Raw genomic sequence first — 113,541 nt, 5'->3', positions numbered from 1 at the left:
AGTCGCCAGCATGCAGCCGACCTGCGCCGCGCGCTCCAGGGAGACGCCCCAGGCCAGGCCGGAGAGGAAGCCGGCGCGGAAGGCGTCGCCGACACCCGTGGGGTCGGCCTTGCGCTCCTCCTCCGCGCAGCCGACCTCGATCGGGTCCTGGCCGGCCCGCTCGATGCGCACGCCCCGCGAGCCGAGGGTGGTGACGCGGTGGCCGACCTTGGACAGGATCTCGGCGTCGGTCCAGCCGGTCTTGGACTCGATGAGCCCCTTCTCGTACTCGTTGGAGAAGAGGTAGGTCGCCCCGTCCAGCAGTATCCGGATCTCCTCGCCCTCCATACGGGCGATCTGCTGGGAGAAGTCGGCGGCGAAGGGGATGTTCCGGGAGCGGCACTCCTCCGTGTGGCGGAGCATCGCCTCCGGGTCGTCGGCGCCGATCAGGACCAGGTCGAGGCTGCCGACGCGCTCGGCGACCGTCTGCAGCTCGATGAGGCGGGCCTCGCTCATCGCGCCGGTGTAGAAGGAGCCGATCTGGTTGTGGTCGGCGTCGGTGGTGCACACGAAGCGGGCGGTGTGCAGGGTCTCGGAGATACGGACCGAGTCGGTGTCCACACCATGGCGGTCCAGCCAGGCGCGGTACTGGTCGAAGTCGAAGCCGGCGGCTCCGACGAGGATGGGCTTGGTCCCGAGCTGACCCATGCCGAAGGCGATGTTCGCGCCGACGCCGCCCCGGCGGACGTCCAGGTTGTCGACCAGGAAGGAGAGCGAGACCGTGTGCAGCTGGTCCGCGACGAACTGGTCGGCGAAGCGGCCGGGGAAGGTCATGAGGTGGTCGGTGGCGATGGAGCCGGTGACTGCGATGCGCACGACAGGCATTCTCCTGCGGGAGGCTGGATTGACAGTTCACGCTACCCGTTCATGGGCAGCCACTGAAGCTGGCAAAACTACCCGATAGTAGATCTTTCTTCGCGAGGCTCGGCATGCCTACGGTGCCGTCATGACGAACCTCAAGGTCCACTCCTACGCTCCGGCCGATCTCGAGGGCGACCTCGCCTCGCTGCGCGGGGACTGCGCCCGGATGGCCCCGCACTGGACGGTTCCCGAGCACGCCGACTCCCGCCCGGTGCCTCCGTCGCTGATCCACGGGGTGACCGTGCCGAAGAAGTCGGCCCGGCTGCTGGACGCCATGTCGGACTACGGCGACTGACGCCCCGGGCGTACTGCGGGAACCGCACGCTCCCCTCGCTCGTCCCATCGCCGTCCCCCGTGCCGGGGGCGTGGGACACGATCCAGCGAGGAGCGATGCGGTGAACACCGAGCGACCTGAGAATTCCGAGGAGCCCGAGGTCTCCGCGGTCTCCGACGCGGCCGAGAACGCCGAGACTGCCGAGGAGCCCGGGACCTCGGGCGCCTCGAAGGACTCCCAGGTCTCGAAGGAACCCCGGGCCTCGAAGGACCCCCAGGCCTCGGAGACCTCTGACGCCCCTGCGTCTTCCGACGCCTCTGAGGCCTCTGGTGTCTCCGAGGACTCGGGGAGCGGCGAGAGCGCCGGAACCCCGCGCGACGAGGTCGGCGAGATCCGTGAGGTCGGCGAGGTCGGTGACGCCGACACCGGTGAGCGGTCCGGGCGGCGGCGCTCCTCCATGGTCGTCGTCTCGGTCGCCGCGGCCGTCCTGCTGGTCGGGGGCGGGGGCGCGATCCTCGCCGTGAACCACGGTTCGGACGGCCGTACGGGCGTCGGCGGGTCCGGCGGTGGCGGCACTCCCCCGCCCCTCGTCCTGGACGGCTGGGCGCAGGGCGGTACGGGCGACATCGCACCGGGTGAGCCGGATCCGTACGGGGCGACGTACGTGACCGCGGCGAAGCTGGCCGACGGTCCCGGCTCGGCGCCGGTGTACGCGCCGAAGGGCGAGGTCGGCAAGGACGACGTGGCCCGGCTGGCCAAGGCCCTCGGGATCGACGGCACACCGGTGGCCGAGGGGCCGAGCTGGCGGGTCGGCGGCAAGGACGGCTCCGGGCCGACGCTCCAGGTGACCAAGGACGCCCCGGGCAGCTGGACCTTCAGCCGGTACGCGCCCGGCACGGACAACTGCAAGAAGGTCACCGTCTGCGCGCAGGACCCGGGCGCTCCGGCGGGCGAGCCGGTGAGCGTGGCGGTCGCCGAGAAGACGGCGGCGCCGGTACTGAAGGCGCTCGGGCAGGACGACGCGAAGGTCGACGCGAGCCAGATCATGGGCGCCCAGCGGGTGGTCAACGCCGATCCGGTGGTGGGCGGGCTGCCCACGTACGGCTGGACGACCGGTCTGACCGTCGACAAGCAGGGGGACGTCGTCGGCGGCCACGGGCTGCTGGTGGCGCCCGCCAAGGGAGACACGTACCCCGTGCTCGGCGCGGAGAAGACGCTGGCGCTGATGAACTCCGCACAGAAGCACGGGCACCGGATGGGCATCGGCGGCTGCGCGAGTCCCGTCCCGCTGAAGAACCGGCTGGAGCAGCCGTGCGGCACGTCCACGACGGCACCCCGGGCGGCCACGGTCACCGTGGAGAAGGCGGTGTTCGGGCTGGCCGCGCACTCGGTCGCCGGGCGGCAGACGCTGGTGCCGTCCTGGCTGTTCGCGGTCCGGGGTACGGCGGCGCGGGGCGCCTTCACGGTGACGTATCCGGCGGTGGACCCGAAGTACCTGACCTCGCCTTCGGACTCGGCGCCGTCCCCGGAGCCGTCCTCGCCGTCCTCGGCGCCGAAGACGCATGACGTGAAGGTCGACGGCTACACCGCCGACGGCCGCGAGCTGAACGTGAGCTTCTCGGGCGGGGTGTGCGCCGACTACAGGGCGTCGGCGAAGGAGAGCGCGGACCGGGTGACGGTGACGGTGACCGAGAAGGTCTGGCCGGACAAGATCTGTGTCGCCATGGCCAGGTTCTACGTGAAGACCGTACGGCTGGACGCGCCGCTGGACGGCCGGAAGGTGGTCGGCCCGGACGGGGCGCAGATCCCGAAGGCGAAGGCCGGCGCGCTGCGGCCGCAGGCCCGCTGACGCCCCTGGACACACGAAGGCGGCGACCCCCTCGGAGGGGGTCGCCGCCTTCGTCGTCGGGCTGTGACCGGCTCAGCCGTCAGGCTGTGGCCGGCTTAGCTGAAGGAGTCGCCGCAGGCGCAGGAGCCCGTCGCGTTCGGGTTGTCGATCGTGAAGCCCTGCTTCTCGATCGTGTCCACGAAGTCGATGGTGGCGCCGCCCAGGTAGGGAGCGCTCATGCGGTCGGTGACGACCTTGACCCCGCCGAAGTCCTTCTCCACGTCGCCGTCGAGCGAGCGCTCGTCGAAGAAGAGCTGGTAGCGCAGGCCGGAGCAGCCGCCGGGCTGGACGGCGACGCGCAGGGCGAGGTCGTCACGGCCTTCCTGGTCGAGCAGGGCCTTGACCTTGGACGCTGCGGCGTCGGTCAGAACGATGCCGTCGGTGACGGTGGTGGTCTCGTCCGATACGGACATCTACATCTCTCCCGGGTTGTACGGAGACTGCTTGCCGACCAGTGCAACCGGCGTTTCCGCGGATTCATTCCGGGCCGGGCGTTCGCGTGGTCGCGTTTTTCGTTCCGACCTCATGCTCGCACATGCCCGAGAGGGCGGACAGCAGCCCGAAGAGGGAGCCGAGGGACCCGGGCGGGATTCACGTCACATCGACGCTATGGCCGTCGTCAAAGTGACGTGAACCAGTTATGATAGATAGTGTCAGTTGGACGAAAAGTAGAAAGGGTGCGTGACGTGACCACCGCCCAGACCCCGGAGCTCGACGTACAGCCGTCCCCGCTCGCCCTCCTGCTTCTCGGCCGGGAGGCCGACCCGAAGAGCGAGCGGGGCGTCGAGTGTCCCGGCGACCTGCCCTCGCCGTCCGACCCCGACCTGGTCGAGCGCGCCCGCGCGGCCAAGGAGAAGCTCGGCGACAAGGTCTTCGTGCTCGGCCACCACTACCAGCGCGACGAGGTCATCCAGTTCGCCGATGTCACGGGCGACTCCTTCAAGCTGGCCCGGGACGCGGCCGCGCGCCCGGAGGCCGAGTACATCGTCTTCTGCGGTGTGCACTTCATGGCCGAGTCTGCGGACATCCTGACGTCCGACGCCCAGAAGGTCGTCCTGCCGGACCTGGCCGCCGGCTGCTCGATGGCCGACATGGCCACGGCCGAGCAGGTCGCCGAGTGCTGGGACGTGCTGACCGAGGCAGGCATCGCCGAGCAGGTCGTGCCGGTCTCGTACATGAACTCCTCGGCCGACATCAAGGCGTTCACCGGCAAGCACGGCGGCACCATCTGCACCTCGTCGAACGCCAAGCGTGCCCTGGACTGGGCTTTCGAGCAGGGTGAGAAGGTCCTGTTCCTGCCCGACCAGCACCTGGGCCGCAACACCGCGGTGCGGGACATGGGCATGTCCCTGGACGACTGCGTGGTCTACAACCCGCACAAGCCGAACGGCGGTCTGACGGCCGACGAGCTGCGGGCCGCGAAGATGATCCTGTGGCGCGGCCACTGCTCGGTCCACGGCCGCTTCAGCCTGGACTCGGTGAACGACGTGCGCGAGCGCATCCCGGGCGTGAACGTCCTGGTCCACCCCGAGTGCAAGCACGAGGTCGTGGCCGCGGCGGACTACGTCGGCTCGACGGAGTACATCATCAAGGCACTGGAGGCCGCTCCCGCCGGCTCCAAGTGGGCCATCGGCACCGAGCTGAACCTGGTCCGCCGCCTGGCGAACCGTTTCGCTCCCGAGGGCAAGGAGATCGTCTTCCTCGACAAGACGGTCTGCTTCTGCTCGACCATGAACCGCATCGACCTGCCCCACCTTGTCTGGGCCCTGGAGTCCCTGGCCGAGGGCAGCCTGGTCAACCGCATCGAGGTCGACAAGGAGACGGAGGCGTTCGCCAAGCTGGCGCTGGAGCGGATGCTGGCGCTGCCGTAGCCGTCCGACGGAGTCCGGCGTCGGCGTGCGTCCGTCATGTCGACGCCGGTTTCCGTTCGGGGTGGGCCGGATCCACTGTGAAGAGCGTGCCGTCGGGCGTCGTCACCACCAGGGAACCGCCGTTGACGAACAGCTCCGGCGAGCTGTAGTCGCCGCTCAGCACCCTGCCCGCGCGGGGATGGGACTCCCACAGCAGGTGCCCGGTCCGGGCGTCGAGGGCCGCGACCCGGCCGCTCGCGCTGTACATGAACACGCTGCTCCGCTTGTCCGCGACCGGCGCGGCCGGCTGCTCAAGGGTCGTCGCGGTCTGCCACACGCCCTTGCCGGTCACCGGTGAGACGGCGCTCATCCGGCCGTCCGAGGCCGCGAAGCAGAGCACTCCGTGCACCATCGCCGCCCGACCCAGGTGTTCCTCGGACAGGGTGCGGGTCTCGCGGGTGCCGGTGCGCGGGTCGATCACCTCGACGCGGGCGTACGGGTTGTCGCTCGCCGTCGGGTCGTCGATACGCCTGCCCACATAGACCAGCCGTCCGTCCAGGGTTCCGGCGTAGTCCGCGACCACCGAGGGTGCGGTCGCCAGCCGCCGCGTGGAACCGTCCGCCGGATCGACGGCGATCAGCCGGCGCTGGGCGCCGGAGGCGGTGTGGTAGCCGGTGCAGTCCGCATACAGGCCGTCGCCCGCACCGAGGAAGTCGCAGTGGTATCCGCCGGCCGGCAGGGGCATCGTCCAGCGCGCGGCGCCGTCGCGCGGGGAACGGGCGGTCACGGTCAGGCCGTCCGGCGTGAGGACCAGGCCACCCACGAGCGTGGGGGACGCGCTCCCCACCCTTGTCGGGCGGGACCACAACCGCTGTCCGCTGTCGGCGCCGAACGCGACGACGGAGGACGCCGTGAGGTTGGCCGCTGTGTTCAGGACGCTCTGGTGCACGAGCACGACGCCCTCGTGCACCCCGATGATCCTGCTGTCGAAGTTGTCGCGGTCGAGCCCCGGCGGCTGGGTGTCGGCGCGCCAGAGCATGCGGCCGGTGACGGCGTCGACGCGGACCGGCAGGGTCCCGTTGCCCCCGCAGTAGACCGAGCCCCCGTCCAGCATGCAGGACGGCTGCTCGGCGGGGTCGGACCCGTTCGTCGGCGCCGAGGGACGCTTGACGCCGAGGGCGGCGACCGCGTCCAGCGTCGTCTGCCAGGGGCGCCAGCCCGCCGGGAGGGCGCCCCATCGGGTGGTCGCCGGGTTCGGTGTGCGGCTCGCCCCGCTCCCCTCGCCGCCCTTGAGCGGCCCGAGCAGAACGGCCATGACCGCGGCGACCAGCACACCCACCACCCCGGCGGCGTAGGGCAGCCGACGACTGCGTGCCCGGGGCGTGGGGGCCTCGGGTGCGAACGCGGCCTCGGCGGGGACGCGTCGGGCGGCCGACGGAGGGCGGGTCGGTTCCGGGTTCCGAGGACGTTGTGGAACGGTCCGGGACTCGCCGTCGGGCTGCTCGGGCAGGGCAGCCGCGAACTCCGCGGACAGGGTGTCCAGGGCGGGGCGGGCGGTCGGGTCCTTGGACAGGCAGCGGGACAGGATCGTGCGCAGCGGCTCGGTGACGACCGCCAGGTCCGGATCCTCGTTCATCACCCGGTACGCCGTCAGATACGGGTTGTCGGCGTCGAAGGGGCCGCTTCCGGTCGCTGCGAAGACGACCAGCGCGGCGAGCGAGAAGACGTCGGACGCGGGGCCCGCCGACCGGGCATCCGTGAGCTGCTCCGGAGACATGAACGGCGGGGTGCCCATCATGTGCCCGGTCTCGGTCAGCGCCTGGTTCTCCGCCGCGCGCGAGATGCCGAAGTCGATGACCCGAGGGCCGTCGTCGGCCATCAGCACGTTGGCCGGTTTGAGGTCGCGGTGCACGACCCCGGCCCGGTGGATGTCGCGCAGCGCCTCCACCAGGCCGAGGACGAGCCGTCGTAGCTCGGCGCCGCGCAGCGGGCCGTCGGCGCGGATGTCCGCGGAGAGCGAGCGGCCGGGGACGTACTGGGTGGCCATCCAGGGCCGGGGCGCCTCCGGGTCGGCGTCCACGACCGGTGCGGTGAAGGCGCCGCTCACCTTGCGGACGGCGGCGATCTCCTGCCGGAAGCGGGCCCGGAAGACCGGGTCCTCGGCGTACTGGGCGTGGACGACCTTGACGGCCACCTCGCGGCCCGACCGGGCCCTCGCCCGGTAGACCACCCCCATGCCGCCGGCCCCGAGCCGGTCGACGATCCGGTATCCGCCGAGCGACCCGGGGTCACCCTCGTGCAGCGCCACCGCCCCGTTCCCCCTCCCCCGAAGAGCAGTTCCTGATCACAGGATAGGAAAGCCCGGTGAGGGAGGGGACGCCGGTGCCGGGGTTCAGACTCCCGCCGGCTCCGGCTCTTCGGAGGCGGACTCCGTCGGGGAGGAGAGGCCCTTCTTCGCTGCCCGCTTCTTGGCCCGCCGCTCCTTGCGGAGCTCCAGCATCGCGTAGAGCGTCGGGACGAGGAGCAGGGTGAGCAGCGTGGACGAGATCAGGCCGCCGATCACGACCACCGCCAGCGGCTGGGCGATGAAGCCGCCCTCGCCGGTGACTCCCAGGGCCATCGGGAGCAGGGCGAAGATCGTCGCCAGGGCCGTCATGAGGATCGGACGGAGCCGGTGCCGGCCGCCCTCGATCACGGCCTCGACGACGCCGTGGCCCTGCCGGCGGTACTGGTTGATCAGGTCGATCAGCACGATCGCGTTGGTCACCACGATGCCGATCAGCATCAGCATGCCGATCATCGCCGGGACGCCCATCGGGGTGCCGGTGGCCACGAGGAGGCCGATGGCGCCCGTCGCCGCGAACGGGATCGAGACCAGCAGGATCAGCGGCTGGGCCAGCGAGCGGAACGTCGCCACCAGCAGCATGAAGACGATCGCGATGGCTGCCAGCATGGCCAGGCCCAGGTTCTTGAACGCGTCGTCCTGGTCCGAGGACACCCCGCCGATCTCCGCCTCGGCGCCCGCCGGGAGCTTCAGGGCCTTGATCCTCGACTGGAGCTGGGTGCTGACCGCGCCCGTGTTGTCCCCGGTCGGCCGGGCCGTGATGGTGGCGGCACGTTGGCCGTCGATGCGGGTCATGGACACGGGCCCGTCGACCAGCCTGACGGTCGCGATGTCACCGAGCTTCACCGGGCCGAGGCGCAGCGCCTTCAGCTGGGCCAGGGTGGTGGCGGGCTTGGCCGACTTCACGACGACGTCGCGCTCGGTGTCGTCGAGGATCGCCTTCGCCGCCGTCGTACCGCGCACGGCCTGCGCGACCGCGGCACCCAGCTTCTGGTCGTCGAACCCGGCCGCGGCCGCCCTGGAGTTGGCCTTGACCGAGATCCGCGGCACGCTCTGCGAGAGGTCGCTGGTGACGTCGGTGACGTGGTCGAGGCCGGCCACGGTGGAGCGCACCCGGTCGGAGGCCTCGCTGAGCACCTGCGCGTCGGACGCCTTCACGACGACCTTGAGGTCCTGGTTGCCGAAGCCGTCACCGGCGGACACGGTGGTCGTGCCGACGCCGTCGAGCTTCTTCAGCCCGTCCTCGATGCGCTTCTGCACGTCGCCGTGGGACGCCGAGTCCTTCAGCATGACCTGGTACGACGCCTGGTTGGTGTCGGTGCCGCCGCCGAAGGCCGCCATGAAGCCGGAGGAGCCGACGGTGACCTGGTAGTCCTTGACGCCGTCGGTGGAGGCGAGCAGCTTCTCGACCTTCCTGGCCTGCGCGTCCGTGGCCGCGAGGCTGGTGCCGGGCTTCAGCTCCTGCTTGACGGTGAGGACTTCCTGGTCGCCCTGGTCGAAGAAGTTCGTCTTCAGCAGTCCGGACATGCCGAACGTGAGGACCAGGACGACCACCGCGATCAGCACGCTGGAGAGGCGGCGGCGGGTGGCGAAGCGCAGGACGGGGACGTAGAGACGCTGGAGGCGGCTCTTCGCCTCCTTCTCCTCGGCCCGGCGGCGAGCCTCGTCGGCGTCCTCGGGGGTGCCCTTGGGAGCGCGCAGGAACCAGTACGACAGGACGGGTACGACCGTCAGCGAGACGAGGAGGGACGCCAGCAGGGCCGCCGTCACCGTGATGCTGAACGAGCCGAACAGGGCGCCCACCATGCCGCCGACCAGGCCGATCGGCAGGAAGACGGCGACCGTGGTGAGGGTGGAGGAGGTGACCGCACCGGCCACCTCGCGCACCGCGCCCAGGATCGCTTCCTTGCGCTCCTCGCCGTAGCCGAGGTGCCGCTTGATGTTCTCCAGGACCACGATCGAGTCGTCGACGACCCGGCCGATGGCGATGGTGAGCGCGCCCAGGGTGAGCATGTTGAGCGACAGGTCGCGGGTCCACAGCACGATCAGGGCGAGGACGACCGACAGCGGGATGGACACCGCCGTGACCAGCGTGGAGCGGATCGAGGCCAGGAAGACCAGGATGACCAGGACCGCGAAGAGCAGGCCGAGCGCGCCCTCCGTGGTCAGGCCCTTGATGGACTTGGACACGGCCGGACCCTGGTCGCTGACGACCGTGAGCTCGGCACCCGAACCGAGGTCCTTGCGCAGCTCGGGCAGCTTGTCCTCGACCGCGTTCGAGATGGAGACCGCGCTGCCGTCGTGGTCCATGGTCACGTTGACGGCGAGGCTGGGCCGGCCGTCGGTGCGGGTGATGGAGTCGGCCGGGGCCGGCTGCTGCTTCACGGTGGCCACGTCACCGAGGCGTACGGGCTCCCGGACGCCCTCGCCGGTGACCATCAGGTCCTTGATCTGCTGCAGCGAGGTGAAGCCGCCGCCGACCTGGACGGTGCGGTTGGCGCCGCCCTCGTCGAAGGAGCCGGCCGGGACGGTCGCGCCGCCCGCCTGCAGGGCCTGGCCGAGCGCGGCGGAGGTGAGCCCCGCCCGCGCGAGCCGGGCGTTGTTCGGGGTGACGGCGACCTGGAGGTCGCGGACGCCGGTGACCTGGACGCGGCCGACGCCGTCGATGTCCTTCAGGGCCGGTACGACCGTCTTGTCGAGCTGGTCGGCGAGGGCCTGCTGGTCCTTGCCGGAGGTGACGGCGAGCACCACGGTCGGCATGTCGTCCGTGGAGCCGGCGACGACCTGCGGGTCGACGTCGTCCGGCAGCTGGGCGCGGGCCCGGTTGACGGCCTGCTGGACGTCGGAGACGAGCCGCTTGGTGTCGTTGCCGTAGTCGAAGGACGCCATGATCACGGCGTTGCCCTCGCCGGCGGTGGAGGTGACACCGGTGATGCCGTCGACGCCCTGGAGGTTGTCCTCGATGGGCTCGACGACCTGCTTCTCGACGACGTCCGGTGCGGCGCCCTGGTACGGCGCGATGACCGACACCATGGGAAGTTCGATGGTGGGCAGCAGTTGCTGCTTGATCTGGGGTATCGCGATCAGCCCGAAGACGAGCGCGATGAGCGACATCAGGCCGATCAGGGCCCGTTGCGCGAGGCTGAATCTCGACAGCCAGGACATGGGTCAGGGTCTCTCTTCTGTGAGCGGCAGAAGCTGCTGCGGGGCGTACATGTGAGCGCCCACCCCAACACCCTGAGCCATGCCCGAGGGCGAATCCGTAGGCCCCAGGTCCCGTTCCTTATCCGGCCCCTACTCCGCGCGCAGTACGCGTGGGTGGAGATCAGTCCGTCCTCGGACGTACCAGTCCCGACTCGTACGCGATGACGACGAGCTGGGCCCGGTCCCGGGCGCCCAGCTTGGCCATGGCCCGGTTGACGTGCGTTTTCACCGTCAGCGGGCTGACTTCGAGGCGTTCGGCGATCTCGTCGTTGGAGTGGCCGCCGGCGACCTGGACGAGCACCTCCCGCTCCCGGCCGGTGAGCGCGTCGAGGCGGTCCGAGCGGGCGGGGTCGCGGCCCTCGTCGTCGCCCTGGGCGAGGAAGCGGGCGATGAGGCCCTTGGTGGCGGCCGGGGACAGCAGTGCCTCGCCGCCCGCTGCGACCCGGATGGCGTTCAGCAGCTCCTCGGGCTCGCTGCCCTTGCCGAGGAAGCCGGAGGCCCCGGCGCGCAGGGACTGGACCACGTAGTCGTCGACCTCGAAGGTGGTCAGGATGACCACGCGGACGTGGGCGAGGGACGGGTCGGCACTGATCAGGCGGGTGGCGGCGAGTCCGTCGGTGCCGGGCATCCGGATGTCCATGAGGACGACGTCGGCGCCGTGCTCCTTGGCCAGCCGGACCGCCTCGGCGCCGTCGGAGGCCTCCCCGACGACCTCCATGTCGGGCTCGGAGTCGACCAGCACCCGGAACGCGCTGCGCAGCAGTGCCTGGTCGTCGGCGAGCAGGACACGGATCGTCATGCGGGCCCTCCCGGTGCCGTCGTACGGGTCTTGACCGGCAGGATCGCATGGACGCGGAAGCCGCCGCCGTAGCGGGGTCCGGTGGTGAGGGTGCCGCGCAGGGCGGTGACCCGCTCGCGCATGCCGAGCAGCCCGTGCCCGCCGCCGGCCCCGGGCTCGGCGGCCGCGCCCGAGCCGTCGTCCAGGACGGTGACCTCGATGTTCGGTCCGACGCGTACGACGCTGACCTCGGCCTTGGCGTCGGTGCCCGCGTGCTTCTGCACGTTGGTCAGGGCCTCCTGGACGATCCGGTAGGCGGCCAGGTCGACGGCGGCCGGGATCTCGGTGCCGTGGTCGGTACGGGCCACCTCGACGGGGAGTCCGGCGCTGCGGAAGGTGCCGGCGAGGTCCTCGAGGCGGCTGAGGCCGGGGGCGGGCTCGGTGGGGGCCTCGGGGTCGCCGGACTGGCGGAGCAGGCCGACGGTGGCGCGCAGTTCGCCCAGCGCCGAGCGGCTGGCCTCGCGGACGTGGGCGAGAGCCTCCTTGGCCTGGTCGGGCCGTCTGTCCATGACGTGGGCGGCGACTCCGGCCTGCACGTTGACCAGCGCGATGTGGTGGGCGACGACGTCGTGCAGATCACGGGCGATGCGCAGTCGCTCCTCGGCGACCCGGCGGCGGGCCTCCTCCTCGCGGGTGCGCTCGGCCCGCTCGGCGCGCTCCCGCATGGCTTGGACGACCGCACGGCGGCTGCGCACCGCGTCCCCGGCGGTGGCGCCGATGCCGGTCCAGGCGAGCACGCCCAGGTTCTCCTGCGCGTACCAGGGCAGAGGGCCGCCGAGCATGGCGGCGGCGGTCAGCACGGTCATGGTGAGCAGGCCGACGCGCCAGGTGGTGGTGCGGTCGGTGGTCGAGGCGACGGAGTAGAGGGCGACCACGGCGGACATGGCGACCGGGGCGCGGGGGTCGCCGGTGACGCACTCGATCAGGGAGAGGGTGCCGGTGACGGCGAGGACCGTCTTGGGCGCGCGGCGGCGGAAGACGAGTGCGGCGGCGCTGAGGGTCATCAGGAGCAGGCTGAGCGGGTCCGGACTGTGGACGCCCCAGGTGACGCCGTTCTCCCCGCGGGGGTCCACGAAGGAGCCGGCGACCATGCACATCAGCACGCCCGCCGCGATCGCCGCGTCCAGCGCGAGGGGGTGCGCCTTCAGGCTGCACCGGGCGCGTTCCAGAGTGCTCACCCGGTGAGAGTACGGGGCCGGGCGGGGTGCCGGAACAGAGCGAGGCACAGCTCACCCGCAGTCAGCTGTCGAGCGCTGTTCGCGCGGCATACGGCCACCGGACGCCCCGCGTTGGCCGTACATGCTCAACCTTCTCGTCGGCATTCGCGCCACCCCGGCCGGATGCGTCCTGTCGACGAAAGGCAGCCCTGGTGCGCCCTTCCTCCTCGCCGTCCCGTCGGGTGCTGTGGCCCGCCGCAGCCCTCGCCCTCGCCTCGGCCACGGGTCTGGTGGGCCCCGCGCATGCCGTCACCTACGGCACACCGACGATCAAGCTGTCGTCGGCCTATCTGTCGGGCGCCGTCGGCAGCACCGGCGACCCGACGGTCGCCGTGACGGTCGCGCAGAGCGGCGCGGACGCCTCCGCGCTGACGGTCACCGCCACCAGGAGTACCCGCACCACGGTCGCGGCCACCTCCGACGTACGCGTCACGGGCACCGGAGGCGGTCGGACCGTCGCCGTCACCGCGCACGCCCAGGGCTACGCCGACCTCACGCTGAAGGTGACGGGGCTCGGCGGCAGGACGGCCACGACGACGCTGCACTACGCGGCCTCGCCGGCCGTCCGGTACGCGGCCGACGCCCGCTATCCGACCGGCGCCTCCGACGCCTCCGCCGCTGTGGACGTCGGGGGCGGCTACATCCTGGTCGGCAACGACGAGGACAACACCCTGCGCCTGTACGACGGCTCGGCCTCCGGGGCCCCGGTGAAGACCTGGGCCCTGGACAACGCGCTGGGCGCGGACAAGGAGGTCGACATCGAGGGCGCGGCGCGCGTCGGCGACACGATCTACTGGACCGGCTCGCTGGGCAACAACAAGGACGGTGTCTACAAGCCCGACCGCAACACGGTCTTCACCACCACCGTCTCCGGCTCGGGCGCCGCCACCTCGGTCACCTTCGGCAGCGCCGGGCACAGCCTGCGCGACGACCTGGTGGCCTGGGACGAGGCGAACGGCGACCGGTACGGCTTCGCCGCGGGGACGGCCGACGGGCAGACCCCGAAGCAGGCGGACGGCTTCAACGTGGAGGGCCTGGAGTTCGCGCCGGGCTCCACCACCACCGCCTACGTCGGCTTCCGCGCCCCGCTGGTGCCGCCGCAGACGGGCGGGAAGGCGCTGATCGTGCCGGTGACCGACATGGACAAGGTGGTGCACGGCACGAAGGCCACGTTCGGCACGCCGATCGAGCTGGACCTCGGCGGGCTGTCCATCCGTGACCTGCGCCGAGGCGCCCAGGGTCAGTTCCTGATCCTGGCCGGATCCTGGGCGGCCGACGACAACAGCGACCCGCAGGCCCTGTACCGCTGGGACGGCGTGGCCGGACACCAGCCGGTGAAGGTGCTGGACCTGCCGACCTCGGACGCCGGGGCCTGGGAGTCCGTCGTGTCCGTGCCCGACCTGGACGCCGCCGGCGCCCGGGTGCAGCTGATCACCGACGACGGCGCCGCCGACCTCTACGGCGACGCCACCGAGGCGAAGGACCTCAGCCACCCGGAGTGGCAGAAGTCCCGCACCACCTGGTTCACCCTGAGCTGACCCGGGCCGGGCTCAGCCCGGGATCAGGCCGTCGTCGCTCAGCAGTTCCCGGACCTCCGCGAGCGTCGCGTCCGAGGACGGCAGGATCAGCTCCGAGGGTTCCAGGGAATCGTCCGGCAGCGGGGTGCCGAGCCGGTGGACGGCGTCGAGGAGAGCGGTGAGCGTGCGGCGGAAGCCCTCGTCGTCGCCGCTCTCCATCTCGGCCAGCAGGTCGTCGTCCAGCTTGTTCAGCTCGGTGAAGTGGGCGTCGTCCAGCTTCACCTGGCCCTCCCCCATGATCCGTACGATCACGTCGGCCTCCTCGGCTCGGGGTCCCGGCGCCCGACTACTGCTTGTCGAAGCGCGGGGTGTCCTGCGGCTGCTGCTGGGACTGCCCCTGGCCGGTGCCGCCCTCGATCGCCTGCTGCGGCGAGCCTCCGGCCAGCTCCGCCTTCATGCGCTGCAGTTCCAGCTCTACATCCGTACCACCGGAGATCCGGTCCAGCTCGGCCTGGAGGTCGTCCTTGGCCATGCCGGTGGGGTCGTCCAGGGCACCGGAGGCGAGCAGCTCGTCGATGGCGCCGGCCCGGGCCTGGAGCTGGGCGGTCTTGTCCTCGGCGCGCTGGATGGCCAGGCCGACGTCGCCCATCTCCTCGGAGATGCCGGTGAAGGCCTCGCCGATGCGGGTCTGGGCCTGGGCGGCGGTGTAGGTGGCCTTGATGGTCTCCTTCTTCGTACGGAAGGCGTCCACCTTGGCCTGCAGGCGCTGGGCCGCCAGGGTGAGCTTCTCCTCCTCGCCCTGGAGGGTCGCGTGCTGCGTCTCGAGGTCCGTGACCTGCTGCTGGAGGGCGGCACGGCGGGAGAGCGCCTCCCGGGCCAGGTCCTCACGGCCGAGCGCGAGCGCCTTGCGGCCCTGGTCCTCCAGCTTGGAGGACTGCTGCTGCAACTGGTTGAGCTGGAGTTCCAGGCGCTTGCGGGAGGTCGCCACGTCGGCTACACCGCGGCGCACCTTCTGCAGCAGCTCCAGCTGCTTCTGGTACGAGTAATCGAGGGTCTCGCGCGGGTCCTCGGCCCGGTCAAGGGCCTTGTTCGCCTTCGCGCGGAAGATCATCCCCATACGCTTCATGACACCGCTCATGGGCTTCGCGCGCCCCCTTCTGACGGACTCCAGCTCACAGATCCTGCGACAGAACCCACAGTACGGGCCCTGACTCCATTACCGCACTGTTCGGGGAGTGATGCGCTCATCCCCAAGAACGACTGCGGACGGTACCGCTCCGGCGTGAGGAGTAGGTGGACCTCCGGGTGGGCTCCTCTGGACCCTTCGGAGACGGCCGGATGAAGCGTCTGCAACGTCCCCTCTGTCCCCCTACAGACGTCCGGTGTTGCCGGATCGTTCCCAGCTGGACTGGGGTCCATGCCGGGGAAGCCCTTACCCTTGGGTTTTGTGTTCCGTAGCCGTGCCAAGGACGAGAAGGCCCCCGCCGACAAGGCGCCGGTGAACTTCTCCAAGCAGACCCGTGACCCGCAGGCCCCGAAGGGCAGGCCCACGCCCAAGCGCAGTGAGGCCCAGTCCCAGCGCCGCAGCGTCGCCAACACGCCGATGACGCGCAAGGACGCCTCCAAGCGTCAGCGCGAGGAGCGCCGGCAGGCGCTCGAGCGGCAGCGCCAGGCGCTCGCCGGCGGTGACGAGCGTTATCTGCCCGCCCGGGACAAGGGCCCGGTGCGCAGATTCGCGCGCGACTGGGTCGACTCACGGTTCAACGTGGCGGAGTTCTTCCTGCCGCTGGCCGTGGTCATCCTGGTGCTCAGCGTGGTGCGGGTGCCGGCGATCCAGAACATCGCGCTGCTGCTGTGGCTGATCGTGATCGTGCTGATCGTGCTCGACGCGGCCGTCAGCGGCTTCCGGCTGAAGAAGCGGCTGGCCGAGCGCTTCCCCGACCAGAACCGCCGGGGTGCCGTCGCCTACGCCCTGATGCGCTCGCTCCAGATGCGCCGGCTCCGGCTGCCGAAGCCACAGGTCAAGCGCGGAGAGCGGCCCTGAGCGCAGAGGCATTCACCGGGGGCGCGGCCGACGCCTGGCTGAACAGGCTGGGCGGGCTGCGTGATGTCGTACGACAGGAGCTGGTGGCCCGGCAGCTCGACGAGCAGATAGCCGGGCGGTTCCCGGTCGGGCAGCGGCTGCGGGTGCTCGACGTGGGGATGGGCCAGGGCACCCAGGCGCTGCGGCTGGCCCGGCTCGGCCACCAGGTGACCGGTGTCGAGCAGGACGCGACGATGATCGCGGCCGCGCGCGAGGCGCTCGCCGGCGAGCCGGACGGCATCCGCGAGCGGGTCCGGCTGGTGCAGGGGGACGGCCGGGACACCGGCGTGCACTTCCTGCCGGGCAGCTTCGACGTGGTGCTGTGCCACGGGGTCCTGATGTACGTCGAGGAGCCCGACCCGCTGCTGGCGGGTCTGGCCCGGATGCTCGCGCCGGGCGGGCTGCTGTCCCTGCTGGTGCGCAACGGCGACGCGCTCGCCGTGCGGCCGGGCCTGTCCGGGGACTGGGCGGGCGCGCTGGCAGCCTTCGACACCACCGCCTACCTCCCCCATTCTCGAACAGACTCGAACGGGGGGACCCCCATCCGCCTCGGCCTGGAGGTACGGGCGGACCGCCTCTCGGCGCTCACCGCCACCCTCGCCGGCATCGGCGCCCCGCTGCACGCCTGGTACGGCGTACGGGTCTTCACCGACACGGCGGCGGACGACGCGCGGATCCCGGACGACCTGGAGACGCTGCTGGCCGCCGAGGAGCGGGCCGGGCGGACGGATCCGTACCGGGGGGTCGCGGCGCTGCTGCATCTGTGCGGGGTACGGGGCTGAGCCCGCGGCTGCGCGGAGTACGGACCGAGTCCGTTCGGACGTACACGGCAAGCTGAGACATTCACCCCGAAGGGACACTCGGGGCATGGACGCTTCCCGTACCCGTGCCCTCCGGAGGGGCACCGTCGTCCCCCTGCTCGTCGCGGCCGCGCTCGTGGCCGCCGGCTGTACGGCCGCGGACTCGTCGGCGAAGCAGGACGGCACGACCGCCCGGGCGGCCCTCCCCCTGGCCGTGACCGACCTGCAGAACCAGTACCTGAAGGTCATCAAGCAGGTCCTGCCGTCGGTGGTGCAGATCCAGGCGAGCCAGGACCTGGGCTCCGGGGTGGTGTACGACGACCAGGGGCACATCGTCACCAACGCGCACGTGGTCGGGACCGAGAAGACCTTCAAGGTGACCACGGCCAACAGCGAGGAACCGCTCACCGCGAGCCTGGTGTACTCCTACCCCGACCAGGACCTCGCGGTGATCAAGCTCGACAAGGTGCCGGCCGGGCTGCGGGCGGCGACGTTCGGGAACTCCGAGAAGGTGCAGGTCGGCCACATCGTGCTGGCCATGGGCTCGCCGCTCGGGCTGTCGTCCAGCGTGACCCAGGGCATCGTCTCGGCGACCGGACGGACCGTCAGCGAGGGCAGCACGGGCGGGGGTACGGGCGCAACCATCGCGAACATGGTGCAGACGTCGGCCGACATCAACCCCGGCAACAGCGGGGGCGCCCTGGTCAACCTCGACGGACAGATCATCGGCATCCCGACGCTGGCCGCCACCGACCCGAACCTCGGCGGCGGCGCGGCGCCCGGCATCGGGTTCGCCATCCCGGCGTCGATGGTCCGGACGATCGCCGACCAGATCATCAGGAGCGGCAAGGTCGTCGACTCGGGGCGGGCCGCGCTCGGCATCTCCGCGCGGACGGTCCTGAACGACAGCTACCAGCCGGCCGGGGCCGCGGTGGTCGCCGTCGGGAGCGGCGGCGCGGCCGACCGTGCGGGGCTGCGGCCCGGCGATGTGATCACCAAGCTGGGCGACGCCCCGGTCACCACCACCACGGAGCTGTCCGAGGCGCTGGCGGCTCTGCGGCCGGGGCAGAAGACGACGGTGACGTACCAGCGTGACGGCGCCGAGAAGACGGTGGAGGTGACGCTGGGCGAGGTGTGAGGAGGGCGGCCGCTCACGAGGGCGTTCCCTCCTCACCCCCCGATCGGGTTACGACGCGTCGGCGTGCAGGCTCATCGGGCCGTAGATCTCGGTGTTCTCCTCGAACAGCCGCACCTGGTCCGCGCCGCCCTCCTTCAGCGCCTTCCAGTGCTCTCCGACCCAGGACTCGGCGTCCCCCTGCGTGGTGAACTCCTCCGGCTGCACCGCGGGCTGGACCTCCGTCCCGTCGGCCTTCTCGAACCGCCACGTCCATGCCGTCATATGGGCCTCCCTTTGATCCAACACCTGCCCCGGAAGCGTATTCGCTCCGCCGGGTCGGCCGTTAGATCACCTCCCGCAGTACAGAAGAGTGCAGGCCGGTGGGGGCTGGGCGCGCCCACGCGGCGGAGCCGCACATTGATACAGCCCCGCGTCCCTTAGGGTGCTGCAGATGAGCGTCCCCTGCTGCGACGGGTGAAAATCGGTCCGTGGAAGTGACTCTGCTCGGTACCGGTGCCCCCGCGGGACTGCCCCGCCCCGACTGTCCCTGTGCCGTCTGTGCGACGGCGCTCGGGCCGGACGCGCGGGCGGCCACCGCGCTGCTCGTGGACGGGACGCTGCTGCTCGACCTGACGCCCGGGGCGGCGTTCGCGGCCGCACGGGCGGGGCATTCGCTGGGCGGGGTACGGCAGGTGCTGCTGTCGCATCCGCACGACGGTCCGGCGGTAGAGGTGCCGGCCGGGCTGCCGCAGCCCGGGCGGGTGCCGGACGGGCGGGAGTTGGCGCTGCTGACGGGGCATCGGGTGCGGGCCGTGGCGATGGACGCGGGCGGCACCGGGTATGCGGTGACCGGGCCGGACGGGCAGCGGCTGCTGTACCTGCCGCCGGGCGGGGCGCCGGCCGGGCTGGAGGGGGCGCCGGCGGAGACGTACCAGATGGTCCTCGCCGATGTCGTGGGACGCCCGGACGCACTGGCCCGGCTGCGGGCGGTCGGTTCGGTGGGGCCGACCACGGACGTCGTCGCCGTCCATCTCGACCACGACGTGCCGCAGGGCGCGGAGTTGCGGCGGCGGCTCGCGGCGGCCGGGGCGCGGGTGGTGCCGGACGGTACGACGCTGATGGTCGGGGTGTACGAGGACGTGCCGGACGTGCCGCGCCGGACGCTGGTGCTGGGCGGGGCGCGCTCGGGCAAGTCCGTGGAGGCCGAGCGGCGGCTGGAGTCCTTCCCGGAGGTGCTGTACGTGGCGACGGGCGGGACGCGGGGCGGGGACACCGAGTGGGCGGAGCGGGTGGCCGTGCACCGGGAGCGGCGGCCGGGGTCGTGGCGTACGACGGAGACGACCGATCTGGTGCCGCTGCTGGGCGTGGACGGGCCGCCGGTACTGATCGACTGTCTGTCGCTGTGGCTGACGGACGTCATGGACGCCGTGGGGGCGTGGGACGACGCGGAGTGGGCCGGGGGCGGGGAGAAGGCGCTGCGCGAGCGGGTGCGGGAGCTGACGCAGGCGGTGCGGGCCACTCGGCGGACCGTGGTGGCGGTGTCCAACGAGGTGGGGTCGGGGATCGTGCCGGCCACCGCGTCCGGGCGGCGGTACCGGGATGAACTCGGGCGCCTGAACTCGGCGTTCGCGGCGGAGTGCGAGCAGGTGCTGTTGGTCGTCGCCGGGCAGGCCGTGGTGCTGCGGGGGTGAGCGTGCGGTTGCCTGCGGCCGGCCGGGGGTGGGTTTCGCCTGCTCCCGCTTGCGGGGTGCCGCTGCGCCCGCCCGCCCCAGCGGCACGACTGCCCGCAGCTAGGCAGGTCGACCGTCGCTGCGGGCCACGACTCGGTACGCGTTGGAGAGGCGGAGGTGGGGGGCCAGGGGGGCCAGAACGTGGTCCAGGACTGCGGTCACGTCGAGTACCGGGGCGGCCATGGCTCTCAGGAGGGGGTGGAGGTGGGCCAGGGTCAGCGAAAGGGCCGCTGAGAGGTCGTAGGGGACGTGGGGTGCCCTGCGGTCGGTGACGAGGATCGTGCAGCCCTGGGACTCCAGTTCGGCCCGCAGGTTGGGCAGGGGTGGCAGGTGGAGGTGGCGGGGCTGGCCGTAGGGGAGCCACCACTTGCCGAGGAGGCCGGCGAACGCGCTGCGTGGGTCGGGGACTTCGACGACGAGGTGGCCGCCGGGGCGCAACACGGTGAGCGCGGCACGGAGTTCGGCGCGGGGGTCCGGGGAGTGTTCCAGGTGGTGGAACATGCTGACCACGTCGTAGCGGGAGCGCAGGCGGGCCGCGAGCCCCGGGGTGGTCAGACAGCCGCGGTGGGCCTCCTCCACCCGGCCCTCCATCAGGGCCTGTTCCACGCGGGCCGTCGGGTCCAGGCCGTCGAAGCTGGTGTAGGGGAAGAACTCCTTCGCCGCCTCCGGGAAGCGGGCGTGCCCGGTGCCCACGTCCAGCCAGCTCTCGGGTTCACGCAGCGCCGACAGCGCGAAGGCGGCGGCGCGGTGCCTGCGGCGGACGGCACGGTCGGAGAGGACGCGCTCGGCGAACTCCTCCAGCTGCCTTTCGTAGAAGTCCCGGTGGTAGAAGGCGAAGCCCTCCGCCGTGAGCCGGGGATTCTGGAAGACGTGCGCACAGTCGACGCACTCGTCGAGGACGAACGTGCCCGGCCGGTGCCGCAGCGGGTCGGGGGCGCGCAGCCGGGTCCGCAGCCGACGGGAGCCGCACCAGGGGCAGTCCTCGCGGCGCGGCTCCTGGAAGGGGTCGCGCGGCTCGATGATCTGAGGGGTGACGGGCGCGGGCTGCATGGGCGGCTCCCTGGGCGACAATCCGCTGTAAACCGGAACGTATGGGATACCCCTCCCGGGTGCAAAGACGTCGTGACCATGGGGTGGCGGTGTGGCGCGGAGGTGTTCGTTCACGGGCGGTACTGTTCGGCGAATGAGCAGCCTTAATCTGGACGACTTCACCGATCTGATCGAGCGCCCGGACGGGGGCGTACGCCGTGACGCCGAGGCCCGCCGGGAGCGCCAGATCGTGCCGCCCGGGTCGCTCGGGCGCCTGGACGAGCTGGGCGAGTGGCTGGCCGCCGCGCAGGGCGCCGTACCGGTACGGCCGGTCGAACGGCCGCGGGTGATTCTCTTCGCGGGCGACCACGGCATCGCCGAACTCGGCGTCTCCGCGCGGCCAGCGGGCAGTGCGCAGGAGCTGGTGCGGGCGGTGCTGGAGGGCGCCGCCCCGGTCTCGGTGCTCGCGCGCCGGCTCGACGTGTCCGTGCGGGTCGTGGACATGGCTCTGGACTGCCCGCCGGAGGACTTCCCGGAGGAGGTCGTACGGCACCGGGTGCGGCGCGGCAGCGGTCGTATCGACATCGAGGACGCGCTGGGTCCGGACGAGGCCGAGGCGGCCTTCCGGGCGGGTGTGGCGGTCGCCGACGAGGAGGCCGACTCCGGTACGGACCTGGTGGTGCTCGGCGATGTGAGCGTGGGCGGGACCACGGCGGCCGCGGTGCTGGTCGCGGCGCTGTGCGGGACCGACGCGTCCGTGGTGACCGGGCGGGGCGGGCTCGCCATCGACGACCTGGCGTGGATGCGCAAGTGTGCGGCGATCCGCGACGCGCTGCGGCGGGCGCGGCCGGTGCTCGGGGACCAGTTGCAGCTGCTCGCGACCGTGGGCGGGGCCGATCTGGCCGCGATGACCGGGTTCCTGCTGCAGTGCGCGGCGCGGAAGTTGCCGGTGATCCTGGACGGTCTGGTGGCCGCCGCGTGCGCGCTGGTCGCCCAGCGGGTCGCGTTCCGGGCGCCGGACTGGTGGCTGGCCGGGCACGACAGTGGGGAACCGGGCCAGGCGAAGGCGCTGGACCGGATGGCACTGGAACCGCTGCTGGAGCAGGGCGTGAAGGTCGGCGAGGGCGTGGGCGCGCTGCTGTCGCTCCCGCTGGTCCAGGCCGCGGCGGCACTGGCCGCGGAGCTTCCCGAGAAGGAGGCTGCGGAGGAGAAGGAGTAGTCCCAGCCGGAAAAGAATGGTTCGTCGGGGCGGCCCCCATATGATCCTCCCCCATGGGAGATGCCCGAATTGCCGTGGAGCAGCATGCCGAGCCGGAGCGGCGGTCCAGCGGGGCCTCCCGTCGGGGCGCCGCCTTCGCCGTCTGGTATCTGCGGGCCGTCGCCTTCATCAACTTCCTCAGCGCGGTCTGGGTCTCACTGGGCCAGGACGTGCGCCGGCACAACCAGGAGAACTACTTCACGCCGTACCTGCTGACGGCCGGCTTCGCCTCGGGCGTGTTCACCGCGTTCCTGGCGATCACCATGCGTCGGCGCAAACGGGCCGCGTGGATCCTGAATCTGGTGCTGAGCGGCTCGTTCCTGGCCCTGTTCGCGTTCGCCATGGCGTTCCCGGAGATCCGGCGGTACGCGCAGAACTGGGTCTCCCTGGTGCTGACGGCCGCCTTCGTCGGCGCGCTGCTGGTCGGGCGCCGGGAGTTCTACGCCAAGGGTGACCGGTCCAACCCACGGCTCGCCGCGACCGTCGCCGTCGGCGGCGGGCTGGCCGCCTCGCTGCTCGCCGGGCTGCTGATCACGGTCACCAACACGGCGCCGGACGCGGCCCGTTCGACGTTCCTGGAGCGCTGGCACTACGGCACCCTGCGGCTGGTGTCGGTGGCCGCCGAGGAGTCCCGCTTCCCCGGCATCGACCCGCCCAACTGGGCCAACGTGGCGATCAACGTGCTCAGTACGCTGCTCGTCCTCGCCGTGTTCTACGCCGCCTTCCGTTCCCGGCGTGCCGTCGACCCGCTCACCGAGGACGACGAGAAGCGACTGCGGACGCTGCTGGAGCGGCACGGCGAGCGGGACTCGCTCGGCTACTTCGCGCTGCGCCGGGAGAAGAGCGTGGTGTGGTCGCCGACCGGCAAGGCGGCCGTCGCCTACCGCGTCGTCGGCGGGGTGAGCCTGGCCTCCGGGGACCCGCTGGGCGATCCGGAGGCGTGGCCCGGGGCGATCGTGCCCTGGCTGGTGGAGGCGCGGGCGCACGGGTGGATCCCGGCGGTGATGGGAGCGAGTGAGGAAGCGGGGACGGTCTACGCCCGGCACGGCCTGGACGCGCTGGAACTCGGCGACGAAGCGCTCGTGGAGGTGCCCGAGTTCACGCTGGAGGGACGGGCGATGCGCACCGTGCGCCAGGCGTACAACCGGGTGAAGCGTGCCGGGTACCGGGTGCGCATCCGGCGGCACGCGGACATCCCTGCGGACGAGATGGCGTATCTCCTCGAGCGCGCCGACGACTGGCGGGACGGGGCGACCGAGCGCGGGTTCAGCATGGCGCTGGGGCGGCTCGGGGACCCCGAGGACGGCCGGTGCGTGATGCTGGAGTGCACGGACGCCGACGGGAAGCTGCGCGCGCTGCTCTCCTTCGTGCCCTGGGGGCCGCACGGGCTGTCCCTGGATCTGATGCGACGGGACCGGGACTCCGACAACGGGCTGATGGAGTTCATGGTCATCGAACTGTTGCGCCGGGCCCACGAGATCGAGATCACCCAGGTCTCACTCAACTTCGCCATGTTCCGATCGGTCTTCGAACGTGGGGCGCGCCTCGGTGCCGGACCGGTGCTGAGGTTGTGGCGGTCGCTGCTCAGCTTCTTCTCCCGCTGGTGGCAGATCGAGTCGCTGTACCGCGCCAACGCCAAGTACCGGCCCATCTGGGAGCCGCGGTTCCTGCTCTTCGAGAAGAGCGCGGACCTGCCGCGCATCGGCCTCGCGTCGGCGCGCGCGGAGGGCTTCCTGGAGGCGCCGGGGCTGCCGAAGTGGCTGCACCGCAGGCACCTGGACACGCACCGATGAGGAACGTTTGATGAGGACGCTCGCCTGCTGGGCCCGTGCCGAGTGGGGGCTGCTGTACGTCACCGTGCGCGAGCCCCTGCTCAAGCACCGATGGCGGGCGATCCCCATGACGCAGGGGGTGGTGTGCCTGACCGCGCTGCTGCAGTTCGTGCAGAACCGGCCGTGGGGCTACCAGATCGTGCAGAACATGGGTGCCGTACGGGCGGAGGACCCGCTGGGGCTGGCGCTGCTGCGCACTCCCCTGTCGCTCTTCGTCCCGGCGCTGGACCTGCCCGTGTGGGGGGCGCTCGCGCAGATCCTGTTCGTGTTCGGCGTCGCCGAGGTGTGCCTGGGCTGGTGGCGGACGCTGGCCATCGCGTACGTGGCCACGCTCGCCGGGACGCTGTTCGCGCGCCTGGGCATCACTCTCGGCGCGCATGCCCCGTTCGGTCTGCCCTGGACGGACGCGCAGGTCGTGGACACCGGTCCGTCGGCGGCCGTGGTGGGGCTCGCCGTCTATGTGAGCTGGCGGTACGGCGCCTATGTGACGGCGGGCGCGGTGACCCTGTCGATGGTGGTCGAGGTGCTGCTCAAGGAGAACCTGGCGGGCAAGGAACACCTGGCCGCGCTGATGGGTGTGGGGACGCTGTGCCTGGTGGCGGCGGTGCGGCACCGGTACGGGCGGCTGCCGGGGCCCGGTCAGTGGCGGTCGGGCAGGCGGACCGGGCGCGGGTCGGGCTTACCGCCGATCCAGTCCTGAAGGGCGCGGCGGGGCCCGGCCCAGCGGCGGTCGTGGCGGTAGGCGCGCAGGGTCGCCCTGGCTCGGGCGCGGGGGCGGCGGCCGTAGAAACGGCGGGCCCAGGGCGAGGCGGGGCGGGCCAGGCGGACGGCACCGACCAGCGCGACCAGCGGCACGATCACGCCGAAGATCGCGATCCGGGCCTTGCCCTTGCTCAGGGCGATCAGGGAGAAGAGGAAGTTCATGCCGATGTTGGCGATGACCGTGCCCCGGTCCTGGAGTTCCTCGGCCGACAGGTCGTTGACGCCGAACGGCGCGAACCCGGCGAGCAGCAGGCCGACGAGGGCGGCGGTGAGCACGACGACCTCGACGCTCTTGCGGCCCTCCTCGCTCCAGTAGACGTCGTCGAGGTGCAGGATCAGCGCGAACTCGTCCAGGACGAGCCCCACCCCCATGCCGAAGACGACCGCGGAGACGGCCGCGCCCGCGCCGTGCCGGTCGCTGGTGACGGCGCCGAAGCCGCCGATGACGGTGAGGACGACCCCGGGGACCACGTGGTGGATGTGCAGTCCGCCCGCCCTGACATTGCCGAAGGGGCCCTTTCCGGCCCGGATCAGCCGGACGATCACACGCGTGACGACGAACGTGACGACGAAGGCCGTCAGGGCCAGCAGCAGCGGAAGCTTCCCCGGCTCCAGGATGTTCCGCTCCCACCAGTGCCCCATGTGCGCACCTTAGTCCCGGCCGCGGTGGGGAGCCCGGCGACAGCCCGGTAACCTGCGCCGGTGCTCAAGTCCTCCCCTCTCGACGGCCTCCGCTTCGCCTTCGGCACGCTCTCCGTGCTGCCCGTCCGGGTGCACCGGTGGGACCGGGAGGCCGCCCGCGGGGGCATGCTGAACGCCCCGGTCGTCGGACTGGTCGTCGGCTGCTGCGCGGCGGGGCTCGGGCTGCTGCTGCTCCTGCTGGGTGCCGGCCCGTTGCTCGCCGCCGTCGCCTCCGTCGCCGTACCGGCCGCGCTGACCCGCGGTCTGCACCTGGACGGGCTCGCGGACACCGCGGACGGCCTCGGCAGCGGCAAGCCCGCGGAGGACGCGCTGCGGATCATGAAGCAGTCGGACATCGGGCCGTTCGGGGTGCTGACCCTCGTCCTGGTGCTGCTGGCCCAGGTCGCCGTGTTGGCGCAGCTCTACGCCGACTCCTGGGTACGGGGCGCCGCCGCGGCGGTGACCGCTGCGGTCGCGGCCCGGCTCGCGCTCACCCTGGCCGCGCGCACCGGGGTGCCCGCGGCCCGTCCGGAGGGTCTCGGGGCGGCGGTCGCCGGCGTGGTGCCGGTACCGGGCGCGCTGGCCGTCACGGCGTCCTTCACGATCGTCTCGGCCGCCTGGGGTACGGCCCAGGGCCCGTACGGCGCCCTCCGCGCGGCGGCCGCGGTCCTGCTGTCCCTCGCCACCGCCGAATGCCTGCTGCGCCGCTGCACCCGTCGCTTCGGCGGGGTCACCGGGGACGTCTTCGGCGCCCTCGCGGAGACGGCGGCGACGGCCGCGCTCGTGGTGCTGTCCCTGGGTCGCTAGCCGGTGGCGTCCAGGCCGTGGGGCAGCGTGCCCCAGGGGTGAGCGCCCGTGCCGGGGACCGCGCAGTGCACGGCCGCGCCCCGCTCGCGGGCGGCCCCGGCCATGTCCGCGTCCGCCGGGACGCCGTGGACCAGATGGCAGACCCGCACCCCCGACGGGTAGTGCCGGGGCTGCGGGGGCGTGCGCAGGTAGGCCGCCCAGGGGCCCTCGAAGGTGACGAGGAGGTCGGCGAGCGCCGCGTACGCCGGGTGCGGCGGGGTGCCGTGGTTCAACGCGAGCGTGACACAGCCGAGGGTCCGGGCGGCCGTGGTCAGCCGCTCGTAGTGCCCTGACTCGCCGATCCCGGACGGCACTTGGTCGAGGAACGCGCCCTGGGTGCCGTACCACTCGCGATGCCGGCGCAGATCCCGTACGACGTCCTCGTACGGCCGCCTGCCGTAGCCGGTGTCGCTGTAGCCGAGCAGGGTCACGCCCGCCGTCCGCAGCCGGGCGGCGGTCTCGGCGAAGGCCGCGTCGGGGCGGTCGCCGGGACCGCTCGCCGGGTTGAGGACCACGCCGTACAGACGGGGCGCGGCCGCGAGGATCGCCGCCCAGGCGGCGGGGCGGACGGCGGGGTGCTCGTAGTACGGGACGAGGAGAGTGCTCATCGGTGGGCGGTCGCCCTTCCCAGCAGGCCCCGGACGAGGGCGACTTGAACGGTGGCGGCGGCACCGTACACGGCGAGCGCGACCGTGTTCGGGTCGCCCGTGCGGGTGAGCAGCGCCAGGATCTGGGCGAGGGCGGCCGCGCCGCAGACCGCCGTCGAACCGAGGACGGCACCGAAGGACTGGAGCAGCAGCCCGGTCCACAGCACCACACCGAGCGCGAGCAGCCCGGCCACGCGCTCGCCGGTCGGGGCGGGCGCGTGGGGCCACAGCGCGGTGGTGGCGAGGGCCAGGGCGAGCAGGGCGGCCAGATAACCGGTGAGGCACCGGGCCAGGTTGCGGGCCGTACCGCGGCGGAACGCCCTCGTGGTGCCGCTGGCCCGCAGCGCGGCGAGGCTGCCGCTGCGGAAGCGGTACAGGAGATATTCGGCGGGGCCCATGCTGAGCGTCAGAGCGAGGGCGCTGCGCTGGGCTTCGGCAGGGTTGTCGGTCAGGGCTGCGTACAGGACCAGGGCGCCGGTGGAGAGGCCGAATACCGCGTGGGGCAGGGAGTCGGTGAATCGGGGACCCATGGTCGCTTTTCGGCTGCGGGTTCGTCGTGGCTTGTCGCGCCCACGCGGGAGTCGCCCAGGTCGACCGTGGTGTACGGGATGCCCTCGCTCCTGAGCTGTGCGGTGATCGCTCCGACGGGGCTGCCGCCGTCGTCGACGACCAGGACACGCAGATCGACGCGCGGGTCGGTGGCGGCGGAGGCGGGCGGGGCGGCGAGCCCCAGTGCGATCAGGCCCGCGGCCGTGGCGGTGACGGCCGGCGCTCTCCAGCGCTGCGCGCGGTGTGCCATGGCAGGTCCTTCCCCCCAGAAGACCCTCTGTGGTGAATTCGCGGAGGATCAGTGGAAATCATGCGAAATGACGGGCAGATGGCCCGCCGGAACTCGATGAGTGTGGCTCAGCTCACCGACGTCCGGGGGTGAGAAGTGGCCACGACGCCACGCACAGGTGAACACCCGCAGGCATGAGCGAACGGTCGCACGCGCGTAGTCTCGTCACGGGTGTTCGCCGACAGGGTGAAGGCCCCGGTTGCCACATGCCCCCAGGCCTGGACCTAGGGTCGGCTCTCGGGCCCGGTCGACCCACCCCTCATCGGCCACAGCAACTTCACATCGGAAGCGAGATTTCACCACCGTGACTGCTCTGACTCTCAGCACCGCCGCGGCGCCCGGCCTCCGGGCCGACGCGATCGTGATCGGTGTCGCCAAGGGCGCCAAGGGACCCGTCGTCGCGCCCGGCGCCGACGCCGTGGACAACGCGTACGACGGCAGGCTGGCCGGCGTCCTGGAGACCCTCGGTGCCTCGGGTGCCGAGGGCGAGCTGACGAAACTGCCCGCCCCGGCCGGCTTCAAGGCGCCGCTCGTGGTGGCGGTGGGCCTGGGCGCGGAGCCCGAGAAGGACGCCGGGTACGACGCCGAGGCGCTGCGCAAGGCCGCCGGCCTGGCCGCCCGTACGCTCGCCGGGTCCAAGAAGGCCGCGTTCGCGCTGCCCATCGACGACGCGGGCGCCGTCGGCGCGATCGGGGAGGGCGTCCTGCTCGGCGCCTACGCCTTCGACACGTACAAGGACTCCGGCAAGGACGCCAAGGCCAAGAACGGCAAGGCGCCGCTGGCCGAGGCCGCGCTGCTCGGCGGCAAGCCGCGGGACGCCGCCCACAAGAGCGCCGTGGCCCGGGCCGTCGCGGTCTCCGAGGAGCTGAACCGCTCCCGTGACCTGATCAACATGCCGCCGAACGACCTCACCCCGGCGATCTTCGCCGCCGAGGCGCAGGCCGCGGCCAAGGAGCACGGCCTCAAGGTGCAGGTGCTCGACGACAAGGCCCTGGTCAAGGGCGGCTACGGCGGCATCCTGGGCGTCGGCGGCGGTTCGGCCGCGACGCCGCGCCTGGTCAAGCTGTCGTACACGCACCCGAACGCGGAGAAGCACCTGGCCTTCGTCGGCAAGGGCATCACCTACGACTCGGGCGGCATCTCGCTGAAGCCGGCCGGCCACAACGAGACGATGAAGTGCGACATGAGCGGTGCCGCCGCCGTGTTCGCCGCGGTCGTCGCCGCCGCCCGCCTCGGCCTGGAGGTCAACGTCACCGGCTGGCTGGCGCTGGCCGAGAACATGCCCTCCGGCTCCGCCGTGCGTCCGGGTGACGTGCTGCGCATGTACAGCGGCAAGACCGTCGAGGTGCTCAACACCGACGCCGAGGGCCGGCTGGTCCTGGCCGACGCGCTGTGGGCGGCCTCGCTGGAGAAGCCGGACGCGATCGTGGACGTGGCCACGCTGACCGGCGCGATGATGCTGGCGCTGGGCAGCCGGACGTTCGGTGTCATGGCCAACGACGACGCCTTCCGCACGGCGGTGTACGAGGCCGCGGAGGAGGTGGGCGAGCCGGCGTGGCCGATGCCGCTGCCGGAGCACCTGCGCAAGGGGATGGACTCCACCGTCGCCGACATCGCGAACATGGGTGAGCGGATGGGCGGCGGGCTGGTCGCCGGTCTGTTCCTGCGTGAGTTCGTGGGCGAGGGGATCACCTGGGCGCACCTGGACATCGCCGGGCCGGCCTTCAACGAGGGCGGTGCGTTCGGTTACACGCCGAAGGGCGGTACGGGCAGCGCGGTGCGGACGCTGGTGCGGCTTGCGGAGCTCACCGCGGCGGGTGACCTCGGCTGAGGTTGATTCCTCTGCCATGACGGCTCCGGGGTGTTCTTCACTCCGGAGCCGTTTTGTCCTGTTGCTCGCCACCAGTGCGATGTGTCACACCCCGGCCCGGCGTCTCGTCCGCCTCGAACAAGTGCAAAGATGGAGCCCGGCAGGACAGGGCCCCCACCGAAGGGCCGAAGCATCAAGCGGCCGGACACCAGCCGCCTGCCGGTCATCGTCGACCGGCCTACGGCGCACATGCATGGAGGACGTGACGTGGCGAACGACGCCAGCACCGTTTTCGACCTAGTGATCCTCGGCGGTGGTAGCGGTGGTTACGCCGCGGCCCTGCGCGGGGCGCAGCTGGGCCTGGACGTCGCCCTGATCGAGAAGGACAAGGTCGGCGGCACCTGCCTGCACCGGGGTTGCATCCCCACCAAGGCCCTGCTGCACGCGGGCGAGATCGCCGACCAGGCTCGCGAGAGCGAGCAGTTCGGCGTCAAGGCCACCTTCGAGGGCATCGACGTCCCGGCCGTCCACAAGTACAAGGACGGTGTCATCGCCGGCCTGTACAAGGGTCTGCAGGGCCTGATCGCCTCCCGCAAGGTGACCTACATCGAGGGTGAGGGCCGCCTGTCCTCCCCGACCTCCGTCGACGTGAACGGCCGGCGCATCCAGGGCCGCCACGTCCTGCTGGCGACCGGCTCCGTGCCGAAGTCGCTGCCGGGCCTGACGATCGACGGCAACCGGATCATCTCGTCCGACCACGCCCTCGTCCTGGACCGCGTGCCCAAGTCCGCGATCATCCTCGGCGGCGGTGTCATCGGCGTCGAGTTCGCCTCGGCGTGGAAGTCCTTCGGCTCGGACGTCACGGTCATCGAGGGCCTCAAGCACCTCGTCCCGGTCGAGGACGAGAACTCCTCCAAGCTTCTTGAGCGCGCGTTCCGCAAGCGCGGCATCAAGTTCAACCTGGGCACCTTCTTCCAGAAGGCCGAGTACACCCAGGACGGTGTGAAGGTCACCCTCGCGGACGGCAAGGAGTTCGAGGCCGAGGTCCTCCTCGTCGCCGTCGGCCGTGGCCCGGTCTCCCAGGGCCTCGGCTACGAGGAGCAGGGTGTCGCCATGGACCGCGGCTACGTCCTCGTCGACGAGTACATGCGGACCAACGTTCCGACCATCTCCGCCGTCGGTGACCTCGTCCCGACGCTCCAGCTCGCGCACGTCGGCTTCGCCGAGGGCATCCTGGTGGCGGAGCGTCTGGCCGGTCTGAAGGCCGTACCGATCGACTACGACGGTGTCCCGCGGGTGACGTACTGCCACCCGGAGGTCGCCTCCGTCGGTATCACCGAGGCCAAGGCCAAGGAGATCTACGGCGCGGACAAGGTCGTCGCTCTGAAGTACAACCTCGCGGGCAACGGCAAGAGCAAGATCCTCAACACCGCGGGCGAGATCAAGCTCGTCCAGGTGAAGGACGGTGCCGTGGTCGGCGTCCACATGGTCGGCGACCGTATGGGCGAGCAGGTCGGCGAGGCCCAGCTGATCTACAACTGGGAGGCGCTGCCGGCCGAGGTCGCCCAGCTCATCCACGCCCACCCGACGCAGAACGAGGCGCTCGGCGAGGCACACCTGGCGCTGGCCGGCAAGCCGCTGCACTCCCACGACTGAGCCTTCGGTCACGGGCGCGACGACACAGACTTCCGCAATTCGTAAGGAGCAACCGAAACCATGGCGGTTTCCGTAACCCTTCCGGCGCTCGGTGAGAGCGTCACCGAGGGCACTGTCACCCGCTGGCTGAAGGCCGAAGGCGAGCGCGTCGAGGCCGACGAGCCGCTGCTCGAGGTGTCGACCGACAAGGTCGACACCGAGATCCCCTCGCCCGCCGCCGGCGTGCTGGCCTCCATCAAGGTCGCCGAGGACGAGACCGTCGAGGTCGGCGCCGAGCTGGCGGTCATCGACGACGGCACGGGTGCGCCCGTTGCCGCTCCGGCCCCCGCGGCCGCCGAGGCCCCGGCCCCGGCCCCCGTCGCCGAGGCCCCCGCCGCTCCGGCTCCGGCCCCCGAGGCCCCGGCCGCCCCCGCTGCCGCCCCGGCCGGTGGCGCCCAGGGCACGGACGTGGTCCTGCCCGCGCTCGGTGAGTCCGTCACCGAGGGCACCGTCACCCGCTGGCTGAAGTCGGTCGGCGACTCCGTCGAGGCCGACGAGCCGCTGCTCGAGGTCTCCACGGACAAGGTCGACACCGAGATCCCGGCGCCCGCCTCCGGCGTGCTGCTCGAGATCGTGGTCGGCGAGGACGAGACCGCCGAGGTCGGCGCCAAGCTCGCCGTCATCGGCGCCGCGGGTGCGGCTCCGGCCGCCGCCCCGGCCCCCGCTGCCCCGGCTCCGGCCCCCGCTGCCCCGGCCCCGGCCCCCGTGGCTCCGGCCGCCCCGGCCCCGGCCCCGGCCGCCCCGGCGCCCGCCCCGGTCGCCGCCGCCCCGGCCCCCGCGCCGGTGGCTCCGGCTCCGGTCACCCCGGCTCCGGCCGCTCCGGCCGCCGCCCAGGCGACCGACGAGGGCGCCTACGTCACCCCGCTGGTGCGCAAGCTCGCCGCCGAGAACGGCGTCGACCTGGCCACCGTCAAGGGCACCGGCGTCGGCGGCCGCATCCGCAAGCAGGACGTCATCGCCGCCGCCGAGGCCGCGAAGGCCGCCGCCGCTGCTCCGGCTCCGGCCGCTGCCGCCGCTCCGGCCGCCAAGAAGGCCCCGGCGCTCGAGGTCTCCCCGCTGCGCGGCCAGACCGTCAAGATGACCCGCATCCGCAAGGTCATCGGCGACAACATGGTCAAGGCGCTGCACGAGCAGGCCCAGCTGTCGTCGGTCGTCGAGGTCGACGTCACCCGCCTGATGAAGCTGCGCGGCAAGGCGAAGGACTCCTTCGCCGCCCGTGAGGGCGTCAAGCTCTCCCCGATGCCGTTCTTCGTCAAGGCCGCCGCCCAGGCGCTGAAGGCCCACCCGGTCATCAACGCCCGGATCAACGAGGCCGAGGGCACGATCACCTACTTCGACACCGAGAACATCGGTATCGCGGTGGACTCGGAGAAGGGCCTGATGACCCCGGTCATCAAGGGTGCGGGCGACCTGAACATCGCCGGTATCTCCAAGGCCACGGCCGACCTGGCCGGCAAGGTCCGCGCCAACAAGATCACCCCGGACGAGCTGTCCGGCGCGACCTTCACCATCTCCAACACCGGCTCGCGCGGCGCGCTGTTCGACACGATCATCGTGCCGCCGAACCAGGTCGCGATCCTCGGCATCGGTGCCACGGTCAAGCGTCCGGCCGTCATCGAGACCGAGGAGGGCACGGTCATCGGCGTCCGCGACATGACCTACCTGACCCTCTCCTACGACCACCGCCTGGTCGACGGCGCCGACGCGGCCCGTTACCTGACGGCGGTCAAGGCGATCCTGGAGGCGGGCGAGTTCGAGGTCGAGCTCGGCCTCTGATTCCCTGATCAGGCAGTACGAAGCCCCGCCCGGAGCCTTCCGGGCGGGGCTTCGCCGTTTCAGCGGGGCGGGCTGCACGACAGGCCGCACCGAGCTCCCGGACCCCGCAAGCCCCATGTGCGCCTCGTCTCACCTGCACGAAAGCACCCGCATGCATCCCCTCGAAGCGCCGCACGGCTTTATTGTCTAAACGTCAGCCCTTCCCGAAGGAGCCCTCATGACCGCCCCCGTCATCCACTCGCTGCGCGAACAGATCCGCGAGCACATCGTGGAGGGAATCGTCAGCGGTCGCTGGCAGCCGGGCGAGCGCATCGTGGAGCGGCGGATCGCCACCGAGCTGGAGGTCAGCCAGACGCCGGTCCGAGAGGCCCTGCGCGAGCTGGAGTCCCTGCGGCTGATCGAGTCCGCGCCGAACAAGGGCGTACGCGTACGGAACCTGAGCGCGGCCGACCTGGAGGAGAGCTACCCCGTCCGAGCCGGCCTGGAGGCCATCGCGGCGGAGCTGGCGGCCGAACGTCTCGCGGAGGACTGCTCGGCCCTGGAACCGCACGTCCTGGCCCTGTACGAGGCCGACCGCAAGGCCGACGGCACGGCCCAGGTCCGCCACACGGTCGGCTTCCACCGCGAGCTGGTCCGCGCGGCGGACAACTCGGTGCTGCTGCACACCTGGGAGGGCCTGGGCATCGAGGTCTTCACGGCGCTGTCGATCCGCTGGCTGGGCACGGTCCAGCAGTCGTACGCGGAGGAGCACGAGGAGCTGGTGCAGGCCTTCAAGCGCCGGGATCCGCGCATCGCCGAGCTGGTGAAGGCCCACGTCCTGGGTTGCGCCCCGAGGGCTTGATTCAACCGAGCATACCGTCGCTCACCTGCGAAAACCCCGGTCAGATGCGGCACCGGGTGCCCATTTCAAAGGCACCGGGTGCCTACTTTCTCGAAATCGAGAAGTTTTGCCCCGCACCCCTTTGATCGATCATCGATCAGGGAGTTACAGTCGCCGACGGACTTCCACCGAAGTCCGCCTGCCCTGTCCTGCCAAAGACCAAGGGCACCCCCGAACCCTTACCGATGAGGGAACCCCCTTCGACTGAGGAAGGCGGCGACATGACCGACCCCAACGCCATCCAGCCGAGCGCGCTCGACCAGCTCCCCGACCGCGACCCCGAGGAGACCGCCGAATGGCAGGCCTCCCTGGACGCCGTCGCCAGGGAGGCCGGGCCGCACCGCGCCGCGTACCTGATGCGTCGCACGCTGGAGCGCGCCGAGGCGGGCGGCATCGCGCTGCCGAAGCTCCTCGAGACCGACTACGTCAACACCATCCCCACCGCCGCCGAGCCGGGCACTCCCGGTGACGAGGCGATGGAGGCCCGGATCACCGCGTGGAACCGCTGGAACGCGGCTGCCATGGTGACCCGGGGCTCGAAGTACGGCGTCGGCGGCCACATCGCCACCTTCGCCTCCGCGGCCTGGCTCTACGAGACGGGCTTCAACCACTTCTTCCAGGGCAAGGAGGCCGACGGGTCCGGCGACCAGCTCTACATCCAGGGCCACGCCTCCCCCGGCATCTACGCCCGCGCCTTCCTGGACGGCCGGCTGAACGAGGGCCACCTCGACAACTTCCGCCAGGAGTCCGGCGGCAACGGCCTGCCCTCCTACCCGCACCCGCGCCGCCTGCCCTGGCTGTGGGAGTTCCCGACGGTGTCGATGGGCCTCGGCCCGCTGTCGGCGATCTACCAGGCGCGCTTCAACCGCTACCTCACCAACCGCGCCATCAAGGACGTCTCCGCCTCGCACGTGTGGGCGTTCCTCGGTGACGGCGAGATGGACGAGCCGGAGTCGACGGCGGCCCTCGCGCTCGCCGCCCGTGAGGAGCTGGACAACCTCACCTTCGTCATCAACTGCAACCTGCAGCGTCTCGATGGCCCGGTCCGCGCCAACTTCAAGATCGTGCAGGAGCTGGAGGCCCAGTTCCGCGGCGCCGGCTGGAACGTCATCAAGACGCTGTGGGGCTCGGCCTGGGACGAGCTGTTCCAGCTCGACACCACCGGCGCGCTGGTACGCCGTCTGCGCGAGGTACCGGACGCGCAGATCCAGACGTACCAGACCCGCGACGCCGCCTACATCCGCGCCGACTTCTTCGGCAAGGACCCGGCGCTCGTCGAGATGGCGAAGCTGCTGAGCGACGACAAGATCCTCGAGTGCTTCCACCTCTCCCGCGGTGGTCACGAGGCCCGCAAGGTCTACGCCGCGTACAAGGCCGCCGTCGAGCACAAGGGCGCGCCGACCGTGATCCTGGCCCAGACGGTCAAGGGCCACACCCTCGGCGAGGGCTTCGCGTCGAAGAACGCCAACCACCAGATGAAGAAGCTGACGGTGGACGAGTTCAAGACGATGCGGGACCTGCTCGACCTGCCGATCAAGGACAGCGACTTCGCCGACGGCGTGGTGCCCTACGGCCACCCGGGCGCCGACTCCCCCGAGGTCCGCTACCTCCAGGAGCGCCGCGCGGCCCTCGGCGGCCCGGCCCCGGCCCGCCGCACGCACGCGCTGGCCCCGCTGCCCGCCCCCGCCGAGAAGGCCTTCGCCTCCTTCGACAAGGGCTCCGGCTCCCAGAACGTGGCCACCACGATGGCCTTCGTCCGCCTGGTCAAGGACCTGGTCCGCGACAAGGAGACCGGTAAGCGCTGGGTGCCGATCGTCCCCGACGAGGCGCGCACCTTCGGTATGGAGAGCCTCTTCCCGTCCCTGGGTATCTACTCGCCCAAGGGCCAGACGTACGAGCCGGTCGACCGCGACCAGCTGATGTACTACAAGGAGGCCAAGAACGGCCAGATCCTCAACGAGGGGATCACCGAGGCCGGTTCGATGGCCGACTTCATCGCCGCGTCCACCGCGTACGCCACGCACGGCGAAGCGATGATCCCGTTCTACATCTTCTACTCGATGTTCGGCTGGCAGCGCACGGCCGACCAGATGTGGCAGCTCGGCGACCAGCTCGGCCGCGGCTTCCTCGTCGGCGCGACGGCGGGCCGTACGACCCTGACGGGCGAGGGCCTCCAGCACGCCGACGGCCACTCCCCGGTGATCGCGGCCACCAACCCGGCCGCCCTCAGCTACGACCCGGCGTTCGCGTACGAGATCGCGGTCGTCGTCCGTGAGGGTCTGCGCCGGATGTACGGCGAGGCCAAGCCGGGCGAGGACCAGAACGTCTTCTACTACCTGACGGTCTACAACGAGCCGCTGCCGCAGCCGGCCAAGCCGGCCGGGCTCGGTATCGACGAGGGCATCGTCAAGGGTCTGTACCGCTTCAACACGGCGGAGTCCGCGGGCGTGACCGCCCCGGCCGACGCCCCGCGCATCCAGCTGCTCGGCTCCGGCACGGCGATCCACTGGGCCCTGGAGGCTCAGCGGCTGCTCGCCGAGGAGTGGGGCGTGGCCGCCGACGTGTGGTCCGCGACCTCCTGGTCCGAGCTGCGCCGCGACGCGATGGAGGCCGACGCGGCCCTGCTGCGCGGCGAGGAGCGTGTGCCGTACGTCCGCCAGGCGCTGCAGGGCGCCGAGGGCCCGGTCCTGGCCGTCTCCGACTACATGCGCCAGGTCCCGGACCAGATCGCGCAGTGGGTCGAGCAGGACTGGTCCTCGCTGGGCGCCGACGGCTTCGGCCTGTCCGACACCCGCGAGGCGGCCCGCCGCCACTTCGGCGTCGACGCGGAGTCGATCGTCGTCGCGGCCCTGGCCCAGCTCGCCAAGCGCGGCGAGGTCCAGGCGACCGCGGTGAAGGAAGCCCGGGAGAAGTACGGGCTGTAGTCACCTGAGTCCTGGGAAGGGGTACGGCTGCTGCCGTACCCCTTCTTTGTCAGTGGCCCCCGGCATCATGAATCGCATGCGTGCGGCCCGGCTCATCAAGATGGTGCTCCTTCTCCAGTCCCGGCCCTCCATGACCGCCGCCGAGCTGGCCCGGGAACTGGAGGTGTCGGAGCGGACGGTCACGCGGGACGCACAGGCGCTGTCGGAGGCCGGGGTGCCCGTGTACGCCGACCGGGGGCGGGCCGGAGGGTATCGGCTGATCGGCGGGTATCGCACGCGACTGACGGGGCTGGCGCGCGGCGAGGCCGAGGCCCTGTTCCTGAGCGGGGTGCCGGGGGCGCTGCGGGAGATGGGGCTGGACGACGTGGCCTCCGCGGCCCGGCTGAAGGTCTCCGCGGCCCTGCTGCCCTCCCTGCGGGACGCCCCGGACAGCGCGGCCCAGCGGTTCCATCTGGATGCGCCCGCCTGGTTCCGGGAGCCGGAGACACCCGCGCTGCTGCCCGTGATCGCCGAGGCGGTGTGGGACGACCGGCGGATCGGGGTCGTCTACCGGCGCCCGGGCGCCCCCTCGGCACCGGCCGAGGCGCCCCGGAGGCGGAGCGCCGATGAAGCTGCCACGGTCGTCGAGCGGGACTTGGAGCCGTACGGGCTCGTGCTGAAGGCGGGTGTCTGGTACCTGTGTGCGCGGGTGGGCGACGGCGGCGCCTTCCGGACGTACCGGATCGACCGGTTCGACGCCGTCGAGGCCCGTGCCGAGCGCTTCAGCCGTGATCCGGAGTTCGGCCTCCCCCGGTACTGGGCCGAGCAGGCCGAGCGGTTCGCCCGGTCGATCCTGCGCGCCGAGGTCGTCGTACGGCTGTCCCCGGGCGGCGTGCGCAGGCTGCAGTACGCCGTCGATCCGCTCTCCGCGCGCGAGGCGCTCGCGGGCGCGGGCGAGCCGGACGCCGAGGGGTGGGTGACGGTGACCGTGCCGGTGGAGTCGGAGGAGGTCGCGCACACCCAGCTGACGGCGCTGGGCCCGGAGGCCGAGGTGCTGGCGCCGGGGAGCCTGCGGGAGCGGTTCGCGGCGGACGCGGCCCGGCTCGCCGCGCGCTACGGGCGTGGAGACGTCTCATAACGATCCGCAGCACTCCGCGCGACTCCGCGTGCGCCCCACCGGCTCAGGCCCGATGCTGGACCCGTGATGGAAGAGTCGGAGTTCTGGGAGTTGATCGACACCACCCGCGAGGCCGCCGAGGGCGACCCCGAGGAACAGGCCGACCTGCTCGTGGACCGGCTGCTCCAGCTGGACCCGGAAACGGTCCTGGACTTCGCCCGTCACTTCGAGTCCCGCTACAACCGCGCCTACCACTGGGACCTGTGGGGCGCCTCCTGGGTGCTGCTGGGCGGGGCCAGCGACGACGCGTTCGACTATTTCCGGTGCTGGCTCATCGGCCAGGGCCGGGAGGTCTTCGAGGGCGCCCTGCACTCCCCGGACTCGCTGGCCGAGCTGCTGGAGGACTTCGACGAGGAGATCGACGGCGACGGCGAGGAGCTGGGGTACGCGGCCGACGAGGCGTACGAGCAGCTCACCGGCACCGTAGCCCCGGACCTCGGCATCGCGCCCGCGCCCGCCGAACCGGAGGGCACCCCGATCGACCTCGAGAACGAGGCGGCCCTCGCCGAGCTGTACCCCCGGCTTTCGGCGCGCTTCAAGAGCTGACTCCGGGCGCGTGCAACGGCGGCGCCGCGTTGGCCCGGTCGAGTGCCGAGGCCGTCGCGGCGGCCGGTCCGACCACGACCGCCGCGACCACGCAGACGACGGTCCAGGGGCGGCGCACCGCCCGCGCCCACACGGAGGCCGCCGGCCCGGACTGCCGGGCCCGCCCGTCCTGCTGCCGCGTACCGCTCATCGTCTCCCCGCCTCCGGTCGGCGCATCTCCCGCTGAGTGCGTGCCTCGACGGTAGGGCGGCGACCTCAGGGGGTGCGGTGAGCCGCCTGTGGCGTTGCTGTGGGCACGGGTCCCACGGGGACACGGCCCTGCAGGCGGGCCGCGCTCTGCCTGATCTCCGGGAGCCGGGCGGTCAGGGCGGCGCCCGGGCAGCTGGTCATGAAGCCGTCGTTGTGGCCGGTGACGGCGGGCAGGGTGGCGGTGCTGCCGGCCTTGTAGCGGCTGAGGCCGTTGCTGGAGACGAGGCGGATGCGGGAACGCGGGTCCACGTCGGCGAGGCCGAGCTTCCAGGCGGCGAGGGCGGCGATCGCGTCGGTCATGGCCTGCGGCACGGCGACGCCGGCCGTGAAGGTGCCGAGGGCGGCGATGCCGGTGGTGCGGTGGTTGAATCCCTGGGTGTGGGCGCCGGTGACGGGCCGGTCGACGCCTCCGGCACGGCCCTCGTAGATGGTGCCGCAGCGGTCGACGAGGAAGTTGTAGCCGATGTCGTCCCAGCGGCGGGGGCCGGTCTGGCCGGCGTACAGGTCGCGGATGATGCGGGGCGCCTCGGCGCAGTCGTAGTGGTTGGGCGAGTCGGTGTGGTGGACGAAGACGGCCACCACCTTGTCGTCGTAGCGCGGGGGCGGCTGACTGTGCGTGGCCGCGGTGCGGTCCAGCCAGGCGGAGCGGAGCACGATCCGCGGCCGGGGGGCGCGGTGGGCCTGCTGCGGCCGGTCCGCGGCGGGCCGGCCGAGCCGGACCTCGACAGGGCGTTCGACCTCGCGGGCGAACAGGACCAGCGTGAGGACCGCGGTCAGGCCGGGCAGACAGCCCAGCACCACCAGTACGGCACTGGGCACACGCACGGCCCGCCGCTTCCGCGTCCCACGCGATCTTCGGAAGACAGGCATGAGCCCACTGTCGAGCCGGTCCGCCGGGCTCGCGATGTGTGCTGTGCCACCCGGTGGAACCATCGTCCTGGTGGAGGACGTTTCTGGGGATATACGCACACGTGGCCGGTGCGCCGTCCGGTGGCCGCTCACGCGCGTGCGTGACTGATCATCGGGCCCGTCCCGGCCGTATTAGGGGGTCCGAGAGAAAGGCGGCTCCGTGGACCTGCTCGACCTGGTGCTCGCACTGGTGATCCTCGTCTACGCGGCGTCCGGATACCGGCGCGGGCTGGTGGCCGGATGTGTGTCCCTGGCGGGGTTCGTGGGCGGCGCGGTCGTCGGTGTGTGGGTGCTGCCGTGGGTGACCGGCCTGGTGGCGCGCGGCTCGGCGGCCGCGACCGTGCTGGCGGTGCTGACGGTGCTGGTGCCGGGAGTGGTGGGGCACGAGCTGGCGGGCCGGCTGGCGCTGCGGCTGCGGCGGGAGCTGGACCGGGAGGGCCGGGGTCCGCTGCGGGTGGCGGACGGCATAGGGGGTGCGGCGGCCAACTCGGTCGCGGTGCTGATCGTGGCCTGGGTCGCGGCGAGCGTGCTGGGCGCGTCCTCGTCGCAGACCCTGACGACGGCCATACGGAACTCGGCGTTGCTCGGCGCGGTGCAGCAGACGATGCCGGAGACGACTCCCGTGTGGTTCTCGCGGGCGACGTCCGCACTGACCGAGGCGGGCTTCCCGCAGGTCTTCAACCCGTTCGAGAACGAGTCGACGGCCCAGGTGCCCCGGCCCACGGGCGACAGTGTCACGCCGGCCGCGACCGAGGCCGCCAAGCGGAGCACGGTGAAGATCGAGGGCGCCTCCGGCACCGAGGGCCGGGAGGGCAGCGGCTTCGTGTTCGCGCCGCGGCACGTGATGACGAACGCCCATGTGGTGGCGGGCATCGACCACCCGAGCGTGCGGGTGGGCGGGGTCGGGCGGTCGTACGAGGCCCGGGTGGTGCTCTTCGACCCCGACCGGGACGTGGCGGTGCTGTACGTGCCCGAACTGCGTGCCCCGGTGCTGCCCTTCGACCGGAGCGCCACCCGCGGCGACTCGGCGGTGGTCGCGGGCTATCCGCAGGACGGGAACCTGAACCTGCAGGCGGCGACGGTGGCGAACCGGGTGCGCGCGACCGGCCAGAACATCTACAACAACCACACCGTCACCCGGGAGATCTACTCGATCCGCTCGACGGTCCGGCCGGGCAACTCCGGCGGCCCGCTGCTGACCGCGGACGGGCGGGTGTTCGGTGTGGTCTTCGCCCGCTCCACCTCGGACGCCGAGACGGGATACGTGCTGACGGCGGCCGAGGTGGCGTCCGACGCGGGGCGCGCGGCCACGGCGACGGCGGCGGTGGACACGGGGCAGCTGGTCACGTCGTAGGCGCCCGGTCCGGGGACTCAGAGGGAGCGGCCCATCACCACGTCGTCGACGTACTTCCCCTCGATCAGGAACTCCTCCGGCAGCACTCCCTCGACCGCGAAACCCTCGGCCTCGTAGAGCCTGCGGGCCGGGGCGTTGTGCCCGAGCACGCGCAGGGTGATGCGGCGTGCGCCACGCCTGCGCGCCTCCTCGATCGCGGCCCGGAGCAGCGCGCGGCCGATGCCCTTGCCGCGGGCGGCGTCGGAGACGACCAGGCCCTGGATCTGGCGGATGTGCGCCTGTGAGGGCAGCGCACTCGGGTGGACCAGTCTGAGGTAACCGACTACGCGCCCCTCGGCTTCGGCGACGAGGTAGTCCTGCGGCAGGTGGCGCTCGTCGAAGAAGGGCTGGTACGGCGGCTGCGGCGCGGGCAGTACGGCGTGCAGCGGGGACCAGGCGGCCCGGTCGAGGAGGGCCAGCTCCGCCTCGTCGGCGGGCAGGGCGACGCGTATGAACGGCTCCGGCATGACGGCCACCTTAGGCGGGACGGGGAAGGATGGGGCGCATGGAACCTTCGCGAATCGCGGTGGCCGGTGCGTCCGGCCTCATCGGCAGCGCCCTGGTGCGGTCCCTGACCGCGGACGGGCACGAGGTGGTGCGCCTGGTCCGCCGTGCGCCCCGGGACGGGAGCGAGGTCCGCTGGGACCCCGAGCGGCAGCAGGTGGACGCGGCCGGGCTGGTCGGCTGCGACGCGGTGGTCAACCTCGCGGGGGCGGGAATCGGCGACCGGCGCTGGACACCGGAGTACAAGCGGCTGGTCCGGGACAGCCGGGTGCTCGGCACGGCGGCGCTGGCGGAAGCGGTGGCCTCGCTGGACACACCGCCGCGGGTCTTCGTGAACGGCAGCGCGATCGGCGTCTACGGCGACACGGGCGACCGGACCGTCGACGAGGACGCGCCGCCCGGGGACGGGTTCCTGCCGTCGCTGTGCGTGGAGTGGGAGGAGGCGGCGGCGCCCGTGCAGGAGGCGGGCGTGCGGACGGTGTTCGTGCGCACGGGGCTGGTGGTCGCGCGGGGCGGCGGGGCGTGGGGGCGGCTGTTCCCGCTGTTCAAGGCCGGGCTCGGGGGGCGGATGGGCGACGGGCGCCAGTACTGGTCCTACATCGCGCTGCACGACGAGGTCGCCGCGATCCGGTATCTCATCGACCAGGACACGCTGTCCGGGCCGTTCAACCTGACCGCGCCCCAGCCGCTGACGAACCGTGAGATCACCGAGGCGATGGGGCGGGTGCTGCACCGGCCGACGCTGTTCGCCGTCCCGGCGTCGGTGCTGCGGACGGCGCTCGGCGAGATGGCCGGGGAGGTGCTGGGCAGCCTGCGGGTGGTGCCGAAGCGGCTGCTGGAGTCGGGGTTCACGTTTGCGTTCCCGGGGATCGACGACGCGATCCGCGCGGCCTGAGACGGCGCCGCCCGTACGACCTGACATGACGTCAAGAAGCTTCTGAGATCTCCTGCGACCTCTTGTGACCGTATGCGACCACCGTGCGACCGTGCCCTGTTGATGCGCGACTGTTCTCGACCGATCACGGCCCTAACCTCGACCCGAACTCGGGTATCCCTGGAGCCTGTTGGGGGCATGACGTCTCCACCGGCCGCGCAACCACAGGAGGGGCCTCGTGCTTGAGCCCGCGTACCAGGTGGACGTCGTCATCGTGGGAGCCGGAATCGCCGGACTCTCGGCGGCTCATCGGCTCACCAGCGCAGGAGTAACGACCGTAGTCCTGGAGGCCGCCCCTTACGTGGGCGGCCGCATGTCGACCGAGAAGGTCGACGGCTTCCGGCTCGACCGCATCGGACAGCTGCTGTCCACGTCCTATCCCGAGCTCCGCCGCACCCCGGGGCTCGGCTCACTCACCCTGCGCCGCTTCGCGCCGGGCGTGCTGCTGCACCGCGACGGACATACCCACCGCGCGGGTGCACCGGCGACCGGCGGGAGCGCAAGGGGCGCACTCCATGTGGTGCGCGCCCTGGCGAGCGCCCCCAGGGGCTCGGCGGCCGCACCGGGCCGGGCCGGTGCGCCGGTGGGCCGCGCGGTCGACCAGGCCCGGCTCGGCACCGCCCTGGGCCGGATCGCCGCCACCCCCGTCGAACGCCTGCTGTCCCGGCCCGAACTGCCCGCCGCACAGGCCCTCGCGGCCCGCGGGGTGCCTGCCCGGACCATCGACGGCTTCCTGCGTCCGCTGCTCGCCGCGCTGCTGTGCGATCCGGAGCTGACCACGTCCAGCCGGTGCGCCGACCTGGCACTGCACTCCTTCGCGAGCGGCCGGCTGTGCGTACCGGAGGGCGGCGCGGAGGTGCTGCCGGAGCAGCTGGCCGGCGCGCTGCCGCCCGGCACCGTGCGCACCGGGGTGCGGGTCACCTCCGTGTCCACGACCTCGGTGACCACGGCCGAGCACGGTGAGATCCGCTGCCGTGCGGTGCTGCTGGCGACCGACGCGCGGGCCGCGGCCGAACTGCTGCCGGGGCTCAGGGTGCCGGACTTCCATCCGGTGACGGTCGTTCACCACACCACGGACGAGCCGGCCGCGGTCCTCGCGACGGGCACGTCGCTGCTGCTGGACGCCGACCGCGGCGGACCGGTCGCGCACACGGCGGTGCTCAGCAACGTCGACCCGAGCCGCGCCCCGGCCGGCCGGGTGCTGATCTCGTCGACCGTGCTGGGCACCCCGCCCGACGGCGTCGACACCGCCGTCCGCATCCACCTCTCACGGCTCTACGGCACCTCGACGCGCCGCTGGGAGACGCTCGCCGTGCACCACACCCCGCAGGCGGTACCGGCGATGCGCCCCCCGCACGACCTGCGCCGCCCGGTACGCCTGCTGGCCGGCCTGTACGTCTGCGGCGACCACCGCGACACCAGCACCGTCCAGGGCGCCCTGCACTCGGCCCACCGGGCCGCGGCGGCGATTTTGGCGGACCTGGGAGCGGCGGGACCGATGCACAGGGCGGATCCGGCACCTGCGCTGCCACGAGCGGCCTAGGCACTCAGCCCAGTGCGGCGATCCTCTCCCGGTACCCCCTCACCGGTGCCGCGTCCCTGTACGGCTCCAGGCGGCGTTCGAAGTCCTTGACGTACTCGATCGCGCGTGCGGAGCGCATCTCCGCCGCTTGGCCGGCGGCCTCGGCGGCCAGTGCGCAGGCCTGGTCGAGTTCGCCGAGGCCTAGCCGGGCGGTGGCGAGAACGACCCGGCAGAACAGCCGGCTGCGGGCGTAGGAGGGAGCGCGCAGCTGGAGCGAGCGCTCCGCGTGCTGGGCGGCGGCCCGGAACTGCTGCAGGTCGCGGTGGCAGTGCCCGAACTCGTCGGCGAGCTGCGCCTCGTCGAAGAACCGGGCCCAGTAAGGCACCTCGTCCCCGGGCCGGGCCGCCTCCAGGGCGCGCTCGGCCCGCACCAGCGCTCCGGTGCACGCCCGCACCTCCCCGAGCACCCCGTGCGCGCGGGCCTCGGAGGCGTGCAGCAACGCCTGCACGACCGGCGGTGCGCCGGTGCCGACCCCCTGCTGGGCCACCCGCGCCAGCTGTACGGCCTCCCTGCCGTGCCCGAGGTAGACGGCCTGGCGGCTCATGGTGACCAGCACGTAGGAGCCGTAGGACCGGTCACCGGCCGCCTGGGCGAGGCGCAGGGCCTGCACGAAATAGCGCTGGGCGAGTCCGTGCGCGGCGATGTCGTACGAGGTCCAGCCGGCGAGCCGGGTGAGGTCGGCGGCCGCGGCGAACAGGCGGCGGCCGGTCTGCTCGTCATAGGCGCCGCGCAGCATCGGCTCGCACTCGTGCTCCAGGTAGCGCACGAGGGCCTGCCGGGCGTGGCCGCCGCCGTAGGCGTCGTCGAGGGTGCGGAACAGCTCGCCGACCGAGCGCAGCGCGGCGATGTCACCGCCGCTGACCTTGTGGCCGGGGGCGCGGGCGGCGTGTCCCCGGGGCCGGGGCGGAGCCGGTACGGCCTCCGGCCGGTCCCGGGCGGCGGGGCGGCCCTGGGTGGGCACCCGGGGTGCCGGCTCCCGGGCCACCCTGTCGTCGGCCTTGCCGATCAGCCAGTCCCGGCTGGGCACGACCAGTCCCGCCGGAGTGAAGGCGATCTTGCGCAGCTCGGCGTGGCTGCCGGAGTCCTTGCGCCACAGCCCGCTGACGATGTCGACGGCCTCCTCGGGGGTGGCCGCGAACTCGAGCCCGGCGTACACCGGCGCACAGGCGTCCAGGCCGAGATCCTGGGCCGTGAGCCGGCGTCCGAGCCGGCGCGTGAACACCTCGGCGATCAGGGCGGGTGTGGTGCCCCGGGGCTGCTGCCCGCGCAGCCAGCGGGTGACCGAGGTCTTGTCGTATCTGAGGTCCAGCCCGTGCTCCAGACCGAGCTGGTCGACGCGACGAGCCAGACCCGCGTTGGAGAATCCCGCCTCTGCGATGAGCGCGGCGAGCTGGCGGTTGGGGGTGCGCTGCGCGGGTCGGTCCGTCATCTGCGGTGCGGTCTCCTGCCTTCCGGCGCCTGAAGTGCCGGGATTGCCTGTGAGCAGCCCTTATGGCCTCGTGGACGGCGCGAATGTAGCGGAGAGTGAGTAGACGATCACACACTTCGCCGCGCATTCATCCGATCGTGTGAGGATTGCCCCCAGGGCTGACGTACGCCGGACGGACGTACAGTGGCGTGGGCGCGTTACGTGCCTGACACACCCACCGCTGAGGGAGGCGCTTGCCGTGAGTGAGTTGCGGTTCGTCCACATGGGGTTCGGCGCGGACGCCGTCGAGTACCAGGAGGCGTGGGACGAGCAGCGCCGGGTGCACGCGGCCCGGTTCGCCGACGAGGTCCCCGACACCGTGCTGCTCCTGGAGCACCCCCCGGTGTACACGGCGGGCCGCCGGACCGAGGACAGCGAGCGCCCGCTGGACGGCACCCCGGTCATCGACGTGGACCGCGGCGGCAAGATCACCTGGCACGGCCCCGGACAGCTGGTGGGCTACCCGATCCAGAAGCTGCCCCGCCCGGTGGACGTCGTCGCCCATGTGCGCCGCCTCGAGGAGGCGCTCATCCGCACCTGCACCGAGTTCGGCGTGGAGACCACCCGGGTCGAGGGCCGCAGCGGTGTGTGGGTGCTCGGCGACCCGGTCGAGCAGCGGCCGGCCCTCGGCGGACTCTCCCTCGACTTCGACCCGCGGCTCCAGGACGAGGAGTTCGACCCCCGCCTGAACGGCCCGGAGTACGCCCCCTCCAACGCCGGTCAGCGCCGCGAGGACCGCAAGATCGCCGCGATCGGCATCCGCGTCGCCAAGGGCGTCACGATGCACGGCTTCTCCTTCAACGTGAACCCGGACAACCGCTGGTTCGACCGGATCATCCCGTGCGGCATCCGCGACGCCGGGGTGGCCTCCCTGGCCAACGAACTGGGCCGCGACATCACCATCGAGGAGGTCCTGCCGGTGGTGGAGCGCCACCTGAGGGACATCCTGGAGAACGCGGAGCTGAAGCCGAGGGTGATCGAGAAGGCATCCGCCTGATCGGGGAATGCGCCCCATGGCTGTGAGGTTGGCCTCACCCGTAGGGCTCAGTTAGCACGGGCGTACCCTGGTGTACGCCGAAGAATCGAAGACTACGTCTAAGCAATCGCAGGGAGCCGGTCGTGTCCGCAGTCGCACCCGACGGACGCAAGATGCTGCGCCTGGAGGTCCGTAACAGCCAGACCCCCATCGAGCGCAAGCCCGAGTGGATCAAGACCCGGGCGAAAATGGGCCCCGAGTACACGGCGATGCAGAAGCTCGTGAAGAGCGAGGGTCTGCACACCGTCTGCCAGGAAGCCGGCTGCCCGAACATCTACGAGTGCTGGGAGGACCGCGAGGCGACCTTCCTCATCGGCGGCGACCAGTGCACCCGGCGCTGCGACTTCTGCCAGATCGACACCGGCAAGCCCGAGGCGCTCGACCGTGACGAGCCGCGCCGGGTCGGCGAGTCCGTGGTCACCATGGACCTGAACTACGCCACCATCACCGGCGTCGCCCGCGACGACCTGGAGGACGGCGGCGCCTGGCTGTACGCCGAGACCGTGCGCCAGATCCACCAGCAGACCGCCGGGCGCGAGGCCGGCCGGACCAAGGTCGAGCTGCTGGCTCCCGACTTCAACGCGATCCCCGAGCAGCTCGCCGAGGTCTTCTCCTCCCGTCCCGAGGTCTTCGCGCACAACGTCGAGACCGTGCCGCGGATCTTCAAGCGGATCCGCCCCGGCTTCCGCTACGAGCGCTCGCTGAAGGTCATCACCGAGGCCCGCGACTTCGGTCTGGTCACCAAGTCCAACCTGATCCTCGGCATGGGCGAGACCCGCGAGGAGGTCAGCGAGGCACTCAGGCAGCTGCACGAGGCGGGCTGCGAGCTGGTCACCATCACCCAGTACCTGCGCCCCTCCGTGCGCCACCACCCGGTGGAGCGCTGGGTGAAGCCGCAGGAGTTCGTGGAGCTGAAGGAGGAGGCCGAGCAGATCGGCTTCTCCGGTGTGATGTCCGGTCCGCTGGTCCGGTCCTCGTACCGCGCCGGGCGCCTGTACCAGATGGCGATCGAACAGCGGCAATCAGCTGCTCCGCAGCAGGGTGGCAGCTACATCGCGACCCAGGCTGTGTGAATTCACGCACAAGCTATTACTGGCCAGTAATGGCCGAGTCGACGCGGTCCTGACCGTCCTCGCTGATGAGGGCGACCGTCAGGGCCGCGTCGGTGTTTCGGCGCTCCGTATCAAGGCTTCATTGGCGTTTGACCGGTCGGTCACGCCCTGGTAACACCAATCAGTGACTCTGATATCACGCGACGTACACCCGACCGAGGGGGGACCTCGATCATGCAGGCCGCGCCCGTCCGCGCCACCGCCATTCCGTCCTTCACCGACGCACTCCGCGCCGTCGAGTCCCTGCTCATGAGCAGCGGCCAGCGCACCGCCCGCCGCAACGCCTGGACCTCCGTGCTGGAGGACCGCCGCCGCGCCAAGGACCGGGTCGAGGCGCAGCGCGTGCTCGAGCAGGCCGCCACCCGCCCCTGAAACCTCTCCCCGCCGGGCACTGCCGTCGTGGGCACTCCCGGGGGCACGTAGACTTCGTGGCATGGCGAGGAAGGAAACCGCGGCGGACGCCGCGAACGCAGGGCGACTGAAGCAGATCGCCCTTACCTACAAGATGACCCGCAAGGCCGACAAGAAGATCGGTCTTGTACTGGCGGCCGTCGGTATCGGCACTCTCGGTGTCTTCCTCGCGATCGGCTTCCTGGTCGGGTACCCGGTCTATCTCGGCATCCTGGGCCTGCTACTGGCCTTCCTGGCGACGGCGATCGTTTTCGGCCGCCGCGCCGAGCGTGCCGCGTTCGGGCAGATGGAGGGACAGCCCGGTGCCGCCGCGGCCGTCCTGGACAACATCGGCCGGGGCTGGACGACGACTCCGGCGGTGGCGATGAACCGCAGCCAGGACGTGGTGCACCGCGCGGTCGGCAAGGCCGGCATCGTGCTGGTCGCCGAGGGCAACCCGAACCGGGTGAAGAGCCTGCTGGCCGCCGAGAAGAAGAAGATGAACCGCATCGTGGCGGACGTGCCGGTGCACGACGTGATCGTCGGCAACGGCGAGGGCCAGATCGGCCTGAAGAAGCTGCGCACGACCATGCTGAAGTACCCGCGTGTGCTGACCGGCCCCCAGGTGACCGCCACCAACGACCGGCTGCGTGCCATGGGCGACCTGATGAGCAACATGCCGCTGCCGAAGGGTCCGATGCCGAAGGGCATGCGGATGCCGAAGGGCGGGCCGAAGGCCCGCTAGTCCTCTCTCGTACGAGAAAGGGGGCGCCCCGACCACAGGTCCGGGCGCCCCCTTCGTCGTACGAGGTTCAGCTCCGGACTTCCACGGTCTTCGCGATCCGGTCGTGCAGGCCGCGGCCGTCCCGGTCCCAGATCAGGGCGGGGATCGCCAGGCACAGCAGGACCGTGCGCAGCAGGGCGCGCAGCGGGTTGACCGTGCCGGTCTGCAGGGCCACGACCCGGATGCCGAAGAGACGCTTGCCCGGGGTGAAGCCGATCGTGCCCACCGTGAGGGCGCTCATCACGAAGAAGACGAGCAGGGCCCAGTTGCTGGTGGCGGGGCTGTTGCCATGCGTGATCAGGCCGTATGCGATCAACACGCAGAGGCCCCAGTCGACGGCCAGGGCACCGAGGCGCCTGCCGGGCCGTGCGATCGAGTTCGGTCCGTCCTCCGGGAGGCCGAGCTGCTCGCCCCGGTAACCGAAGTCGGCGCCGGCTTCTTCCATGGCCGCGCGCGGCCCGGAAAGCCACGATCCCATTGCTTGCCTGTTGTCCACCCGTCCACGGTACGCGCCCGGAATCGGGCAGGGCGCACAGGGGTGTGTCAGCGCTACGGTGGAACCGTGGCCGGTTAACTTCTGCGAAACAATCGGGTCACGCCCGAGAAATCACCCGTCCCTAGGGTCGGAGGCAGCGTGTGCCACCGCACTGGCCGCACGAACGATCTACCACCCCGGCGGGACGGTCGGGAGTAGGAGGAGCTGGATGTTCCAGAACGCCGACGAGGCCAAGAAGTTCATCGCGGACGAGGACGTCAAGTTCGTCGACGTCCGCTTCTGCGACCTGCCGGGCGTCATGCAGCACTTCACGGTGCCCGTCGAGGCGTTCGACCCGGACGAGGAGCTGGCCTTCGACGGATCGTCGATCCGTGGTTTCCAGGCCATCCACGAGTCCGACATGGCCCTGCGCGCCGACCTCTCCACGGCCCGTGTGGACCCGTTCCGCCGCGACAAGACCCTCAACATCAACTTCTTCATCCACGACCCGATCACGGGCGAGCAGTACTCCCGTGACCCGCGCAACGTGGCCAAGAAGGCCGAGGCCTACCTCGCGTCGACCGGTATCGCGGACACCGCGTACTTCGGTCCCGAGGCCGAGTTCTACGTCTTCGACTCCGTCCGCTTCGCGACCGGCGCGAACGAGTCCTTCTACCACATCGACTCCGAGGCGGGTGCCTGGAACACCGGCGCCCTGGAGAACAACCGTGGCTACAAGGTCCGCTACAAGGGTGGCTACTTCCCGGTCCCGCCGGTCGACCACTTCGCCGACCTGCGCGCCGAGATCTCCCTGGAGCTGGACAAGCAGGGCCTGAAGGTCGAGCGCCAGCACCACGAGGTGGGCACCGCCGGCCAGGCCGAGATCAACTACAAGTTCAACACGCTGCTCGCCGCGGCCGACGACCTCCAGCTCTTCAAGTACATCGTGAAGAACGTGGCCTGGCGCAACGGCAAGACCGCGACCTTCATGCCGAAGCCGATCTTCGGTGACAACGGCTCGGGCATGCACGTGCACCAGTCGCTGTGGAGCAACGGCGACCCGCTGTTCTACGACGAGGCCGGCTACGCGGGCCTGTCGGACACCGCCCGCTACTACATCGGCGGCATCCTCAAGCACGCCCCGTCGCTGCTGGCCTTCACCAACCCGACGGTCAACTCCTACCACCGCCTGGTCCCGGGCTTCGAGGCGCCGATCAACCTGGTGTACTCGCAGCGCAACCGCTCCGCCGCGATGCGTATCCCGATCACGGGCTCCAACCCGAAGGCCAAGCGCGTCGAGTTCCGCGCGCCCGACTCCTCCGGCAACCCGTACCTCGCCTTCTCCGCCCTGCTCCTCGCGGGCCTGGACGGCATCAAGAACAAGATCGAGCCCGCCGAGCCGATCGACAAGGACCTCTACGAGCTGGCTCCCGAGGAGCACGCGAACGTGGCCCAGGTCCCGACCTCGCTGCCGGCCGTCCTCGACTCGCTCGAGGCCGACCACGAGTTCCTCCTCCAGGGCGACGTGTTCACGCCGGACCTGATCGAGACGTGGATCGACTTCAAGCGCACCAACGAGATCGCCCCGCTGCAGCTGCGTCCGCACCCGCACGAGTTCGAGCTGTACTTCGACGTGTGATATCGCCCCAGGTCAGAGCGGGTAACCGCTCCCCTGGGCCGTCTGTGGCCGTCGGCCGGCTCTCCCAGCACGGGAGAGCCGGCCGACGGCTTTTCGCTCCAGGTCTCACGGCAGCGCGCCCTGTTGCGTTGCTTGGAGACCGCGGGCGAGACCCCTCGTTACTTCACGTCGACGAAGTCACCCGTGGCCTTGGCGGCGGGTGTGGTGCTCGTGCCCGTGAAGTAGTAGCGCCAGTAGCCGTCGGTGGAGGCGGTGACCGTGGTCCTCACATTGCCGCTGCCGTCCGTGTTCAGGGTCTTGACGGTGCTGTACGTGCTGCTGCCGGCCTTGCGGAACTGCAGCTTGACCGACTGTCCGGTGTACCCGTGATACAGGTGGTCCTCCCAGTTCGCCCTGGTCAGCTTGCCCGTGACGGTGATCGTCCGACCCTTGGCGACCGGCTCGGGCGAGGCGTTGACCGTGAGCTTGGAGTAGCGCTGCACGTGGAAGGTGCCGAGATTCGTCCGCTTCGCCGAGTCGCCGTCCTTGGCCTTCGCGTACGCGCCGAAGTGCCAGGTGCCCGCGAAGGCGTTGTAGTGCAGGTCGTACTCGGGGACGACGGTGTACGTCGACGTGCAGGTGACCTTGGTCCCCGACGTGCACGTGGTCTCGCTTGGTGAGTCCTGGGTCCAGAAAGCGTCGGGGTCGCTCCAGGTGCCGTGGTACAGGTACGTCTGCCCGGAGGCTATGCCGGCCGGGTCGGAGGCCGTGAACGTGACCTTGAAGGTCACCTTGTTCGTCGTGCCGACGGCGACGTCCTTGCCACCGTTCACCACCACGTTCGAAACGTCGGTGTCGCCCACCACCGTGTCCGCGTGAGCGACCGGAACGGTGAGGGCGATGAGTGCCAGCGCGCCGGACGAAGCGGCACCGATGGCGAGTCTGCGCATGAGTTCCCTCAGGGAAAAGAGGCCTGTCGCCCGGGTAGGCGTCCGGCGGGTGAACGGAACTGTAAGGGATGGCCTCGCTCTTCCGGACACCTGGTCCCGGGCACCGCTGCCCCGGGTGTGGCCCGGGCGGGTCGGCAAGTCGCCGGTCGTGACGACCAGGTGGCCGTCGTCGCGAACGAATGGCTGAGCGGGAACTGACGGCTGCGACCGCTGTAAATGGGCCGGGCCGGTCTCCGGGCTGCCCGGGGCGGCTGGCCGGGTGGAGCCGTAGGTTCCAGCGAGGCAGGCTTGGTGCATGAAGTCGCTCTTGCGCTCACCCCCGGTGCCAAGAGCAGGCGGTCATCACCGGGTCCTCTTCACGCTGATGCAGTGTGTGCCCTATCTGATCGCACTTGCCGTGCTGGCCATCGAGCTCACGCCTGCGCACTTCATCTATACCGGCCCCTTTCTCACCGCGGTCCCGGCGCTGGCGGCAGTGACGTTGGGGCCCAAGGGCACCACCGCGGCGGCGGCCCTCGCACTGGCGATCAGCGTGACCACCGCGACCTATAACGGGGCATGGGGCACCCTGCAGGTCTACAGCAACTTCCTGGCCTTGGCCTTGGTCTCCGTGGCCGGCTTCATCACCAGCCGCGCCATGCAGGAGCGCAGGCAGAGAGAGCTCGACCAGATCCGCCGCATCGCCGTGGCTGCCCAGGATGTCGTGCTGCGGCCCGTGCCCGCGCGCCTGGGCCCACTGCGGGCCGGCAGCCTGTGCCTTGCGGCCGGGACCGGGGCACGGGTGGGCGGTGATCTGTACGAGGCCGTGCAGACGCGGTTCGGCGTCCGGATGATCGTCGGGGACGTCCGCGGCAAGGGACTGTCCGCGGTGCGAGCCGTCGCGGTGGCGCTGGGCGCGTTCCGGGAAGCCGTGCACTATGAGGAGGACCTGGCGGAGGTCATGAACCGCTGCGCGGCTGCGCTGCGACGGGAAGTCTCCGTGCCGGGTGCGTATGGTCAGGAGGTTCTGCTGGAAGGGTTCACCACGGCGCTCATCGCGCAGGTGCCGGACCAACCCGTGGTGCAGCTGGTCAACCGCGGACATCCACCACCGCTGCTGCTGCACCAGGGCAGGGCTACGCCGCTGATGCCGAGCTTGCCGTCGCCGCCTCTTGGCCTCGAAGACCTCATCGCCGGCCTCCCCGAGAAGCCTGAAAGCTATGCGTTCATCCCCGGTGACCGTCTGTTGTTGTACACCGACGGCGTGATCGAGGCCCGCAACCTCGACGGCGAATTCTTCGCACTGCCGGAGGCCATGGAGGGGATAGGCGTCGGCCCCAGCCCACCGGAATTCCTGGAGCAACTGCACCAGGGGTTGACCCGCCACACCGGCGGCGACCTGGCGGACGATGTGGCGATGATCCTCGCCGACCGGTTCAACGGCCTACCGGGGGCGCCTCATGGCGGGGCAGACGGTGGGTGACCCACTTCTTCGACGTGTGGTCGACACCGCCCACAGCGTGTGAGGGCCGCCACCGGGAGCGTTCCCCGGTGGCGGCCCTCGACCGTTGTTTACGACCCGTGTCCTTCCGGCCACGGCCGTCAGCTCACGACGACCACCACGACGGGAGTGTTGAACCCGTTGTTGAAGCCGAAGCCGTTGTTGAAGCCGAAGAAGCCGTTGCGGTCGAAGCAGCCGCCCCTCCAGTCGTTGTTGAAGCAGCCACGGTTGGTGGACACCTGGGTCGGGGTGGCTGCCGACGCGGTACCTGCCGTGCTGATCGCGGCTCCGCCGATCATCAGGACGCCGACGGCGGATGCTGCGGCGAGACGCCTCGCACGATGTGCATTCATGGATCCACCTTCCTTCCAACCCCTCGTGCGGCTTTCCGGGCACGAGACGGATGGCCGCGACCAGGGAGTGAAGAGTCCGGCGCGGGTAGGGGGTGCCGCACGACAGTGGAAGTAGCAGGGCAGACGACGTCGGACACCCTGCGGTGCGGCTCTCACCGAAAATGCTAGCCGCCCGGCGACCAGCCAGCATCCCGGGCAACCTTTGCCGCTTCCCATGCTTCCTAATCTCGGGGGATCATCCTCCTGGTTCTGTCCGACGAGAGAGGTTGAACGGGGATGACCGAACAGAACGACTGGGAGCGCGAGTTCGATCACAGATGGGCGAACTCTGCCGAGCACAAGGAGCCCTCCGCACGGGCCCGGATGCTCGCCGCCCGCTGGAAGGAGAACCCGCCGGACCCGGCGCCGTTCCGCGCCGACCCGGACCCGGTGGGGCCGCGGCGGTCGTCGTGGGTGTCGACGGTCGTGGTGCTGGGCTGCGTGGCCGCGGTCATAGTGCTGCTCGGGTACGCGCAGATGCGTTCTCCCTACTAGAGGCACGGGGAGTTCAGGGGATCCGGGAGGGGACCCGGGCCGCGCAACGGCCGGCCGAGGGCTCGGTGCTGCGGGACGTGATCGACACGAGCGACCCGAGCGCCTGGCTGTGGCTGGACGAGCAGGTGCGGGCGGACGAGTGGTACTTCCCGCCGTACGTCGTCCCCGCCCGGGGAAACGGCCGGCGGGCGTTCGCCGACGGCCGCCCTGCGCGCCGACGGCCCGCTCACCGAGGGGCAGCTCGCGCTCGCCCTGTGCCACCGGGACGGCCGGATCCGGCACCGGGCGCTGGGCGCTGGGTGCCGGGGCGGGTCGCCGGGCCCGGTCCGCCGGGGTGACCGCGCTGCGGCGTCTGGAGCGGCCCGAGCAGGCCATCGGGTTCCTGACGGACCGGTCCGTGCTGGTGCGGGCCTGTGCCCGGTATGCCGTACGGCAGTACGGGACCGATCCGCCGCCCTGGTACCGGGACCGGTGCGCCGACCCCGGTGACCCCGCGCTGCCGCCGGGCGCCGCGATCGGGCTCGCGGAGTGCGGGACCCGCGCGGACGCCGCCCTGCTGTGGCCGCTGCCGGACCACCCGGTGCCCGGCGTGCGGACCAGGGCGGTGGCCGGGCTGCGCACGCTGGACGTGACGGACCTGCCGCGGAGACGGCGGCTGCCGGACGATCCGGCGCCCGGGGTCGTCGGCGAGGCCACCCTCGCTCCTCTCCCGTCGGCCGGACTGCCGCCCGCCCGAGTCGTGGCTGGCGGAGCGGCCGGCGGCGGGGCGGCCGCGCTGGGTACGGGTGTCGGCGTACCGGTTGCTGGACGCGCACGGAGGCGTCGTACGGCTGCGGGCGGCCGTGGCGCTGCTCGGTGACGCGGACGAGCGGCTGCGCACACGGGCCGAACCGGCCGTGCGGCGGACCCGGCCGTGGGGCGCGGACGCCGAGGTCGCGGAGCTGCTCGGCCGGGCCCGCGCCCACCCTGGCCGAGGCCTCCTGACTCACAGGAAGCCTTTGCTGCCCCTAGGTCTGCTCGCGACCTCCTTATGGGATTCCGCAGGTGCACACTGGACATCGGGACGAGTGCCTGACTGCGGGGTGATGCAAGATGCAGAGCCGCTTCCGGAGCGATCGGCGTCTGACCGTGCGGATGACGGTCACGATGTTCCTGCTCGGGCTGCTGTACGTGGCCTTCGTCGCCGCGTTGATCGTGTTGCTGAAGTCCTGGCTGCTGGTCGTGGTCCTGGTCGGGGCGATGTTCGTGGCGCAGTTCTGGTTCTCCGACCGGATCGCGATGTACGCCATGCACGGGCAGGTCGTGGAGCGCGAGGAGTATCCCGAGCTGCATGCGGTGGTCGACCGGCTGTGCGCGATCGCGGACATGCCGAAGCCGGTGGTCGCCGTCTCCAACATGGACATGCCGAACGCGTTCGCGACCGGGCGCAATCCCGACCACGCCGTGGTCTGTGTGACCACGGGGCTGCTGCGGCGGCTGGAGCCCGCCGAGCTGGAGGGCGTGCTCGCGCACGAGCTGTCGCACGTGGCGCACAAGGACGTCGCCGTGATCACGATCGCGTCCTTCCTCGGGGTGATCGCGGGACTGATCGTCCGGTTCGCCTTCTACTCGCAGCTCTTCGGCGGCCGCAGGGACCAGAACACCGCCGTCGTGTTCGCGGCCGTGATGGGGGTCTCGGCGGCCGTGTACGCGATCAGCTTCCTGCTGATCCGGGCCCTGTCCCGGTACCGGGAACTGGCGGCGGACCGGGCGGCCGCGCTGCTGACCGGCCGGCCCTCGGCGCTGGCGTCGGCGCTCACCAAGGTCTCCGGGGACATCGCCCGGATCCCGACCGAGGACCTGCGCACGGCCCAGGCCTTCAACGCCTTCTACTTCACCCCGGCGACGGGCAAGGAGCCCGGCATCGAGCGCTTCTTCTCCACCCACCCGACCCTGGAACAGCGGCTGGAGCAGCTCGGGCGGATCTCCGCGGAGCTGGGTGAGGCGGCCGCTCCCGGAACGGCGGGCTGAAAACTTGAGACAGCTGCGGAAGGCGGGCTGAACCTTGGGGCTGCTGGACATCCTGCTCGGGCGCACGAAGCCCGTCGCGCCCGACCTCGACCAGCTCTTCGCGCTGCCGTCGGCGGCCGTGACGCTCCAGGCCGCGGCCGGGTTCACACCGACCGGAGACGGCGCGGTGTGCTTCGCCACGGTCGAGGGCGCGGCCTTCGAACAGACCCACCGGGAGGTCCAGGCGCTGCTCGAGGCGGACGCGGAGCGGTGGGGGTCCCCCCGCTCGAGCGAAGCCGAGAGTGGAGGAGGCCCTCCGGTGGAACTCACCCAGGACGGCTACGGCTACTCCTGGCTGGTCTCCCGGCGGACCCCCGACCAGCTGCCCCAGCTGGTCAACGACCTGCACGCGGTGAACAGCTCGATGGAGGTCAACGGCTTCGGGCCGCAGCTGCTGTGCTCCCTCGCCGCGTTCCAGGACGAGCGGGAACGGCGCCTGGCCCTCGTCTACCTCTACAAGCGCGGCACGTTCTACCCCTTCGCGCCCCTGCCCGGCGCCGCCGAACGGCGGGACGGGGCGCTGGAGTTGCAGGTGAAGGCCGTGCTGGCGACCGACCTCAGGATCGAGCAGGACCTGAGCCGCTGGTTCCCGGTGTGGGGAGCCCCCGGCCTGTGACCGGGGGCTCCGCTGCTCACCTGCTCTTCTCGCGTTCCTGACGCCGGGCCTCGAAGGGCCGCTCGCGCCGGTAGCGGCGCTCCCACCTGGCCTGACGGTCCCGGCGCTCGCGGTAGGCCTGGTAAGTGGTGGGCGCGCCCGGCTGTCCTCCCCCGGCGGGCGGGGTTTCGCCCCGCCCGTACCGCACGTACAGGAAGAGCACGGCGACGGCTGCGAGCCACCAGGTGTGGTTTCCGAATCCGAGGATCACCAGGACGGCGGTCCCGGACAGGACGATGGTGCCCATGACGGTCCTCCGTTCGCGTGAGTGTGTGATCGGCGTGAATTCAGCGTAGGGACGCGGTCACTCGGAGTGCATCCCGATTTCCGTGAGTGAATGGGCGTCATGAGCGAGCCGATCTCCTTCACACACGAGTACGACGGCGAACGCCTCAGCGGCCTCCTCGGCGGCCGTCCCGGACGGGCCACCGTCGTCCTTCTGCACGGCGCGGGCAACGGCAGCAAGGAGCGGCTGCTGCCGCTGCTCTCCGAGGCCGCCGCGCACGGCTGCCGCGCCCTGGCCTTCGACTTCTCGGGGCACGGCGAAAGCACGGGCGCACTCGCGGAGTTGAGCCTGAGCCGACGGTTCGAGCAGGCCGTGGCGGTGCTCGACGCGCACGCTCCGGCGGACGACCCGCTGGTCCTGGTGGGGTTCAGCATGAGCGGGCAGACGGTCGCGGACCTCGTACGGCACTACGGCCCGCGGGTGGCCGCCGTGGGCCTGTGCGCGCCCGCCGTGTACGCGCCGGAGGCTCATGACGTGCCCTTCGGGAACGGCGCCGGCAGGTTCAGCGAGATCATCCGTGCGCCCGGCAGCTGGCGGAACTCCCCCGCTCTCACGGCCCTGCGGGCGTACGAGGGCCGGGCGGTGCTCGCGGTACCGGGCACGGACGCGGTGATCCCGCCGGAGGTGACGGAGGCCGTCCAGGACGCGCTGGCGGCGCGTGCCCAGTACACCCGCTTCGAACTCCCGGACGCCGAGCACCGGTTGGGGCTGTGGTTCCGCGACCACGCCGAGGACCGGCGGGAGTTCGTCGCGGCCCTGCTGGGCGGGCTCGAGGAGCAGGGCTGGGCGGCGACGCGGCGGTGGGTCGCCGAACGGCTTCCGCAGGGCCGTACCGTCGCCGGCTCCCGCCCGCTCCACGGGGGTTGGTCCTCGCAGCTGCGCGGGCTCACCCTCGACGACGGGGAGGAGCTGGTGCTGCGCACGTTCGTGAAGCCCTTCTTCCGGCGGCACGCCCCGGGCCTGCTGTCCCGGGAGGCGGGTGTTCTCGGCCTGCTGGCAGGGCAGGAGGGCATCCCGGCCCCGGCGCTTGTCGCCGTGGACGCCACCGGCGAACACTGCGACCACCCCTCGCTGTTGATGACCCGGGTGCCGGGTCTGGTGCGGGTGGACGAGGAGGACCCGGAGTCCCTGGACCGGCGTCTGGACCTGCTCGCCGCCCAGCTGGTGCGGATCCACACGGTCGTACCGCGGGAGCGTCCGCGCCCGTACCAGGCCTGGACCTCGCCCGACCAGGTCCGCACCCCGGGAGGCCGGACATGGGAGCGGGCGGTGGACGTGCTCCGCCGCGACCCGCCGCCGTACGAGGGGCGCTTCCTGCACCGGGACTACCACCCCGGGAACGTGCTCTTCACGGGCGCCGGGGACGGACTGCGGATCAGCGGGGTCGTCGACTGGGTGGAGACCTCGTGGGGGCCCGCCGACCTCGACGTCGCCCACTGCTCGACGGCCCTGGCCCTGCTGCACGGCCCGGCGTACGGTCTCGCCTTCCGGGACCGGTACGAGGAGCGGGGCGGCGCCGGGCTCGCGGACGGGCCCGACCACCTGTACTGGCGGCTGCTGGACGCCCTGGCCTACTCCCCCGACGCGCGGAAGCTGGCCGGACCGTGGCGTGAACTGGGGCGCACGGATCTGACGCCGGAGGTGCTGGGCGGGCGGCTGGAGGCGTATGTGCGCGGGCTGCTGGAGCGGTACGGCTGAGCGGCCGGTCACACCCCCGGCTCGGCCGGCACCACCCCCGCCGCGATGGCCGCGCCGAGGGTGGCGTGGTCGGCGGCGGTCCGGTCGGCGTAGGACACGGCGAAGTCGGCGACGGCGTGGTCGAACGTGTCGGCGCTGCCGAGGTAGGCGGCGATGGCGATGCGGTCGCCGGAGCGGGCGTGGGCGCGGGCCATGGTGGTGCCGCAGAGGCGGGCGTAGGCGAGCAGGCCGGCCGGGTCCAGGCCGGCGACCTCGGCGGAGCCCTTCATGTCGCGCAGCTGGCGCCAGTAGAAGGAGCGGCCCTGCGGCCCGCTCATCCAGCCGAGGAAGATGTCGGTGGCGGACTGCAGCAGCCGCTGCCCGGCGACCACCCGGTGCCCGGGATGGACGTACGGCCCGCTCGGCAGATGCTCCTCGAGCACCGAGGCCCGCGCCTCCTTGATCTGGAGGAACAGCGGGTCGTCGGCGTCGCGCCCGGCGAGCAGCACGATGAAGCAGCGCATGCCGACGCTGCCGACGCCGACGACCTTGCGGGCGGCGTCGACGAAGCGGTAGCGGTCGAGGAGGTGGCGGCGCTCCTCGGCGAGGGTGGAGCGGTAGTCGCAGAAGATCTTGCGCAGGGAGGCCATGTCCGGCGCGCCTGCGGGTTCCAGGAGCGGCGGGTCGTGGATGATCCGGCGCCGCCCGTCGACCACCTCGGTCAGGCTGCCCAGCGCCTGGAGGCTGGTACGGCGGCGGGCCCGGGTGAGGGTGGACTCCAGACGGCGCCGGCGGCGGGCGGAGCGGACGAGCGGCAGCAGGCTCTCGGCGTCGACCTGCTCGTACCAGACGGCCAGTTCGCCGAGTCCGGCCATGCGGCGTATCGCGGTGCGGTACCCGGCGGCGGCCGCCCGGGCCGCGGCCCGTTCGCCGGCCTTCGTGTGCCCGTTCTCCCGGGCCGCCACGGCCACACTGGCCGCGAGTCGTTTGACGTCCCACTCGAAGGGCCCGGGGTGGGTCTCGTCGAAGTCGTTGAGGTCGAAGAGCAGGCTGCGTTCCGGGGAGGCGTAGAGCCCGAAGTTGAGCAGGTGGGCGTCGCCGCACAGCTGCACGGTGAGCCCGGTGTGCGGCTGGCCGGCGAGGTCGGCGGTCATCACCGCGGCGGCGCCGCGCAGGAAGGCCAGCGGCGAGCCGGCCATCCGCCCGTACCGGATCGGCAGCAGCTCCGGCAGCCGGTCCCGGCCCTGCCGCTCCAGTACGGCGACGGGGTCACGCCGGTCGGCAGACGGGAGCCAGAGGGCGTGCGCGGAACGGGGGGCGTGCTTTCGGGCCTCTTTGCCGCGCCGGGCCCGGTCCTCGGGGGTATCGCGCCGGAAACGGTCCTCGGGGATGTTCATTCGGCAGCCTCTCTCTGCAGGGGCCTCGCCCTTCCCGTCACCTCCTGTTCGCAGTGAAGGGCGTGGGGGTGGGCGTGCGCATGCCGGGTACGGCGATCGGGTGACGGAGTCGACTGTCAGTGGCGTCGGCGACGATGCGGGCAAGGCATGGTGAGCGACGGGGAGGTCGGCATGGGTGACGGACGGCGGCACATCGGCGTGGCGGAGCGGCGGGCCCGGCTCGCCCTGCGGCACCGTCTTGCGGGCCCGGCGCGGGCGGCGCGGCCCGAGGAGGTCGCCGAATCGCTGGTGGCGCTGCACGGCACGGACCCGGCGACGGTGTACCTGACAGTGGCGGCGCGGCTCGCCGACCCGGCGAAGGCGGTGCCGGAGACGGAGCGGGCGCTGTACGAGGACCGCACGCTGGTCCGGATGCACGGCATGCGGCACACGGTGTTCGTGTTCCCGACCGGGCTGACGGCCGTCGTCCACGCGTCGACGGGTCTGACGGTGGCCGCCCGCGAACGGGCCTCACTGCTCAAGGACATGGCCAGGGCGGGCGCCCCGGACGCGGACTGGCTGGCCGAGGTCGAGGCGTCCGCGCTGGCCGCGCTGGCCCGGCGCGGCCAGGCGACGGCGGCGGAGCTGACGGCGGACGAGCCGCGCCTGCGCGAGCAGTTCGTGTACGCGGCCGGGAAGAGCTACGAGGGCGTCCACACGGTCTCCTCCCGCCTGCTGCGTGTGCTCGGCGTCGAGGGCAAGGTGGTCCGCGGCCGCCCGCTCGGCTCCTGGACGTCCGGTCAGTTCCGCTGGGCGCCGGCGCCCGAGCATCCCGAACTGGATCCGGCGCGGGCCCAGGCGGACCTGCTGGAGCGCTGGCTGTGGGTCTGCGGCCCGGCTACGGAGGCGGACCTGAAGTGGTGGACGGGCTGGCGGGTCACCGAGGTCCGCCGTGCCCTGTCCGCGATCGGCGCACAGGAGGTCTCCCTGGACGAGGGCACGGGTTACGTCGCCGACGGCGACACGGAGCCGTCCTCGGCCCCCGGGGAATCCTGGGCGGCCCTGCTCCCGGGTCTGGACCCGACGGCCATGGCCTGGCAGCAGCGGGACTGGTACCTCGCCCCGGACCTGCGCCCCCTTCTCTTCGACCGCAGCGGCAACGTGGGCCCGACGGTGTGGTGGGACGGCAGGGTGGTGGGCGGCTGGGCCCAGCGGGCGGACGGGGAGATCGTCTGGCGCATCCCCGACCCGGCCGTCCGCCGGGAGGCCGAGGCGGCGGTCGCGGCGGAGGCGGAGCGGTTGCGGGCGTGGGTGGGGACGACGAAGGTGACTCCGCGCTTCCGGACGCCCCTGGAGCGGGAGTTGTCGGCGTGAGGTGCCGGGTGCCCCGCGCGGACGCGCGGGGCACCCGGCACCACGGCTCAGCGCGAGTACCGCATGAACGCCCGCACCATGTGGCACGTCGTGTCCGACGGCGGGTGCACGCCGATCGTCTCCGCTGTGCTGCGGATCGTGTCGTTGCGCGCCTGGTCGGGCAGGTAGATCCCCAGGTCGAGCAGGGCTATGGCCAGGCGCATGGCCTTCAGGCGCCGGTTGTGCGTGACGTACCACTCGCGCGGCCGCCCGGCCGGCAGGGCACGCTTCTGCATCGGCACGTAGGGCGAGTCGAGCTCGACGGAACGCTTGGCGGTGGACTGGGTCGGCAACGGCTTGGTCTTCAGGGCGGCAGCGGGCACAGGCATCCTCCTGTCGCGGGTCAGGGCAGCGCCGGAAGGCTCCGGCGATTCCCTCGAACACTGCCTCCAGTTTACTGCCGGGCACTGACAATGAGGGAGTCCAGAGGGTCCGTCAAAGGTCCAGGTCAGCAAGGAAATTGCGATCGCGTCACCGCAGGTTCGGGAGGTGCGCGTGAGACGGTGGAAATTCGAACAGACCGATGGCCGGAGCGGTCCGCGATACCGTGCCGCGGTGGACCTCTTCTCACGCTCGTGGACGGCGTTGCGCACGGCGGTCGCGGAGACGCCGGACGAGGACTTCGACCGACCGTCCGGCTGTGCCGGCTGGCTCGTGCGGGACCTGGTGTGCCATCTGGTCATCGACGCCCAGGACGTCCTGATCACGTTGGTCACGCCCGCAGACGGCGAACCGACCGTGGACGCGGTCACCTACTGGGACCTCCTCGCCGAGCTCCCGACCGGCGAGGACCCGCTCGACGCGCTGATCCCGCGGCTGGCCGCCGCGTACGGCGAGCCGCGGTGGCTCAAGTTCCACCTGGCCGACGTCGGCTCCGCCGCGGGCCGCGCCGCCGAACTCGCCGATCCCGCCGCCCGCGTCAGCACCCAGGACAAGGTGCTGACCGTCGGCGACTACCTGTCCGCGTACGTGCTCGAGTGGACCCTGCACCACCTCGATCTGATCGCGCATCTGCCGTCGGCCGCCGAGCCGCCCGCCGAGTCCCTCGCGGCGGCACGCGCGTCGCTGGAGAAGATCGGCGGGACCCCGTTCCCCACCTCGCTCTCCGACCGGGACGCGCTGCTGATCGGCACCGGACGCCGCGCGCCGACCGAGGCGGAGAAGGCCGCGCTGGGCGACCTCGCGGCGAGGCTTCCGCTCGTCCTCGGCTGAGCGGACCGTTCGCTCCGCAGGTGGGGAACCGGGTTCGCGTACCGTGGGCCGCATGGAAATCTGGATCAATCCGGCCTGCTCGAAGTGCCGTAGCGCGCTCAGCCTTCTCGACGCCGAGGGAGCCGACTACACCGTCCGCCGTTACCTGGAGGACGTGCCCGGCGAGGACGAGATCAGGGCCGTACTCGACCGGCTCGGGCTCGAACCGTGGGACATCACCCGCACCCAGGAGGCCGCGGCCAAGGAGCTGGGGCTCAAGGAGTGGGCGCGCGACGAGACCTCGCGGGACCGGTGGATCACGGCCCTCGCCGAGCACCCCAAGCTCATCCAGCGCCCGATCATCACGGCCGACGACGGAACCGCCCTGGTCGCCCGTACCGAAGAGGCCGTACAAGAGGCGATCTCCCGGAACAAGAGCTGAGCGAAGCTCAACTCCCCTGTGATGCAGGTTACTTCGGCAAACTTCTGCAACCGCTGAGTAACCTCGTTCGGGATCTCGTACATAGCGGCGTACGCTCCCCTACCTCTTCAGGAGGCGCGGATGTCGCGCAGGAGAACTCTCGGCACGAAGAAGAAGATCGCGCTGCTCGTCAGCGCCGCAGCGGTGGCGGGCGGCGGGGCCTTCGCACTGGCGTCCACCTCGAACGCCGCACAGAGCCCGCAGAACGCCAAGACGCTGTCCGCCGGGGACTCGACCGTATGCCAGGGGCTGGCCACGGCCCACGGCAACAACGACAAGTTCATCGCGGCCCAGAAGGCGAAGCCGGACGCGCAGTCGGCGGCCCGGATCGCCAACCGCGAGGCGGTCATCAAACAGATCGAGGTCCAGCAGAAGGCTGCCGGATGCACCGTTGGGGAGTCGGCTCAGGGCTCCCAGGCGGCTCAGGGCAATGCCGGTCAGCAGGGCAACGCCGGTCAGCAAGGCAATGCCGGCCAGCAGGGCAACGCGGGCCAGCAGGGCAACGCCGGTCAGCAGGGCAACCAGCAGGCCGGCAACGCCGGGAACAACGGCGGTGGCGCTGCCGCGGCCTCCGGTCAGCAGGTGTGCAAGGGCTCCACCGTCACGCTCTCCGGCGAGGGCGGTGCCCCGGCCGCGTCCAGCAACCAGTTCCCGGCGGGCACGACCCTGAAGGTCACCAACCTGGACAACAACAAGTCCACGACGGTGAAGGTCACCTCGGTCTCCGGCAGCTGTGTGCTGCTGAACAACGCGGCCTTCGAACAGGTCCGGGAGCCGGGCAAGTTCCTCATCCGCCGCGCGGTGATCGAGAAGGTGGGGTGAGGTTCAGCCACCGGACAGGAAATCGGTGAGGTGACGGGCCAGGCCGGGCGAGGCTGCCTGCGGCAGCGCGTGGTGGGAGACACCGGGCAGTACGACGGTCTCCACGTGTGGCAGCGTCGCCGCGGCCCGGCTCGTCACCGTGGTGGGGTCATGGGTCCTGCTGTTCGCTGCCACGAGCAGCAGGACCGGCACCTCCAGGGCGCGCAGCGCGTCCGGTGCCGGGCGGGGGCCCGTCACCGGCTTCGCGGACGGGAAGCCCGCGGACGCCTCCTGGAGGAACAGCCACTCGGGGTCGAGGGACGCTCCCCCGGTCTCCCACTCCAGGAACGCGCGGACCCGGCGGGGTGCGGGCCGCAGCAGCATGGGCAGGGCGTGGAGCAGGTACGCCGCCTTGTATCCGGCGAAGCACAGGGTCGGATCGAGGAGGAACAGGCGGCGTACCCGAGCGGGTGTGCGCAGGGCGTGATGCAGGGCGATCCAGGCACCGTACGAGTGCCCGCCCACGTCGGCCGACGTCACGCCGAGGCCGTCCAGCAGGGCGTCCAGCCAGGAAGCCAGGTCGGCGACCGTACGGGGGTGGCGGTCGGTGGCCGGGGTGCTCAGGCCGGGGGCGCCGATCAGGTCGGGGGCGTAGACGCGCCGGACGCGGGCCAGGTCGGCGGCCTGGGCGTACCAGGACGCGGAGGTCGCGGCGCCGCCGCCCGGCAGCAGGAGCAGCGGCGGCGCCTCGCGCGGGCCGCAGACGTTGACCCGGGTGTCACCGAAGGGCGTGGCGACGGTGAGCGCTTGGCGGTCCGCCGGCCATTTCGCCAGCACCTTGTCGTACGCAACCCGGAAGGCATCGGCGTCGTACGCGCTCGTCCTCGGCATGGAAGAACCCCCTATTATCTCGCTCAGCAAGATACTCGTTGAGCGAGATGGTACGCCGGAGGATCCGTATGCCGACCCCGCCCCGCCCCGACGCGGCACCCGAGATGGAGACCGTCCACCTGCTGCGGGCCGTCGCCGTCGAACTCGGCCTGCACAGCGCCCGGTTCGCGAACCAGAACGGTATGCATCCCACGGACGTACGCGCCCTGATCGCGCTCATGGACGCGCGGCGCGCGGGCGAGGAGATGACCGCCGGGCGGCTCGGGGCCGAGCTGGGGCTCAACTCGGCCGGGACCACCGCGCTCGTGGACCGGCTGGAGCGCGCCGGGCAGGTGCGGCGGGTGCGCGGGGAGCGGGACCGGCGGCGGGTCGTGGTGGAGGTGGAGGAGCGCGCGGTCGAGCTGGGCCAGGCGTTCTTCGGTCCGCTGATCGAGCGGTCGCTGGAGCTGCTGCGCGGGTACGACGAGCGGCAGCTGGCGGCGATCCGGGGATTCCTGGGGGGAGTTCGGGAGGCCGCCGCCGAGGGCCGCGCGTGAGCGCCCATACCCCGCGGGTCCGGCCCTCACAACGTGAGCCGGGACACAGAACCACCAGGTAACACGGGGTTCACACGAGAGCAACGACCGGGAAATCGCCTGTTGACAGGCTGCCCGGCAGATCGACGCGGCGCCCCAGTGCCGCAGCGCCGCAAGCACCCCCGAGTGCACCCGCACCCACCCCCGAAGGATGTGGCCCCGTGACCTTCAAGGCTGAGTACATCTGGATCGACGGCACCGAGCCGACGGCCAAGCTGCGTTCGAAGACGAAGATCATCACGGGTTCCCCCGCCGGTCTCGACGCGCTGCCGATCTGGGGCTTCGACGGGTCCTCCACCAACCAGGCCGAGGGGCACTCCTCGGACCGCGTGCTCAAGCCGGTCTTCACCTGCCCGGACCCGATCCGCGGCGGCGACGACATCCTCGTCCTGTGCGAGGTCCTGGACATCGACTTCACCCCGCACTCCTCCAACACGCGTGCCGCGCTGGCCGAGGTCGCGGAGAAGTTCGCCGCGCAGGAGCCCATCTTCGGCATCGAGCAGGAGTACACCTTCTTCGACGGCGCCCGCCCGCTGGGCTTCCCCGAGGGCGGCTTCCCGGCCCCCCAGGGCGGCTACTACTGCGGTGTCGGCGCCGACGAGATCTTCGGCCGCGAGATCGTCGAGGCCCACCTGGACAACTGCCTGAAGGCGGGCCTGGGCCTGTCCGGCATCAACGCCGAGGTCATGCCCGGCCAGTGGGAGTTCCAGGTCGGCCCGCTGTCCCCGCTGGAGGTCTCCGACCAGCTGTGGGTGGCCCGCTGGCTGCTCTACCGCACCGCCGAGGACTTCGGCATCTCCGCCACCCTCGACCCCAAGCCGGTCAAGGGCGACTGGAACGGCGCGGGCGCGCACACCAACTTCTCCACCAAGGCGATGCGCGAGGGCTACGACGCGATCATCACCGCCTGCGAGTCGCTCGGCGAGGGCTCCAAGCCCCTCGACCACGTCAAGAACTACGGCGCCGGCATCGACGACCGTCTGACGGGTCTGCACGAGACCGCCCCGTGGAACGAGTACTCCTACGGCGTCTCCAACCGCGGTGCCTCGGTCCGCATCCCGTGGCAGGTCGAGAAGGACGGCAAGGGCTACATCGAGGACCGCCGCCCGAACGCCAACGTCGACCCGTACGTGGTGACCCGCCTCCTGGTGGACACCTGCTGCTCCGCCCTGGAGAAGGCCGGCCAGGTCTGATCCCGGACTCCGAAAGGGGCGCCCGCCGTGACGGCGGGCGCCCCTTTCGCGTATCCCCTGTCCAAGGAGCGAGACGGCAAATCGGCAGGTGGGGTACGCAGCGTCAACTTCACACCAAGGAAGCGTCCAAGCAGTGAGAGGAGACTCCTGCCCGGCGCACTCGTCTGCTTCAATGGGCGCATGGCCAGCTTCCAGAAGTACACCGCGACGGGTCGCCACGACCTCGAGCCGTTCTGGCCTTCCCGTCAGCACCACGACTTCGACCGGGTGTGTTGCCGCGCGACGAACGCGCGGGCCCTCTAAAGCCGTACACCCCGGCCTTCGGCCAGCGCGAAACGACGTACGTCCCCCGGCGCGCCCGACCACGAATCGCGGCCGTCGTCCTGACCGACGAACTCCTCGCGCGAAAGAGCTGACCTCTCATGGCGACCACTCGTTCTCTCTCCACCGCCACCCTCACCGCCCCCGTCCAGAGCGGCACCCGGCACCGGCTGCGGGCCGTCGACCGGGACGAGGATTGGGGTCTCCCCTGCTCGAACGAAGTTGAGAGCTTGGGGAACGACGTGGTGGACTTCCTGCCGCCGGGCGCCACCTGGCTGCCCGCGCCGCAGCACACCCTGCCCACCCTGCCCGGCCAGCCGCCGATGGTCGGCTACCTGGTGCTGGTCCCGGCCGACCAGCGGCCCCCGTTCCTGCCGGTCGCGGTGCCGGACCAGCCGGAGGCGGTCGCGCAGGCCGACGGCGACCCGCTGGTGCGGATCGACCCCGTGCAGCGCACCGCGAGCGTCGACGGCCGCGAACTCGACCTCACCTACCTGGAGTTCGAGCTGCTCGCACACCTGGTGGCGCACCCGCACCGGGTGCACACCCGCGACCAGCTGGTCACCACCGTGTGGGGGTACGGCCACGTCGGCGACGGCCGCACCGTCGACGTCCACGTCGCCCGGCTGCGCCGCAAGCTGGGCACCCAGCACCGCCAGACGATCCAGACCGTGCGCCGGGTCGGCTACAAGTACACGCCGCCGACCGGGCGTTGACCCTGGCTGTCTGCCGACGGCAGACAGCCCTTCCGTCCCCGGCCCGTACCGGGCACGCTCCCCGGCATGAGACTTCTCGTGCTGGGCGGTACGGAGTTCGTGGGGCGGGCCGTCGTGGAGGCCGCGCTCGGGCGCGGCTGGGAGGTGACCGTCTTCCACCGGGGACGGCACCGGCCTCCCGAGGGGGTGCGGTCGCTGCACGGCGACCGCACCGCCGTCGACGGCCTGGCCGCCCTCGCCGCGGACGACCACACCTGGGACGCCGTGGTCGACACCTGGTCCGCCGCGCCGCGCGCCGTACAGGAGGCGGCACGGCTGCTGCGGGGCCGTGCCGGACGGTACGTGTACGTCTCCAGCCGGTCGGTGTACTCCTGGCCCTGGCCCCCGGGAGCCGACGAGGACACTGCGCTGGTCGAGGGCGCCGCCGCCGACGCGGAGGCGACCGACTACGCGCGCGACAAACGGGGCGGTGAACTGGCCGCCGTCGAGGCCTTCGGCACGGAGGGCTCGCTGCTGGTGCGGGCCGGGCTGGTCCTCGGCCCGTACGAGAACGTCGGCAGGCTCCCCTGGTGGCTGACCCGGATCGCCCGCGGCGGCCCGGTCCTGGCACCCGGGCCGCACGATCTGCCGGTGCAGTACATCGACGTGCGCGACCTCGCCGACTGGCTCACCGGGGCGGTGGAACAGCAGCTGAGCGGGCCGTACAACCTGGTGAGCCCGCCGGGCCACACCACGATGGGCGAGCTGCTGCGGGCGTGCGTCGACGCCACCGGCGCGAACGCCGAACTGCGCTGGACCGACCCGGAGGTGATCCTGGACGCCGGGATCGAGCCGTGGACCGAGCTGCCGGTGTGGGTGCCGCCGGGCGGCGAGATGTACGACGCGGTGCACCGCGCGGACGTCTCCCGCGCCCTGGCCACGGGACTTGCGTGCCGGCCGGCCGGCGAGACCGTCGCGGACACCTGGCGGTGGCTGACGGAGATCGGCGGCACCGCGCCGCAGCGCCCGGACCGGACGGCCAAGGGCCTGGCCCCGGAGGTGGAGGCGAAGGTGCTGGCGGCGGGCGGTGGTGTAGCTGGCACCACCTCCTGACATGGGCCTTCGGCCCAGTGACCGGGGCCGAAGGGTCGGCGAGACTTGCGGCATGAACACCGAACCGAAGAGTGGCCGTGCCCGTGCGCGGACCCGAGAGGTACTGCTGGCCGCCGTACAGGGACTCACGCTGGCCGTGGCCGTGCTGCCCTTCTCGGTGCTGCTTCTCGCCCTGACCCTCGTCTCCGTCGCGCTCATCCCGATCGGCGTCGGCATCGTCACGACTCCGCCGATCCTGACCGCGGTGCGCGCCCTCGCGGACAAGCGCCGTGAACTCGCGGCCGAGTGGTGCGGGGTGCGGATCCCGTCGGCCTACCGGCCGGTCCCCGCGGGCGCGAACCCGTGGACGCGGACCCTCGCCCTGCTGCGCGACCCGCAGGTCCGGCGGGACGTGCTGTGGCTGCCGGTGGACATGACGGCCGGCTTCGTGACGGCGCTGCTGCCGGCCGTCCTGCTCTTCTACCCCTTCGAGGGGTTCGCGGTGGCGGCCGGGCTGTGGCGGGTGCTCGCGAAGGACGAGACGTACTGGTACGGCTTCGTGCCGGTCACCGACCAGCCGTCCGCGCTCGGCGCCGCCGCCACCGCCGCGGTCCTCCTGGTCGCCGCCTACCGCCTCACCCCGCGCCTGCTGACGGCCCACTTCGAGCTGACCCGGGCCGTCCTAGGCGCCGACCGGGGCCAACTGGCCGAACGCGTACGCGTGTTGACCGAGACGCGACGCGACGCCGTGGACACCTCGGCCGCCGAGCTGCGCCGCATCGAGCGGGACCTGCACGACGGGGCGCAGGCCCGGCTGGTCGCGATGGGCATGGACCTCGGCACGATCGAGATGCTGCTGGACAGGGACCCTGCCCAGGCCAAGAAGCTCCTCTCCCAGGCCCGCCGGAACTCGGTGGAGGCCCTGGAGGAACTGCGCGACCTGGTCCGCGGCATCCATCCGCCGGTGCTGGCCGAGCGTGGACTCGGGGACGCCGTGCGCGCCTTGGCGCTGCGGCTGCCCCTGCCGAGCGAGGTGAGCGTGGAGCTGTCCGGCCGCACGGAGGCACCCGTCGAGTCGGCCGCCTACTTCGCGGTCAGCGAGCTGCTCACCAACGCCGTCAAGCACTCCGGTGCCGACCGGCTCTGGGTGGACCTGCACCACGCCGGGGACACGCTGCGGATCACGGTCACCGACAACGGCAGGGGCGGTGCCGTGATCGGGGCGGGCTCGGGGCTCGCCGGAGTCGAGCGGCGGCTCGGTACATTCGACGGCGTCCTGGCCGTCAGCAGCCCCGCGGGCGGTCCCACCCTGGTGACCATGGAGATCCCGTGCGTGTTGTCCTAGCCGAAGACCTCTTCCTGCTGCGCGACGGACTGGTCCGGCTGCTGGAGGCCTACGGCTTCGAGATCGCGGCGGCCGTCGAGTCCGGGCCCGAACTCACCCGGGCACTGGCCGAGTTGGAGCCGGATGTCGCCGTGGTCGACGTACGCCTGCCGCCCACGCACACCGACGAGGGGCTGCAGTGCGCGCTGCGGGCCCGGCAGGAGCGGCCCGGGCTGCCGGTGCTGGTCCTGTCCCAGCACGTGGAGCAGCTCTACGCGCGGGAGCTGCTCGCCGACGGCACCGGCGGGGTGGGCTATCTGCTCAAGGACCGGGTCTTCGACGCCGACCAGTTCGTGGACGCCGTACGACGGGTGGCCGCGGGCGGTACGGCGATGGACCCGCAGGTGATCCAGCAGCTGCTGTCCCGGCGGGCGGCCGACGACCGGCCGCTCGGCAACCTCACCCCGCGGGAACGGGAGGTGCTGGAGCTGATGGCACAGGGCCGGTCGAACGCGGCGATCGCGGCCCAACTGGTGGTGACGGAACGGGCCATTGCCAAGCACACCTCCAACATCTTCGGCAAACTGGGCCTTGAGGTGTCGGACGACGACAATCGCCGCGTTCTGGCCGTGCTCGCCCACCTCGACCGCGACCGCTGATCCGAAATACAACTTCCGCTGCTCAGCGGGCATTTGAGCCTCGAGTTCGGGGTAATCCTCCGACTAATTTGTGAGACGGCTGAACACCTCTGAGGCGGCGTCCGTATGGATGGACGCCGCTTCACTCCTGTCGGGCGCCTCGATGCTGCCCCGCAAGGAAGTCAGAGGAGTTCCATGGGACGCAACACACGAAAACGCCGTACGCCGCTGGCCACCAAGGCCATAGCCGCATCGGCGGCCCTAGCGCTCGGTGGGGGCGGGCTGATCTGGGCGAACTTCTACGCCTCGGCTCACGAGTCGAGCAACCAGTCGTGGGGAGGCAACCAGACCAAGGCCGCGACGGCGCAGGTCGCGACGATCTCCTGCCCTGACGTCGGCCAGAAGCTGACGAACGTGCCGAACCAGGCCCGCCAGGGCGTGGCGATGGAGCTGGCGAACCTCGACAAGCAGATCACCGAGGCCTACTCCCGGCTCGCCTCCACCCGGCAGTCGCAGACGAACGATCCGAGCTTCGTGCAGAACGCGATCGTCGGCCCCCTCAAGGAGAAGCGGGCCGCGACGATCGACCGGATCAGGATCGACATCCAGCGGGTCGGCGGTTCCTTCGACAACTCGCTCAAGCAGCTCGCCGCCTGTACGACGCAGACCGCCAACCAGACCACCGCCGGTGGTCAGCAGCAGAACGGCGGGCAGCAGCAGAACACCGGTGGCCAGCAGCAGAACGGCGGCCAGCAGCAGAACGGTGGTCAGCAGCAGGCCGGCGGGCAGCAGCAGAACATCGGCGGGCAGGCCGGCAACGGCCCGGTCGCGGCCGACTTCGTGGACATCACGAAGGTCGCCGCGAACGTCCAGGGCAAGCCGGTGCGCGGCAACAACGCCTCGACCGGCACCTTCACCACCCGCTGCGGTGTGAACGCGAACAAGAACCACAACACCGACAACGTGATCGTGGCGCCCGGCGTGGCCAACGGCGCGCACCACCTGCACGACTACGTCGGCAACCAGAAGGTCAACGCGTTCTCCAGCAACCAGACGTTCCTGCAGGGCGGCACCAGCTGCCAGAACCGGAACGACCTGTCGTCGTACTACTGGCCGGTGGTCCGCGTCCAGGACGGCACGCAGGACTTCGACCAGAACAAGGACGGCGGTGGCAAGGAAGGCAACGTCGGCAAGATCCTGACGCCGGTGTCGGCGCAGATCAAGTACGTCGGCAGCCCGGCCAGCAAGGTCGTCGCGATGCCGCAGTTCCTGCGCATCATCACCGGTGACGCCAAGACCACCACCAACGGTCTGGCCAACGCCAACGCGCACTGGAGCTGCACCGGCTTCGAGAACAAGGTGCAGCTGACGTCGCAATACCCGATCTGCCCGCAGGGCAGCAAGGTGGTGCGTACGTTCGCCTTCCAGAGCTGCTGGGACGGCCAGAACATCGACAGCGCCAACCACCGCACGCACGTGGCCTTCGCCGACCCGGCGAGCGGTGTCTGCGGGAACGGCTTCAAGGCGATCCCGCAGCTGACGATGCGCCTGGTGTACAACATCACCCCGCCGACCGTCCAGAACGGCCAGGTGAAGAACGCCTACGCGGTGGACGGCTTCCCGGAGCAGCTCCACAAGCCGGCCACCGACCACGACGACTTCATCAGCGTCACGACCGGCGGCCTGGCGAACAAGATCGCGAACTGCATCAACAACGGTCAGCGATGCGCGTAGCGACCACGTAGTGACAACCCCCTGGGAAAGCGGGCGGTGGGAATCTCCCACCGCCCGCTTTTCTTGTGCTCCGCTTTTCTTGTGCCCCGTCTTTCCTGCGCCCGTCTTTCCTGCGCCCCGAACAGGTCAGCCGCTGTGCGCGTGGTGGTTCGCGCCCACCTCGACGTCGCCGCCGAGCGTGCCGCGCAGCGCCTTGACGACCCCGTCGTCGCCGACGGCGACCCACTTGCGGCCGACGAGGTAGAAACCGCCGTAGTCCTTGGCGTCGTTGATCCACTCGCGCTGGCCGCGGTCGGTGGCGAAGGTGGCGAGGATGAACTGCCCGTCGGTGTTCTTGCAGATGGCCTGGCGGATCTCGTCGGCGTCGGTCTGCATGTTCGGCTTGCACTTCACCTCGGCGGCCAGGCTCTCCAGACTGCCCGTGGCGGTGGGCGGCACCGCCTTCGTGTCACCGCTCGACCCACAGCCCGCCAGGGTCAGTGCCGCAGCGGCGCCGATCATCAGTCGCGTCAACCTCATCCGATCCTCCGGTCCTGGTGGGCCAAGCATGCCCCAGCCCCTTCGGATACGGCTGCGGGCCGCGGTGCGCTCAAATCCGGTGCCGGAGTGGGCACGGGTGTGCGAGGGTGACCCGGTGAACCAAGACTGGGAAGACCGCGTGACCGCCGCCTGGGCGACCTTCGACGAGTATCCCGAAGAGCGGGCGGCCGAGTTCCGCGCCGTGATCGACAAGCTCGTCGCCGAGTTGCCCGACGGCAGTCCGCTGGCCCCCTTCGAGCAGGCCTGCGCCTGGGACTCCACCGGGCACTCGGACAAGGCGGCGCCGCTGTACCGCGAGGCGCTGGCGCGCGGGCTGAGCGGTTACAAGGGACGCCGGACCAGGATCCAGCTGGCGTCCTCCCTGCGGAACATCGGGCAGGCCGAGGAGGGCGTCAAGCTCCTCACCCCCGAACTGGACGGACCCTCGGACGAGTTGGACGACGCCGTACGGGCCTGTCTCGCCCTGTGCCTGTCCAGCCTGGGCCGCGACCGCGAGGGCCTCTCCCTCGTGCTCGGCGCCCTCGCCCCTCATCTGCCCCGCTACCAGCGGTCGATGGCCAACTACGCGCGGCTGCTGGTCGAACCGGAGGAGTGAGTCACCCGCTTGGCGGTGACCAATCAACGGCTCGCTCGTTCTCCCGGACGTGCAGTCACAGGATGTAGCCCAGCGTCACGCACGCTCCTCCGCCGGGGCCACCGGCCCGGTCGTCGACGTCGAACAGGCCGAGGCCGCGCTCGTCGAGCACTACCCACGGCTGGTCCGGCTCGCCCACCTGGTACTGCCGCCGGCCCTCGGCCGCAGCCGCCGGGTGCTGACGGCCCACGCCCTGGTCCAGCGCGCCCTGCCCCGGGGCCGCAAGCAGGCGTCCGTGATCCCGGCCCAGTCCACGGGCCGGGAGGGCGACCCCGGGTACGCCTTCCTGCGCCTCAGGGTCCTGCGTGCGGCGCTGGAGGCGGGCCGCCCCCGCAAGGGCCGGCCGCGGCTCTCCCAGCTGCCGCCGCTGCTCCCGCAGGTGTGGGGGCTGCGCCTGTTCCCGCGCTCCGGCGGCGCCGACGAGCTGGCCCTGGACCAGCGGCTGTCCGCCCTGTCCGGCCCGGCCCGCGCCGCGTACGTGCTGCGCGGCCTGGAGAAGCTGCCCGACACGGACGTCCGCAGGATCCTCAAGTCCGCCGGGGTCGACCACCCCGAGTCCGCGCTGGCGGAGGCCAACGGGGTGCCCGCGCAGGACGCGCTGCTCACCTCCCCCGAGTTCGACCCCTGCTCTCTGCAGGCCCGGCCCACCGACCTGGTGCGCCGCCGCCAGCACACCAAGGCCGCGCTCGCCGCGGCGGCCGCGCTCGCGGTGTGCGGGGCGCTGGTGGCCGTGCCGGGCGGCGGCTGGGGCCCCGACGGCGCCGCCGCGCCCGTCTACGCGGAGAACCCGGCGGCCGAGGCGGCCCTGGACCCCGGCAAGCTCACCCGCGTCGCCCCGACGGCATGGGAGTCGGCGGCCCGCAACGACTTCTCCGTGTGGCCCGCACGCGGCCCGCTCACCGGCGACAAGGCCCTGCTGCGCCGCGCCCTCGCCGTCTGGGCCCGGCCCGGAGAGACGGTCCGTCTCTCGGCCACCCCCGGCACCCAGACCGGCGCCCCGGCCGGCCCGCCCCAGCTGCTGTACGCGGGCGAGGTGGACAACGCGCGCGTGGCGGTCTTCTACGACGGCCTGCGCATCGCCCGCTACGCCGAGCCCTCGGACGGCACCGCGGGCGCCGCGCTCGACTTCGCCCGCGCCGACGGCGCGACCGACGCCGAGGCGAGCGCGCTGGTGCTCGGCCGCTCCGACGGCAACGTCCGCTACCTGACCGCCCCATGGGTGAAGAAGGCCGCCGAGCGTGACCTGATGAAGCCGGACGCGGCCGCGGCACCCCTCACCGTCACCGACGGCGTCACCACACCGATGGCCAGCTCCGCCCTGCAGCCCGGCAGCTGCACCTCGTGGAACGTGCTCCAGCTGACCGACGCCTCCGGCACCCGACTCGCCACGGACCTGGGCGAGCTGGTCCCGGCCCACCTCACCGCCGGACGCCCGGGCGCCACCGGTGAGGCGTCCGGCGCGGAGGGCCTGCGCGCCTGGGCCCCGTTCGCCTGCTCGCTGACCACGGAACGCTCCGCGGGGGTGCGCAGCGTCAACGCCTGGGCGTTCGCGGACCAGCCGCTGCCCGACGGGAGCGGGGCGGCCGAGTGGGTGTGCACCAGGGCCGAGACCTGGCGCGGCGACGGTACGGCCGCACTGGCCCAGTTCCGGACGCCGGGCGGGCGGGTCGGCGCGGTCGTGGCCAAGGGCACGGACGTACGGGCCTGCGGTCCGCGCGACCCGCACGTCCTGGCCGGGGTGCTGTGGAAGTCCCGCGCCGGGAACTGGTTCCTGTTGGCCGCGGGCAGCCGGGACACCGCGTCGATCCGGGCGACGGGCGGGGTCACCGCGTCCGGCCCGGGACCGCTGCTGGTGGCCCGGGCCGAGCAGGGGGCTCAGGCGCAGCTGAAGGGCACTCTGACGGACGGCAGGCAGGTCGGTGGACTGCGCTAGCTGACACTCGCGTCAACAAGGTGCCGCACGGGGGTTCTCAGATGACCTACCCGTCAGTACATTGACGCCATGTCTAACACGCAGGCCCGGCCGGTGGAGTCCGAGCGCATACCGCTCAAGGCCCGCAACGTGTCCTTCTCCTGGGAGGACACACCGCTGCACTGGGTGCCCGGCGACCCGTTCACCACGCACACGATCAACGTGCTGCACCTGCTGCTGCCCGCCGGCGAGCGGTGGTTCGTGCATGTGTACAAGCAGGTGCTGCCGCTCATCCGGGACGACCGGCTCCGCGAGGACGTCGTCGGCTTCATCGGGCAGGAGGCGATGCACTCCCAGGCCCATGACGAGGTGCTGCCGCACCTGAGGGAGCAGGGGCTCGACCCGACGCCGTACACCGCGCAGGTCGACTGGTTCTTCGAGAAGCTGCTCGGCGACCGCACGCTGCCGCCGGGCAGGGCGCGCCGCTGGTGGCTGCTGGAGCGGGTCGCGCTGATCGCGGCCATCGAGCACTACACCGCCTTCCTCGGCGACTGGGTGCTCAACGCCGCCGAGCTGGACCGGCGCGGCGCCGACCCGACCATGCTGGACCTGCTGCGCTGGCACGGCGCCGAGGAGGTCGAGCACCGCTCCGTCGCGTTCGACCTGTTCATGCATGTCGACGGCAGCTACCGGCGCCGGGTGCGCACCTGGGCGACGGCCTTCAGCGCGCTGGTGTTCCTGTGGCAGCGCGGGGCGCGCTTCTTCATGGAGAACGACCCCACCCTGGTGGACGGCAAGGCCTCCTTCAAGGAGTTCCACCGGAGCGGCCGCCGGGGCACCCTGCCCACGACCGGTGCCATGTTCAAGTCCATCCCGCGCTACCTGAGCCACGCCTACCACCCCTCCCAGGAGGGCTCCACGGCACAGGCGGTCGCCTACCTGGCCTCCTCCCCCGCCGCGCTCGCGGCGGAGAAGTCGGGGTCGTGATGCCGAAGCTGCGCACCGTGGCGCTCGTCGCGGGCGCCGCCCTGCTGACCCGGCGGGCCCTGCGCCGCCGCGTCCGGGTCTCGCCGCTGTGGCCGCTGCCCGCCCTGGACCCGCCCATCTCCGGCCGCCCCCGCTCGCGGGCGCTGCGGCTGCAGCTCACCGCGCACGAGACGGTCGCCGACGGGGTCGTGCAACTGCGTCTGGAGGGCAGCGGGTTGCCGCGCTGGGAGCCCGGCGCCCACCTCGACCTGGTGCTGCCGTCGGGGCTCGTACGGCAGTACTCGCTGTGCGGGGACCCGGCGGACGGCTCCTCGTACACGGTGGCCACCCGGCTGGTCGAGGACGGCCGGGGCGGCTCGCGGGAGGTGCACGAGCAGCTCACCGAGGGCACGGAGCTGGAGGTGCGCGGGCCGAGGAACCGTTTCCCCCTCGTCGAGGCGCCCTCGTACGTGTTCGTCGCCGGCGGAATCGGCATCACACCGATCCTGCCGATGCTGCGGGCCCTGCCGGACGGCACGGACTGGCGGCTGCTGTACGGCGGGCGGACGCGGGCCTCGATGCCGTTCCTGGAGGAGGTGCGGGGGCTCGCCGGGGACCGGCTGACGCTGGTCGCCGAGGACGAGCACGGGCGGCCGGACCTGGAGGCGCTGTTCGCGGAGGTTCCGGAGGGGACGGCCGTCTACTGCTGTGGCCCTGAGGGCCTGATGGCGGCGGTGGAGGCACGGCTGCCCGAGGGTGCCACGCTGCACCTGGAGCGGTTCGCGCCGCGCACGTCGGCCGACGGCAACCATGCCTTCGAGGTGGAACTGCGCCGCAGCGGACGGACCTTGCCGGTCCCCGCGGACTCCACCGTGCTGGCCGCCGTACGCCGCGAACTGCCCGACACCGCCTACTCCTGCGAGCAGGGCTTCTGCGGGACCTGTCAACAGCGCGTGCTCGAGGGTGAGGTGGACCACCGGGACGAGCTGCTGACGGATGCGGAGCGTGTCGACTCGATGCTGATCTGTGTGTCACGGGCCAGAAGTGAGCGACTTGTGCTGGATATGTGACGGCCTCATGTGAACACCGGCGCTGGTCCGGCCCGTTCCGGGCCGGAATCGATCGGTAAGGTGTTCGCATGAGTACCGGGGTTCGCCGCAGGATGGGCGTCGAGGAGCGGCGGCAGCAGCTGATCGGTGTCGCACTCGACCTGTTCAGCCGTCGTTCGCCCGACGAGGTCTCGATCGACGAGATAGCGTCGGCGGCGGGCATCTCGCGCCCGCTGGTCTACCACTACTTCCCCGGCAAACTCAGCCTGTACGAAGCCGCGTTGAAGCGTGCCTCGGAGGATCTGGCAGGCCGCTTCGCGGAGCCGCACGAGGGCTCGCTCGGGGCCAGGCTGCTGCGCGTGATGCGCCGCTTCTTCGACTTCGTGGACGAGCACGGGCCCGGCTTCTCGGCCTTGATGCGCGGCGGCCCGGCCGTCGGCTCCTCGACGACCAACGCCCTCATCGACTCCGTACGGCAGGCCGCCTACGAGCAGATCCTCGCGCATCTGGGCGTCACCGAGGCATCCGCGCGCATGGAACTGGTCGTCCGTTCCTGGATCTCGCTCGCCGAGTCGACGGCGCTGATCTGGCTGGACGGCCGCCGCATCCCGCGCGCCGAACTGGAGCTGCAACTCGTGCACGACTTCGCCGTGCTGGTGGCGGTGAGCGCCGCCTACGACGCAGACACGGCCGCCCTGCTGCGCACCATGGTCAAGGACGAGCCGGCCGACGGGCCCTTCGCAGAGCTCGTCGGCCGGCTGATGTCCCTGGCGCCCTGAGGGGCGAGGACCGCTACCGGTCGAACTTCCGGTACGACGGATCCAGGTCGCGGATCTCGGCGGAGGCGTGCAGGGCGAAGCGCTTGTCCGCCACGTGCCCCCGGAGCAGCTCCAGCACGGTCTCCGTGAGCCTCGCCTTCGTCTCGTCGCTGCGGCCGGCGAGGAGCCCGATGGTCACGTGCACGATGGCGTGCCCGTGCTCCGCCGGGTCCTCGTACCCGTACGCCGTGAGTGCGCTCGGCCGGAACTGCGTCTTGCAGGCCTCCGGCTTCGCCGCCGCGATCTCCACGGTCGCCTCGTGCAGCGCCCGCGCGAAGCCGGCGCGGTCGAAGGCGGCCTCCATCGTGTTCGAGTAGTCGACGGTGATCTGCGGCATGAGCACTCCTGTTCTAGGGCGACGGGGCCGACCCTACTTCGCCGCCCGGGTGAACACCGCCACCGTCCGCGCGGGCACGGTGAACGTGCCCGAGTCGGCCGCGTAGGAGGAGGTCTTCACCACCGCGTCCGTGCCGGCCGCCTGCACCGGGTGCAGCCGGTAGGCCGTCCCGGCGAGGGCGCCGATCCGCTGGTCCTGCTGCTGCGGGGTGGCGTTGAACACCACGACCAGGTCGCCGAGCTGCATGGTGATCACGCCCGGTGCCTCGTCCTTGCCGGACAGCGGGAAGGACAGCCGGTCCTGCACCTGCGCGGCCGTGCCGAGGGAGAACGCCTTCTCCGTCGTACGGATCCTCAGCAGGTCCTGGTAGGCGGCCGAGGAGCCGGTGATCTGCGGGCAGCCCACCTTCACCACGCCGAGCAACGGCTTGGCATAGGTCCACTTGGACTGGTTGTCGGCCGCCATGGGCAGTCCTCGCCCGAAGCCGTTGCCGTCGGCGCAGTTCCAGTGGATGGCATTGAACCAGTCGCCGCTGTCGAAGGAGTTGCGGTCCAGCGACTTCGAGCGCAGCAGGTCGGTGCCCGCCTGGGAGAGGGACGGCCCCTGCGAGAGGGCGGCCGTGGCCATCGCCAGCACCTGCATCCGGGCCCGGTCGGACGCCGAGGTGTCCTGGGGCAGCTTGTAGGTGAGGGCGTCGAACAGCGACTCGTTGTCGTGCGCGTCCACGTAGGCGAGGGCGTCGCCGGGTGCGTCCGCGTATCCGGCGGGCGAGCCGTTGTAGTCGACCTCGGAGCCCTTGACCTCCTTGCCGTCGGTGTCGGTGAAGGCGAAGGACTTCAGGTTGCCGGTCAGACCGACCTTGATCAGGTCCTGGTAGTGCAGCAGCCGGGCCTTCTGCTCGGCCGAAGTGCCGTTCGCCTCCGATCCGTTGGGGTCGGTGTAGAGCCCTGACGCGAATCCCTGGACGCCGGGGTCCGAGTCGAAGGGGCCGCCGCCGCGCACGGCGTCACGGGCGCGGTCGGAGAAGGTGGCGATCCCGGTGCCGGCCATGTTCTGCTGTGTGGCCTGCACGAACCGGGCGTCGTTCGCGACCTCTCCGAAGTTCCAGCCCTCGCCGTACAGGATGATCTTCTTGCCGTCGACGCCGTCCTTCTCGAGGGTCAGCGCGTCGAGGGCCTTGCGCACCGCCAGGATGTTGGCCTTCGGGTGGTGGCCCATGAGGTCGAAGCGGAACCCGTCGACCTTGTACTCCTTGGCCCAGGTGACGATCGAGTCCACGACCAGCTTGCCCATCATCGCGTTCTCGGGCGCGGTGTTGGCGCAGCAGGTGCTGTTGGCCACGCTGCCGTCGGCGAGGAGCCGCTGGTAGTAGCCGGGCACGACCTTGTCCAGGACGGAGGTGTCCGCCTGGCCGCTGGCCGCCGTGTGGTTGTAGACGACGTCCATCACGACCCGGAGGCCGTCGTCGTTGAGCGCCTTGACCATCCTGCGGAACTGGACCGTGCGGGCGGTGCCGTCCGGGTCGGTGGCGTACGAGCCCTCGGGGACCGTGTAGTGGTACGGGTCGTAGCCCCAGTTGTAGGCGTCCTTCGCGGCGATCTTCGCCACGCACTCCTGCTGCTTGTCGGAGTCGGCCGCGTAGGAGGCCAGGTCGCAGTCGGTGGTCGCCTGGTCGGCCTTCTTCTCGGGGATGGTGGCGATGTCGAAGGCGGGCAGCAGGTGCACGTACGAGGTGCCCGACTTCGCCAGCTGCCGCAGGTGCTTGGAGCCGTCGCTGTTCTTGTCGGTGAAGGCCAGATAGCTGCCCTGGTCCTTCGCCGGGACGGTCTTGTCGGCGACCGAGAAGTCCCGGATGTGCAGCTCCTGGATCTGCGCGTCCTTCAGCGGTACGGCCCTGGGCTTGTGCAGACCGGTCCAGCCGCTCGGGGCGAGGGACCTGTCGTTCAGGTCGACGACCAGGCTGCGCCCGGAGTTCGCGGTGAGCGCGACCGAGTACGGGTCGGTGACCTTGTTGGTGACCACCTTGCGGACGCTGGGCGCCCAGACCTTCACGACGTACCGGTAGGACTTGCCCTTCCAGGACGCGGGGCCGGTGACGGACCAGACGCCGGTGGTGGCGTTCCGGTGCATCTTCACGGCCGTGCCGTCGAGGTCGAGGTGGACCGACTGTGCCGTCGGCGCCCACACGGAGAGGGTCGGCCTGCCGTCGTGGAAGACCGGGCCGAGGCTGCTCTTCGTCGCGCCGGAGTACAGGTCGTCCAGCACGCCGGCGATCTGCACCCCGGTCGCGGCCAGCACGGCACCGTTCGCCGCGCGCTGCGAGGCCACGAGCTGTCCGCCGAGCGCGGAGCGGACCCGGTCGCGGTCACGCGGGTCGACGGACCAGGCGGTGTAGTCCTTCAGATGCGGGAACTTCGCCTTCTGCGCATCGGTGAGCGTGGTCTTCGTCAGCCGCAGCCAGCGCTCGTCGTCGCTGGTCAGGGCCCCGTCCTTGACGGCGATGGAACCGTCGTGGGAGTACAGCAGCTGGGTGGAGACAGCGCCGTCGACGCCGTTCCAGGCGACCGTGTTCCGGTCGATCCAGACCGCCTTGGACGTGGTCAGGTCGAGGGCGGCCGCGCTGCCCGCGGGCTGCGGCAGCAGGTACTTCTCCTGGCCGTTCAACAGCCACACCTCGTAGCCGTTGGACTTGAGGTCCAGCGACTGGTCGGCGGGGAGATCCTTGTCGTCGCCCTTGTGGATGATGTAGCTGAGGCTGGTGGCACCCTCGGTGAGCGGTACCTCGAAGACCGCGCCATAGGCATCAGTCTTCACCGGCTTCAGCGGGTTCGACCAGTCGGTGGGGTTCGCGGCACCCGTCCAGACGTGCAGGCCCCAGCCGTCGTAGTCGCCGTCGGCGCGGTGGTAGTGGATGACCGCCTTGGCCTTGTCCTGGGCGGGATAGTCGGGCTTCTGGGTCAGGACGTCGGCCTTGCCCTGCTCGATCCAGACCTCACCCGTCTTGGTGACGTCGATGGACCGGTCGGCGGAGACGTCCTTGTTGCCGTCCTTGTCGATGACCAGGAAGCCGACGTTCGAGGCGCCCGGCTTCAGCTTGACGTAGGCGAAGGCGCCGTAGGCGTCGCGGCCGACGAAGGGGTGGCTGTTCGGCCAGCTGGTCGACTCGCCGTCGGCGAGGTCGCCCCAGGCGTACAGGCCCCAGTTGTCGTAGTCGCCGTCGGTGCGCTTGTAGTGGACGATCGCGTAGTCCCGGGAGGAGGCCGTGGGGACCTCGGGTGCGGCCGGGGTGCCGGTGGTGCTGTTCGCCAGGGCGCTCGCGGTGTGCCCGGCCGAGTCGATCACGACTGCCTTGTAGCGCAGGGCGGTCCCGGCGGGTACGTCCTTGCCGATGGCCTGGGTGACCTTGTAGGGGGCGTGGTCGGCGGAGCCGAGCGTCTTCCACGCGCCGTTGCCGACCTGGGCGGCGAAGACGACCCGGTTGAGCTGACCGCCGTCGACATCGGCGGTGACGTCCACGGTCCCGGTGGCTCCGGTGGCCGGGGCCTTCAGCGTGATCGTCGGCTTGGCTGCGGGCGCGGCGAGGGTACCGGTGGCCTTGAGGACCACGGCGGAACCGGCCGGGACGGTGACGGAAAGCTTGCGGTCGGCGTCGGACTTCACCGCGTCGGAGGTCCCGTAGACGCCCCGGTACGCCATGTCCGCCGAGCCGGTGGAGAAGCTCGCGGACTTCTCGCTGTCGGCGTTGTTGAACGCGACGACGTACTCGGCACCGGACTTCGCGTCCGTACGGGTGAAGGCGTAGACGCCGGCCCCGTCGGCCGCGTACCGCTCGGTCTGGACACCGTCGGTCAGCGCCGGGTTGTTCTTCCGGAGCTTCGAGAGGGCGGCGATCTCCTTGTAGAGCGGCGCCTTCGCGTCGTACGCGTCGCTGGCGTGGGTGCGGTCGGTGCCGATCTCGTCGTCGTCCAGGTAGTCGGCGACCTTGGAGGCGAACATCGTCTGGCGGGCGTCCTTGTCGCCGCCGGAGCCGGTGAAGCCCTGCTCGTCGCCGTAGTAGACGACCGGGTTGCCGCGGCTGAGGAACATCAGCTCGTTGGCGAGCCTGTCCTTGCGCAGGATCTCGGCGTCACCGGCCTTCGGGTTGTCCTGCTTCAGGAAGTACCCGATGCGGCCCATGTCGTGGTTGCCGAGGAAGGTGACCTGCTCGTACGCGTTGGCCTTGTCGGTCGTGTACTTGTAGTCGTCACCGAAGACGCCGGCCAGCCGCTGCGCGCTGCCGCCCTGGGAGGCGTAGGAGCGGGCCGCGTCCTGGAAGGGGAAGTCGAGGGTGGCGTCCAGCCGGCCCTGGGTGACGTACGGAGACGTGATGGACGTGTCCGCCGAGTACACCTCGCCGAACATGAAGAAGTTCTTCCGCCCCTGCGCGGCCGCGTACTTGTCGAGCGCGGTGGCCCACTGGGTCCAGAACTCCATGTCCACGTGCTTCACGGTGTCGATCCGGAAGCCGTCGACGCCGAAGTTCTTCACCCAGCGCTCGTAGATCTTCTCCATGCCGTGGACGACCTCGGGACGCTCGGTCCACAGGTCGTCCAGGCCGGAGAAGTCCCCGTAGGTGGTGGACTCGCCGGCGTACGTCGAGTCGCCCCGGTTGTGGTACATCGTCGGGTCGTTGAGCCAGGCCGGGACCTTGCTCTTGGCGGTCACCTTCGGTGTGCGCGGGAAGGAGTCCGCGTCGACGGCCGGGAACTTCCTGTTGCCGGCTGCGTAGTCGGCGTCGTCGAAGGGCCGCCCGTCCTTGGTCAGGTACGGGAAGGCGCCCTTGGAGAGGTAGTCGTACGACTTCTCCTGGTAGTCCACGACGTCGGCGGTGTGGTTGGTGATGACGTCGAAGAAGACCTTCATGCCCTTGGCGTGCGCCTTGGAGATGAGGGTCTGGAGGTCCTTGTTCGTCCCGAAGTGCGGATCGACCTGGGTGAAGTCGGTGATCCAGTAGCCGTGGTAGCCGGCGGAGGCGTTGCTGCCCGTGCCCTGCACCGGGCGGTTCTTGAAGATCGGCGCCATCCAGATGGCGGTGGTGCCGAGGCCCTTGATGTAGTCGAGCCGCTTGGTCAGGCCTTTGAGGTCGCCGCCCTGGTAGAAGCCCTTGTCGGTGGGGTCGTAGCCGGTGCTGAGGCGTGAACCGGTCAGCCCGCCCCGGTCATTGGACCTGTCCCCGTTGGCGAAACGGTCCGGCATGACGAAGTAGAACTGCTCGCGGGTGTCGTCGTGCCGGGCGGGCTGAGCCGCGAGTCTGGTGTCCGAAGGGGGCGGGGGCGGGCTGTCCGCGTGGGCCGCGAGCGGCGTCACGAGGGCTGCGGCGAGCGCGGCGACAGCGACGGCCGCGACCCGTCTGACGTGGGCGGTTCGGCGCGTCGGGGGCGCCGGCCATCTCGGTATCACAGGCGGGAACTCCTTGCGATTGCGGCTCTCTTGGGTCCGACCCCGCGCGACCGTACCGCCGCCGAAAGGTTTACAGCAAGACCCTTGAAATTCATAGCAAGAAGTTTCAGCGTCAACCTTGACGCCCTCTTCTCAACTGCCGCACTCTCACGGGTTGTTGAACTCTGTCCCCTTCCCTCGAAGTTCGTTTCGGAGCCGCACATGAGCAGACACCATCCCCCGGGTGTCCTCCGCCGCGCCGCGACCGCCGCGGCCGCAGGCGCCCTCGCACTGGCGGGAGCCGTGGCCCTGCCCGGGACTCCCGCACGGGCGGACACCACCGCCAAGGGCGACGTCATCGCCAACCTGTGGGAGTGGAACTGGGACTCCGTCGCCTCGGAGTGCACGCACGTCCTGGGCCCCGCCGGGTACGGCGCGGTGCAGGTCGCCCCGCCCGCCGAGTCCCTGAAGCAGACCAACTACTACTGGTGGGACGTCTACCAGCCGTACTCCTACAACCTGAACAGCCGCTTCGGTTCTGCGGCGAAGTTCGCGTCGATGGTGACCGCCTGCCACCAGGCCGGCGTCAAGGTCTACACGGACGCGGTGATCAACCACACCGCCGCGCAGACCGGCACCGGCTACAACGGCACGACGGTCACCACCGAGTACGACACCCCCGACTGGGACCGCGCCGACTACCACGACTCGACGTCGTGCCCCACCTCCGACCTGACGATCCAGGACTACTCGAACCTCACCCAGGTCCAGAACTGCGAACTGCTCGGCCTGCCCGACCTGAAGACCGGCTCGGACACGGTCCGCGCGGGCATCGCGAACTTCCTCAACAGCCAGCTCGCCCTGGGCGTCGACGGCTTCCGGGTGGACGCGGCCAAGCACATCCCCGAGGCCGACCTGGCGGCCATCGAGTCCAAGCTGACGAACACCACGTCGGGCTCGGCACCGTACGTCTTCCAGGAGATCTACCCGGGCTCGACCCCCCAGCCCTCGGACTACTACGCCTCCGGTGACGTTCTCGACTTCACCTACGCGAGCAGGCTGAAGTCCGCGTTCCAGGGCAACGTGAGCGATCTGGAGTCGCTGTCCTCCTCCGGCATCCTGCCCGCCGCCGACTCGGTGTCCTTCGTGACGAACCACGACACCGAGCGCAACGGCCTGCACCTGTCCTACAAGGACGGCGACACCTACAAGCTCGCCAACCTCTTCCAGCTCGCCTACAAGTGGTCGACGCCGACCGTGTACGCCGGCTGGGAATGGACCCAGAGCGACCAGGCCCCGCCGAACGCGTCGGGCTTCGTGACCGACACGGACTGCGCGAACGGCTGGTACTGCCTGGACCGCGACACGGCGATCGTCGGCATGGTGGCCTGGCACAACGCCGTGGACACGGCCGCCGTCTCCCACTGGCAGACCAAGTCGTCGTCCGTGATCGGCTTCGGCCGCGGCGGCGCCGGCTTCTTCGCGCTGAACAACGGCTCGTCGTCGGCGACGTACACCTTCGCGACGGGCATGGCGGACGGCACGTACAGCAACGTCGTCGACGGCGGCGCGACGAAGGTCACCGTCTCCGGCGGCAGCGCGTCGATCACCGTCCCGGCGAAGGGCGCGGTCGCCTTCTACAACGCGTCCTACACCTGCACGGTGGGCTGCGACGACACGGGCGGCGGCGGTTCGACGTCGACGGTGAGCGCGACCTTCGACGAGTACGCCTCGACCACGTCCGGCACCGGCGTCTACGTCGTCGGCTCGATCTCGGCGCTCGGCAGCTGGGACACCTCGAAGGCGATCCAGCTGTCGTCCTCCGGCTACCCGGTCTGGTCGGGCGAGGTCAGCGTGCCGATCGACACCTCCTTCACCTACAAGTACATAAAGAAGGACAGCTCGGGCAACGTCACCTGGGAGTCGAACGCCAACCGGTCGGCGACCACCGCGACCTCGGCGATCACCCTGAACAACTCCTGGAACGTGGCGGACGCGGACGCCACCGACGTCACTTTCAACGAGACCGCGACGACCGACTGGGGCACCGACGTCTACGTCGTCGGCTCCCTCCCCTCTCTCGGCTCCTGGAGCACGAGCGACGCGATCCCGCTGTCCTCGGCGTCCTACCCGACCTGGAGCAAGCTGGTCATCGTCCCCAGGAGCACGTCCTTCGCGTACAAGTACGTGAAGAAGGACGGCTCCGGGAACGTGATCTGGGAGTCCGGGACGAACCGCTCGTACACGACGGGCAGTTCGTCCGGCTACACCACCAGCGACACCTGGAAGTAGTGCCCCGGGCTCAGCAGCTCGACTTGCCGGCGTAGATCGCCAGCGCCGTGTTCGAGCCCAAGGTGGCGGTGAACTGCCCCGCGGAGTTCACCGCCACCGTCGTGTTGTTCTGGACGTTGCAGTAGGTGCCCGCGGGCAGCGAGGTCTGGTACGTGCGGGTCAGGGACGAGGACTCGTGGTTGATCGCCACATAGCCCTTGCTGCCCCGGCCGAAGGCGATCGCGTTGTTGCCGTTGTCCCACCAGTTGGAGACGGCCTGGCCGCGGGTCGCGTTGCGGAAGGCGACCATGCGGATGATCTCCGGCCAGGCGTGCTGGCACTTCCAGCCGTCCTGCCAGCAGGCGTTGACCGTGCCGCCGTTGGGCGGGCCCGCGTCCACGTCGGACCACTCGTAGCCGGAGTTGATGTCCGGGGCGCCGTAGGGGTAGGCCAGCATGAAGACGTTGGCCAGGGTGTAGTTGGCGCCGTCCTTGTAGTTGAGGGTGGAGCCGTTGCGTTCCGTGTCGTGGTTGTCGACGAAGACGCCCGCCACCGAGCTGCTCAGATAGCCCCAGCCCTCGCCGTAGTTGGTCAGATACGCGAGCTTCTCGTTGTTGAAGACGCGCTTGAGGTCGTAGGCGTAGCGGAACTCCTGGACGTCTCCGTTGCCGGTGTACTCGGACGGCTGGACGGCCTCGTTCGCACCGTAGATGACCTCCTGCTTCCAGTAGACGGAGGGGTTGGTCAGACGGCTCTTGATGTTGGCCAGGTCGTCCGCCGGGATGTGCTTGGCGGCGTCGATCCGGAAGCCGTCGACCCCCAGCGTGAGCAGGTCGTTCATGTAGCCCGCGATCGTCTTGCGGACGTACTCCTCGCCCGTGTCCAGGTCGGCCAGGCCGACCAGTTCGCAGTGCTGGACGTTCCAGCGGTCCTGGTAGTTGGTGACCTGGGAGGTGCAGTCGTCGAAGTCGTAGGAGGAGTACAGGCCCGGGTAGTCGTACTTCGTGTACGACGAGCCGCCGGTGCCGGTGCCCGAGCCCGCCGCCATGTGGTTGACGACCGTGTCGACCACGACCTTCACGCCGGCCGCGTGGCACGTGTTCACCATGCTCTGGAAGGCGGTGCGGTCACCGAGGCGGCCCGCGATCTTGTACGACACCGGCTGGTACGACGTCCACCACTGCGAGCCCTGTATGTGCTCGGCGGGCGGGGAGACCTGGACGTATCCGTAGCCGGCGGGGCCGAGGGTGTTGGTGCACTCGCGGGCGACCGAGGAGTACTTCCACTCGAAGAGGACCGCGGTGACGTCCTTGGTGCCGGGCGGGGAGGCGTACGCGGCGGTGCCGGGGGCGAGGAACGCCGCCGCCGCGGTGAGGGCGAGGGCACCCGAAACGATTCTGCTGCTGGCCATGTGGGGGTTCCTTCTTCGTTGAAGGGCCTTGCTGAAATCTTTCAGAAACCTTGCGGTGGCCAGATGTTAAAGGCCCGCCACCCAAAAGGGCAGCGGGCCGTAAGAAGTTGACGGAAGAAGTTATCGAGCGGTGATCACGCCGTCGTCCACCACACGGTCGTGTCGGCGGGCAGCTTCGCCTCGCCGTCGGCCTCGGTCACCTCACCGCTGGCGAGCAGGACACGGCCGCGGGACGGGATCGTCACGGACTCACCGGTGGTGTTCGCGACACACACGAACTCGCCCCGGCGGAAGGCCAGGACGCCCTCCGGCGCGCGCAGCCACTCGACCGCCTCGCCCGCACCCAGGTCGGGCTGCGACCGGCGGATGCTCAGCGCCGAGCGGTACAGCTCCAGCGTCGAACCGGGGACACCCGACTGCGCCTCGACGCTCAGCTCGGCCCAGGCCGACGGCTGGGGCAGCCAGCTGCCGCCGCTGCCGAAGCCGTACGAGGAGCCCTCACGGGTCCACGGGATCGGCACCCGGCAGCCGTCACGGAAGCCGTCCTGGCCGGCGCCGCGGAAGAACGCCGGGTCCTGGCGCACCTCGTCGGGCAGGTCCACGACGTCCGGGAGGCCCAGCTCCTCGCCCTGGTAGACGTACGCCGAGCCGGGCAGGGCCAGCATGAGGAGGGTCGCCGCGCGGGCCCGGCGCAGGCCCAGCTCGCGGTCGCCCGCCGTGCGGATCTGGGTGCCGAGACCCGGGGGGTTGGCGAAGCGCGTCGCGTGCCGGGTGACGTCGTGGTTGGACAGGACCCAGGTGGCGGGGGCGCCGACCGGGCGCATCGCCTCCAGGGTGCGGTCGATGACCGTCCGCAGTTGCTCCGCCTCCCACTCCGTGCCCAGGTACTGGAAGTTGAAGGCCTGGTGCAGCTCGTCCGGGCGGACGTAGTTCGCGGTGCGCTCGACGGTCGGGGTCCAGGCCTCGGCCACGAAGATGCGCTCGCCGGCGTACTCGTCGAGGACCACGCGCCACTGGCGGTAGATGGCGTGCACGCCGTCCTGGTCGAAGAACGGCATGACATCGTTGCCCAGCAGCTTGAGCTGGTCGTGGGAACCCAGGTCCGGGAGGCCGTCGGCCTTCACCAGTCCGTGGGCGACGTCGATGCGGAAGCCGTCCACGCCCATGTCCAGCCAGAAGCGCAGGATGGAGCGGAACTCGTCGCCGACCGCCGGGTGCTCCCAGTTGAAGTCGGGCTGCTCGGGGGCGAAGAGGTGGAGGTACCACTCCCCGTCCTCGACCCGGGTCCAGGCCGGACCGCCGAAGATCGACTCCCAGTCGTTCGGCGGGAGTTCGCCGTTCTCGCCCTTCCCGGGGCGGAAGTGGTAGCGCTCACGCAGCGGCGAGCCGGGGCCCTCGGCGAGGGCGCGCTTGAACCACTCGTGCTGGTCCGAGGAGTGGTTCGGGACCAGGTCGACGATGACACGCAGGTCCAGCTCGTGGGCGTCGCGGATCAGCGCGTCGGCGTCGAGCAGGTTGCCGAACATGGGGTCGACGGCGCGGTAGTCGGCGACGTCGTAGCCGGCGTCGGCCTGCGGGGAGGCGTAGAAGGGGCTGAGCCACACGGCGTCCACGCCGAGGTCACGCAGGTACGGGAGTCGGGAGCGCACGCCTTCCAGGTCGCCCATGCCGTCGCCGTTGCTGTCGGCGAAGCTGCGCGGATAGACCTGGTAGATCACCGCGTCCCGCCACCAGTCGCGGTGCTTGGCGACGGTGGCGACGGCGGAGTCGTCGGCCGGGGCTGCAGAGTGCTGCTGGCTCATGGCGTCCTTGATGCTTAAGAGAGTTCGGGTCATGGCGTGGGTACGGCGACAGGGGCCAGGGGGTGTGCGAGGCGGCCGCGGTGTCAGCGGGGTCGGATGGACACCGCGGCCGCCTACCCGCGCGGACAGGCGCGCGGGAGCCGGTACGGAAGAGCCTCAGCCCTTGGTGCCGCCTGCGGTGAGGCCGGTGACGAGGTTCTTCTGCACGAGGTAGAAGAACACGGACACGGGTATCGCGATCAGTACCGCGGTGGCAGCCATGTAGTTCCACTGCGCGTCGTGCTCGCTGACGAAGGTCTGCAGACCGACGGCGAAGGTGTACTTCGAGTCGTCGAGCATGAAGGTGGTCGCGAAGGCCACCTCGCCGACGGCGGTGATGAAGTTGTAGAAGGCGGCGACGGCCAGCCCGGGGCGGGCCAGCGGCAGGATCAGCCGGAAGAAGGTGCCGAAGGGGCTCAGCCCGTCCACGCGTCCGGCCTCGTCGATCTCGAAGGGGATGGTGTCGAAGTACCCCTTGAGCAGCCACGCACTGTAGGGCACGGCGGTGGTGCAGTTGATGACGATGAGCGACCAGTAGGTGTCGATGAGCCCGAGTTCGCTGAAGATCTCGTACATCGGCACGATCAGGATGGCGATCGGGAAGGCCTGCGTGAGCAGCAGCACCCACATCAGCGACTTGTAGCCGGGGAAGCGCATGCGGGAGACCGCGTAGCCGGTGGTCGCGGCGACGAAGACACCGATCAGGGTGGTGCCGCAGGCCACGATCATCGTCGACTTGAACCAGTCGAAGAAGGCGGTGTGCTCCAGCACGAAGCTGTAGTTGGAGAAGGAGACCTTGCCGGCGATCCTGCCGGGGTGCAGGTAGTCGTCCTTGTCCGGGCCGAGGGACAGGAAGAACAGCCAGGCCACCGGGGCCAGTGCGATGAGGCTCGCGACGGCGAGGCCGCCGTGCAGGAGGGCGACACCGAGCGGGCTGCGCTCGCCGCGCCGGCGGGTGCGGCGCGCGGGCTGCGGGGCGGGGGCCGGCTCGGCCTGCGTCTTCTCGAGGGTCGTGGTGCTCATGGCGGCGGCTCCTGCGGCGTCAGACGGCGAGCTGGTCATTGCGCTTCAGCCAGCGGAAGTAGAAGGAGGTGAAGACGGTCAGGATCGACAGCAGCAGTACGCCGTACGCGGCGGACTGGGCGAAGTCGCGCGGCTGCTGTCCGAAGCCCAGGAAGTAGGACCAGGTCACGAGGATCTGTGCGTCGGGCGCGCCGGTGGGGCCGAACAGCAGGAAGATGATCGCGAACTGGTTGAAGGTCCAGATGATGCCGAGCAGCACCACGGTGGAGCTGACCGAGCGCAGGCCGGGCAGGGTGACGTGCCGGAACTGCTGCCAGGCGCTGGCGCCGTCCATCTCCGCGGCCTCGTAGAGCGTGGAGTCGATGGACTGCAGGCCGCCGAGCAGCGAGAGCATCATGAACGGCACACCGCACCAGGTGTTGACCATGATCGCGGCGAACCGCTGCCAGAAGGTGTCTTCCAGCCACTGCGGCTGGGGCAGGTGGAGGGCGTCGAGGAACTGGTTGAGCACGCCGGAGTCGGCGAGCATGATCCGCCAGGAGAAGACGGTGACGAAGGTCGGCACGGCCCAGGGCAGGACCAGCATCAGCCGGTAGAACGTGCGGCCGCGCAGCTTCTGGTTGAGCATGAGCGCGAGGCCGAGGCCGATCGTGTAGTGCAGGAACACACAGGCCGCCGTCCAGAAGACGGTCCACAGGAAGTGCGACCAGAAGCGGTCGTACGAGGTCGGGCCGAACAGGATGTCCTTGTAGTTGTCCAGGCCGATGAACTTGTAGGTGGCGGCGATGTGGTTGACGCCGATCGTGCGCGCCGAGTTGAGGCTGTTGGCGTCGGTGAAGGTCAGATAGACGCCCCGCACCAGGGGGTAGCCCACGATGACACCGAGCACGATGACCACGGGGGCGATCATCGCGTAGGCGTACCAGTATTTCTGGTAGCCGTTCCTGATGCGCTGCCCCAGCCCGGGCCGAGGCGCGCGGTCACCGCGGCGCTTGCCGGTCGCGCGGTCGATGGCGACTGTCATGGTTCGACACCTTCTGATGGTTCAGGGGTTGGGCTGGGTACAGGCCGGTGGCCGCCGGATCCTTCCCCCCTCGGGAGAATCCGGCGGCCACACGGGCTCACTTGCTGAAGTCGGGCACCAGCTTGGCGATCGCCAGCTCGACGTTGCTCAGACCCTTGTCCAGCGACTCCTTGCCACCGGCGATCTTGGGCAGCTCGGTGTCCAGCGGACCCCACAGCGAGCTGTACTCGGGCAGCGCCGGGCGGGGCTGGGCGGCGGCGAGGACGCCCTGGTAGCCGGCGATGCCGGGGTCGGCCTTGACCTGGGCGGTGTAGGCGTCCGAGCGGGTGGGCAGCGTGGAGTTCTTCAGGGCGATGGTCTCCTGGGACTTCGCCGAGGTCATGAACTGCACGAGCTTCAGCGCCGCGGCCTGGTGGGCCTTGTCGGAGCCGGCGTAGACCGAGAGGTTGTGGCCGCCGGTCGGGGCGCCCGCCTTGCCGGCGGAGCCGGCCGGGACGGTGGCGATGCCCAGGTTGGACTTGTCCGTGAAGGCCTTGCCCTTGTAGAAGTTCGTGATCTCCCAGGGACCCTGGACGATCGCGGCGACCTTGCCGTTGACGAACGCGTCCTGGATGTGGGCGTACGCGTCGGCGGTGGTGTCGGCCTTGTGCAGACCCTTGCCCGAGAACAGGCTCAGCCAGGTGCCGTAGGCCTTCTTGGCGGCGGCCGAGTTCACGGTGATCTTCTTGGCGGCGGCGTCGACGGTGTCGGTGCCCTCGCCGTAGAGGAAGGACTGGGCGTAGTAGGCCTGGGTGGAGCCCCAGTAGCCGTCGACGCCGGTCTTGCCCTTGACCTTGGCGGCGTCGCTCTTCAGCTCGTCCCAGGTCTTGGGGGCCTCGGTGATGCCGGCCTTCTTGAACAGGGCCTTGTTGTAGACCAGGGCGAGGGTGTCGGTGACCAGCGGCACGCCGTAGGTCTTGCCCTCGTACTGGGCCTGCTTCATCAGGTTCGGCTGGAACTTGCTCTGCTCGGCCAGGGCCACGGTGCCGTCCAGCGGCAGGAAGTAGCTCTTCTTGGCGAAGGCGGGGGTCCAGCCCACCTCGGAACGCAGGACGTCCGGTGCACCCTTGGAGCTGGCGGCCGTGTCGAACTTGTTCTGCGCCTGGTCGAAGGGGACGTCGACGTACTTGACCTTGATCTTCGGATTGGCCTTCTCGAAGTCCGCGACCAGTGCCTTGTACGTGGGCGCCTCGTTCGTGGCGTTGGAGGTGTCCCACCAGGTGATGGTGACCGGGCCGTCCGACTTGCTGTCGCTGTCGCTCCCGCCGCACGCCGTCGCCGCCAGGGCGAGGGACGCCACCAGCGCGGAGGCCGCTATGCCACGCCGCATGAGTTCTCCTTGAGGGTGAAAGCCCGAGTGGTGCAGGGAGCGGTCCCGTCCGCCGTCCCTGCGACTTGCCGACTGCGCCGTTGCGGCGGCCGGGCGACTGGAACGTAACAGCGATGTAAGCGTTGCGAAAGACCTTGCAGAAAAAAAGTGCAAGAGAACACGGGGGTTACCTCGCCGTGACCTGCGCGGAACCTCTTCGCGACCGCGAGCGCCGCCGCTCAGCGGGTTGACGGACACCTGTGCAAGACTCTGCAAGGCCTTGCCATCCGTTTCCGGCACCGGGATCATTCCCTTGCGAAGCGGACACCGGCGGTACGAAAAGCCAGAAGGACGAGGGAGCGCGATGACGCAGCAACCCACAGCGGGCCGTGGGACCGTTCGCGCACGGCGCCCGGTCGGTGTCCAAGGGCAGTCGCGACCGGTACAGTCCGGTGTCGTGACCACACGGCTTGCCGACATCGCAGCGCAGGCGGGGGTGAGCGAGGCGACGGTCAGCCGGGTCCTGAACGGGAAGCCGGGCGTCGCCGCCACCACTCGCCAGTCCGTGCTCGCCGCGCTGGACGTCCTCGGCTACGAGCGACCCGTCCGGCTGCGACAGCGCAGCGAGGGCCTGGTGGGCCTGATCACCCCCGAGCTGGAGAACCCGATATTCCCCGCCCTCGCGCAGGTCATCGGCCAGGCGCTGACCCGGCAGGGCTACACCCCGGTGCTCGCCACCCAGACCCCGGGCGGGTCGACGGAGGACGAGCTGACCGAGATGCTCGTGGACCGCGGGGTGGCGGGGATCATCTACATCTCCGGACTGCACTCCGACACCACCGCCGACATGGAGCGCTACGACAGGCTGCGCGCGCAGGGCGTGCCGTACGTGCTGGTGGACGGGTTCTCGCCGAAGGTGCAGGCGCCGTTCATCTCCCCCGACGACCGGGCCGCGATGACGCTGGCGGTGACACACCTGGCGTCGCTGGGCCACACCCGGATCGGCCTCGCGCTCGGCCCGAAGCGGTTCGTGCCGGTGCAGCGTAAGATCGAGGGCTTCGTGCGGGCGATGCAGGACCAGTTGGGACTGAGCGCCGAGACGGTCCAGACCGAGCTGATCCAGCACTCGCTGTACACACTGGAGGGCGGCCAGGCGGCCGCGACCGCGCTGATCGAGCGCAACTGCACGGCGGTGGTGTGTGCGAGCGACATGATGGCGCTCGGGGCCATAAGGGCCGCCCGGCAGCTGGGCCTGGAAGTGCCCAGGGACGTGTCCGTGGTGGGCTTCGACGACTCCCCGCTGATCGCCTTCACCGACCCGCCGCTGACCACGGTCCGCAAGCCGGTCCCGGCGATGGGCCAGGCCGCGGTGCGCACGCTCCTGGAGGAGATCGGCGGGACGCCCGCGCCGCACAGCGAGTTCGTGTTCATGCCTGAGCTGGTGGTGCGGGGTTCGACCGCTTCGGCGCCGAATGTCCTCCGTATGTCGTAGAACGTGCGGGGTGGACCCAACCTTGGGATGATCTGGCGAGGAAGCCTTTTCTGGCAGACTCTGTGCCTATGAGTGACTCGACCGTGACAGAATCGGAAGGTCGCGAGGAGGTGGCCGTTCCGCAGGCCGTCACGGGCGAGGACAGACAGGGTCTACGGCACCGGCTGCGCCGCCCGCGCAGGCCCCGGTTGTGGTTCGAGATCCTGCTCATCGCGGTGAGTTACTGGACTTACTCCCTGGTCCGCAACGCGGTCCCGGAGCAGAAGGCCCAGGCGCTGCGCAACGCCGACTGGGTCTGGCGCCAGGAGCACCGGCTGGGTGTCGCCGTCGAGGAGTCGGTCAACCACACCGTGAACTCGGCGGATTGGCTGATCATCGGCATGAACTACTACTACGCCACACTGCACTTCGTGATCACGCTCGGTGTTCTGGTGTGGCTGTACCACTGGCATCCGGGCCGCTACGCGGCGACCCGGCTGGCCCTGTTCGCGACCACGGGTGTGGCGCTCGTCGGCTACTACCTGTTCCCGCTGGCCCCGCCCCGGCTGATGAACGGCGGCCGCTTCGTGGACACCGTGATGGTGCACCACACCTGGGGCTCGATGGCCTCGGGCGACCTGAAACACATGTCGAACCAGTACGCGGCGATGCCGTCCATGCACATCGGCTGGTCGCTGTGGTGCGGGCTGACGATCTTCGCGCTGGCGTCCGTGCCGTGGGTACGGGTGCTTGGCCTGCTCTATCCGGCGACCACACTGCTGGTGATCGTTGCCACGGCCAACCACTTCTGGCTGGACGCGGTGGGCGGCGTCCTCTGCCTGGCCTTCGGTTTCACCGTGGCCCGGCTCTGGTACGGCAGTCTGCCCTACTCCCTGCCGAGGCTGGTGCCGGCCCCGGCCCCGGCCGCCGCGCCGGCCGAGGTCCCGTCCGCTTAGAGGGCCCAGCTCCGTCCGCGTGCAGGGCCCAGCTCCCGTCCGCGTGCAGGGCCCAGCTCCCGTCCGGTGGAAGGCTCGGCTCCCGTCCGCGTGCAAGGCCCAGCTCCCGTCCGGTGGAAGGCTCGGCTCCCGTCCGCGAGGGGGCCCAGCTCCCGTCCGCGTGCAAGGCCCAGCTCCCGTCCGGTGAAAGGCTCAGCTTCCGTCCGCGTAGAACAAATCCTTCACGACCGCGCGCGCCCTTCGGGTCGTACGGCGGTAGGCGTCCAGCATGTCCCCGGCGTGCCCGGCGCCGTAGCCGAGAGCGCGGCCGACCGCGGCCAGCTCGCGGGGTTCGGTCGGGAAGGTGTCCCCGGCCCGGCCGCGGACCAGCATGACCGCATTGCGCACCCGGGTGGCCAGCACCCAGGCCTCGTCCAGCACGGCCGCGTCCTCGGCGGCGATCAGCCCCGCCGCGTGGGCGTGGGCCAGGGCCTCGCGGGTACGGGTGGTGCGCAGACCGGGCTCGTGCCAGCCGTGGCGCATCTGGATCAGCTGGACGGTCCACTCGACGTCGGACAGGCCGCCGGGACCGAGCTTGGTGTGCAGCCTGGGGTCGGCGCCGCGCGGCAGGCGCTCGGCCTCCATTCGGGCCTTCAGCCGGCGGATCTCGCGGACCGCGTCCTCGCCCAGCCCCCGCTCCGGGTAGCGCAGCGGGTCGATCAGCTCGGTGAAGCGGCGGCCCAGGTCCTCGTCGCCCGCGACCGGCTCGGCCCGCAGCAGCGCCTGCGACTCCCAGACCAGGGACCAGCGGCGGTAGTAGGCCTCGTACGACTTCAGGGTGCGCACCAGCGGCCCCGACTTGCCCTCGGGGCGCAGGTCGGCGTCGATGAGCAGCGGCGGGTCGGCGCTGGGCAGCTGCAGCAGGCGGCGCATCTCGGCGACGACCTTGTTCGCGGCCTCCGCGGCCTCCCGCTCGTCCACGCCGTCCTGCGGCTCGTGCACGAACAGCACGTCGGCGTCGGAGCCGTAGCCCAGCTCGTGGCCGCCGAAACGGCCCATCCCGATGATCGCGAACCGGGTCGGCAGGGTGTCGCCCCAGCCGTCGTGGACCACCGCGCGCAGGGTGCCCGCGAGGGTGGCCGCGGTCAGGTCGGAGACGGCGGCGCCGACCCGGTCCACCAGGGCGCCCTGGTCGGCCTCGACCGGGCTGGTCTCGGTGCCGTACGAGGAGACGATGTCCCCGGCGGCCGTACGGAACAGCTCACGGCGGCGGACCCCGCGGGCCGCGGTGACCCCCTGCTGGGCGTTCTCGGCGCGGCCCACGGCGGCGAGGATCTCCTGCTCCAGCGGGGCGCGCCCGCGCGGATCCAGACCGCCGCCGTCGCCGTCGCCCAGCAGGGCCACCGCCTCCGGGGCGCGCATGAGCAGGTCGGGGGCGAGGCGGCCCGCCGACAGGACGCGGGCCAGGTTCTCGGCGGCCGCGCCCTCGTCCCTGAGCAGCCTGAGGTACCAGGGGGTCTTGCCGAGCGCGTCGGAGACCTTGCGGAAGTTGAGCAGACCCGCGTCCGGGTCGGCGGAGTCGGCGAACCAGCCGAGGAGCACGGGCAGCAGGGTGCGCTGGATGGCCGCCTTGCGGGTCACGCCGGAGGCCAGGGCCTCCAGGTGGCGCAGGGCCGCGGCCGGGTCGGCGTAGCCCAGGGCGACCAGGCGCTCGCGGGCCGCCTCCGCGCTCAGCCTGGCCTCGCCGGGGGCGAGTTGGGCCACGGCGTCGAGCAGCGGGCGGTAGAAGAGCTTCTCGTGCAGACGGCGTACGACACCGGTGTGCCGCTTCCACTCGCGCTGCAGCTCGGCCACCGGGTCGGTGCGCAGGCCCAGGGAGCGGCCGAGGCGGCGCAGGTCGTCCTCCGCCTCGGGGACTAGGTGGGTGCGGCGCAGCCGGTAGAGCTGGATGCGGTGCTCCATGGAGCGCAGGAAGCGGTAGGCCTCGTCGAGGCGGGCGGCGTCCTCACGGCCCACGTAGCCGCCGGCGCCGAGCGCCTGGAGTGCGTCGAGGGTGGTGCCGCTGCGCAGGGAGGAGTCGGTGCGGCCGTGCACCAGCTGGAGAAGCTGGACGGCGAACTCGACGTCCCTCAGGCCGCCCGGGCCGAGTTTCAGCTCACGTTCGACCTCCGCGGCGGGGATGTTCTCCACCACCCTGCGGCGCATCTTCTGTACGTCGGCCACGAAGTTCTCGCGCTCGGCCGCCTTCCAGACGAGGGGTTCGAGCGCGTCGACGTACGCCTGGCCCAGGGAGGCGTCCCCGGCTACCGGGCGGGCCTTGAGCAGGGCCTGGAACTCCCAGGTCTTGGCCCAGCGTTGGTAGTAGGCGAGGTGGCTGCTGAGGGTGCGGACGAGAGGGCCGTTGCGGCCCTCGGGGCGCAGGTTGGCGTCCACCGGCCAGATCGAGCCCTCGACGGTCGTCTCGGAACAGATCCGCATCATGTGCGAGGCCAGCTTGGTCGCGGACTTGAGCGCCTTGCCCTCGTCTGCGCCTTCGGCTGCCTCGGCCACGAAGATCACGTCCACGTCCGAGACATAGTTCAGCTCGTGGCCGCCGCACTTGCCCATCGCGATCACCGCGAGGCGGCAGACCGCGGCGTCCCCGGGGGCGGCGGCCACAGCCATGGCCAACGCCGTGCGGAGAGTGGCTGTGGCCAGGTCGGCCAGTTCGGCGGCGGTCTCGTGGAGGTCCGTGGTTCCGCACACGTCACGTGCCGCTATCGACAGCAGGCAGCGGCGGTAGGCCACGCGCAGGGAGATGGGGTCGACAGCCTCGGCCAGGCCGCGCTCGAACTCCTCCACGCCGGGGTGCAGGTCCCGGGGCTCGTAGGTGACCAGGGCCTGCCAGTCGCTCGGGTGGCGGGCGAGGTGGTCCGCGAGGGCGGCGGAGGCGCCGAGGACTCCCAGGAGGCGGTCACGGAGGGGCTTGGCCGCTATCAGGGTGTCCAGCAGTTCACGGCGGGCGGTGGGGGCGGGCTGGGACTCCAGAAGGCGGACCAGGCCGTGCAGGGCGAGGTCGGGGTCGGCGGTGGCGCCCAGGGCCTCCAGGAGGAAGGGGTCGTCGCGGAGGGGGGCCAGCTCGCCGCTCTCCAGGAGGCGCTCGGCCGCGGAGGGATCCGTGAAGCCGTGCCGCAGCAGTCGCGTGAAGGTACTGCTCCTGCGCCCCGGCGTCATGCGTGGCCTCCCCTGGATCTCGGTCGTCCTGGCCAGAGCCTAACCGGAGAGGGCGCCTGCGGCGCTTGGGCAGCTTTGTTGTGCGGGTACGTGGTGGGTTGCGCTCTTCGCCTGCGGCGGCCTGCGCAAGTGCGCGGGTGCGCTGCAGCTTGCGCCCTGCGCCTGCGGCGGCCCGTTCAGGTACGTGGTGGGTTGCGCTCTGCGGCGGCCCGCGCTGGTGCGTTGCGCTCTTCGCCTGCGGCAGCCCGCGCGGGTACGTGGCGCGGCTTGCGCAATCGCGCCTGCGGCAGCCCGTTCAGGTACGTGGTGGGTTGCACCCTGCGCCTGCGGCGGCCCGCGCGGGTGCGCTGCAGCTTGCGCCCTGCGCCTGCGGCGGCCCGTTCAGGTACGTGGTGCGTTGCGCTCTTCGCCTGCGGCAGCCCCTGAGGGTGCTTCGTGGCTTGGGTCGCGCTCGCTGTGGTGGGTGGGTCGGGGCCGCGCCGGGTGGTGCCCGTCCTCGGTCCGGCGGGCTGTGGGGTGAGTCGTCACCGAGTTCTCGCCGGCCGCTGCGGGCGGACACCACCCGGCACGACCCCTTCCCGCCGTGCACGGGTGCGGCGTCGTGGAGCCCCCGGTACGGCCGGACGGGTGGCCGCAGGTTCCCGGTTTCGGTGGTGGCGGGCACCGATTTCGGCCCCGGTGATCCTGCTGCCCGTGTCCGATGTGGACCGGGCCGAGGAGTTCCACCGGGACAAGGTCGGCTTTCACGTCGATGAGCCGCTGCATCAGGCGCTCGCCGGACCGGCCCACCGGGAGCAGTAGTTCACGTGGTCTTCATCCTTCGGGTTGAGTGACGCGGGGCGGGGGAATATTGGCGTGTGCATGCCCTGTCCGCACCGCCAACCCCGCCCCTCTCCCCGGAGGTTGATGTGTCCGGCAGTTCCGTGTACCGCCGTGCCCGCACCGTTGTGGCGTCCGCTGCGGCCTTCGCCGCGGCCGCGTTCGGCGTGTGGACCGGGCTCGGTGGTGAGACCGCGCACGCCGCGGGCGCCGTCCCCAACCCGGACCACGTGGTCGTCGTGGTCTTCGAGAACCACGCCTACAGCCAGGTGATCGGCTCCTCCAACGCCCCGTACATCAACTCGCTCAAGTCCGGCGGCGCCAACCTGACCCAGTCGTACGCCATCACCCACCCGAGCCAGCCGAACTACTTCGCGCTGTTCTCCGGCTCCACACAGGGGATCACGGACGACAGCTGCTACACCCCGGGCTTCTCCTCGGCGGCGAACCTGGCCTCCGAGCAGATCGCCGCCGGCCGCAGCTGGGCCGGCTACAACGAGACGCTGCCCAGCCAGGGTTCGACCACGTGCAGCAGCGGCAAGTACGCGCGCAAGCACAACCCGTGGTTCGGCTTCAGCAACGTGCCGACGTCGAGCGCCAAGACCTTCGCGCAGTTCCCGACCGACTACTCGACGCTGCCTCAGATGTCGTTCGTGGTCCCCAACCTGTGCAGCGACATGCACGACTGCTCGGTGTCGACCGGTGACACCTGGCTGCAGAACAACCTGGGCGCGTACGCGACCTGGGCCAAGACCCACAACAGCCTGCTCGTCGTCACCTTCGACGAGGACAACCGGCTCAGCGGCAACCGCATCCCGACGGTGCTGTACGGCCAGCCTGTGGCGGCGGGGTCCTCCTCGTCCACCACCTACAACCACTACGACATGCTGCGCACCCTGGAGGACACGCAGGGCCTGACGACCCACGCGGGCAACGCGGCCTCCGCCCGGGACATCACCGGTATCTGGGCGCCCTGACGTGTACGTGGCGGACAGCCGCGCCGACGCTCCCGGTGCGCCGACGTCCGCGGACGGTGCCGTCCGGCCCTCCGCCGGGCGGCGCCGCGCCGTGGTCGCCCCCACGGTCCTCGCCCTCGGCACCGTCAGTCTCGTCACCGACGTGTCCTCCGAGATGGTCACCGCGGTGCTCCCGCTGTACCTGGTGACGGGGCTGGGTCTCTCTCCGCTGGGTTTCGGCCTGCTCGACGGCGTCTACAACGGCTTCTCGGCGCTCGTGCGGCTCGCGGGCGGGCATCTCGCCGACCGCGGGGGCGGGCGGCACAAGTGGGTGGCCGGGTTCGGCTATGGCATCTCGGCGCTGTGCAAGCCGTTGTTGCTGGTGGCGCACTCGCTCACCCCCATCGGGCTGATTCTGGCCGCCGACCGTACCGGCAAGGGACTGCGTACGGCCCCGCGTGACGCGCTGATCTCGCTCTCCAGCACACCGGAGACCCGGGGCCGCGCCTTCGGCGTGCATCGGGCGATGGACACCGCGGGCGCCCTGCTCGGGCCGCTGGTGGCGTTCCTGATCCTGCGGGCCACGGTCGACGGCTACGACGCGGTGTTCACGGTCAGCTTCTGCGTGGCCGTGTTCGGGGTGCTGGTGCTGGTGCTGTTCGTGCCGGGTGGCCGTCGGGAGGGTGACGCCGCCGGGGACGACACGCGGCCCACCTTGCGCGCCGCCGTGGGTCTGCTCCGCCGGCGCGACCTGCGTCGGATCTCCGTCTGCGCCCTGCTGCTGGGGCTGGCCACGGTCAGCGACTCCTTCGTCTATCTGCTGCTGCAGCGTCGGCTGGGTGTCCCCGACCGCTGGTTCGCGCTGCTGCCGCTCGGCACGGCGGCCGCGTTCCTGCTGCTGGCGATCCCGCTCGGCCGGCTCGCCGACCGGGTGGGCCGGTGGACCGTCTTCCTGGCCGGTCACGGAGCCCTGCTCGTCGCCTACACGCTGCTGCTCACCTCCTGGCACGGCACGGCCCTGCCGTACCTCGTCCTGGCCCTGCACGGCGGCTTCTACGCGGCCACCGACGGGGTGCTGATGGCGGCGGCCTCGGAGGGCGTGCCGGAGGCGCTGCGCTCGTCCGGCCTGGCCGTCGTGCAGACCGGGCAGGCGCTGGCCCGGTTCGCCTGCTCGCTGCTGTTCGGCGCCGCCTGGACGGTGTGGGGCGACCGGGCCGCTCTGGTGGGTGCGGTGGTGGCCCTGGCCGGGTGTGCGGCGTTCTCCCTCACCCTGCGCCCGAAAGGCACCGTCACCGCATGACCGTACGCGCCCGCATCCTGATCCTGCTCTCGGCCGTCGTCGCGCTGGCGGCGGTCGCAGTGGCGTCCGTCCTGCACGCGTCGGCGCGCTCGGACCGCCGCGACCAGACGCAGGCGGGCGGCCCGGAGGTCACGTCGAGCACGGTGTCCCTGACCGGGCACGGCCGCATGGTGTTCCGCAACATGGCGTGGGGACCGCACCGCGACGAGCTGACGACGGTCCCGGCCTCGGACCCGGCCGGGCCGCGCACCGCCTCGGGCGTCAAGTGCCTGCGTTTCTACGCCGCCTCGGGCACCGGAGTGTGCCTGCAGGCGGTGCACGGCCCGGTCTCGGACACCTACCGCGCCCTGATCCTGGACGACCGTCTCCGCACCCGGGACCACTACGACGTCCCGGGTATCCCGTCCCGGGCCCGGGTCTCCCCCACCGGGCACTTCGCCGCCTGGACGGCGTTCGTGGGCGGTGACTCGTACGCCGGTACGAACTTCTCCACGCGCACGGCGATCGTGGACACCCGCACGGGCGAGCTGATCCCGTCCCTGGAGACCTTCCGGATCGTCAAGGACGGGCACCCGTACCGTGCGGCGGACACCAACTTCTGGGGCGTGACGTTCGCCGCGGACGACCGCACGTTCTACGCGACGCTGGCGACCGAGGGCAGCACCTATCTGGTCCGGGGCGACCTGCGCACGCGCACGGTCACCACCCTGCACGCGAACGTCGAGTGTCCGTCCCTCTCCCCCGACGGCACCCGCGTCGCGTACAAGAAGCGGGTCAAGGGCCTGTCCAAGGACGCCCCTTGGCGCCTGTACGCCCTCGACCTGCACACGATGCGCGAGACTCCCCTCGCCGAGCCGCGCAGCGTGGACGACCAGGCGGTCTGGAAGGACGCCCGCACGATCGTCTACGCCCTGCCCGGGGACTACGGCGCGGACCTGTACGAGGTCCCGGCGGACGGCTCGGGGCAGCCGCGGCGGATCAGCAAGGCGGCGGTGTCGCCCGCGTATCTGCGCTGAGCGGGGCGGCGGGCGGGTCACAGTGGGGACATGAACGACACGAACCTTCTGACCCGGGGCCGGGTGGCCACGCGGCTGCCCGCCCAGGACCTGGACCGGGCCCGCCGCTTCTACTCCGAGGTGCTCGGCCTGGAGCCCGTCGACGAACGCCCGGGCGGGCTGCTGTACCGGTGCGGGGGCACGGACTTCGTCGTGTTCCGGTCGGCCGGAGCCCCGCCCGGCACCTTCACGCAGATGGCCTGGGAGGTCGAGGACATCGAGGCTGTCGTCTCGGAGCTGCGGCGACGCGGGGTGGTCTTCGAGGAGGTCGACCAACCCGGCTTCCACACCCGGGACGGCATCGCCGAGATCGACGGGAACTACCCGAGCAAGGGCGCCCGGGGCGAGCGTGGCGCCTGGTTCCGGGACAGTGAGGGCAACCTGCTGGGCATCGGTCAGCCGGTCCGCTGACGAGGCACCCGGAACCCTCGCGCGGGCGCCGGTCAGGTGAGCGTCGAGGTGTCGATGACGAAGCGGTAGCGCACGTCCGAGGCGAGCATCCGCTCGAACGCTTCGTTGATCTTCGCGGCCGGGACGATCTCGATCTCGGCGCCGATGCCGTGTTCGCCGCAGAAGTCGAGCATCTCCTGGGTCTCGCGGATGCCGCCGATGAGTGAACCGGCGCAGATGTGGCCGTGCATGACGAGGGAGAACACGTTCAGCGAGAGCGCTTCGGGGGGAGCACCGACGTTGATGAGGGCTCCGCCCGGCTTGAGCAGCCCGAGGTAGGAGTCCAGGTCGACTCTCGCGCTGACCGTGTTGACGATGAGGTCGAAGGCGCCGGCGAGCTGCTCGAAGGTGGCCGGGTCGCTGGTGGCGAAGTACTCGCGTGCGCCGAGGCGCAGGCCGTCGTCCATCTTCTTCAGCGACTGGGACAGGACGGTGACCTCCGCACCCAGGGCGTGGGCGGTCTTGACCGCCAGGTGACCGAGTCCGCCGAGCCCGACGACCGCGACCTTCTTGCCGGGGCCCGCGCCCCAGCGTCGCAGCGGGGAGTACGTGGTGATGCCCGCGCACAGCAGTGGAGCGGCCTCGTCCAGGGCGAGAGTGCCGGGGAGACGGAGCACGAAGTCGTCGTTGACGACGACGTGCGTGGAGTAGCCGCCCTGTGTGAGGGTGCCGTCCTCGTCGACGGAGCCGTACGTGAGGGTGTTGCCGTTCAGACAGTACTGCTCCTCGCCCCTCAGACAGGGTTCGCACGCCCGGCAGGAGTTGACCATGCAGCCGACGCCGACTCGGTCGCCCGGAGCGTACGCGGTGACCTCGGAGCCGACCTCGGCGACGACGCCGGCTATCTCGTGGCCGGGGACCATGGGATAGGACGCCGGGCCCCACTCGCTGCGGACGTTGTGGATGTCCGAGTGGCAGATACCGACGTACCTGATCTCTATCAGGACGTCGTGCGCACCCAGGTCCCGTCGCTCGACGGTCGTGGGCGTGAGCGGTTCGGTCGCGGACGTCGCGGCGTAGGCGGGAACGGTGAGCACGTGTCCCTCCCGTATGTCGGGGGTGCGTGGTACGCAACGGCGGAACATATCCACCCTGCGCCACAACCTGGGCCGGAGCCACCTCAGCGGGATGGCGGCCGGCTTCGGGAACCGGGCGGTGAAACGCCGTGGGGCCGTTTCGCGGGGAGACCCGCCATGCCACTCGATACGCCGGCTCACAGGCCAGGATCATCGAACTGGTCGAGAAGGAAATCGACCGGGGCGAGGCCCGAGGCGGCGGATGCGCCGTCATGAAGAAGCTGCTCCGCCCAGATGACCTTGCCGTGAGTGGTGTACCGCGTCCCCCATCGCTGGGCGAACTGCGCCACCAGGAACAGCCCCCGCCCGCCTTCGTCGGTGGTCGCCGCCCGTCGCATGCGCGGCGAGGTGCCGCTTCCGTCCGACACCTCGCAGATCAGAGAGCGTCCGTGGAGCAGCCGTACGCCGACCGGCGGCGAGCCGTACCGGACGGCGTTCGTGACCAACTCGCTGACGATCAGCTCCGTGGCGAATGCGGCCTCCTCCAGCCCCCACTCCAGCAACGTCTCCCGGCAGCGCGCCCGCACCGAGGGAACCACCGCCGGGTCCGGCGGCACGTCCCACATCGCCACGTCCGAGCGCGGGAACCTCCGGGTACGTGCCGTCAACAGCGCGATGTCGTCGGAGGAGTGTGACGGCTTCAACGAGTCGATCACCGCCTGACACGTCTCCTCCGGCGTGCGGCCCCCGGACCCGCCCAACGCCCGGCGCAGTCGCTCCATCCCGACGTCGATGTCGTGGGTACGGTCCTCCACGAGGCCGTCGGTGTACAGCACCAGTTGCGAACCCTCCGGCAGGGACAGCTCCACGGTCTCGAAGGGGTAGCCGCCCAGGCCGAGCGGCGCCGAGGCCGGCACGTCAGGACAGGTGACCGTCCCGTCCGGACGCACCACCACCGGCTCCGGATGCCCCGCACGGGCCATCGTGCAGGCCTCCGTCACCGGGTCGTAGACCGCGTAGAGGCAGGTCGCCCCGGTCACGCCCTCGCCTTCCTGGCCTTCCCCGGCATCGTCCGTGTTCTCCTCGTTGTCCATGCGGACGACCAGGTCGTCCAGGTTCCCGAGCACCTCGTCCACGGGCAGGTCCAGGGTGGAGAAGTTGCGCACCGCGGTGCGCAGCCGGCCCATCGTCGCCGCCGCGTGCAGCCCGTGACCGACGACATCACCCATCACCAGAGCCACGCGGGCGCCCGGAAGCGGGATGACGTCGAACCAGTCCCCGCCCACCCCGGCCTCCGCAGGCATGTACCGCCAGGCCACCTCCAGCGCGTCCTGCTCCGGCTGCCGCCGCGGCAGCAGGCTGCGCTGCAGCGTCACTGCCATCGCGTGCTCCCGGGTGAACCTCCGGGCGTTGTCGATGGCCACCGCCGCCCGGGCTGCCAGTTCCTCCGCGAAGGTGAGGTCCTCCGGCTCGAACGCCGGGGAATCCACCGTCCGGTAGAAGTTCGCCACGCCCAGCGGTACGTTCCGCGCCCGCAGCGGCACGGCCACCAGCGAACGCAACCCGCACTCCAGGGCCTTGCCGGCGCGCTCCGGATCCTGTTCCCGCCAGCCATGCGCCTGCCGCAGGTCCTCCTCCAGCACGACCCGTCGCTCCTGCAGCGACCGCATCTGCGGCGTTCGGCGCGAGAACGTGATCACTTCGCCCAGCGGATACACCGGTACCATCCGCTGCTCGCCGCCGATCGCCGCCCGGCGCAGCTGCCGCCAGCCCTCCGCCGTGGGCTCCCACCCCCGCAGCACCGCTTCGAGCAGGTCCACCGTCACGAGGTCGGCGAACTGCGGCACCGCCACGTCGGCCAGCTCCTGGGCCGTACGCTCCACATCCAGCGTGGTCCCGATCCCCACCCCGGCCTCGTACAGCAGCTTCAGCCGCTCCCGCGCGACCTCGGCCCGCCCCGAGACCGCCGCCAGCTCCGTGGTGTCCCGCAGGGTCACCACGCTGCCCTCCGAGCCGGCCTGTGGGTACGTCGGCCGCTTGTTCACCGCCAGCAACCGGTCCCCCACGAGACGGACCTCATCGGTGACCGCCTCCGGCGACGACAGCAGACGCGTGATCGGCTCCGGCAGTCCCAGCTCCCGCATCGGGCGCCCCCGCACGTCCGCCGGCAGTCCGAGCAGCCGTGTCGCCTCGTCGTTGGCCAGCAGCAGTCGTCCGTCGGCGTCGGTGATCAACACTCCTTCCCGCACCGCGTGCAGGACCGCGTCGTGGTGCCTGTACAGCTCCGCCAGCTCCACCGGGGCCATGCCGTACGTCTGCCGCCGCAGCCGCCGGGACACCAGCGTCGTTCCCGTCACGGCCAGCGCCAGCGCGGCTACGCCGCTGCCCAGGATGATCGGCAGCTGTGGCATCCACAGTCCCGCCACGTTCCTGACCGTGATTCCGGCGGAGACCAGGCCGACCACCTTGCCGTGCGAGTCGGTCACCGGGACCACGGCCTGCACGTCCGTCCCCCTGCCCGCGGGAAGCGGCGGCCCGCCGGCCTGCTCGACGACGGTACGGCCCTTCAGCGCCGGTTCGATGGTGCCGACGAACTTCTTCCCGATCTCCCGCGGGTAGGGATACGTATAACGAATCCCGTCCGTGTTCATGGCGATGACGAAGTCCACGCCCGCGCGCTTCCGCGCCGCCTCGGCCCGGGGCTGGAGCACCGCCGTCGGATCCGGGCTCTGCAGCGCCTCGGCCACGCCGGGAGCGCTCGCGAACGACTCCGCCGCGATGATCGACTCCCTACGCCCCTGCTGCAGGGCGTCACTTGCCGCCTGGAGCGCCATGGCCCCCACCGCGGCCACGACCAGCAGGACCACGATCACGACCTGGAGAAGGAACACCTGACCGGCCGCACTGCGCAGGTCCAGCAGGGAGGCGCGACGTGCGCGCGAGCCCCCGACGGGCGGATGACGTTCCGGACCCCGAGGGCGCCCGGAAAATACTTCCATACACCCTTGATAACACCGCTGCGCGGAAGCCGACGCCCACCACGTCCGTCGCGCGGGCTGCCGCGCGGGAGCCGTACGGGAGCAGGATTCCGAAGCCGGCCGCTCTGCGCTCCTTCGCCGCGCGAGCGGCGACGCACGGGCCCGGAGGGCTGTGGGCGGCCTGTATGAGAGCACCGATCCGACGTCGGACGGCCCAGGGGAAGCGAGACGCAAGGGGGCCGACGGTCCGTGACCGTCGGCCCCTCCGCTGAATCAGCAGGAAATCCGCTCCGACCTGCGCCTACAGCACCGGCAGGTTCTTCCGCAGCTCGAACGCGGTCACCTCGGACCGGTACTCCTCCCACTCCGACTTCTTGTTGCGCAGGAAGTGACGAGGCTCCTGAGCGACCTCGCGCGATCGACGTTCATGCAGGGCTGACAGGTGCCCGAGCAGTCGTCATTAGTCGTCTTTGGTCACCCTGGGCCGCCCTTCGACGGCCCACAGACGGCCCGACAGCGGCCTGGCCCAAGGCTCACAGCGAGCCTTCGGGCCGCCCCGGGACGGTAGCAGCGCCCTGGGCCTCGCCAGAGGGCGCTTTGAGGCTCAGAGCATGCTGGCTACGGCTCCGGAGTTCGGCGCTGTCCGAGGATCTTCACGATATCGTCGGCCGACATCTCACCTTTGATCTCCGCGATCTTTTTGCCGTCCTTCCACAGCGTGACGGAGTTGTTTCTCCGGCGGGTGATGTACGTCCGAATCACCACCGACAGCGCGGTTGCTGTCGCGGTAAATCCGCCAGCGTGCACCCACAGCATCCACTCCCGCCCGCCCTCGTTGCCGGCGCCAATGGTGTCGAAGTGCTTGAGATTGAACTCGTGGCCTGTCGCGATCTTGGTGAATTCCTCAAGGGTTCCGTTGGCTACTCGGACGTCGACTTTGTAATTAGGTGCGGCTACGAGGAAGGTTTCACAGGGGGGTATGGCCTCTTCTGCTGACGGCTGCATGGCGGGACGCTATGCAGCACGCTTGAGCATGCGCAAGGGCGCACAGGAGTTCGAATAAGCCCCTCAGGGCCCTTGGCACCTGCGATGCATTGCGCCCGTGCTGACGCGGCAGGAGAGCCTCTAGTACCACCGGGCCCATGGCCCGATCCCCTCAAACGGCCAGCAAGCGGTGACGCAGCAAGCGTCACGGCGGTGACCGGCTGGGCCACCTGGACCGGGTTCGCCGAGCAGCCGGGTATCGCGGTGTTCCTGATCGGGAAGCCGCTCGCGGTCATCTCCGACGCCCGGCTCTCCGGCACTACATGGCCCCCGGCAAGGACGGACAGCCCGAGTCCGGCAACAGCCTGCGGGCGACAGCGAGGGGGTTGCCGGGCGGGGGCAGTTCCTCACTCTCGATGCTGCGAGCGCAGGACACCGCCTCCCCCACCAGCGCGTTCATCCGCGAACGCTGCACCACCGGATCGGCCCGGACGGAACCGAGAAGAGCAAGTCATTCCCCGACGGACAGAAGCGACTGGCCGACCAGTGGCTTGCCCACATCGAGGCGGACATGTCTCGGGGGCAGTACGTGGACCCTGCCGCCAGCCGAGTGACGTTCCGGCAGTACGCCGAGAAGTGGCTGAACACGCAGACCACCGACATGACCACGCGAGAGTCGGTGGAGTCCGCGATTCGCGGCCACGCGATCCCCTATCTGGGGCCGCGGCCGCTCGGCTCGTTCAAGCCGGAACACATCCGGGATTGGCTCAGTGAATTGGAACGGGCCGTCCCTGCGTCGTCATACCGGCGCGTGATCTACAACAACGTATCGACGGTCCTCAACGCGGCTGTCGACGGCGGTCACCTGTCGAAGAACCCTTGCCACGCGCAATCTGTGCGGCCTCCTGCTGCCGGAAGTGGCCGCGTCGTGCCGTGGAGCCCTGAGCGCGTGTTTGCCGTAAGGGCAGCACTGCCAGAGCGCTTCCGTGAGACGGTCGATCTCGGAGGCGGATGTGGGCTCCGGCAAGGCGAGATCTTCGGGCTTCCTGTCGACGAGATCGGCTTCGACTCCGGATGGCTGCACATCGTGAACCAGGTGAAGGTGACGAAGGAGGGTCTCGTGTTCGCCCCGCCGAAGCGAAACAAGGTCCGTGACGTCCCCTTGCCGGACTGTGTGGCGCACATCCTCAAGAGGCATATCGAGACGTACCCCCCGGTAGAGATCACCCTGCCGTGGCTCCGACCAGACGGTCCGCTGGTCACGAAGCGGCTGCTGTTCACCCGCCTCGATGGTGCTGGCGCGGTTCGGCGGACCGATTTCAACGACCGCGCGTGGAAGCCGGCCCTTGTCGCGGCTGGAGTGATCCCTCAGCCGCAGCCGGGCGAGCGTCACCAGGCTGCCCGCGAACACGGCATGCATGCCCTCAGGCACTTCTACGCCTCCGTCCTGCTGGACGCCGGCGAGAACATCAAGGCCCTGAGCCACTACCTCGGACACAACGATCCGGGGTTCACGCTCCGGGTCTATACGCACCTCATGCCGAGCAGTGACGCGCGAGCCCGGAAGGCCGTGGAGAGCATGTACGACACCACCGATTCAGCGCCAGACCGTCCAGACGCGCCTCAGAGCCGATGAGACGCCGTAGGGTCGACGGTTTGGACCGTCGGCCCTCGATGGCGTTCAAGCGGAGCAACCACGCTGGCTGTGCTGTCGATGGCGAGGCAAGCACAAAAGGCACGCGCACGGCTGTAGACGAGGCCGTCATGAAGCCTCGCGTCTAGCTGCGCCGGGGCGCTCTGCCTCCGTCAGGTTCCCAATATCCGCCAGTGCCTCTTCGGCGTGCGCGTCCACGATGCGGGTTACCAGGTGTTGCGCGGCTCCGAAAATAACAGCCCATGCCAGCAATTGACCCCTGTTGTCAATAGGGATTAGCTCCCTTACGAACCCGCCATGGATAAGCACGACTCCCAGGAAAGCGGTGAGTGCACCGGTTGGCAATTTCAAGGCTGCAGCCGCAAGAGGTAGGCCAAATGGCGCCCTCGTGCCCTGTATGCGACGCAAAGCAACTATTACTGTTAGCGCAGCTCCGATGAGCCCGGCGATCTCGACCGCGAAGATGTCTTTGGAGCTAGGGCCCACATTTCCGGCAGGACAGATCTTTCCGTCAGGCGTAGAGGGCGACCTGAAGCATAGATCAATTACTTCGGGCCAAAACCAGCCAAGAATGACTATTCCAGCATCCCACACCAGAAAGCAAAGGAACGCAATCCACAAGACGTTCCGGAGATTGCGAACTCTGGCCAATTCGGCATCCAATGCATCGTATGATGCATCCATTACCCAAATCAGGAGCGCTCGATCATACGATTCAACGCGCCCGGATTTAATGTGGCCCATTCTCTTCGTCAACTCAACGCGTCGCGAATCTTCTGGTCTGAGGTGACGCTCGGCCATCGCGAAGACTTCGTTACTCCAGCCTGCCAACTCGGCATCCGAAACAAGGTTCAGCAGCAGCAAGTCGGCGGCGCGCACATTCGACCATGCCTGCTCAAGGGACGCCCCCGAGATCATGCGCAACGGCCCACGCCGACGTTCTGCCGCGTCTTCCGCCAACAGAAGATGCTTCTCCATCGCACTGAGCAATGCTTTCCGCTCACGACCGTCGGACAGACGACGACACTCCTGCCGCTTTCGTTGCGATTGTAGGTATTGGATCCGACTCAACGCCCGAGCTCGCCAAGCTGATCTCGCGAGACGCGGACGAGGGCGCACGGCCCCGGCCTGCTCCTCTTGCCACTTTCGCTGCGAGTCAAGGTGACGACTCAACGCCCGAGCGCGCAAAGCTCGCTCCCGTGGCCTGGCGGCTGTCCCGCTGAGATGACGCGTCACTCGATCGACTCGGGGCCCGGCCATCTCCACCTCCCATTGACCTCTCTTGTAACTTATGTCACTTTCGTCATGCCCGCATCACGACTAGAGAAGAGCAAGACGACCAGGGAGGAAAGAGCGTCGTTGCGGCTCGCGACGAGCTGCTGCAGCGGTCAGCAATGCGAGTGCATGGGCCGTTCCCGCGCCGTCGTGACCTCGACTCAGGAGACGAAGATTCGAGGCAGTAGGGCTGCATGACCCTAAGGGCGCTGGGCCGGCACCTCAGACGCAGCAACCCGGACTCACGCGTCGGGTCCACACCCCATCTGATGCCGAGCGGTCAGGGGTGCATGCCTGGGCAGTGGGCAGCGCGTACCGACGCCAGACGGCCCACAGACGGCCCAGGACTCCTGAGACGGCTCCGGGCCGACGGTTCATGACCGTCGGCCCGGAGCCTCACTCGGCAGCAATACGCACACTGACCTGCGCCTACAGCACCGGCAGGTTCTTCCGCAGCTCGAACGCGGTGACCTCGGAGCGGTACTCCTCCCACTCCGACTTCTTGTTGCGCAGGAAGAAGTCGAAGACGTGCTCGCCGAGGGTCTCGGCGACCAGGTCGCTGCGCTCCATCAGGGTCAGGGCCTCGCCGAGGTTCTGCGGGAGGGGTTCGATGCCCATGGCGCGGCGCTCGGCGTCCGAGAGGGCCCAGACGTCGTCCTCGGCGCCCGGCGGGAGCTCGTAGCCCTCCTCGATGCCCTTGAGGCCGGCGGCGAGCAGCAACGCGTACGCCAGGTACGGGTTGGCGCCGGAGTCCAGGGAGCGGACCTCCACGCGAGCGGAGCCGGTCTTGCCGGGCTTGTACATCGGGACGCGGACCAGGGCCGAGCGGTTGTTGTGGCCCCAGCAGATGTAGGAGGGGGCCTCGCCGCCGGCGCCGGCCGTGCGCTCGGAGCCGCCCCAGATGCGCTTGTAGGAGTTCACCCACTGGTTGGTGACCGCGGAGATCTCCGCCGCGTGCTTGAGCAGGCCCGCGATGAAGGACCGGCCGACCTTGGAGAGCTGGTACTCCGAGCCGGACTCGTAGAACGCGTTCCGGTCGCCCTCGAAGAGGGAGAGGTGCGTGTGCATGCCGCTGCCGGGGTGCTCGGAGAAAGGCTTCGGCATGAAGGTCGCGTGGACCCCCTGCTCCAGGGCCACCTGCTTCATGACCAGGCGGAACGTCATGATGTTGTCCGCCGTGGAGAGCGCGTCGGCGTAGCGCAGGTCGATCTCCTGCTGGCCGGGGGCGCCCTCGTGGTGGGAGAACTCGACCGAGATGCCCATCGACTCCAGCATGGTGATCGCCTGGCGGCGGAAGTCCATGCCGACGTTGGTCGGGGTGTGGTCGAAGTAGCCCGAGTTGTCGGCCGGAGTGGGGCGGGAGCCGTCCAGCGGGCGGTCCTTCAGCAGGAAGAACTCGATCTCGGGGTGGGTGTAGAAGGTGAAGCCCAGGTCGGAGGTGCGGGCCAGGGCGCGCTTGAGCACGTAGCGCGGGTCCGCGAAGGACGGGGAGCCGTCCGGCATGAGGATGTCGCAGAACATCCGGGCCGTGCCCGGGGTCTCCGCACGCCACGGCAGGACCTGGAAGGTGGAGGGGTCCGGCTTGGCGATCATGTCGGACTCGTAGACGCGGGCGAAGCCCTCGATGGCGGAGCCGTCGAAGCCGATGCCCTCGTCGAAGGCCTGTTCCAGCTCGGCCGGGGCCACGGCGACGGACTTCAGGAAGCCCAGCACGTCCGTGAACCACAGGCGTACGAACCGGATGTCGCGCTCCTCCAAGGTCCGGAGCACGAACTCCTGCTGCTTGTCCATCTTCCGCTTCCCCATCCTTGCTGGTCAGGCCGCCTGTGCCCCCGTGTGACGGGAGGCGGTCGGGCACCTGAGCATCCCACCACAACACCATTTCATGCGCGTTGCGGACCTTGATCGCCCGAGCGTCCTCGGCCTGAACGCCTGTCGTACGGCAGGTGTACTGCTCTGTTGCCCATCTTGCCTGCTCGCACCGACATCCGTAATGGCCGGTCCGCTTCCCCCGTGAGCGACACCACGTCCATTTAATTTGCATCTCAGATGCAAGTTTTCATAGCGTGCTGACCAGCAGAGCCGATCCGTCGAGCCGAGCAGTCGAGCCGTGAGGAGTCACGATGCTGTCCGAGCAGTCCGCAGTCACCGTCCGCGCCAGCCTTCCCGCCGTCGGCGCGGCCATCGGCGAGATCACCGAGCGCTTCTACGCCCGGCTCTTCACCGCCCACCCCGAAC

The 113,541-nt window shown here is 70.9% G+C and carries 98 protein-coding genes and 3 pseudogenes (2 of these 101 running past the window's edge); 61 read left to right on the top strand and 40 right to left on the bottom strand.

The genetic code is table 11. The features are described from left to right. Positions 1 to 855, bottom strand: partial view of a carbohydrate kinase family protein gene (locus ACIF83_RS30530; protein ID WP_393466224.1) — the 5' portion only. It extends 120 nt beyond the left edge of the window; 855 of the gene's 975 nt are visible here — the first part of the coding sequence; the start codon lies at positions 853 to 855; its stop codon lies beyond the left edge, outside the window. Between the two features lie 130 nt (positions 856 to 985). Here ACIF83_RS30530 and ACIF83_RS30525 point away from each other — a divergent pair, with 130 nt between their 5' ends. Next, positions 986 to 1,195 carry a hypothetical protein gene (locus ACIF83_RS30525; protein ID WP_393466221.1) on the top strand — a complete coding sequence of 70 codons (210 nt, stop codon included), beginning with the start codon at positions 986 to 988 and terminating at the stop codon, positions 1,193 to 1,195. A gap of 100 nt (positions 1,196 to 1,295) precedes the next feature. Next, positions 1,296 to 3,023, top strand: a complete 1,728-nt coding sequence (locus ACIF83_RS30520) for a hypothetical protein (RefSeq protein ID WP_399731681.1) — start codon at positions 1,296 to 1,298, stop codon at positions 3,021 to 3,023. A gap of 95 nt (positions 3,024 to 3,118) precedes the next feature. Here the strand turns inward: ACIF83_RS30520 and ACIF83_RS30515 are convergent, their stop codons facing one another. Further along, positions 3,119 to 3,475, bottom strand: coding sequence for an iron-sulfur cluster assembly accessory protein (locus ACIF83_RS30515; protein WP_111002424.1), 357 nt, complete (start codon positions 3,473 to 3,475; stop codon positions 3,119 to 3,121). 273 nt (positions 3,476 to 3,748) lie between these two features. On the opposite strand from ACIF83_RS30515, the gene nadA reads away from it, so the two are divergent. Next, positions 3,749 to 4,933, top strand: coding sequence for a quinolinate synthase NadA (gene nadA, locus ACIF83_RS30510; protein WP_393466215.1), 1,185 nt, complete (start codon positions 3,749 to 3,751; stop codon positions 4,931 to 4,933). Between the two features lie 34 nt (positions 4,934 to 4,967). On the opposite strand, the gene ACIF83_RS30505 is transcribed toward nadA, so the two are convergent. From ACIF83_RS30505 to ACIF83_RS30490, 4 genes are all read right to left on the bottom strand, one after another. Further along, positions 4,968 to 7,220, bottom strand: a complete 2,253-nt coding sequence (locus tag ACIF83_RS30505; RefSeq protein ID WP_399731677.1) for a PQQ-binding-like beta-propeller repeat protein — start codon at positions 7,218 to 7,220, stop codon at positions 4,968 to 4,970. A gap of 84 nt (positions 7,221 to 7,304) precedes the next feature. Next, positions 7,305 to 10,421, bottom strand: a complete 3,117-nt coding sequence (locus tag ACIF83_RS30500; protein WP_399731674.1) for an efflux RND transporter permease subunit — start codon at positions 10,419 to 10,421, stop codon at positions 7,305 to 7,307. A 160-nt stretch (positions 10,422 to 10,581) separates the two neighbouring features. Next, on the bottom strand, positions 10,582 to 11,259 hold the full coding sequence (locus ACIF83_RS30495) for a response regulator (RefSeq protein WP_393466207.1): 678 nt from the start codon (positions 11,257 to 11,259) through the stop codon (positions 10,582 to 10,584). Continuing rightward, positions 11,256 to 12,476: a sensor histidine kinase gene (locus ACIF83_RS30490; protein WP_393466205.1), complete on the bottom strand. Its 1,221-nt coding sequence runs from the start codon at positions 12,474 to 12,476 to the stop codon at positions 11,256 to 11,258. Before ACIF83_RS30490 ends, ACIF83_RS30495 begins: the two co-directional genes overlap by 4 nt. Before the next feature lie 191 nt (positions 12,477 to 12,667). Here ACIF83_RS30490 and ACIF83_RS30485 point away from each other — a divergent pair, with 191 nt between their 5' ends. After that, a complete protein-coding gene (locus tag ACIF83_RS30485) occupies positions 12,668 to 14,053 on the top strand; it encodes a DUF3616 domain-containing protein (RefSeq protein ID WP_399731670.1) in 1,386 nt (461 codons plus the stop codon). A gap of 12 nt (positions 14,054 to 14,065) precedes the next feature. On the opposite strand, the gene ACIF83_RS30480 is transcribed toward ACIF83_RS30485, so the two are convergent. Both ACIF83_RS30480 and ACIF83_RS30475 read right to left on the bottom strand, forming a co-directional pair. Continuing rightward, entirely contained in the window at positions 14,066 to 14,344 is a 279-nt protein-coding gene (locus tag ACIF83_RS30480; protein WP_393466200.1) for a hypothetical protein, read from the bottom strand. A 34-nt stretch (positions 14,345 to 14,378) separates the two neighbouring features. After that, positions 14,379 to 15,170, bottom strand: a complete 792-nt coding sequence (locus tag ACIF83_RS30475) for a PspA/IM30 family protein (RefSeq protein WP_386574365.1) — start codon at positions 15,168 to 15,170, stop codon at positions 14,379 to 14,381. Between the two features lie 279 nt (positions 15,171 to 15,449). On the opposite strand from ACIF83_RS30475, the gene ACIF83_RS30470 reads away from it, so the two are divergent. From ACIF83_RS30470 to ACIF83_RS30460, 3 genes are all read left to right on the top strand, one after another. Then, positions 15,450 to 16,076 carry a DUF3043 domain-containing protein gene (locus ACIF83_RS30470; protein WP_393466197.1) on the top strand — a complete coding sequence of 209 codons (627 nt, stop codon included), beginning with the start codon at positions 15,450 to 15,452 and terminating at the stop codon, positions 16,074 to 16,076. Between the two features lie 83 nt (positions 16,077 to 16,159). Further along, positions 16,160 to 16,897: a class I SAM-dependent methyltransferase gene (locus tag ACIF83_RS30465; protein WP_393466194.1), complete on the top strand. Its 738-nt coding sequence runs from the start codon at positions 16,160 to 16,162 to the stop codon at positions 16,895 to 16,897. A gap of 85 nt (positions 16,898 to 16,982) precedes the next feature. Continuing rightward, positions 16,983 to 18,053, top strand: coding sequence for a S1C family serine protease (locus tag ACIF83_RS30460; RefSeq protein WP_399731665.1), 1,071 nt, complete (start codon positions 16,983 to 16,985; stop codon positions 18,051 to 18,053). Positions 18,054 to 18,101: 48 nt separating this feature from the next. Here the strand turns inward: ACIF83_RS30460 and ACIF83_RS30455 are convergent, their stop codons facing one another. After that, entirely contained in the window at positions 18,102 to 18,314 is a 213-nt protein-coding gene (locus ACIF83_RS30455) for a hypothetical protein (protein ID WP_393466188.1), read from the bottom strand. Between the two features lie 206 nt (positions 18,315 to 18,520). On the opposite strand from ACIF83_RS30455, the gene ACIF83_RS30450 reads away from it, so the two are divergent. Further along, the gene (locus ACIF83_RS30450; protein ID WP_398137174.1) at positions 18,521 to 19,723 is read left to right on the top strand and encodes a bifunctional adenosylcobinamide kinase/adenosylcobinamide-phosphate guanylyltransferase; all 1,203 of its coding nucleotides are present in this window, start codon (positions 18,521 to 18,523) and stop codon (positions 19,721 to 19,723) included. 99 nt (positions 19,724 to 19,822) lie between these two features. Here the strand turns inward: ACIF83_RS30450 and ACIF83_RS30445 are convergent, their stop codons facing one another. Beyond that, entirely contained in the window at positions 19,823 to 20,812 is a 990-nt protein-coding gene (locus ACIF83_RS30445; protein WP_393466182.1) for a class I SAM-dependent methyltransferase, read from the bottom strand. A 133-nt stretch (positions 20,813 to 20,945) separates the two neighbouring features. Here ACIF83_RS30445 and cobT point away from each other — a divergent pair, with 133 nt between their 5' ends. The 3 genes from cobT to ACIF83_RS30430 are packed head-to-tail and all read left to right on the top strand — an operon-like array spanning position 20,946 to position 24,581. Next, a complete protein-coding gene (gene cobT / locus ACIF83_RS30440; RefSeq protein ID WP_399731661.1) occupies positions 20,946 to 22,010 on the top strand; it encodes a nicotinate-nucleotide--dimethylbenzimidazole phosphoribosyltransferase in 1,065 nt (354 codons plus the stop codon). 53 nt (positions 22,011 to 22,063) lie between these two features. Beyond that, positions 22,064 to 23,842: a phosphatidylglycerol lysyltransferase domain-containing protein gene (locus ACIF83_RS30435; RefSeq protein ID WP_393466176.1), complete on the top strand. Its 1,779-nt coding sequence runs from the start codon at positions 22,064 to 22,066 to the stop codon at positions 23,840 to 23,842. 10 nt (positions 23,843 to 23,852) lie between these two features. Further along, positions 23,853 to 24,581, top strand: a complete 729-nt coding sequence (locus ACIF83_RS30430; RefSeq protein WP_393466173.1) for a hypothetical protein — start codon at positions 23,853 to 23,855, stop codon at positions 24,579 to 24,581. On the opposite strand, the gene ACIF83_RS30425 is transcribed toward ACIF83_RS30430, so the two are convergent. Beyond that, positions 24,521 to 25,285 (bottom strand): hypothetical protein, encoded by a 765-nt coding sequence (locus ACIF83_RS30425; RefSeq protein WP_393466170.1) that lies wholly within the window; start codon positions 25,283 to 25,285, stop codon positions 24,521 to 24,523. The two genes, ACIF83_RS30430 and ACIF83_RS30425, sit on opposite strands and share 61 nt — an antisense overlap. 60 nt (positions 25,286 to 25,345) lie before the next feature. On the opposite strand from ACIF83_RS30425, the gene ACIF83_RS30420 reads away from it, so the two are divergent. Continuing rightward, positions 25,346 to 26,131, top strand: coding sequence for an adenosylcobinamide-GDP ribazoletransferase (locus tag ACIF83_RS30420; protein ID WP_399731656.1), 786 nt, complete (start codon positions 25,346 to 25,348; stop codon positions 26,129 to 26,131). Here ACIF83_RS30420 and ACIF83_RS30415 read toward each other — a convergent pair. The 3 genes from ACIF83_RS30415 to ACIF83_RS30405 are packed head-to-tail and all read right to left on the bottom strand — an operon-like array spanning position 26,128 to position 27,616. Then, on the bottom strand, positions 26,128 to 26,778 hold the full coding sequence (locus ACIF83_RS30415; RefSeq protein WP_398137181.1) for a spherulation-specific family 4 protein: 651 nt from the start codon (positions 26,776 to 26,778) through the stop codon (positions 26,128 to 26,130). The two genes, ACIF83_RS30420 and ACIF83_RS30415, sit on opposite strands and share 4 nt — an antisense overlap. Beyond that, on the bottom strand, positions 26,775 to 27,347 hold the full coding sequence (locus ACIF83_RS30410) for a hypothetical protein (protein WP_399731653.1): 573 nt from the start codon (positions 27,345 to 27,347) through the stop codon (positions 26,775 to 26,777). Before ACIF83_RS30410 ends, ACIF83_RS30415 begins: the two co-directional genes overlap by 4 nt. After that, the gene (locus ACIF83_RS30405) at positions 27,266 to 27,616 is read right to left on the bottom strand and encodes a hypothetical protein (RefSeq protein WP_399731650.1); all 351 of its coding nucleotides are present in this window, start codon (positions 27,614 to 27,616) and stop codon (positions 27,266 to 27,268) included. Before ACIF83_RS30405 ends, ACIF83_RS30410 begins: the two co-directional genes overlap by 82 nt. Positions 27,617 to 27,959: 343 nt before the next feature. On the opposite strand from ACIF83_RS30405, the gene ACIF83_RS30400 reads away from it, so the two are divergent. From ACIF83_RS30400 to ACIF83_RS30370, 7 genes are all read left to right on the top strand, one after another. Further along, complete coding sequence (locus ACIF83_RS30400) at positions 27,960 to 29,486, top strand: leucyl aminopeptidase (protein WP_399731647.1); 1,527 nt, start codon at positions 27,960 to 27,962, stop codon at positions 29,484 to 29,486. A 246-nt stretch (positions 29,487 to 29,732) separates the two neighbouring features. Next, complete coding sequence (gene lpdA / locus ACIF83_RS30395; RefSeq protein WP_399731644.1) at positions 29,733 to 31,121, top strand: dihydrolipoyl dehydrogenase; 1,389 nt, start codon at positions 29,733 to 29,735, stop codon at positions 31,119 to 31,121. A gap of 60 nt (positions 31,122 to 31,181) precedes the next feature. Then, the gene (gene sucB, locus ACIF83_RS30390) at positions 31,182 to 32,936 is read left to right on the top strand and encodes a 2-oxoglutarate dehydrogenase, E2 component, dihydrolipoamide succinyltransferase (protein WP_399731641.1); all 1,755 of its coding nucleotides are present in this window, start codon (positions 31,182 to 31,184) and stop codon (positions 32,934 to 32,936) included. A 217-nt stretch (positions 32,937 to 33,153) separates the two neighbouring features. Then, a complete protein-coding gene (locus tag ACIF83_RS30385) occupies positions 33,154 to 33,777 on the top strand; it encodes a GntR family transcriptional regulator (protein ID WP_393466147.1) in 624 nt (207 codons plus the stop codon). A 260-nt stretch (positions 33,778 to 34,037) separates the two neighbouring features. Continuing rightward, a complete protein-coding gene (aceE, locus tag ACIF83_RS30380) occupies positions 34,038 to 36,740 on the top strand; it encodes a pyruvate dehydrogenase (acetyl-transferring), homodimeric type (RefSeq protein ID WP_399731638.1) in 2,703 nt (900 codons plus the stop codon). A 76-nt stretch (positions 36,741 to 36,816) separates the two neighbouring features. Then, complete coding sequence (locus tag ACIF83_RS30375) at positions 36,817 to 37,857, top strand: helix-turn-helix transcriptional regulator (protein WP_393466141.1); 1,041 nt, start codon at positions 36,817 to 36,819, stop codon at positions 37,855 to 37,857. Between the two features lie 66 nt (positions 37,858 to 37,923). Beyond that, positions 37,924 to 38,442, top strand: a complete 519-nt coding sequence (locus ACIF83_RS30370) for a DUF4240 domain-containing protein (protein ID WP_393466997.1) — start codon at positions 37,924 to 37,926, stop codon at positions 38,440 to 38,442. Here the strand turns inward: ACIF83_RS30370 and ACIF83_RS30365 are convergent. Next, entirely contained in the window at positions 38,432 to 38,632 is a 201-nt protein-coding gene (locus ACIF83_RS30365) for a hypothetical protein (protein WP_393466138.1), read from the bottom strand. The genes ACIF83_RS30370 and ACIF83_RS30365 overlap by 11 nt on opposite strands. 65 nt (positions 38,633 to 38,697) lie before the next feature. After that, a complete protein-coding gene (locus ACIF83_RS30360; RefSeq protein WP_399731634.1) occupies positions 38,698 to 39,624 on the bottom strand; it encodes a peptidoglycan recognition protein in 927 nt (308 codons plus the stop codon). 136 nt (positions 39,625 to 39,760) lie between these two features. On the opposite strand from ACIF83_RS30360, the gene ACIF83_RS30355 reads away from it, so the two are divergent. Further along, entirely contained in the window at positions 39,761 to 40,954 is a 1,194-nt protein-coding gene (locus ACIF83_RS30355) for a MarP family serine protease (RefSeq protein ID WP_393466133.1), read from the top strand. A gap of 17 nt (positions 40,955 to 40,971) precedes the next feature. Here the strand turns inward: ACIF83_RS30355 and ACIF83_RS30350 are convergent, their stop codons facing one another. Further along, positions 40,972 to 41,460, bottom strand: a complete 489-nt coding sequence (locus ACIF83_RS30350; protein ID WP_399731631.1) for a GNAT family N-acetyltransferase — start codon at positions 41,458 to 41,460, stop codon at positions 40,972 to 40,974. 38 nt (positions 41,461 to 41,498) lie between these two features. Between ACIF83_RS30350 and ACIF83_RS30345 the strand changes: the two genes are divergently transcribed. Then, positions 41,499 to 42,392 (top strand): TIGR01777 family oxidoreductase, encoded by an 894-nt coding sequence (locus ACIF83_RS30345; protein WP_399731628.1) that lies wholly within the window; start codon positions 41,499 to 41,501, stop codon positions 42,390 to 42,392. A gap of 217 nt (positions 42,393 to 42,609) precedes the next feature. Beyond that, a complete protein-coding gene (locus tag ACIF83_RS30340) occupies positions 42,610 to 43,974 on the top strand; it encodes an NAD(P)/FAD-dependent oxidoreductase (protein WP_393466124.1) in 1,365 nt (454 codons plus the stop codon). 4 nt (positions 43,975 to 43,978) lie between these two features. On the opposite strand, the gene ACIF83_RS30335 is transcribed toward ACIF83_RS30340, so the two are convergent. Continuing rightward, entirely contained in the window at positions 43,979 to 45,442 is a 1,464-nt protein-coding gene (locus tag ACIF83_RS30335; protein ID WP_393466121.1) for a regulator, read from the bottom strand. A gap of 238 nt (positions 45,443 to 45,680) precedes the next feature. On the opposite strand from ACIF83_RS30335, the gene lipB reads away from it, so the two are divergent. The 4 genes from lipB to ACIF83_RS30315 all read left to right on the top strand — a co-directional run bounded on the left by lipB (position 45,681) and on the right by ACIF83_RS30315 (position 48,764). Further along, positions 45,681 to 46,478, top strand: coding sequence for a lipoyl(octanoyl) transferase LipB (gene lipB / locus ACIF83_RS30330; protein ID WP_393466118.1), 798 nt, complete (start codon positions 45,681 to 45,683; stop codon positions 46,476 to 46,478). 122 nt (positions 46,479 to 46,600) lie between these two features. Further along, positions 46,601 to 47,590 carry a lipoyl synthase gene (gene lipA / locus ACIF83_RS30325; protein WP_393466116.1) on the top strand — a complete coding sequence of 330 codons (990 nt, stop codon included), beginning with the start codon at positions 46,601 to 46,603 and terminating at the stop codon, positions 47,588 to 47,590. A gap of 213 nt (positions 47,591 to 47,803) precedes the next feature. Beyond that, on the top strand, positions 47,804 to 48,001 hold the full coding sequence (locus ACIF83_RS30320; protein WP_393466113.1) for a hypothetical protein: 198 nt from the start codon (positions 47,804 to 47,806) through the stop codon (positions 47,999 to 48,001). Positions 48,002 to 48,062: 61 nt separating this feature from the next. Further along, positions 48,063 to 48,764, top strand: a complete 702-nt coding sequence (locus ACIF83_RS30315; RefSeq protein ID WP_393466110.1) for a DUF4191 domain-containing protein — start codon at positions 48,063 to 48,065, stop codon at positions 48,762 to 48,764. A gap of 67 nt (positions 48,765 to 48,831) precedes the next feature. Here ACIF83_RS30315 and ACIF83_RS30310 read toward each other — a convergent pair whose 3' ends face one another. Then, a complete protein-coding gene (locus ACIF83_RS30310; RefSeq protein ID WP_393466107.1) occupies positions 48,832 to 49,299 on the bottom strand; it encodes an RDD family protein in 468 nt (155 codons plus the stop codon). Between the two features lie 208 nt (positions 49,300 to 49,507). Here ACIF83_RS30310 and glnA (ACIF83_RS30305) point away from each other — a divergent pair, with 208 nt between their 5' ends. Beyond that, positions 49,508 to 50,917 (top strand): type I glutamate--ammonia ligase, encoded by a 1,410-nt coding sequence (gene glnA / locus ACIF83_RS30305; protein WP_393466104.1) that lies wholly within the window; start codon positions 49,508 to 49,510, stop codon positions 50,915 to 50,917. A 158-nt stretch (positions 50,918 to 51,075) separates the two neighbouring features. Here the strand turns inward: glnA (ACIF83_RS30305) and ACIF83_RS30300 are convergent, their stop codons facing one another. Continuing rightward, entirely contained in the window at positions 51,076 to 51,846 is a 771-nt protein-coding gene (locus tag ACIF83_RS30300; RefSeq protein ID WP_393466102.1) for a calcium-binding protein, read from the bottom strand. A gap of 295 nt (positions 51,847 to 52,141) precedes the next feature. On the opposite strand from ACIF83_RS30300, the gene ACIF83_RS30295 reads away from it, so the two are divergent. Then, positions 52,142 to 53,308, top strand: a complete 1,167-nt coding sequence (locus ACIF83_RS30295) for a PP2C family protein-serine/threonine phosphatase (protein ID WP_399731621.1) — start codon at positions 52,142 to 52,144, stop codon at positions 53,306 to 53,308. Between the two features lie 119 nt (positions 53,309 to 53,427). Here ACIF83_RS30295 and ACIF83_RS30290 read toward each other — a convergent pair whose 3' ends face one another. Beyond that, entirely contained in the window at positions 53,428 to 53,679 is a 252-nt protein-coding gene (locus ACIF83_RS30290; protein ID WP_393466096.1) for a hypothetical protein, read from the bottom strand. Positions 53,680 to 53,955: 276 nt separating this feature from the next. On the opposite strand from ACIF83_RS30290, the gene ACIF83_RS30285 reads away from it, so the two are divergent. The 4 genes from ACIF83_RS30285 to ACIF83_RS30270 all read left to right on the top strand — a co-directional run bounded on the left by ACIF83_RS30285 (position 53,956) and on the right by ACIF83_RS30270 (position 56,878). Continuing rightward, positions 53,956 to 54,213, top strand: coding sequence for a hypothetical protein (locus ACIF83_RS30285; protein WP_393466094.1), 258 nt, complete (start codon positions 53,956 to 53,958; stop codon positions 54,211 to 54,213). A 334-nt stretch (positions 54,214 to 54,547) separates the two neighbouring features. Beyond that, entirely contained in the window at positions 54,548 to 55,072 is a 525-nt protein-coding gene (locus ACIF83_RS30280) for a hypothetical protein (protein ID WP_399731617.1), read from the top strand. 233 nt (positions 55,073 to 55,305) lie between these two features. After that, on the top strand, positions 55,306 to 56,223 hold the full coding sequence (gene htpX / locus ACIF83_RS30275) for a zinc metalloprotease HtpX (RefSeq protein WP_393466088.1): 918 nt from the start codon (positions 55,306 to 55,308) through the stop codon (positions 56,221 to 56,223). 34 nt (positions 56,224 to 56,257) lie between these two features. Beyond that, the gene (locus ACIF83_RS30270) at positions 56,258 to 56,878 is read left to right on the top strand and encodes a hypothetical protein (RefSeq protein WP_393466085.1); all 621 of its coding nucleotides are present in this window, start codon (positions 56,258 to 56,260) and stop codon (positions 56,876 to 56,878) included. A gap of 16 nt (positions 56,879 to 56,894) precedes the next feature. Here the strand turns inward: ACIF83_RS30270 and ACIF83_RS30265 are convergent, their stop codons facing one another. Further along, complete coding sequence (locus tag ACIF83_RS30265) at positions 56,895 to 57,164, bottom strand: hypothetical protein (protein ID WP_399731613.1); 270 nt, start codon at positions 57,162 to 57,164, stop codon at positions 56,895 to 56,897. A gap of 99 nt (positions 57,165 to 57,263) precedes the next feature. Between ACIF83_RS30265 and ACIF83_RS30260 the strand changes: the two genes are divergently transcribed. After that, positions 57,264 to 58,901 carry an alpha/beta fold hydrolase gene (locus ACIF83_RS30260; protein WP_393466080.1) on the top strand — a complete coding sequence of 546 codons (1,638 nt, stop codon included), beginning with the start codon at positions 57,264 to 57,266 and terminating at the stop codon, positions 58,899 to 58,901. A gap of 8 nt (positions 58,902 to 58,909) precedes the next feature. Here ACIF83_RS30260 and ACIF83_RS30255 read toward each other — a convergent pair whose 3' ends face one another. Next, a complete protein-coding gene (locus ACIF83_RS30255; protein ID WP_399731610.1) occupies positions 58,910 to 60,277 on the bottom strand; it encodes a DUF2252 domain-containing protein in 1,368 nt (455 codons plus the stop codon). Between the two features lie 171 nt (positions 60,278 to 60,448). Between ACIF83_RS30255 and ACIF83_RS30250 the strand changes: the two genes are divergently transcribed. Continuing rightward, on the top strand, positions 60,449 to 61,630 hold the full coding sequence (locus ACIF83_RS30250) for a winged helix DNA-binding domain-containing protein (protein ID WP_399731607.1): 1,182 nt from the start codon (positions 60,449 to 60,451) through the stop codon (positions 61,628 to 61,630). 47 nt (positions 61,631 to 61,677) lie between these two features. Here ACIF83_RS30250 and ACIF83_RS30245 read toward each other — a convergent pair whose 3' ends face one another. Beyond that, positions 61,678 to 61,992: a hypothetical protein gene (locus tag ACIF83_RS30245; RefSeq protein ID WP_393466073.1), complete on the bottom strand. Its 315-nt coding sequence runs from the start codon at positions 61,990 to 61,992 to the stop codon at positions 61,678 to 61,680. 232 nt (positions 61,993 to 62,224) lie between these two features. Here ACIF83_RS30245 and ACIF83_RS30240 point away from each other — a divergent pair, with 232 nt between their 5' ends. The 3 genes from ACIF83_RS30240 (at position 62,225) to ACIF83_RS30230 (ending at position 64,163) form a co-directional block, all read left to right on the top strand. Beyond that, positions 62,225 to 62,881, top strand: coding sequence for a maleylpyruvate isomerase N-terminal domain-containing protein (locus tag ACIF83_RS30240; protein ID WP_399731604.1), 657 nt, complete (start codon positions 62,225 to 62,227; stop codon positions 62,879 to 62,881). Between the two features lie 52 nt (positions 62,882 to 62,933). Then, positions 62,934 to 63,302: an arsenate reductase family protein gene (locus ACIF83_RS30235; RefSeq protein ID WP_398137220.1), complete on the top strand. Its 369-nt coding sequence runs from the start codon at positions 62,934 to 62,936 to the stop codon at positions 63,300 to 63,302. Between the two features lie 120 nt (positions 63,303 to 63,422). Then, a complete protein-coding gene (locus ACIF83_RS30230; RefSeq protein ID WP_399731601.1) occupies positions 63,423 to 64,163 on the top strand; it encodes a hypothetical protein in 741 nt (246 codons plus the stop codon). 3 nt (positions 64,164 to 64,166) lie between these two features. On the opposite strand, the gene ACIF83_RS30225 is transcribed toward ACIF83_RS30230, so the two are convergent. Further along, positions 64,167 to 65,033 carry an alpha/beta fold hydrolase gene (locus ACIF83_RS30225; RefSeq protein ID WP_399731598.1) on the bottom strand — a complete coding sequence of 289 codons (867 nt, stop codon included), beginning with the start codon at positions 65,031 to 65,033 and terminating at the stop codon, positions 64,167 to 64,169. A 68-nt stretch (positions 65,034 to 65,101) separates the two neighbouring features. Here ACIF83_RS30225 and ACIF83_RS30220 point away from each other — a divergent pair, with 68 nt between their 5' ends. The 8 genes from ACIF83_RS30220 to ACIF83_RS30185 all read left to right on the top strand — a co-directional run bounded on the left by ACIF83_RS30220 (position 65,102) and on the right by ACIF83_RS30185 (position 72,605). Further along, positions 65,102 to 65,569, top strand: a complete 468-nt coding sequence (locus ACIF83_RS30220; protein ID WP_398137222.1) for a MarR family transcriptional regulator — start codon at positions 65,102 to 65,104, stop codon at positions 65,567 to 65,569. Positions 65,570 to 65,769: 200 nt separating this feature from the next. Then, on the top strand, positions 65,770 to 66,801 hold the full coding sequence (gene glnII / locus ACIF83_RS30215; RefSeq protein ID WP_393466058.1) for a glutamine synthetase: 1,032 nt from the start codon (positions 65,770 to 65,772) through the stop codon (positions 66,799 to 66,801). A 180-nt stretch (positions 66,802 to 66,981) separates the two neighbouring features. Next, positions 66,982 to 67,104, top strand: coding sequence for a hypothetical protein (locus ACIF83_RS30210; RefSeq protein ID WP_399731594.1), 123 nt, complete (start codon positions 66,982 to 66,984; stop codon positions 67,102 to 67,104). Between the two features lie 119 nt (positions 67,105 to 67,223). Then, on the top strand, positions 67,224 to 67,838 hold the full coding sequence (locus ACIF83_RS30205) for a winged helix-turn-helix domain-containing protein (protein ID WP_399731591.1): 615 nt from the start codon (positions 67,224 to 67,226) through the stop codon (positions 67,836 to 67,838). Positions 67,839 to 67,904: 66 nt separating this feature from the next. Next, positions 67,905 to 68,930 carry an SDR family oxidoreductase gene (locus ACIF83_RS30200; RefSeq protein ID WP_399731588.1) on the top strand — a complete coding sequence of 342 codons (1,026 nt, stop codon included), beginning with the start codon at positions 67,905 to 67,907 and terminating at the stop codon, positions 68,928 to 68,930. 52 nt (positions 68,931 to 68,982) lie between these two features. Next, on the top strand, positions 68,983 to 70,254 hold the full coding sequence (locus ACIF83_RS30195) for a sensor histidine kinase (protein WP_399731585.1): 1,272 nt from the start codon (positions 68,983 to 68,985) through the stop codon (positions 70,252 to 70,254). Next, positions 70,239 to 70,892, top strand: a complete 654-nt coding sequence (locus ACIF83_RS30190) for a LuxR C-terminal-related transcriptional regulator (RefSeq protein ID WP_399731582.1) — start codon at positions 70,239 to 70,241, stop codon at positions 70,890 to 70,892. The genes ACIF83_RS30195 and ACIF83_RS30190 overlap by 16 nt, the downstream gene beginning before the upstream one ends. 174 nt (positions 70,893 to 71,066) lie before the next feature. Further along, positions 71,067 to 72,605: a DUF1996 domain-containing protein gene (locus tag ACIF83_RS30185; protein ID WP_398137226.1), complete on the top strand. Its 1,539-nt coding sequence runs from the start codon at positions 71,067 to 71,069 to the stop codon at positions 72,603 to 72,605. A gap of 126 nt (positions 72,606 to 72,731) precedes the next feature. Here the strand turns inward: ACIF83_RS30185 and ACIF83_RS30180 are convergent, their stop codons facing one another. Beyond that, complete coding sequence (locus tag ACIF83_RS30180) at positions 72,732 to 73,124, bottom strand: hypothetical protein (RefSeq protein WP_393466043.1); 393 nt, start codon at positions 73,122 to 73,124, stop codon at positions 72,732 to 72,734. Between the two features lie 97 nt (positions 73,125 to 73,221). Between ACIF83_RS30180 and ACIF83_RS30175 the strand changes: the two genes are divergently transcribed. From ACIF83_RS30175 to ACIF83_RS30155, 5 genes are all read left to right on the top strand, one after another. Beyond that, entirely contained in the window at positions 73,222 to 73,740 is a 519-nt protein-coding gene (locus tag ACIF83_RS30175; protein ID WP_393466994.1) for a tetratricopeptide repeat protein, read from the top strand. A gap of 49 nt (positions 73,741 to 73,789) precedes the next feature. Beyond that, entirely contained in the window at positions 73,790 to 75,712 is a 1,923-nt protein-coding gene (locus ACIF83_RS30170; RefSeq protein ID WP_399731578.1) for a hypothetical protein, read from the top strand. A 69-nt stretch (positions 75,713 to 75,781) separates the two neighbouring features. Further along, on the top strand, positions 75,782 to 76,678 hold the full coding sequence (locus ACIF83_RS30165) for a metal-dependent hydrolase (RefSeq protein ID WP_393466037.1): 897 nt from the start codon (positions 75,782 to 75,784) through the stop codon (positions 76,676 to 76,678). Then, a complete protein-coding gene (locus tag ACIF83_RS30160) occupies positions 76,678 to 77,727 on the top strand; it encodes a PDR/VanB family oxidoreductase (protein WP_393466034.1) in 1,050 nt (349 codons plus the stop codon). The genes ACIF83_RS30165 and ACIF83_RS30160 overlap by 1 nt, the downstream gene beginning before the upstream one ends. 68 nt (positions 77,728 to 77,795) lie before the next feature. After that, positions 77,796 to 78,485: a TetR/AcrR family transcriptional regulator gene (locus ACIF83_RS30155; RefSeq protein ID WP_393466031.1), complete on the top strand. Its 690-nt coding sequence runs from the start codon at positions 77,796 to 77,798 to the stop codon at positions 78,483 to 78,485. Positions 78,486 to 78,498: 13 nt separating this feature from the next. On the opposite strand, the gene ACIF83_RS30150 is transcribed toward ACIF83_RS30155, so the two are convergent. Further along, positions 78,499 to 78,861 (bottom strand): 5-carboxymethyl-2-hydroxymuconate Delta-isomerase, encoded by a 363-nt coding sequence (locus ACIF83_RS30150; protein WP_393466028.1) that lies wholly within the window; start codon positions 78,859 to 78,861, stop codon positions 78,499 to 78,501. Between the two features lie 33 nt (positions 78,862 to 78,894). Then, a complete protein-coding gene (pulA, locus tag ACIF83_RS30145) occupies positions 78,895 to 84,300 on the bottom strand; it encodes a pullulanase-type alpha-1,6-glucosidase (RefSeq protein WP_399731573.1) in 5,406 nt (1,801 codons plus the stop codon). A 201-nt stretch (positions 84,301 to 84,501) separates the two neighbouring features. Between pulA and ACIF83_RS30140 the strand changes: the two genes are divergently transcribed. After that, positions 84,502 to 86,571 (top strand): carbohydrate-binding module family 20 domain-containing protein, encoded by a 2,070-nt coding sequence (locus ACIF83_RS30140; RefSeq protein WP_399731570.1) that lies wholly within the window; start codon positions 84,502 to 84,504, stop codon positions 86,569 to 86,571. Positions 86,572 to 86,581: 10 nt separating this feature from the next. On the opposite strand, the gene ACIF83_RS30135 is transcribed toward ACIF83_RS30140, so the two are convergent. From ACIF83_RS30135 to ACIF83_RS30115, 5 genes are all read right to left on the bottom strand, one after another. After that, on the bottom strand, positions 86,582 to 87,961 hold the full coding sequence (locus ACIF83_RS30135) for an alpha-amylase family protein (protein WP_393466020.1): 1,380 nt from the start codon (positions 87,959 to 87,961) through the stop codon (positions 86,582 to 86,584). A gap of 134 nt (positions 87,962 to 88,095) precedes the next feature. After that, entirely contained in the window at positions 88,096 to 89,763 is a 1,668-nt protein-coding gene (locus tag ACIF83_RS30130; protein WP_393466017.1) for a glycoside hydrolase family 13 protein, read from the bottom strand. A 156-nt stretch (positions 89,764 to 89,919) separates the two neighbouring features. After that, positions 89,920 to 90,825, bottom strand: a complete 906-nt coding sequence (locus ACIF83_RS30125; RefSeq protein ID WP_393466014.1) for a sugar ABC transporter permease — start codon at positions 90,823 to 90,825, stop codon at positions 89,920 to 89,922. Between the two features lie 19 nt (positions 90,826 to 90,844). Further along, positions 90,845 to 91,849, bottom strand: coding sequence for a carbohydrate ABC transporter permease (locus ACIF83_RS30120; RefSeq protein ID WP_393466011.1), 1,005 nt, complete (start codon positions 91,847 to 91,849; stop codon positions 90,845 to 90,847). Positions 91,850 to 91,946: 97 nt separating this feature from the next. After that, positions 91,947 to 93,218 carry an extracellular solute-binding protein gene (locus ACIF83_RS30115; protein WP_399731565.1) on the bottom strand — a complete coding sequence of 424 codons (1,272 nt, stop codon included), beginning with the start codon at positions 93,216 to 93,218 and terminating at the stop codon, positions 91,947 to 91,949. Between the two features lie 436 nt (positions 93,219 to 93,654). Here ACIF83_RS30115 and ACIF83_RS30110 point away from each other — a divergent pair, with 436 nt between their 5' ends. Continuing rightward, positions 93,655 to 94,689 (top strand): LacI family DNA-binding transcriptional regulator, encoded by a 1,035-nt coding sequence (locus ACIF83_RS30110; RefSeq protein ID WP_393466005.1) that lies wholly within the window; start codon positions 93,655 to 93,657, stop codon positions 94,687 to 94,689. A 68-nt stretch (positions 94,690 to 94,757) separates the two neighbouring features. Further along, positions 94,758 to 95,624, top strand: coding sequence for a phosphatase PAP2 family protein (locus ACIF83_RS30105; RefSeq protein ID WP_399731561.1), 867 nt, complete (start codon positions 94,758 to 94,760; stop codon positions 95,622 to 95,624). A gap of 192 nt (positions 95,625 to 95,816) precedes the next feature. Here the strand turns inward: ACIF83_RS30105 and ACIF83_RS30100 are convergent, their stop codons facing one another. Beyond that, positions 95,817 to 98,816 carry a bifunctional [glutamine synthetase] adenylyltransferase/[glutamine synthetase]-adenylyl-L-tyrosine phosphorylase gene (locus ACIF83_RS30100; RefSeq protein ID WP_393466000.1) on the bottom strand — a complete coding sequence of 1,000 codons (3,000 nt, stop codon included), beginning with the start codon at positions 98,814 to 98,816 and terminating at the stop codon, positions 95,817 to 95,819. Between the two features lie 666 nt (positions 98,817 to 99,482). Here ACIF83_RS30100 and ACIF83_RS30095 point away from each other — a divergent pair. The 5 genes and pseudogenes from ACIF83_RS30095 to ACIF83_RS30075 form a co-directional block, all read left to right on the top strand. After that, a pseudogene (locus ACIF83_RS30095) lies at positions 99,483 to 99,569 on the top strand (VOC family protein); the annotation flags it as partial. A gap of 155 nt (positions 99,570 to 99,724) precedes the next feature. Continuing rightward, on the top strand, positions 99,725 to 100,612 hold the full coding sequence (locus tag ACIF83_RS30090) for an alkaline phosphatase family protein (protein WP_393465997.1): 888 nt from the start codon (positions 99,725 to 99,727) through the stop codon (positions 100,610 to 100,612). A 1-nt stretch (position 100,613) separates the two neighbouring features. Next, positions 100,614 to 101,891 (top strand): MFS transporter, encoded by a 1,278-nt coding sequence (locus tag ACIF83_RS30085; protein WP_399731557.1) that lies wholly within the window; start codon positions 100,614 to 100,616, stop codon positions 101,889 to 101,891. Then, the gene (locus ACIF83_RS30080) at positions 101,888 to 102,907 is read left to right on the top strand and encodes a TolB family protein (protein ID WP_399731554.1); all 1,020 of its coding nucleotides are present in this window, start codon (positions 101,888 to 101,890) and stop codon (positions 102,905 to 102,907) included. The genes ACIF83_RS30085 and ACIF83_RS30080 overlap by 4 nt, the downstream gene beginning before the upstream one ends. A gap of 30 nt (positions 102,908 to 102,937) precedes the next feature. After that, entirely contained in the window at positions 102,938 to 103,357 is a 420-nt protein-coding gene (locus ACIF83_RS30075; RefSeq protein WP_393465990.1) for a VOC family protein, read from the top strand. 32 nt (positions 103,358 to 103,389) lie between these two features. Here the strand turns inward: ACIF83_RS30075 and ACIF83_RS30070 are convergent, their stop codons facing one another. From ACIF83_RS30070 to ACIF83_RS30055, 4 genes and pseudogenes are all read right to left on the bottom strand, one after another. Next, positions 103,390 to 104,433: an NAD(P)-dependent alcohol dehydrogenase gene (locus ACIF83_RS30070; protein WP_399731551.1), complete on the bottom strand. Its 1,044-nt coding sequence runs from the start codon at positions 104,431 to 104,433 to the stop codon at positions 103,390 to 103,392. A 176-nt stretch (positions 104,434 to 104,609) separates the two neighbouring features. Next, the gene (locus tag ACIF83_RS30065) at positions 104,610 to 107,411 is read right to left on the bottom strand and encodes a SpoIIE family protein phosphatase (RefSeq protein ID WP_399731548.1); all 2,802 of its coding nucleotides are present in this window, start codon (positions 107,409 to 107,411) and stop codon (positions 104,610 to 104,612) included. A 280-nt stretch (positions 107,412 to 107,691) separates the two neighbouring features. Then, positions 107,692 to 107,778: pseudogene (locus ACIF83_RS30060) on the bottom strand (glutamine synthetase); the annotation flags it as partial. Positions 107,779 to 108,008: 230 nt separating this feature from the next. Continuing rightward, complete coding sequence (locus ACIF83_RS30055; protein WP_399731546.1) at positions 108,009 to 108,395, bottom strand: hypothetical protein; 387 nt, start codon at positions 108,393 to 108,395, stop codon at positions 108,009 to 108,011. 180 nt (positions 108,396 to 108,575) lie between these two features. On the opposite strand from ACIF83_RS30055, the pseudogene ACIF83_RS30050 reads away from it, so the two are divergent. After that, positions 108,576 to 108,674: pseudogene (locus tag ACIF83_RS30050) on the top strand (site-2 protease family protein); the annotation flags it as partial. 289 nt (positions 108,675 to 108,963) lie between these two features. Continuing rightward, on the top strand, positions 108,964 to 110,010 hold the full coding sequence (locus ACIF83_RS30045) for a tyrosine-type recombinase/integrase (protein ID WP_399731544.1): 1,047 nt from the start codon (positions 108,964 to 108,966) through the stop codon (positions 110,008 to 110,010). Between the two features lie 126 nt (positions 110,011 to 110,136). Here ACIF83_RS30045 and ACIF83_RS30040 read toward each other — a convergent pair whose 3' ends face one another. Both ACIF83_RS30040 and glnA (ACIF83_RS30035) read right to left on the bottom strand, forming a co-directional pair. Beyond that, positions 110,137 to 111,006: a hypothetical protein gene (locus ACIF83_RS30040; RefSeq protein WP_399731541.1), complete on the bottom strand. Its 870-nt coding sequence runs from the start codon at positions 111,004 to 111,006 to the stop codon at positions 110,137 to 110,139. 726 nt (positions 111,007 to 111,732) lie between these two features. After that, positions 111,733 to 113,094, bottom strand: coding sequence for a type I glutamate--ammonia ligase (gene glnA, locus ACIF83_RS30035; protein ID WP_393465976.1), 1,362 nt, complete (start codon positions 113,092 to 113,094; stop codon positions 111,733 to 111,735). Between the two features lie 332 nt (positions 113,095 to 113,426). Between glnA (ACIF83_RS30035) and ACIF83_RS30030 the strand changes: the two genes are divergently transcribed. Continuing rightward, positions 113,427 to 113,541, top strand: partial view of a globin domain-containing protein gene (locus ACIF83_RS30030; RefSeq protein WP_398137240.1) — the start only. 1,073 nt of this gene lie beyond the right edge of the window; the window shows 115 of its 1,188 coding nt (coding positions 1-115); its start codon is at positions 113,427 to 113,429; its stop codon lies off the right edge, out of view.

This window comes from Streptomyces sp. NPDC085866 (genome assembly GCF_044541035.1).
Classification (GTDB): domain Bacteria; phylum Actinomycetota; class Actinomycetes; order Streptomycetales; family Streptomycetaceae; genus Streptomyces.
This window is presented reverse-complemented; position numbering and strand designations above follow the sequence as displayed.

Bases quoted from the DNA above. Each gene is read 5' to 3' on its own strand.
- ACIF83_RS30525 (WP_393466221.1), top strand. From the start codon at position 986: ATGACGAACCTCAAGGTCCACTCCTACGCTCCGGCCGATCTCGAGGGC.
- ACIF83_RS30515 (WP_111002424.1), bottom strand. From the start codon at position 3,475: ATGTCCGTATCGGACGAGACCACCACCGTCACCGACGGCATCGTTCTG.
- ACIF83_RS30500 (WP_399731674.1), bottom strand. From the start codon at position 10,421: ATGTCCTGGCTGTCGAGATTCAGCCTCGCGCAACGGGCCCTGATCGGC.
- ACIF83_RS30495 (WP_393466207.1), bottom strand. From the start codon at position 11,259: ATGACGATCCGTGTCCTGCTCGCCGACGACCAGGCACTGCTGCGCAGC.
- ACIF83_RS30475 (WP_386574365.1), bottom strand. From the start codon at position 15,170: ATGAGCGGTGTCATGAAGCGTATGGGGATGATCTTCCGCGCGAAGGCG.
- ACIF83_RS30470 (WP_393466197.1), top strand. From the start codon at position 15,450: ATGCCGGGGAAGCCCTTACCCTTGGGTTTTGTGTTCCGTAGCCGTGCC.
- ACIF83_RS30460 (WP_399731665.1), top strand. From the start codon at position 16,983: ATGGACGCTTCCCGTACCCGTGCCCTCCGGAGGGGCACCGTCGTCCCC.
- ACIF83_RS30455 (WP_393466188.1), bottom strand. From the start codon at position 18,314: ATGACGGCATGGACGTGGCGGTTCGAGAAGGCCGACGGGACGGAGGTC.
- ACIF83_RS30445 (WP_393466182.1), bottom strand. From the start codon at position 20,812: ATGCAGCCCGCGCCCGTCACCCCTCAGATCATCGAGCCGCGCGACCCC.
- cobT (WP_399731661.1), top strand. From the start codon at position 20,946: ATGAGCAGCCTTAATCTGGACGACTTCACCGATCTGATCGAGCGCCCG.
- ACIF83_RS30435 (WP_393466176.1), top strand. From the start codon at position 22,064: ATGGGAGATGCCCGAATTGCCGTGGAGCAGCATGCCGAGCCGGAGCGG.
- ACIF83_RS30430 (WP_393466173.1), top strand. From the start codon at position 23,853: ATGAGGACGCTCGCCTGCTGGGCCCGTGCCGAGTGGGGGCTGCTGTAC.
- ACIF83_RS30425 (WP_393466170.1), bottom strand. From the start codon at position 25,285: ATGGGGCACTGGTGGGAGCGGAACATCCTGGAGCCGGGGAAGCTTCCG.
- ACIF83_RS30415 (WP_398137181.1), bottom strand. From the start codon at position 26,778: ATGAGCACTCTCCTCGTCCCGTACTACGAGCACCCCGCCGTCCGCCCC.
- ACIF83_RS30410 (WP_399731653.1), bottom strand. From the start codon at position 27,347: ATGGGTCCCCGATTCACCGACTCCCTGCCCCACGCGGTATTCGGCCTC.
- ACIF83_RS30405 (WP_399731650.1), bottom strand. From the start codon at position 27,616: ATGGCACACCGCGCGCAGCGCTGGAGAGCGCCGGCCGTCACCGCCACG.
- sucB (WP_399731641.1), top strand. From the start codon at position 31,182: ATGGCGGTTTCCGTAACCCTTCCGGCGCTCGGTGAGAGCGTCACCGAG.
- ACIF83_RS30385 (WP_393466147.1), top strand. From the start codon at position 33,154: ATGACCGCCCCCGTCATCCACTCGCTGCGCGAACAGATCCGCGAGCAC.
- aceE (WP_399731638.1), top strand. From the start codon at position 34,038: ATGACCGACCCCAACGCCATCCAGCCGAGCGCGCTCGACCAGCTCCCC.
- ACIF83_RS30375 (WP_393466141.1), top strand. From the start codon at position 36,817: ATGCGTGCGGCCCGGCTCATCAAGATGGTGCTCCTTCTCCAGTCCCGG.
- ACIF83_RS30370 (WP_393466997.1), top strand. From the start codon at position 37,924: ATGGAAGAGTCGGAGTTCTGGGAGTTGATCGACACCACCCGCGAGGCC.
- ACIF83_RS30365 (WP_393466138.1), bottom strand. From the start codon at position 38,632: ATGAGCGGTACGCGGCAGCAGGACGGGCGGGCCCGGCAGTCCGGGCCG.
- ACIF83_RS30360 (WP_399731634.1), bottom strand. From the start codon at position 39,624: ATGGTTCCACCGGGTGGCACAGCACACATCGCGAGCCCGGCGGACCGG.
- ACIF83_RS30350 (WP_399731631.1), bottom strand. From the start codon at position 41,460: ATGCCGGAGCCGTTCATACGCGTCGCCCTGCCCGCCGACGAGGCGGAG.
- ACIF83_RS30345 (WP_399731628.1), top strand. From the start codon at position 41,499: ATGGAACCTTCGCGAATCGCGGTGGCCGGTGCGTCCGGCCTCATCGGC.
- ACIF83_RS30335 (WP_393466121.1), bottom strand. From the start codon at position 45,442: ATGACGGACCGACCCGCGCAGCGCACCCCCAACCGCCAGCTCGCCGCG.
- ACIF83_RS30320 (WP_393466113.1), top strand. From the start codon at position 47,804: ATGCAGGCCGCGCCCGTCCGCGCCACCGCCATTCCGTCCTTCACCGAC.
- ACIF83_RS30315 (WP_393466110.1), top strand. From the start codon at position 48,063: ATGGCGAGGAAGGAAACCGCGGCGGACGCCGCGAACGCAGGGCGACTG.
- glnA (WP_393466104.1), top strand. From the start codon at position 49,508: ATGTTCCAGAACGCCGACGAGGCCAAGAAGTTCATCGCGGACGAGGAC.
- ACIF83_RS30300 (WP_393466102.1), bottom strand. From the start codon at position 51,846: ATGCGCAGACTCGCCATCGGTGCCGCTTCGTCCGGCGCGCTGGCACTC.
- ACIF83_RS30295 (WP_399731621.1), top strand. From the start codon at position 52,142: ATGAAGTCGCTCTTGCGCTCACCCCCGGTGCCAAGAGCAGGCGGTCAT.
- ACIF83_RS30290 (WP_393466096.1), bottom strand. From the start codon at position 53,679: ATGAATGCACATCGTGCGAGGCGTCTCGCCGCAGCATCCGCCGTCGGC.
- ACIF83_RS30285 (WP_393466094.1), top strand. From the start codon at position 53,956: ATGACCGAACAGAACGACTGGGAGCGCGAGTTCGATCACAGATGGGCG.
- htpX (WP_393466088.1), top strand. From the start codon at position 55,306: ATGCAGAGCCGCTTCCGGAGCGATCGGCGTCTGACCGTGCGGATGACG.
- ACIF83_RS30265 (WP_399731613.1), bottom strand. From the start codon at position 57,164: ATGGGCACCATCGTCCTGTCCGGGACCGCCGTCCTGGTGATCCTCGGA.
- ACIF83_RS30260 (WP_393466080.1), top strand. From the start codon at position 57,264: ATGAGCGAGCCGATCTCCTTCACACACGAGTACGACGGCGAACGCCTC.
- ACIF83_RS30255 (WP_399731610.1), bottom strand. From the start codon at position 60,277: ATGAACATCCCCGAGGACCGTTTCCGGCGCGATACCCCCGAGGACCGG.
- ACIF83_RS30250 (WP_399731607.1), top strand. From the start codon at position 60,449: ATGGGTGACGGACGGCGGCACATCGGCGTGGCGGAGCGGCGGGCCCGG.
- ACIF83_RS30235 (WP_398137220.1), top strand. From the start codon at position 62,934: ATGGAAATCTGGATCAATCCGGCCTGCTCGAAGTGCCGTAGCGCGCTC.
- ACIF83_RS30230 (WP_399731601.1), top strand. From the start codon at position 63,423: ATGTCGCGCAGGAGAACTCTCGGCACGAAGAAGAAGATCGCGCTGCTC.
- ACIF83_RS30225 (WP_399731598.1), bottom strand. From the start codon at position 65,033: ATGCCGAGGACGAGCGCGTACGACGCCGATGCCTTCCGGGTTGCGTAC.
- ACIF83_RS30220 (WP_398137222.1), top strand. From the start codon at position 65,102: ATGCCGACCCCGCCCCGCCCCGACGCGGCACCCGAGATGGAGACCGTC.
- ACIF83_RS30210 (WP_399731594.1), top strand. From the start codon at position 66,982: ATGGCCAGCTTCCAGAAGTACACCGCGACGGGTCGCCACGACCTCGAG.
- ACIF83_RS30205 (WP_399731591.1), top strand. From the start codon at position 67,224: ATGGCGACCACTCGTTCTCTCTCCACCGCCACCCTCACCGCCCCCGTC.
- ACIF83_RS30200 (WP_399731588.1), top strand. From the start codon at position 67,905: ATGAGACTTCTCGTGCTGGGCGGTACGGAGTTCGTGGGGCGGGCCGTC.
- ACIF83_RS30195 (WP_399731585.1), top strand. From the start codon at position 68,983: ATGAACACCGAACCGAAGAGTGGCCGTGCCCGTGCGCGGACCCGAGAG.
- ACIF83_RS30185 (WP_398137226.1), top strand. From the start codon at position 71,067: ATGGGACGCAACACACGAAAACGCCGTACGCCGCTGGCCACCAAGGCC.
- ACIF83_RS30180 (WP_393466043.1), bottom strand. From the start codon at position 73,124: ATGAGGTTGACGCGACTGATGATCGGCGCCGCTGCGGCACTGACCCTG.
- ACIF83_RS30165 (WP_393466037.1), top strand. From the start codon at position 75,782: ATGTCTAACACGCAGGCCCGGCCGGTGGAGTCCGAGCGCATACCGCTC.
- ACIF83_RS30160 (WP_393466034.1), top strand. From the start codon at position 76,678: ATGCCGAAGCTGCGCACCGTGGCGCTCGTCGCGGGCGCCGCCCTGCTG.
- ACIF83_RS30155 (WP_393466031.1), top strand. From the start codon at position 77,796: ATGAGTACCGGGGTTCGCCGCAGGATGGGCGTCGAGGAGCGGCGGCAG.
- ACIF83_RS30150 (WP_393466028.1), bottom strand. From the start codon at position 78,861: ATGCCGCAGATCACCGTCGACTACTCGAACACGATGGAGGCCGCCTTC.
- ACIF83_RS30140 (WP_399731570.1), top strand. From the start codon at position 84,502: ATGAGCAGACACCATCCCCCGGGTGTCCTCCGCCGCGCCGCGACCGCC.
- ACIF83_RS30135 (WP_393466020.1), bottom strand. From the start codon at position 87,961: ATGGCCAGCAGCAGAATCGTTTCGGGTGCCCTCGCCCTCACCGCGGCG.
- ACIF83_RS30130 (WP_393466017.1), bottom strand. From the start codon at position 89,763: ATGAGCCAGCAGCACTCTGCAGCCCCGGCCGACGACTCCGCCGTCGCC.
- ACIF83_RS30125 (WP_393466014.1), bottom strand. From the start codon at position 90,825: ATGAGCACCACGACCCTCGAGAAGACGCAGGCCGAGCCGGCCCCCGCC.
- ACIF83_RS30120 (WP_393466011.1), bottom strand. From the start codon at position 91,849: ATGACAGTCGCCATCGACCGCGCGACCGGCAAGCGCCGCGGTGACCGC.
- ACIF83_RS30115 (WP_399731565.1), bottom strand. From the start codon at position 93,218: ATGCGGCGTGGCATAGCGGCCTCCGCGCTGGTGGCGTCCCTCGCCCTG.
- ACIF83_RS30105 (WP_399731561.1), top strand. From the start codon at position 94,758: ATGAGTGACTCGACCGTGACAGAATCGGAAGGTCGCGAGGAGGTGGCC.
- ACIF83_RS30100 (WP_393466000.1), bottom strand. From the start codon at position 98,816: ATGACGCCGGGGCGCAGGAGCAGTACCTTCACGCGACTGCTGCGGCAC.
- ACIF83_RS30080 (WP_399731554.1), top strand. From the start codon at position 101,888: ATGACCGTACGCGCCCGCATCCTGATCCTGCTCTCGGCCGTCGTCGCG.
- ACIF83_RS30075 (WP_393465990.1), top strand. From the start codon at position 102,938: ATGAACGACACGAACCTTCTGACCCGGGGCCGGGTGGCCACGCGGCTG.
- ACIF83_RS30065 (WP_399731548.1), bottom strand. From the start codon at position 107,411: ATGGAAGTATTTTCCGGGCGCCCTCGGGGTCCGGAACGTCATCCGCCC.
- ACIF83_RS30055 (WP_399731546.1), bottom strand. From the start codon at position 108,395: ATGCAGCCGTCAGCAGAAGAGGCCATACCCCCCTGTGAAACCTTCCTC.
- ACIF83_RS30040 (WP_399731541.1), bottom strand. From the start codon at position 111,006: ATGGAGAAGCATCTTCTGTTGGCGGAAGACGCGGCAGAACGTCGGCGT.
- glnA (WP_393465976.1), bottom strand. From the start codon at position 113,094: ATGGACAAGCAGCAGGAGTTCGTGCTCCGGACCTTGGAGGAGCGCGAC.